The following is a 108614-nucleotide window of genomic DNA, read 5'->3' as shown; positions in this document are numbered from 1 at the left end:
GTGGCCGCGCCAGGCTTTCCTCAAGCGCTCCGGTACCGCGACCATCAGCATCGGCCCGGCCTTCGACGCCAGCGGCATGAGCGATGCGGAGGTCAACCAGCGGGTCGAGGACTGGATCGAAGCCGAGATGCGCCGCCTCTCGCCGCACCGTTACCCGGATGCCGGCAAAGCCGACTGAGACGCCCCGGCGCATCGTCGTCGCCGGCCAGACGCTCGAATACACGCTGCGCCGCAGCAGCCGACGCAGCATCGGCCTGAGCATCGACCAGCGCGGCCTGCGCGTCGGCGCCCCGCAAGGCGCTGCACTGCGTGACATCGAGGCGCTGATCCGCCAGCACGGCGACTGGGTTCTCGACAAGCTCGCCGCCTGGCGCGAGCGCCCGGCGGCAAGCCGCTTCGCCGTCGTCGACGGTGCCGTGCTCGACCTCCTGGGCGGCCCGATCCGCCTGCACATCGCGCCGGCAAAACGCGCCGGCGCCGCTTTTACCGCCGACGAAATCCGCCTCGCCGTGCCGGACAGCGCCGACCCCGCCCGGGTGCTCGAAGCGGCGCTGCGCGAAAAAGCCCGGGCGCTGTTTGGCGAACGCCTAGCCCATTTCGCGCCCTTTCTCGGCGTCGCCGCGCCGCCGCTACGCCTGTCGTCGGCACGCACGCGCTGGGGCAGCTGCAGCGCGCGCGGCAACATCGCACTCAACTGGCGGCTGCTCCTGATGCCGCCGGCCATCGTCGATTACGTCGTCTGCCACGAACTGGCGCACCTGAAGGAAATGAACCACAGCCCGCGTTTCTGGTCTGTCGTCGAACGCCTCTGCCCGGACTGGCGAGCGCGGCGCCTCGAACTGCGCCACCTCGGCCGTCAACTGCCGCAATTCTGAAAGGAAACCCCATGCGCATCCTGCACACCATGCTCCGCGTCGGCGATCTCGACCGCTCGATCGCCTTCTACACCGAAATCCTCGGCATGCAACTGCTGCGCCGCAACGACTACCCGGAAGGCCGCTTCACGCTGGCCTTCGTCGGCTACGGCAGCGAGGACAGCGAAGCCGTGCTCGAACTGACGCACAACTGGGACACCGCCAGCTACGAGCTGGGCAACGCCTACGGCCACATCGCGCTCGCCGTGCCCGACGCGGCTGCCGCCTGCGCCGCGATCAAGGCGCGCAGCGGCAAGGTGGTGCGCGAAGCCGGGCCGATGAAGCACGGCAGCACGATCATCGCCTTCGTCGAGGACCCTGATGGTTACAAGGTCGAATTGATCCAGCGCCAGTAAAGCTTCAACCGGCCAGCGCCTCGCGCACCGCGCGCTCGAAACTGGCGACGACGTCCGGCCAACCGCGCGGCAGCATCGCCGAACGCGCCCGCTCGCCCATCCGGCGCAGCCGTTCGCCATCTTCCAGCGCCCACAGCGCCGCCTCGACAAAGGCCTTCTCGTCGCCCGGCGCGACAACCCGGCCGTTGTCGCCATCGACCACCAGCTCGGCCGCCGCCGCGCTGCGGTAGGCAACCACCGGCACGCCGCTGGCCATCGCCTCCGCCACCACGTTGCCGTAGGTCTCACTGAGACTGGGAAAGAGGAAGAGGTCGGCGCTCGCGAAATGCGCCGCCAGGTCCTCGCCGGTGCGCATGCCGGCGAAGTACTGATCCGGGTGATCTTGCTCCAGCTTGCGCGCCGACGGCCCGTCGCCGACCCACACCAGGCGCGCCGCCGGATGCCAGACCTGAAGCGCGGCAAAGCATTTCTCGACCAGCGCCAGATTCTTCTCCGGGGCCAGCCGGCCAACGTAGAGGCAGACCGGCCCCGCGCCGTCCGCCCCCCAGCGCGTGCGCAGTTCGTTGCTGCGCCGGGCGGGGTCGAAGAGCACGGTATCGACGCCGCGACCGACGACGCGCACGCCGGGCACCCCCTCGCCAGCCAGTTCGGCGGCGAGCGCCGCGGTCGGCACCAGCGTCGCCCGCGTCCGCCGGTGCAGCATGCGCAGATAGGCCGCCACCGCCGGGCGCAGCCAGCCGATGCCGTAATGCACGCTGTAGCGGTCGAAATTGGTATGGAAGCCGGAAGTCACCGGGATCCCCAGGCGGCGCGCGGCGGCCACCGCCGACCAGCCGAGCGGCCCCTCGGTGACCACGTGCACCAGGTCCGGCCGCCGTTGCCGCCAGCGCCGGCGCAGGGCGCCACCGGCTGGCAGGCCGAACTGCAGGCCGGGATAACCGGGCAGCGCGACACCGGCGAACGGCACATCGTGCTCGCCCCCGGCATCCGCCGCGCCCTGGCGCGGCCGCAGCACCTCGACCCGATGGCCGCGCTGACGCATGCCATCGACCAGGCGGCCGACGGTCATCGCCACGCCGTTGACTTCCGGCGGATAGGTTTCGGTGACGAAGGCGATATCCAGTTTCATAGCTTCTCCAGCAGGACGCCAGTCCAGACCACGATGACCTGGCACAGCGAGACGAACACGGCGGCGCTGCCGATATCCTTGGCGCGCTTGGCCAGCCGGTGGTTCTCCAGGCCGACGCGGTCGACCACCGCCTCGATCGCCGAATTGAGCAATTCGACGACCAGCACCAGCAGCAGGCTGGCGATCAGCAACGCGGTGGCCAGCCAGCCGACCGGCAGCCACAGCGCCAGCGGTATCAGTAGCAGGGCCAGCCAGGTTTCCTGGCGGAAGGCGTCTTCGCACAGGTAGGCGGCGCGCAGGCCGTCGAGCGAATAACGGAAGGCATTCCAGACCCGGCGCAAGCCGGTCTTGCCCTTGAACGGCGATTCGTTGGCGGGGTCGAGTCCGAGTTCCTCGGGCAGTGGTCGTCGCATCGCAAGTTCCCTGAAATGCGACCAAGGTAATCGGCCCGCGCTAAGCTTTCATGACAGCCGCCGGTCATCAGGAAATTGGGCGATACTGGCACACCCCGCCGCCCTCCCGAGAGCCCCGACCATGCACACCCGCTACCTCGACGACCTCTGTGTCGGCCAGACCTTCAACACCGCTGGCGTGACGCTGAGCGAAGGCGAAATCATCGGCTTCGCCCTGCAGTACGATCCGCAGCCTTTCCATCTCGACGCCGTCGAAGCCGCCAGATCGCCCTACGGCGGGCTGATCGCCAGCGGCTTCCAGACGCTGGCCCTGTGTTTCCGCCTGTTCGTGCAAAGCGGCATCTTCCAGTCATCGAGCCTGGGTTCGCCGGGCATCGACGAACTGCGCTGGCTGGCGCCGGTGCGCCCCGGCGATACGCTGCGCACCGAAGTCGAGGTGCTCGAACTGCGGCCATCGAACTCCAAGCCGGACCGCGGCATCGCCCGGCTGAAATTTCAGGCCAGGAACCAGCATGGCGACGCGGTGATTGCCTTCGTCGTCAACCTGCTGCTCAGGCGCCGGGCCTGACGCGCCGATCACACAGCCGCAACCTGCCTGTAATAAGCGGGTTATGACCTTCGTGCTACAACCTGCGGTGATCCCAACCTCATGGAAAGCATCATGGTCTTCTTCGAACTGTTCGCGCACAACCCCACCATCCTCCGCATCCCCGCCGGTCAGACGCTGTTCCGCGAAGGCGACGCGGATGGCGGACTGATGTATGTCCTGAGCGCCGGCAATGCCGATATCGTCATCGGCAACCGGGTCGTCGAACACCTGCAGCATGGCGGCATCGTCGGCGAACTGGGCCTGGTCTCGCCGGGGCCGCGCTCGGCAACGGTGCTGGCAACCAGCGATTGCGAGTTCGTCGCCATCGACGAGGCGCGTTTCCAGTTCCTGATCCAGAACACGCCCTTCTTCGCGATGCAGGTGATGCGGGTGATGGCCGAACGCCTGCGGGCAACCGACCGGCTGATGCCGGTGGTCGAGGAAGTCTGAGTTTTCAGGTTTCCGCCGTCAGCGCCACCGCTTGCGGTTGGCGCGCCGCGACGAGCTGCCGGTAGAGTCCGGCCAGGCGGCCGGCCAGCGCGCTGTCCGACCAGGCCTCGGCGGCGCGCCTGGCGTCCTGGCCGAGATAATCCCAGGCGTCGCGATTGGCCAGGACGTGGCCGAGCACTTCACCGAAGGCTTGAGGATCGTCGGGCGGCGTGAAGCAGCCGGCAGTGTTTTCCAGGATATCGGCGGTACCCATCGCCGACAGCGCGATCACCGGCAGGCCGGCGGCCATCGCTTCGAGCAGGACCAGGCCCTGGGTTTCGGTGCGCGAAGCAAAGACGAAGGCGTCGGCGGCGGCGTAGCAGTTGGGCAGATCCTGGCTACGGTCCAGGTAACCGATGAAACGGACCGCCCCGGCAAGGCCGAGTGCAGCGACGCGGGCGCGCAGTTCGCCCATCGCCGGCCCCTCGCCGGCGACCACCAGGAGGATCTCCGGGCAACGGCGTTGCGCCTCGCGCAGCGCGTGGAAGAGGAATTCGATGTTCTTCTCGTGGGCGACGCGGCCGACGAACAGCGCCACCGGCCGCTGCGCCGCGATGCCGTGGGCGGCGCGGAAAGCGGCGCCGTCGCCGCCGGTGAATTGCGCCAGCGGGATGCCGGTCGGCAGCACGTGCGTGGGCACCGTCACGCGATAATCGGCAAGCCGCTGGCGCATCGCCGTCGATGGCACGACGACGGCGTCGAGCGCATTGCACTGGCGCCGCGAAAAACCCCGTGCCGCAGCGCGCAGCCAGCCGCCCGGCAGCCAGGGGGCGTAATGCTCAAGGTATTCCTCGAACAGCGTGTGATAGGTGCTGACCACCGGCAGAGCGCGACGACGCGCCGCCCGCAGGCCGGCGTAGTGGGCGACGAAAGGTGTCTGGACATGGATCAGGTCGCAGTCGGCGGCGGCGTCGAACACCGCGCGGTGCATCGCCTGCCAGCCGGCCAGGCGGTCTTCCGGATCGCCCACCACCGGCCGTCCGGCGACCCGGACGATGCCCGGTTCGTCGCTTTCGTCGGCGTAGCGCGGCACGACCAGGCGGACATCGACGCCATGCGCGGCGAGCCCGCGACGGAAGGTTTCGATCGACGTGGACACCCCGTTGATGCGGGGAAAATAGACATCAGACACCATCAGGACACGCATTTCAGGCCTCCGCCGTTTCGCTCGCCGGCTGTTCGAGCGGTGCCGCCAGTTGCCGCGGCGCTTGCGGCGACGCGGTCCAGGTGACGAGTTCCAGGCGACCGTCGAGATGTTCGACGATGGCGGTGCAGGAATCGACCCAGTCGCCGCAGTTGATGTAGTCGAGACCGTCGATCTGGCGTATCGTCGCCCAGTGGATGTGGCCGCAGATGACGCCATCCAGCCCCCGCTCGCGGGCGTGATGGACGGCCGAGGTCTCGAAATCGAAGATGAAGTTGAGCGCCGTCTTGACCCGCCGCTTGGCGTAGCCGGCGAGCGACCAGTAACCGGCCAGGCCGAGCTTGCGACGGACCCAGGACAGCCAGTGGTTGAGGCTGACCAACAGGTCGTAGGCCTTGTCGCCGAGTACCGCGACCCAGCGGTGGTGGCGCGTCACCTGATCGAACTGGTCGCCGTGGATGAGCAGATAGCGCTTGCCGCTCGCCGTTTCGTGCTCCATCTCGTCGGCCACTTCGATGTCGCCGAAGACGATGCCGCAGTATTCGCGCAGCACTTCGTCGTGGTTGCCGGGAATGAACACCACGCGGTCGCCGGAACGCGCCCGGCGCAGCAGCTTCTGGACCACGGTGTTCTGCGCCCGGGTCCAGCAGATGCTGCGGCTCATGGCCCAGAAATCGACGATGTCGCCGATCAGGAAGGTATTGTCGGCCGGGTATTCGCGCAGGAAATCGAGGAGGCGGTCCGCCTGGCACGCCCGGGTGCCGAGGTGGATGTCCGATAGAAACAGGCTTCTGACTTTTGGCATGGGGGCATCATCGCCGCCCTCCGTGAAGCGCCTGTGACCGCCGCGTGACAGCCTGATGACAAGGCGCCGGTCACCGTGCTGCAACAATGTTGGCTTAGGCTGCCGCGGTTTTTTCCCGAAAGCCCGGCCATGAAGATATCGCACCGCCTCGTCCTGCTCCTCGCGTTCACCATGAGCGCGCTGCTCGCCCTCGGCCTCGTCGCGCTGACCCAGTTCCAGCGCAACAACACGATGATCCGCGAGCTGACCGAGGGCGCCATCCCCGGCTTTCTCGCGTCAATCGAACTGGGCGCCGAGCTGAAGGGCCTGCAGATCGTCGCCATCAATCTGGCCCACGCCAGCGAGCGCAACGTCGCCGGGCAGTTGCAGGAGCAGTTGAACGCCGGCAAGACGCAACTGGGCGACGCCCTCGCCGCCCAGCGCGGGCTCGCCGAGGGCGACGCGCAGCGTGGCCTGCTCGACCAGGCAGAAGAGAGCCTGAAGAACTATTACGCCGCCATCGACGATGTCGCCCGCTTCAGCCTGGCCGGCCAACCCCTGCTCGCCGAAGCGACGCTGTCCGGCAACGCGGCGCCCTACCTGGCCGAACTGGAAGGCGTCCTGGAGACCCTGCGCGTCGAGAAGCGGCGGGCCAAGGACGAGAGCGTCGCCCGCCTCGAAAACGGCCTGCAGGAAACGCTGCTCCAGCTCGGCGCCGCCTTCGCCGCCATCCTGGCGGTCCTGGCCGGGCTCGGCCTCGCCCTCTACCGGCGCATTGCCCGGCCGCTCCGCGAGATGGAGCGGACCATGCAGACGATCGCCGACAGCCTCGATTTCACGCACCGCGTGCCGGTCATCAACGACGACGAGATCGGCCGTTCGATCCAGGCCTTCAACCGCCTGCTCGACACCCTGCAGCAGAGTCTCGGCGAGATGGCCGAGGTGATCCGCCAGAACGGCGTCGCGGCAGCCGACATGCAACGTTCGGCGACGACGCTGGCCGAACTCGCGGCCAACAGCAACGGCTCGTCGCGCGAGATCCAGGAAGCGATCCAGCAGGTGCAGGCGCAGATCGACCGCATCCACGCCGATACCGGTCATGCCGGCGAACTGACCGCGCATTCCGGCAAGCAGGCGGAGGACAACGGGGCAACCATCCGCCAGACGGTCGAGCGCATCCACGACCTCGCCGGCAACGTCGAAACCGCCGCCGCCCGCGTCTATGCGCTGGCTGCGGCAGGCCAGAACATTTCCGGCCTGGTCCGCGAAATCCGCGAGATCGCCGACCAGACCAACCTGCTGGCGCTCAACGCGGCAATCGAGGCGGCGCGCGCCGGCGAATCCGGGCGCGGTTTCGCGGTGGTCGCCGACGAGGTGCGCAAGCTGGCCGAACGGGTCAGCGCCGCCACCCTGTCGATCGCCGGCCAGGTCGAGGAGATCGCCGTCACCTCGCGCCAGTCGACCGGGCTGATGCAGCAGGTGGTGGAAGACATCAAGCTCAACATCGACCTCGCCAGCACCGCCGGCAACGCGATGGGCGACATCGAGCGCTCGGCGCGGGAAGTGATCGAGACCGTCGGCAAGATCGCCGAGCAGGTCGGCGTCGGCCATGCGTCGAGCCGGCAGATCGTCCGCCAGGTGGACGCCATCGAGCAACTGATGAGCCACGCCAACGTCACCGCCGGCCACACGCGCAGCTTCGCCGACGGCGTGCGCCAGCTCTCCGAACACATGGCGAGCATCGTCAGCCGCTTCCGCATCGAGGCACAGCGCGTCTGAGCCGACGCTTGCAATTCCGTCGGCCGCCGCCTACATTCGCCCGGTTTCCACTACCGCCCGCGAGTTCACCATGCAGATCGGCACCCCGCTTTCCCCTTCCGCCACCCGCGTCATGCTGCTCGGCGCCGGCGAACTCGGCAAGGAAGTCGTCATCGCGCTGCAGCGCCTGGGCGTCGAGGTGATCGCCGTCGACCGCTACGCGAACGCCCCCGGCCAGCAGGTCGCCCACCGCGCCCACGTCATCGCGATGACCGACGGCGCCGCGCTGCGCCGCCTGGTCGAGCTGGAAAAGCCGCAACTGATCGTCCCCGAAATCGAGGCCATCGCCACCGACACCCTGGTCGAACTGGAAGCCGAAGGCCTGGCCGAAGTCATCCCGACCGCCCGCGCCGCCCGCCTGACCATGAACCGCGAAGGCATCCGCCGTCTGGCCGCCGAGGAACTGGGGCTACCCACCTCGCCCTACCGCTTCGCCGACTCGCTCGCCGAGCTGCAGGCGGCGATCGACGGCGGCATCGGCTACCCGTGCATCGTCAAGCCGGTGATGTCGTCGTCGGGCAAAGGCCAGTCGCTGCTGCGCGGCCCGGACGACGTGCAGAAGGCCTGGGACTACGCGGCGAGCGGCGGCCGGGTCAACCAGGGGCGGGTGATCGTCGAGGGCTTCATCGATTTCGATTACGAGATCACGCTGCTCACGGTGCGCGCCCGCGACGCCAGCGGCGAAGTGGTCACCCACTTCTGCGAGCCGATCGGCCACATCCAGGTCTCCGGCGACTACGTCGAATCCTGGCAGCCGCAAGTCATGAGCCCGGCGGCGCTGGCCCGCGCCCAGGAAATCGCCGGCGCGGTGACCGGCAACCTCGGCGGTCGCGGCCTGTTCGGCGTCGAACTCTTCGTCAAGGGCGACATGGTCTGGTTCTCGGAAGTCAGCCCGCGGCCGCACGACACCGGGCTGGTGACGCTGTGTTCGCAGCGTTTCTCGGAGTTCGAACTGCACGCCCGCGCCATCCTCGGCCTGCCGGTCGACACCGCGCTGCGCGAGCCGGGCGCCTCGGCGGTGATCTACGGCGGCATGGAAGAACAGGGCATCGCCTTCGCCGGCGTTGCCGAAGCGCTCGCCGTGCCGCGCAGCGACCTGCGCCTGTTCGGCAAACCGGAAGCCTTCAGCAAACGACGCATGGGCGTCGCCGTCGCCAACGGCGCCGACACCGACGAAGCGCGCAGCCGCGCCAAACTGGCGGCGAGCCGGGTACGACCGGTCAAGGCCTGATCAGACGCCGCTCACCCGGCTGGGCGGAAACTTGGCGGCGAAACGGCTGCCCTCGCCCGGCTTGCTGGTCACTTCCAGCGTTGCCTGGTGGCGGCTCAGCGAGTGCTTGACGATCGCCAGGCCGAGGCCGGTGCCGCCGGCATCGCGCGAGCGGCCGCGGTCGACGCGGTAGAAGCGTTCGGTCAGCCGCGGGATGTGCTTGGCGTCGATGCCGATGCCGGTATCCTGGACGGCAAATTCGGCGCCTGCGGGCGATACCTTCCAGCTCAGCGTGATCGTCCCGCCGTTCGGCGTGTAGCGCACGGCGTTGGCGACCAGGTTGGCGAAGGCGCTGATCAGTTCCGATTCGGCGCCGAGCAGGTCGCCCTGGCCCTCGGTTTCGAGATGGATGGTGTGGCGGCCGGCGGACAACGCCTCGGCGTCGCGATGAAGCTTGTCGACCAGGGTCGCCATGTCGACCACTTCGTCCTGCGGCGGCGGCGCCGACTCGATCGACGACAGCGTCAGCAGGTCCTGGACGATCGACAGCATGCGCGTCGATTGCTGCCCCATCAGTTGCAGGTAGTGCTTGCGCGATTCGGCGTCGACGTCGATTTCCTGCAGGGTCTCGACAAAACCGGAGAGCACGGTGAGCGGCGTGCGCAACTCGTGCGAGACGTTGGCGACGAAGTCGCGGCGCATGCTGTCGAGGCGGTCGGTCTGCGTGATGTCCTTGACCTGCAGCAGCCAGCAATCCTCGGCGTAGAGGATCAGGTAGAGCGAGAGCACGCGTTCGAAGTAGCGGTCGAGACGCAGGGTCAGGGGACGCGAGAAATCGGCCTCGGCGAGGTAGGCGACGAACTCCGGCTGGCGCAGGATGTTGGCGATCGAGGCGCCGCGGTCGCGCGCCGAATCGAGACCGAGCTGGCGCTCGGCGGTCTTGTTGCAGAACTGGATGTAGAAGTTGCCGTCGAGCAGCACGATGCCGTCGTTCATCGCATGGACGGCGGCGATCAGGCGGGCGATGTCGCGCTCGCGCAGTTCGATCTTCTCGAGCAGCTCCTTCTCGTGGCGGTAGAGGCGGCGGAAGATCCGGTCCCAGTCGCCGTCGCCTTCCAGGCTGGCGTCGAGGACCGGTTTGCGGGTCCACCGTTCGAGGCGCGAAAAATTGCGGTAGTGCATCGCCAGGTGCAGGCTGAGGCCGGCATAGAACAGCACCCAGCCCATCCAGGCCTCGACGAAGTAACCGAGCGGAAAGGCCACCGCCGCCGTCAGTACGCCATAGAACAAGGCCCGCTGCACGCCGCTCAGGCTCCCCGGAACCGGTAGCCGGTACCGCGCACCGTCTCCACCCGTTCATGATGACCACTCGGCTCAAGCGCGGCGCGCAGGCGGCGGATGTGCACATCGACCGTGCGTTCTTCGATGAAGACGTGGTCGCCCCAGACTTCGTCAAGCAGTTGGGCGCGGGTGTACACGCGCTCGGCGTGGGTCATGAAGAAGAACAGCAAGCGGAACTCGGTAGGACCGAGATCGACCGACTGGCCGGCGGCGACCACCCGGTGCGTCGCCGGATTGATCTGCAGGCTGCCAACCTCGACCGCTTCACCCGCCAGATGCGGGGCACGGCGGCGCAGCACGGCGCGCACCCGAGCCACCAGTTCCTTGGGCGAGAAGGGTTTGGTCACGTAATCGTCGGCGCCGGCGTCGAGACCCTGCACCTTGTCTTCCTCATGGACGCGGGCGGTCAGCATGATGATCGGAATCTCGCGCGTCCGCTCGTCGGCGCGCAGCTTCCTGGCCAGCGCGACGCCGGACTGGCCGGGCAGCATCCAGTCGAGGACGATCAGATCGGGCAGCGCGGCGCGAATCGCCGAATCGGCTTCTTCGGCGCTGCCGGCGCGGACGACGAGAAAGCCCGCGTGTTTGAGGTTGATGACAACCAGTTCCTGGATGGCCGGTTCGTCTTCGACGACCAGTATCGTCGGTGTCACTTGATCGCCTCCTTGTCGTGACGGATGTCGCGGCCTTCAACCACGTAGATCACCTGTTCGCAAATGTTCTTGGCATGATCGCCGATACGCTCGATGGCCCGCGAGATGGCCATGATTTCGAGCGAAGTCGTAATGGTACGCGGGTCTTCCATCATATGCGTGATCAACTGACGGATGATCGACTTGAATTCGAGATCGACGTCCTGGTCGGCGCGGATCACCTCGATTGCCTGGGCGGCGTCCTGGCGGGCGAAGGCGTCGAGCGAGCGACGCACCAGCGCCAGCACCGCTTCGGCAAGGTGGCGGATGCCGATGCCGTATTGCGTCGGCTGATGGCCGGCTTCGTAGATGCGGCGGACGCTCTTGGCGATCTTCTTGGCTTCGTCGCCGGTCCGTTCGAGGTCGGTGACGATCTTGCTGATGCCGAGCACCAGACGCAGGTCGGACGCCGCCGGCTGGCGCTGGGCGATGATGTGGGCGCAATCCTCGTCGATCGAGCGCTCGAGCTGGTTGATCCGGCGGTCGGTCTCGACGATGGTCTTGACGCTCGCCACCTCGCCGCTGGAATAGGCTTCGATCGCCGCCGAAATCTGCGTTTCGACAACGCCGCCCATCTGCAGCACGTGGGTGCGCAGACGCGCCAGATCCTCGTCGAACTGGCTGGATACATGCAGGGTTTCGTTCATTTCTGGTCTCCGATCAGCCCATGCGGCCGGTGATGTAGTCTTCAGTGCGCTTGTCCTGCGGCTTGATGAACAGCTCGTCGGTCTTGCCGAATTCGACCAGCTCGCCCAGGTACATGTAGGCGGTGTAGTCAGACACCCGCGCCGCCTGCTGCATGTTGTGGGTGACGATGGCGATGGTGAACTCGCGCTTCAGTTCGTGAATCAGTTCCTCGATGCGCATCGTCGAGATCGGGTCGAGCGCCGAGGTCGGTTCGTCGAGCAGCAGCACCTGCGGCTTGACGGCGACGCCGCGGGCGATGCACAAGCGTTGCTGCTGGCCGCCGGAAAGACCGGTGCCAGGCTTGTTCAGCTTGTCCTTGACCTCGTTCCACAGCGCCGCCTTGGTCAGCGCCCATTCGATCCGGTCGTCCATCTCGTTGCGCGTCAGCTTCTCGTGCATGCGCACGCCGAAGGCGATGTTCTCGTAGATCGACATCGGGAACGGCGTCGGCTTCTGGAAGACCATGCCGACCTTGGCGCGCAGTTCGATGGTATCTACCCCCTTTTCCAGGATGTTCTTGCCGGCGACGATCAGTTCGCCATCGGCGTGCTGCCCCGGGTAAAGGTCGTACATGCGGTTGATCGTGCGCAGCAGCGTGGACTTGCCGCAGCCCGAGGGGCCGATGAAAGCGGTGACCTTGCCCTTGTAGATCTCGAGGTTGATGTTCTTGAGGGCGATGGCCTTGCCATAGTAAAAGTTGAGATTGCGGATGCTGATCTCGGAGGTCAGTTTCTGAACGACGGGTTCGACGGGCATCATGATGGATTCCATAAGAGTTGATCTGCGTCTCAGTGGTTGGCCGATTGCTGGCGGAAGACGACGCGCGCCAGGATGTTGAGGAAGAGCACGCCCATCGTGATGATGAAGACGCCGGCCCAGGCGAGTTCCTGCCAGTCGGCGAAGGGGCTCATCGCGAACTTGAAGATGGTGACCGGCAGGTTGGCCATCGGCTCGGACAGGTCGGCGCTCCAGAACTGGTTGGACAGGGCGGTGAACAACAGCGGGGCGGTTTCGCCGGAGATGCGCGCCAGCGCCAGCAGGATGCCGGTGATGACACCAGTCTTGGCCGAGCGCAGGGTGACCATCAGGATCACCTTCCACTTCGGCGCGCCAAGCGCGAAGGCGGCTTCGCGCAGGGCGTTCGGCACCAGGATCAGCATGTCCTCGGTGGTGCGGACGACGACCGGAATCACCAGCAGGGCCAGGGCCAGCGCGCCGGACATGCCGGAGAACTTGCCGACCTGGGCGACGTAGATCGCATAGATGAAGAGGCCGATGACGATCGACGGCGCCGACAGCAGGATGTCGTTGACGAAGCGCGTCACCTGGCCGAGCACCGTGCGCCGACCGTACTCGGCGAGGTAGATGCCGGCGAGGATGGCGACCGGCGTGGCGATCAGCATCGCCAGGCCGACCATCACCAGGCTGCCGAAGATCGCGTTGCGCAGGCCGCCGGCGTTGCCCGGTGCCGGCGTGTCGAGCGTCAGCAGATCGAGCGACAGGGCGCCGATGCCCTGTTCAAAGACCATCCAGAGGATCCAGATCAGCCAGAACAGGCCGAAGGCCATGGCCGCCAGCGACAGGCCGAGGGCGATGACGTTGGTGGTTTTACGACGGGTTCTCAGGTCCATGACCGATTCCTTAGTGGGCGCCGCCGCCGTTCTGCTTTTCCATCGACAGGAGCAGCAGTTTGGACAGCGAGAGCACGATGAAGGTGATGACGAACAGGATCAGGCCGAGTTCGACCAGCGCCGCCGTATACAGACCGGGCGTCGCCTCGGCGAATTCGTTGGCGAGCGCCGAGGTGATGCTGTTGCCCGGCATGAACAGCGAGAAGCTGCCGAGCAGACTGGCGTTACCGATGACGAAGGTGACCGCCATCGTTTCGCCAAGGGCGCGGCCGAGGCCGAGCATGACGCCACCGATGACGCCGACCCGGGTGTAGGGCAGGACCACCTTGCTCACCGTTTCCCAGGTCGTGCCACCAAGGCCGTAGCAGGATTCCTTGAGCATCGGCGGCACCAGCTCGAAGACGTCGCGCATCACCGAGGCGATGAAGGGAATGATCATGATCGCCAGGATGATGCCGGCGGCGAGGATGCCGATGCCGAGCGACGGCCCGGAGAACAGCGCGCCGATCAGCGGCAGCTTGCCCAGCGTCTGGGCGATGAAGGGTTGCACGTACTGGCCGAAGATCGGCGCGAAAACGAGCAGGCCCCAGATGCCGTACACGATGCTGGGGATGCCGGCGAGCAGTTCGATGGCGATGCCGAGCGGGCGGCGCAGCCAGGTCGGCGCCATTTCGGTGAGGAAGAGGGCGATGCCGAAGCTGATCGGCAGGGCAATGACCAGCGCGATGATCGAGGTGATGATGGTGCCGTAGATCGGCACCAAAGCACCGAAATCGTCGGCCGGCGGATTCCAGGCCGAACTGGTCAGGAAGCTGAAGCCGAATTTCTCGATCGACGGCAGGGCGCTCCAGGTCAGCGAAATCACGATCCCGCCCAATAGGGCCAGGGTGATGAACGCCACCGTGCGCGTCAGGTTGAAGAACAACAGGTCTGCCAGTCGCCCTTTGGCTTGTGTTTCACTCATGACGAATGTCCGTATCGATTAAGGGTCTTGCGGTTTTTCGCGCCCGGCGCGAAAGAAAACGCCTCCAGCCACTAGGACCGGAGGCGTCCGGTTCAACGCTGGCCCCGCTTACTTGACGGCCTTGCCGGAAGCGTCCTTGATGTTGGCCCAGGAAGCGGCAATCTGCTTCACCAGGCTATCCGGCAGCGGCACGTAGTCGAGGTCGGAAGCCAGCTTGGCGCCGTTCTTGTACGACCATTCGAAGAACTTCAGCACTTCAGCGGCCTGCGCCGGCTTGTCCTGAACCTTGTGCATCAGGATGAAGGTGGCGCCGCTGATCGGCCAGGCACCCTTGCCCGATTGGGCGGTCAGGATTTCGCCGAAGGCCGACTTGCTCCAGTCGGCGCCAGCGGCGGCGGCCTTGAAGTTGTCGTCGTCGGGACGGACGAATTCGCCGGCCGGGTTCTTCAGCCAGGTCCAGGCCAGGTGGTTCTGCTTGGCGTAGGCGTATTCAACGTAACCGATCGAGTTCGGGATGCGTTGCAGGAAGGCGGCAACGCCTTCGTTGCCCTTGCCGCCCATGCCGGTCGGCCACTGCACGGCCGTACCTTCGCCGACCTTGCTCTTCCAGTCGCTGCTGGCCTTGGACAGGTAGTTGGTGAAGATGAAGGTGGTGCCCGAACCGTCGGCGCGACGAACGACGGCGATGTCGTCGCCAGGCAGCTTGACGTTCGGGTTCAGTTCGGCGATCGCCTTGTCGTTCCACTTGGTGATCTTGCCGAGGTAGATGTCGGCGACGATTTCGCCGGTCAGGCGGAGGTCGCCGGCCTTGACGCCGACCACGTTGACCACCGGCACGACGCCGCCGATCACGGTCGGGAACTGGACCAGGCCGTCCTTGTCGAGCACTTCCTGCTTGAGCGGCATGTCGGAGGCGCCGAAATCGACGGTCTTGGCGTTGATCTGCTTGATGCCGCCGCCGGAGCCGATCGACTGGTAATTGACCTTGTTGCCGGTCGCCTTCTGGTAGGCATCGGCCCATTTGGCGTAAACCGGGGCCGGGAAGGAAGCGCCGGCACCGGTGATTTCGGCGGCCTGGGCGCCGAAGCCGGCGAGGCCCAGCGACAGGGCGAGCAGGGAAGCGCGGAAGATACGGGATTGCAACATGTCTGGTTCCTTCTGTGGGTGAAATGGACGAACGCAGTCTAGGAAGCTTTTGTTACAGCCGGATGACAAAGACCCTGGCGCAATTTTTTCGTCAAAAAAATGTCACCTCAGCGAAATAAAATTTCGCTTCGCATTTCGATATTATTGGAAATATGGAAATCAAAACCGCCACCGAAAAGCTCGCCGCCCTCGGCAACGAATCCCGGCTCGCCATCTTCCGCCTGCTCGTCGAAGCCGGCCCCGCCGGCCTGAGCGCCGGTGCGCTGGGGCGCACGCTGGACCTGGCGGGGGCCACCGCTTCCTTTCATTTCGCCCACCTGAGCCGGGTCGGCCTCATCGAAAGCCGGCGCGACGGGCGCAGCATCATCTATTCCGCCTGTTACCCGGCAATGGACGAACTGCTCGCCTTCCTCACCCACAACTGCTGCCAGGGCAGCAACTGCCTGCCGCTGACGAGCGCCTGCGACAGCATCGAGAAACGCCGCCCGCCCCCCTTACCCGACGGAGATCCCCAAATGAACGACCGCATCTACAACGTGCTTTTCCTGTGCACCGGCAATTCGGCGCGCAGCATCCTGGCCGAAGCCTTGCTCAACCACCTCGGCGAAGAGCGTTTCCGCGCCTACTCGGCCGGCAGCCGGCCGACCGGCACGGTCAATCCCTACGCCCGCGAACTGCTCGAACGTCAGCATTTGCCGACCGCGCAACTGCGCAGCAAGAGCTGGGACGAATTCGCCAGTGCCGACGCACCTCGCCTCGACTTCATCTTCACTGTCTGCGACAACGCGGCCGGCGAAGTCTGCCCGGTCTGGCCCGGCCAACCGATGACCGCCCACTGGGGTGTCGAGGACCCGGCCGCCGTCGGCGGCGATGACGAAGCACGGCGCGAAGCGGTCATGAAGGCGAGCATCCAGTTGAAACGACGCATCGAACTATTCCTTGCCCTGCCGATCGACAAGCTCGACGCGATGGCGCTGCAGGACAAGCTCGACGGTATCGGCCGCGAAAAGAGCTGAGGAACGACGGATGAAAACCGTTCTCGTGTTATGCACCGGCAACTCCGCCCGCTCCATCCTCGGCGAGGCCTTGTTCAACCACCTTGGCGGCGGTCGCATCCGCGCCTTTTCGGCCGGCAGCCAGCCGACCGGCACGGTCAATCCGGTCGCGCTCGAAACCCTGGCAAGCCATGGCGTGCCGCTGCCCGAAGCGCGCAGCAAATCGTGGGATGAATTCGCCGCCCCCGGCGCGCCGGCCATCGACTACATTTTCACCGTCTGCGCCTCGGCGGCCGGCGAAACCTGCCCGATCTGGCCCGGCCATCCGACCACCGCCCACTGGGGCATCGCCGACCCGGCCCACGTCGAACCGCTGGCGGCCCGCCAGGCTGCCTTCGAGCGCGCTTACCAAGTGCTGCGCCAGCGCGTCGAGGCTTTCCTGCAACTGCCGCTGGAAACCATGAGCGCCGCCGAAATCAAGATGGCGGCACAGCGGATTCACCAGGAGTGCGAACAATGAGCGCGCAATGCGGCGTTGCCGCGAAACAGGCGGCCGGTGCCCCGATGGGCTTTTTCGAGCGTTGGCTCAGTCTCTGGGTGGTGCTCTGCATCGTCGCCGGCGTCCTGCTCGGTCAGTGGTTCCCGGGTGCCTTCCAGGCCCTGGGCGGAATGGAAGTCGCCCAGGTCAACCTGCCGGTCGGCTTGCTGATCTGGGTGATGATCGTACCGATGCTGATGAAGATCGATTTCGCGACGATCCATGAAGTAAAGGACCAGAAGGCCGGCATCGGCATCACGTTGTTCGTCAACTGGGCGATCAAGCCGTTCACGATGGCGGCGCTCGGCTGGCTGTTCATCCGTTACGTCTTTGCCCCTTACCTGCCGGCTGAACAACTTGACAGCTACATCGCCGGCCTGATCCTGCTCGGCGCGGCGCCGTGCACGGCGATGGTCTTCGTGTGGAGCAACCTGTGCCGGGGCAACGCCAACTTCACGATCTCGCAGGTGGCACTGAATGATCTGGTGATGGTCTTCGCGTTTGCCCCCATCGTCGCGCTGCTCCTTGGCGTCTCCGCCATCCCGGTACCGTGGGACACGCTGCTGCTGTCGGTGGTGATGTACATCGTCATTCCGCTGGCCATCGCCCAGGGGCTGCGCAAGCATTTCCTGCGCGGCGGCGAAGCGGCCTTCAAGCGGGCCATCGAACGGATCGGCCCGTTCACCATCGTGGCGCTGCTGGCAACGCTGGTTCTGCTCTTCGCTTTCCAGGGCGAGGCCATCGTCCGCCAGCCGCTGATCATCGCCATGCTGGCCGTGCCGATCCTGCTCCAGGGCTTGTTGATCGCTGCCATCGGCTACTGGCTCTGCCACAAGTTTCGCGTCCAGCACGACGTTGCCGGTCCGGCGACGATGATCGGCGCCTCGAACTTCTTCGAACTGGCGGTCGCCGTCGCCATCGTGCTCTACGGTTTCGATTCGGGCGCCGCGCTGGCCACCGTAGTTGGCGTGCTGATCGAGGTACCGGTGATGCTATGGCTGGTGAAGATGGTCAACTCGACCAAGACCTGGTACGAAAAATCCCTTTGAAACGAGGAGAAGAAGATGCAGAAACTTGAAGTTTACGATCCCGCCATGTGCTGTTCGACCGGCGTCTGCGGCGTCGATGTCGATCCCGTGCTGGTCCAGTTCGCCGCCGACCTCGCCTGGGTCGGCGAGCAAGGCGTTGCCGTCCTGCGCTACAACCTCGGCCAGGAGCCGCAGGCCTTCGCTGCCAATCCGGCGGTGGTCAAGGAAATGGAAGCCGGCATCGACCGCCTGCCGATCGTCGCCATCGACGGCAAGATCGTCAGCAGCGGCCTTTATCCGACGCGCGCCCAACTGGCGCAGAAACTCGGCCTGACCCTGGGCAGCAGCGAAGAGGCGCCGAAAAAGTCCTGCTGTTCGCCGAAATCCGGCTGCTGCTGAGGAAAACCCATGCTCGATCTCGACCAGGCGCCACGCTACCTCTTCTTCACCGGCAAGGGCGGCGTCGGCAAGACCTCGCTCTCCTGCGCCAGCGGCCTGGCCCTGGCCGAAACCGGCAAACGCGTGCTGATCGTCAGCACCGACCCCGCCTCCAACCTCGATGAAGTCCTGGAAACGCCACTCGCCGGCACGCCGACGCCGGTACGCGGCGTGCCTGGCCTGAGCGCCCTCAACATCGACCCGGAAGCGGCGGCGGCCGCCTACCGCGAGCGGATGGTCGCGCCCTACCGCGGCATCCTGCCGGCGGCGGCGATCCAGAGCATGGAAGAACAATTCTCCGGCGCCTGCACGGTCGAGATTGCCGCTTTCGACGAGTTCGCCAAACTGCTCGGCGAGCCGGCGTCGACCGCCGACTTCGACCACGTCATCTTCGATACGGCGCCGACCGGTCACACACTGCGCCTGCTGACGCTGCCTTCGGCCTGGAGTGGTTACATCGACAGCAGCCACGGCGGCGCCTCCTGTCTCGGGCCGCTGGCCGGCCTGGAGAAACAGAAAGCGCTCTATGCGGCCACCGTCGAGCGGCTGTCCGATCCGGCACGGACGCGTGTCGTCCTGGTCGCCCGGGCCGACGCCGCCGCCCTGCGCGAAGCCGAACGGACGCGCCACGAACTGGCCGAACTGGGCGTTGCCAACCTGCAACTGGCGATCAACGGCCTGTTTTATGCCGCCGGCAACGACCCCGTCGCCCTCGCCATGGAACAGCGCAGCAGCGCAGCGCTGCTCGCCATGCCAGGCGGCCTGGGTGCCCTGCCCCGGCGGGTCGTCCCTTTCCTGCCGCGCGGCACGGTCGGCCTGGCCGCCCTGCGCGCCATCGTCGCCCCCGCCCCGGCCGCCGCGCCCGAGGTAGCGCCGGCCACGAGCACGAAGCTGCCGGGCGGTCTCGCTGCCTTGATCGACGAACTGGCCAGCGCCGGACGCGGTGTCGTGATGACGATGGGCAAGGGCGGCGTCGGCAAGACGACGGTCGCTGCCGCCGTTGCCGTGGCGCTGGCCCGCCGCGGCCACCGGGTGCATCTGACCACCACCGACCCGGCGGCGCACGTCGCGGCGGCGGTCGATGGTGAAATTGCCGGCCTCTCGCTCAGCCGCATCGACCCGACCGCCGAAGTCGCGGCCTACACCGAAGAGGTGCTGAGCAAGGCGCGCGGCGCGCTCGACGACAGTGCGCTGGCGCTGCTGGAAGAGGATTTGCGCTCGCCCTGCACCGAGGAGATCGCCGTCTTCCGCGCCTTTGCCCGTGAGGTCGATCGCGGCAACGACGGTTTCGTCGTCCTCGATACCGCGCCGACCGGCCACACCATCCTGCTGCTCGACGCCGCCGAGGCCTACCACCGCGAGGTGCTGCGCACGCGCGGCGAAATGCCGGCCGCCGTGACCCAACTGCTGCCGCGCCTGCGCGACCCGGCCTTCACCCACGTGCTGATCGTCACCCTGCCGGAAGCGACGCCGGTACACGAAGCCGAGCGCCTGCAAGGCGACCTCGCCCGGGCCGGCATCCAGCCCTGGGCCTGGGTCATCGAGCAGAGCCTGCTGGCCAGTGGCAGCCGCGACCCGCTGCTCGCCCTGCGCGGCGCTTACGAAATCCCTTACATCCGGCGCGTCGCCGACAGCCTGTCGCCGCGTTGCGCGCTGATTCCCTGGCTGGCCGAAGCCCCGGTCGGCAGCGCCGGCCTGCGCCAGTTGGATGTCTGACGACCGCCCCTGCCTGACCCGCGCCTGGCGCGAGACGCGCGGCGAGCTGCACGGCTGGCTGCGCCACCGGCTCGACGGCGACACCGAGGCCGACGATCTGCTGCAGGAAGTCTTCCTGCGCGCGCTGCGTCAGGGCGACGCCTTCTGCTCCCTCGACAACCCGCGCGCCTGGCTCTTCCAGGTCGCCCGCAACGCGCTGACCGACCGCCTGCGCGCCCGGCGGCCGCTTGGCGAACTGGGCGACGACCTGGCCGCCGCCGAAAGCGAGACGCCGGCACCGGTCGATCTGCTCAGCCAGTGCCTGCCGCGCGCCCTCGGCGAGCTGGCCGCGGCCGACCGACTGGCGATCGAGTTGTGCGACATCGGCGGCCTGCCGCAGCAGGCGCTGGCCGAGCGGCTCGGTATTTCACTCTCCGGCGCCAAGTCGCGCCTGCAACGGGCGCGCCAGCGGCTGCGTGCCCGACTGGTCGAGGGCTGCCAGGTCTGTTTCGACGAGGACGGCCAGGTCGCCGGCTTCGTCCCGCGGCCACCGCTTGAATAAAACCAGCCGAAGCTGCGTCTTTTTTCCGGGATAACCGTCTACACGGTTGACCACGCCGTTCCGGAAAACATCATGACCCTCCTGCGACAACCTTCCACCACCGCCGGCTGGCTGAGCCTGATCGCCGTCGGCAGCGCCCTCTGGCTGGCGCTCTACCAGAACCTGAGCCCATTGGCCGAAAGCCTGATCGGCGGCTTCGGCCTCGACCGCAGGACGCCTTTCGGCGAGGCGCTGCATTTCTTCTTCTACGACACGCCCAAGGTGCTCCTGCTGCTCACCGGCATCGTCTTCCTGATGGGCGTGGTACAGACCTTCTTCGCGCCGGAACGCACGCGCGCCCTGCTTTCCGGCCGCCGCCAGGGGGTCGGCAACATGCTCGCGGCCCTGCTCGGCATTGTCACTCCCTTCTGTTCCTGCTCGGCGGTGCCGCTGTTCATCGGTTTCCTGTCAGCCGGCGTGCCGCTCGGCGTGACCTTTTCCTTCCTGATCTCGGCGCCGATGGTCAATGAAGTGGCGCTGGCGCTGCTCTTCGGCCTCTTTGGCTGGCAGGTCGCGGCGCTCTACCTGGGACTCGGCCTGCTGGTCGCCATCGTCGCCGGGCTGGTCATCGGCCACCTGAAGATGGAACGCCACCTGGAAGACTGGGTGCAGCAGATCCAGCGCGGCGAAGCCACCTGGAACGACGACGGGTCGAACGGCTGGCCGGCGCGCTTTGCCGCCGGCCGGCGCCATGTGCGCGAGATCGTCGCCAAGGTCTGGCCCTACATCCTCGCCGGCATTGCGCTCGGCGCAGGCATCCACGGCTACGTGCCGGAAGATTTCATGGCTTCGTTCATGGGCAAGGATGCCTGGTGGGCGGTGCCGGCCGCCGTCGTGCTCGGCGTGCCGATGTATACCAACGCCGCCGGCATCATCCCGATCGTCGAGGCACTGATCGGCAAGGGCGCCGCGCTCGGCACCGTGCTCGCCTTCATGATGAGCGTCATCGCACTCTCGGCGCCGGAGATGATCATCCTGCGCAAGGCGCTCAAACCCACCCTCATCGCCACCTTCGCTGGCGTCGTCGCCACCGGCATCCTGCTCGTCGGCTACGTGTTCAACCTCGTCCTCTAGGGAGAAAAAGCATGAAAGACATCAAGGTGCTCGGCACCGGCTGCGCCAACTGCCGCAACACGGTCAAACTGATCGAGGAAGTCGCCGCCGAAAAAGGCGTCGCCATTACCCTGAGCAAGGTCGAAGATTTGCCGGAGATCATGAAATACGGGGTGATGTCGACACCGGGAGTGGTCGTCGATGGCAAGGTGGTACACGCTGGCGGCATCCCGGATCGGGCCAAGATCAGTAGCTGGTTGTAAACGAATAAAACCCCAACGGAGGAGGAAGAGACAATGAAGAAGATATTGCTGGCGCTGACTGGCGCCTTGATGCTGTTCGCCCAGACGCTTCGTGCCGAGGCCGTATTCACGGTCGACGCCCTGGGCAACGGCGTTTTCGCGTTGATCGGCCAGACCGGCGGCCGCCTGTACGAAAACCACGGCCTGAACGCCAATTACGGCGTGATCGACACAGCGGCGGGGACGATCCTGATCGATGCCGGGGCCTCGGCCGTCGCCGCCAGGGTCCTTGAAATGGAGGCCAGAAAACTGACCGGCAAGCCGGTCAAATGGGTGATCAATACCGGTGCCCAGGACCATCGCTGGCTGGGTAACGCTTACTTCGCCGCCCAGGGCGCACAGATCATCGCCTTGCAACGCACGGCGACGACGCAAACCCGTCTCGGCAAGGGACAGATCGAAGCGCTGGGCCGCGACCTGAAGGAACAGATGGAGGGCACCGCCCCCGCGCCCGCCGCCCAGCCGCTGGCCGGCGATACCCAGACCTTGACGCTGGGCGGCCGGACGCTGGAGCTGCGTTACTTCGGCCATGCCCACTTTGCCGGCGATGCCGTGGTCTGGCTGCCGCAGGAGAAGATCCTGTTCTCCGGCGATCACATCTACGTCGACCGCCTGCTCGGCATCCTGCCTGAAAGCAACGCCGAAACCTGGCTCAAGGCTTTCAGACAAGCCATTGCCCTGCAACCGCAACGCATCGTTCCCGGTCACGGCCGGGTCTGCGACGTGGCGCAGGCGCAACGCGAAACCGGCGACTACCTGGCTTTCCTGGTCGACGGTGGCCGGAAGCTGGCCGAGGAAATGGCCGGCGTCGACGCTGCCGTCGCCGCGCTGCAGGATGCCCCGGCCTTCGCCGGCCTGAAGAACTTCGCCGATCTGCACCGGGGCAACGTCAATCGCGCCTACCTGCGCTTCGAGGCCGGCCAGTAAGCAGGCCGGCCAGCCCCGGAGTTCACTTCTTCGCCGGCCGCCCGGTCTTGATCCGCTCGATGCGCCCCATCACCGCCTGCAGTTCGGCGTCGTTGAGGGCAGCCAGAACGGCGATGCCGGCGCGCAGCAGTTCGCTCTTCTTGGCTTCGCTGCCCAAGCTTGCCATCCGCTTCTTGAGTACGGCGATCTGCGCGTATTCGGTTTCCGGCATCGCGTAGCTGTCGCGTACCAGCCGCGGCTTCTTCAGCTTGGCCGGCTTTTCGACTTTCTCGACCTTTTCCGCCTTGGTCTTGGCGGTGGCCTTGGCCGGCTTTGCCGCCTTCGGGGCCTGAGGCGGGTCGTAGCTGATGGCTTCGGCCTTTTCCAGCGCTTCGGCAAGCGCCTGCTGGTGTTTGGCGACGGTCTGTTCGACCGACGGTGTCTTGCGCGGCGCACGGGCCCTGGCCGGTGCCTTGGCCGGTGCCGACGCGGGTGCTGCGGCGGTGCCTACGGCTTCGGCAGGCTGGACGACGGGGGACGGGGAAGGATTTTCTTTGGTAGTCACTGCGGGTTCTCCCTAAAAACGGTATATCCAGTTTAGAGGATTTCAAACTGTCACGTGGTTAAACTTTTTTGACAGTAGAATCGCGGCAAACCATCCCAGGAGCCCCCCCATGACCCAGGACGAACTCAAGCAGGCGGTCGCCCAGGCCGCTGCCGATCATGTTGCGGAAAGCACGCCGGTCGGCGCCATCATCGGCGTTGGCACCGGCTCGACGGCCAATTTCTTCATCGATGCGCTGGCTGCGCTGAAGGACCGCATCGGCGGTGCCGTCGCCAGTTCCGAGGCAACCCGCCAGCGCCTTGCCGGCCACGGCATCCCGGTGCTCGACCTCAACGAGGTCAGCCGGATTCCCGTCTATGTCGACGGCGCCGACGAAATCGACGATGGCCTCAACATGATCAAGGGCGGCGGCGGCGCACTCACCCGCGAAAAGATCGTTGCCGCCGTCGCCGACTGCTTCGTCTGCATCGCCGACGCCTCGAAGCTGGTCGACACGCTGGGCAAATTCCCGCTGCCGGTGGAAGTCATCCCGATGGCCCGCGCCCATGTCATCCGCGAACTCGAGAAACTCGGCGGCCTGCCGCAACTGCGCGAGGGCTTCGTCACCGACAACGGCAACCAGATCGTCGACGTCCGCGGCCTCCTGATCCACGATCCGAAAGGCCTGGAAGCGAAGATCAACCAGATTGTCGGCGTCGTCACCAACGGCCTGTTCGCGATGCGCCCGGCCGATCTGCTGCTGCTCGGCACCAGCGAGGGCGTGCGCCGCATCGGCTGAGTCATCGGCCTGTCACATCGGGGCGCCAGACTGCCGGCATTCGACAGCCGGGAGCGCCCCATGTTCTTGTCCGCCCAGGAAATCGCCGCCAGCCGCGAGCAGGCGCTCGGCAACCTGCTTGCCCTCTCCTCGCACTACCTGGCCACCAGCCAGCGCGCCTGCCAGATCGCCACCGGCGCCGGCCGGGAGGGCATCGAACACGCCAGCCGCCGCTGGAGTCAGCTCGCCCACGGCCAGCTCGACGCGCTGATCCAGTTCCCCGCCACGCTCTGGCTCGACGCCCTGCCGCGCGTCGGCGAACTGCTCGACCAGTCGCTGCAACTTCTCGGCGAGGCCCACAAGGCCTGGCTGCAAGGTAGCGAGGCGCAGGTCCGCATCGTCGACGGCATCGTCTTCGCCTACCTGCGGCGCGCCGGCCGCAGCAGCCCATGGGAAACCGTGATCGTCCTCGACGCGCTGCGCAACACGCTGAACGGGGCGGAGCAGACCCTGCACGAAATCAATGCGGCGGCCATCGAGCAGGTGGACCGGGTTGGCGAGGAAATGCAGCAGGTCGTCACCCCGAGCGCCAACCGCCGCGTACGCGCCAGGAACAAGCCGGAAGCTTGATGCAGCGAGCTGCCGACGACGCGCGCCCTTAACGCTTGAGCAGGCGGTCTTCGGCCGCCGCCACGGCGCCTGGCGTACCGAGCACGACGACGACGTCGCCTTCGTCGAGCCGGGTCTCCGGCGCCGGTTCGAGAGCGCGGATACCGCGCCGACGGATAGCGCTGACCTCGCAGCCGAGCAGTTCCAGGCCGAGTTCGCCGAGCGTCTGACCGATCGCCGCGGCGCCAGGCGTCAACCAGATCGAATGCAGACGCGACTGGCTGTTGTCGTCATCGTCCCGATCGGTGAAGCCCCGATAGAAGCCGCGCAGCAGCCGATAGCGCTGGCCACGCACCTGGCGGATGCGCTTCAATACGCGGTTGATCGGCACGCCGACCAGGACCAGCGCGTGCGAAGCAAGCATCAGGCTGGCCTCCAGCGTTTCCGGGACGACTTCGGCGGCGCCGGCGCTGGCCAGCCGGTTCATGTCCTTCTCGTCGGCGGTACGGACCACGACCGGCAGGTCGGGGCGCATTTCCTGGACGTGATGCAGGACCTTTTCGGCCAGCTGGGTGTCGCTCATCGTCACGATGACGACGCTGGCGCGCATCAGGCCGGCCGCCATCAACGCCTCCTTGCGCCCGGCATCGCCGAAGACGACGCTTTCGCCGCCGCCCGCCGCCTCGCGCACGCGGTCCGGATCGAGGTCGAGGGCGATGCTCTGTATCCCTTCCTGGGCCAGGAAGCGCGCCAGGTACTGGCCGTTGCGCCCGAAGCCGCAGAGGATCGCGTGCTTCTCCGAGGTCATCGACTGGGCGGCAATCTGCGTCACCTGCATCGAGCGCAGCAACCATTCGCTGGCGACGAAGCGCATCACCAAACGCTCGCTGTACTGGACGATGAAGGGGGCGATCAGCATCGACAGCACCAGCGCGGTCAGCACCACCTGCTCGATCCCCTTGGGCAGGTGGGTGATGACGCCGAGCAGCACGAAGCCGAATTCGCCGCCGGCGCACAGCCACAATCCCGAGCGGATGGCGTTGCCGGAGGAGGCGCCGAGCTTCCACGACAGGAGGCCGACGATCAGCGCCTTGATCACCAGCAGCAGGACCAGCACCAGCATCACCTGCCACCACAGGCCGACCAGGATATGGAGGTCGAGCTTGACGCCGATGGTGACGAAGAAAAGCCCCATCAGCACGTCGCGGAAGGGTTTGATGTCCTCTTCCACCTGCATGCGGAACTCGGTTTCGGCGATCAGCATGCCGGCGACGAAGGCGCCCAGCGCCAGCGACAGGCCGGCGTGCTCGGTGATCGTCGCCAGGCCGAGGGTGATGAGCAGCACGTTGAGGACGAACACCTCGGCCGACTTGGCGCGGGCGACGAAATGGAACCACTTGCGCATCAGCTTCTGGCCGAACACCAGGATCAGCGCCAGCACCGCCGCCGCCTTGAGCATTGCGACGCCCATCAGCATCGCCAGTTTTTCCGGCGATTCGGTCAGCGACGGCAGCAGGACCAGCAGCGGCACCACGGCCAGGTCCTGGAACAACAGCACGCCGACGATCTGCCGGCCATGCACGGAATCGAGCTGCATGCGTTCGGCCAGCAGTTTGCTCAGCACCGCCGTGGACGACATGGCGAACACCGCGCCCAGCGCGATCCCCAGTTGCCAGCCGATGCCCAGCGCCATCACCAGCAGCAGCACGACCAGCATGGTCAACAGCACCTGCAGCAAGCCCAGCCCGAAGACGATGCGTTTCATCGCGTAAAGCTTCGGCAGGGAGAATTCGAGGCCGATTGAGAACATCAGGAAGACGACGCCGAATTCGGCGATGTATTCGGCGCGATGGATGTCCGACATCAGGTTGAACGCGTGCGGCCCGATCATGCTGCCGACCGCCAGGTAGCCAAGCACCGGCGGCAAGTTGAAACGACGGAAGATAACCACGGCGAGAACCGAGGCTCCGAGCAGCAGCAGGACGAGGGAAAGGGCGCTCAAATCGGGCTTGATGAAGTCAGGTATACTCCGGCCATCATAACCGCAGCCCGCCCATGAACCCAAATCCGTCGCCCGCCTGTTTTTCGCCGGAACGCGCCCTGCTGCTGGGCCGGCAGACGCTCGCCATCGAGGCGGCGGCAGTCGCGGCGCTGCAGGCGCGGATCGACGACAGCTTCGCCGCCGCCGTCCGCCTCATCCTCGACAGCTGCGGCCGGCTGATCGTCAGCGGCATGGGCAAGTCCGGCCACATCGCGCGCAAGATCGCCGCCACCATGGCCAGCACCGGCACCCCGGCCTACTTCGTTCATCCGGCCGAGGCCAGTCACGGCGACCTCGGCATGATCACCCGCCACGACATCCTGCTGGCGCTGTCCAACTCCGGCGAATCGGAAGAGTTGCTGCGCATTCTGCCAGCCCTCAAGCGGCAGGGCGCGCGGGTCGTCGCGATGACCGGCAACCCGACCTCGACGCTGGCCCGCGAAGCCGACGTCCACCTCGACGCCGGGGTCGCCCAGGAAGCCTGCCCACTCAACCTGGCGCCAACCGCCTCGACCACCGCCGCGCTGGCCCTCGGCGACGCACTGGCGGTCGCCCTGCTCGACGCCCGCGGCTTCGGCCCGGAGGATTTCGCCCGCTCGCACCCCGGCGGATCGCTCGGCCGCCGCCTGCTGACCCACGTCCGCGACGTCATGCGCCAGCGCGACCGAGTGCCGGCGGTAGCGCCGACAACGCCGATCAGCGAGGCCATCGTCGCCATGTCCCACGGCGGCCTCGGTCTGGTTGCCGTGGTCGATGACACCGACCGGCCGGTCGGCATCTTCACCGACGGCGACCTGCGGCGCGCCTTCGAGAAACGCATCGACCTCCAGGACGCCAGCATCGTCGCCGCGATGACTGCCACCCCGCGCACCATCGGCGCCGATCGCCTGGCCGTCGAAGCCGTCGAAATGATGGAGCGCCTGCGCATCAATGCCCTGCTCGTCTGCGACGAGGACGGCAAGCTGCAGGGCGCGCTCAACATGCACGACCTGTTCACCGCCAAGGTCATCTGATGAGCGCCATCACACTCCTGCCATGAAGAACTGGTCCGGCCAACTCTTCCCGATCACCCTGCTGGCGCTGCTGGCGGGGCTCAGTTTCTGGCTGCAGGCGATCCTCACCACCGACGAAGTGCGTCCGGGAAAGCGCCTGGCGACCCATGAAGCCGATGCCATCGTCGAAAATTTCGAAGTCCGCCGCCTCGACGAGCAAGGCAAACTGCAATACCGGCTGAGCGCTCCACAACTGCGTCACTTCCCCGAGGATGACAGCTCACTGATCACTTCGCCGCGTCTGCTCGCCTATCGCGACGACGCGCCCCCGCTCATCCTGACTGCCGGCCAAGCGAAGGTCACGGCTCGCGGCGAAACGATCACCCTCGACGACAGCGTGGAAATCACCCGCGCCGCCACCGAAAAACGCCCTGAACTCAATGCCCGGACCTCGACGCTGACCGTCGAGCCGGAAACCGGCAAAGCCCATACCGACCAGGCCATGACCATTACCCTGGGCGCCTCCGAAATCAGTGGCGTCGGCGCCCGCATCGACAACAAGGCCTCGACCTTCGAACTGCGCTCGCAGGTTCGCGGTCGCTACCTTTCCGCCAGAGCCAAGCCATGATCCTTCGCCCCGCCCTGCTCGCCGCCATCATTCTTGGCTGCCCCCCCGCCTTCGCCGAAAAGGCCGACCGCGACAAGCCGATGCTGCTCGAAGCCAACCGCATCTCGATCGACGACGCCAAGAAGCAGCAGATCCTCGAAGGCGATGTCGTCATCAGCAAGGGCACGCTGATGATCAAGGCGGCACGCATCATCGTCAGCGAGGACCGCTATGGCTTCCAGAAGGGCATCGCTTTCGCCCCGCCGGGCGGCAAGGCGAGCTTCCGCCAGAAACGCGACGGGCGCGAAGATTACGTCGAAGGCGAAGCCGAGCGCATCGAATACGACAGCAACAGCGAGATCGCCGAACTTTTCCACCGCGCCCACATCCGCGCCGGCGAGGACGAGGTCCGCGGCGACTACATCTGGTACGACGCGGTCAGCGAGAAGTTCCTCGCCAGCGCTGGCGAGGCGAGCGACCCGAAGGGCGCCACACCGCGCGTGCGGGCGGTGATCCAGCCGCGCAGCAAGGGCAGCGAACCGAGCCGTCCGAGTACCCGTGGCGACAATCTGCAACTGCGCAGCGCCGGCGACATCGACCCGAAAGACCCTCGATAAAATACCATTAGCATCAATCACATGGCTGATTCGAAAGGATTTATCCTGTTTGTGCAGTGCACAAAATAGTTGTTGACAAGTCAACACGCTCGTCTATAATCAAAGACATGGTGCGGTGCAGCAACGCAAAGCGAAACGGCACTGCCAAGGCCACCCCTGTTCTGCCAGACTTTTCTTTCCGGAGACCCCCATGTTCAAGACGCCCGAGCAATTCGCCGCTGCCAACAAAGCCACCGTCGATTCCCTGCTGTCCCTCGCCAACACCGCGCTCGCCTCCGCCGAACGCATCGCCGCCCTGAACCTGAACACCGCCCGCTCGCTGATGGAAGATTCCGTCTCCGGCGCGAAGGCGCTGATGGGCGCCAAGGACGTCCAGGAAGCCCTGTCGATCCAGGCCTCGCTGGCCCAGCCGAACGTCGAGAAGGCCGTTGCCTACTCGCGCAGCGTCTATGAAATCTCGGCCCAGACCCAGGAAGAACTGTCGAAGATGGTCGAAGCCCAGTTCTCCGACTTCCAGAAGACCGTCTCCGGTCTGCTCGATCAAGCCGCCAAGTCCGCCCCGGCCGGCTCCGACGTTGCCGTCGCTGCCGTCAAGAGCGCCATCGCCGCCGCCAACTCGGCTTTCGACAACATGAACAAGGCCGCCAAGCAGGTTGCCGAGATTGCCGAAGCCAACGTTGCCGCCGCCACCAACGCCACGGTCAAGGCGGTCAGCGCCACCGCCGCCCCCAAGAAGAAGTAAGTTGTTGCATCCAGGCCTCTGCCTCCGGGCGGAGGCTTTGTTTCATCCCAACCACCTATAAAACGCACGCTGGAGATAACGATGAGCAACCCGAACCTTGAGCAACTGACCGCAGCACAGAAAGCCAACGCCGAAGTGATGACCGCCCTCATGCGCACCGCCTTCAACGGCCTCGAGCGCCTGACCGCGCTGAACATGGCGGCGACCCGCGAGTTCTTCAACACGACGGTTGCCAGCACCCAGCAACTGCTCGCCGCCAAGGACGCCAACGCCGTCGCCAAGCTGGGCAGCGAACTGACCCAGCCGAGCACCGAGAAGCTGATGGACTATTCCCGCAGCCTCTATGACCTGGTCACCGAAATGCAGAAGGAAGTCACCTCGGTGATGGAAGCGCAGTACAGCAACTTCCAGCAGACCGCTGCCAGCGCGGTGGAAAAGGCCAAGACGGCGACGCCGGTCGGCGGCGACGTGTTCGCGGCGACCATGCAGACCATGCTCGACGCCTCGACCAAGGCCTTCGGCCAGATGAACTCGATGGCCAAGCAGCTGTCCGACATCGCCGAAGCCAACATGCAGGCCGCCACCAAGGCAGCAGCGCCGGCCAAGACCAGCGCCACCGCCGCCGCCCGCAAGAGCGCCACCAAATAAAACAGGCGCCACCCAACCCCAACCCCGAAAACCCGCGCCAGTCGCGGGTTTTTTATTGCCTGGAAATCAGTCCTGGCGGATGTCCTGCCAGTCGGCGGTGGTAATCGCGGCAAGCTCTGCCGGCGTCAGCGGAAACACCGAATACGGCGTGCCGCCGGCTGCCCAGACGCGCGTAAAGCGCAGCAGGTCGCGATCGAGCAACAGGCGCAGTGGTTGCGCGTGACCGAGCGGAGCGACGCCGCCGATGGCGTAGCCGGTTGCCGCACGGACGAAATCGGCATCGGCGCGGCCGAGCTTCTCGCCAACCAGCGCCGCCACCTTGCGCTCGCAGACGCGGTTGTCGCCGCTGGCGACGACCAGCACCGCCTGCCCGCTTTCCTTGCCGCGAAAGACGATGGACTTGGCGATCTCGGCCACCGAACAGCCGATCGCCGCCGCCGCTTCGGCGCTGGTCCGGGTCGGCTGCTCGAATTCGACGACACTGCCGACCAGCCCGGCGGCGACGAGCAATTGCTGGGTGCGCTGGGCGGTGGGATGTTCAGCCGGCTTCATGCGTCCTCCCGCCAGCGCCAGGTGATGCCGCGCTTTTCGATCTCGATGCGGATTTCCTCCATCGCCCGCTCGACCAGCGCCGGCGCGCCTTCGACGCCCAGCTCCAGGTGCCGGCGCTCCTGGCCGACCAGCGAGGGCAGCGAGAACAGGCGCAGGCTCGGGTAGGCGGCGACGATGCGCTCCATCAGGTCGAGCAGCGCGCTCTCGTAGGCGTTCGGCCCGGTCAGCAGGAAGGCTTTCTCGACCTTGTCGCCGACCGCCCTGAATTGGTCCCGGTAGAAGCTGTCGAGCGCCCACTCGATCATCGGATGCGCCATCTGCGGGAAGCCGGGCACGAAATAGTGCTCGTTGGCCATGAAACCCGGGATGCGGTTGAACGGGTTGGGCACGATGCGCACGCCGCGCGGGAAGGTGACCAGCAGCTTGCGCTGCTCGGTGATTTCCTCGTTGGCGAAGCGTACCTTCAGCTCCTCGAAACCTTCCGGGTGCAGTTCAAGATCGACGCCGAGCGCCGCCGCCACCGCCTGCCGGGTGTGGTCGTCGGGCGTGTTGCCGATACCACCGCAGGAAAAGACGACGTCACCGGCAGCCATCGTGCGCTTGAAGGTGTCGGTCAGGCGCTGCCGGTCGTCGCCCAGATATTCGACCCAGGACAGTTGCAGGCCGCGCGCGCCGAGCAGCTCGGCGATCTTCGCGAAGTGCTTGTCCTGGCGTTTGCCGGACAGGATTTCGTCGCCGATGATGACGGCGCCGAAGGTTCGACTCATGCTTGTTCTCCCTGAATGCTGACGATGGCGCCACCGCGCGAGCGGCGCAGGGCTTCCAGCCCGTAATGAACGAATGATAGCGCAGCCAGCGCCGGCACCAGGAGGCCGAGCACCGGCACGTGGGCGAGCACCGCCATGAGCAGGCCGAGCAGGAACAGCGGCAGCTTGTGCTGCGCCCGCAGGCTGGCCCATTCGGCGTCGCTCGCGTGCAGCGACAGCGCGTCGTAGGCGAAGGTGCGCCGGTTGAGCCAGGCCATCAGCAGCAACGGAACGAGCAGTGAGAAGCCGGGAATCAGCCACAGCGGGATGGTCACCAGCCAGGCGACGACGAAGATCAGCGCCGCCCCCAGGCTGTTGACCGTGGCGGCGACGAAGCTGTCGCGCCCCATCGCGGCCAGGTCGCGGTACTCGGTTTCCGACAGATGCTTGAGCAACAGCGGCATGATGACGATCGCCGCGAGCAGCGAGGCACACAGGTAGGCGACGGCAAAGATCGCCAGCCAGCCGCCCAGCCAGGCCAGGAAGGTGGCCAGCCAGACCAGCCCCCAGGCGGCGAGCCAGGTCATCGGCGGCAGTACGAGCAGTTGCTCGGCCAGCCAGCCCAGCCCCCACAGCGCCAGCGCCACCGAGAGCAGCATGGCGGCCAATGCCGGCAACAACAGGTACAACCAGACCCGACCGGCACGCAGGTCGGCCAACGAGCGGCCCAAGGCCAGAACCACGAGTTCCATCACGGCACCTTCCGGAAAGCGAACGCAGGCGTCATTTTAAAGTTTTTGCCGCCCTCGCCGTAGAACTGCCATTGCCTCTGTTTTCCCGTCCCGATGAACCTGCCGTCCTTGTCCGCCAGCCAAACGATCGCCTTGTCTTCGACCAGGACCCGCGATGTCTGGGCAGAACGCCAGGAAGAGCGATGGCAGAACATGCAGGAAGGCCTGCGCCGCCTGCGCGCCATGCCCAGCCCAAAGGACACCGCGAAGGCGCACGCCGCATCCCGGGTCGAGCAATTGAAGGAGAGAATCAAGCAGTTGCGGGCGATGTTGATCGGCCTGCCACCGGAACAGGCCAAGGCCATTCTTCGCCAGATTTCGACGATCGCCAAGGAACTTGCCGGCATGGCCAAGGTGGCGGGCGGCGACAGCGGCGGCGCTGCTGCCGGGACGACTGGCGCCGCCATCGCCAGTTCGCCTCCCTCGTCCGAATCGGCGACGGTCGAAGAAAGCCCGGAGCGTGCGCCGGCTGCCTCGGCGGCAAGCGAGCCGGCGGCGAATGATGCCGGCGACGACAAGTCCTTGCGCGACAAACTGGAGGAAGTGGCCAAGCAGTTGAAGGCACTGCTCGAACAGGCCAAGGCCCGGATGCGCAAGGCCCACCAGCGGGAAGATGACGAGTTCAGAGCGGCGGAAAATGCGCTGCACCAGGTCGATGCCGCGCTCAGAGGCGGCGGCGACCTCTATGGCGGACTCGGTGCCGCCGCCGGGATGGCGCCGACGCTGACGCTGAGCAGCATCGCCGGCAGCATCAGCGTCATGGCCTGACTCAGCGAGCCATCCCTTCCCATTGCTTCTGCAGCCGCTTGACCGAGACCGGCACCGGCGTGCGCAGTTCCTGCGCGTACAGCCCGACGCGCAGTTCTTCAAGCAGCCAGCGGAATTGCTCGATTTGCGGGTCGACCGTACCCATCTTCGCCAGCTGGATCGCGCGGCGCTCGTAGTTGGTCCATAGCGGCGCGTACTCGGCCATCAATTGCGCGTCGCGGGCGGGGTTGGCCTTGAGCTTGTCGAGCCGCACGCCGACCGCCTTCAGGTAGCGCGGGTAGTGCTGCAGACGCTCGAAGGGCGTGTCGACGACGAAGTTCTTGCCGATCAGCCGCTTCAACTGCGCCTCGATGTCGGCGACGGCCGCCGCGTGCGCCTTGAACGCCGGCAATTTCTTGACCGCCGCCTGCCATTCGCTGAGCACGGTGCCGACCAGGCGGCAGACTTCCTGCATGATCAGCCCGAGCCGCGCCTTGGCCTCGGCACAACGTGCCTTGAAGGCGTCCGGTGTGGTCGGCAGCGGTTCGGTCAGGCAGGCACGCTCGAAGGTCAGTTCGACGAGCTGCCGCTTCAGGTCGTCGCTGCTGCCCAGCGCCATGAACTGCATCGCCATCTGGGTCAGGCCGGGGACGTTCTTGTCGAAGTACTTCACCTGCTCCCTGAACTGCAGCATGAACAGGCGCGACAGGCCCTTGCGGTGCGCGTCGGCAGCTTCCTCGGCGGAGTCGAAAACCTTCAGGCTGACTGTCTCGCCGTCGTCGATCAGCGCCGGATAGCCGATCACGGTTTGTTTCCCGACCGGCACTTCCATCAGTTCCGGCAGTTCGCCGAAGGTCCAGTCGGTCAGTTGGGTGTATTCGGAAGGCGTTTCGTGCAGGTCGGCGAATTCCTCCTTGGCTTCCCTGCCCCATTCGCCGCGCAGCGCGACCAGGCTGCGGTTCATGTCGAGTTGCCGGCCGTGCTCGTCAATCAGCTTGTAGTTCATCGAGAAGTGCGGCGGCAGCGCGTCGGGGCGGAAGGCGTCGGGCGTCACCGCCCAGCCGCGCGCGTTCAGCCCGCGCGCTTCGAGGATGAATTCGATCAGCGGATTGATGATGCCCTGGTTGAGCTTGCGGTCGTTGCCTTCGACAGCGGCGAGGAACTCCTCGACGAATTCCGGCACCGGCACCAGCTTGGCGCGGATTTTCTGCGGCAGCGTCTTGATCAACTGCACCAGTTTTTCCTTGATCAAGCCCGGCACCAGCCATTCCATGCGCGCCGCCGGAATCTGGTTCAACTGCGCCAATGGCAGCGTCAGCGTCACGCCGTCCCTCGGCGAGCCCGGCTCGAAGTGATAAGTGAGCGCATACTCCACACCACCGGCCTTGAGCCTGTGCGGGAAGGCCTCGGTGGTGACGCCGGCCGCCGAGTGGCGCATCAGGTCGTCCTTGGCCAGGAACAGCAGCTTCGGGTTGTCCTGCTCGGCGCTCTTGCGCCAGTGGTCGAAGGTGGCGCCGTTGTGGATGTCTTCCGGAATCAGGTGGTCGTAGAAGGCGAAGATCAGTTCGTCATCGACCAGCACGTCCTGGCGGCGCTGCTTGTGCTCGATCTTCTCGATCTCGCGGATCTGCTTCTGGTTGTGCTGGAAGAAGGGCCAGCGCTTGGCAAACGACTCCTCGATCTCCTCGGCAACCAGCCCCTGACGGATGAAGATCTCGCGCGCCTCGGCCGGCGCCAGCGGGCCGTAATGGATGCGTCGCTTGGGGTTGATGACGATTCCGTAGAGCGTCGTGCGTTCCCAGCCGGCAACCTGCATCGCCTTCTTTTCCCAGTGCGGATCGAAGTACTGGCGCTTGATCAGGTGAGCGCCCACTTTCTCGATCCAGGAGTCCTCGATGCGCGCCACGCAACGCCCGAACAGGCGCGTCGTCTCGGTGATCTCGGCCGCCATGATCCACTTGCCGGCCTTCTTCTGCAGCGGCGACGACGGGTGAATCAGGAAGCGGATGCCGCGCGCGCCGAGGTAGTAACCGGACTCGTCCGACTTGCAGCCGATATTGCCCAACAGGCCGGAAAGCAGCGCCATGTGGATGGCGTCGTAGGTGCCGGGAATCTCGTTTTCCTTCCAGCCGAGTTCAGTCACCATCGCGTGCAACTGGCCGTGCACCTCGCGCCATTCGCGCAGGCGCAGGTAGGAGAGGAAATGCGCGTGGCAGGTATCGACCAGCGACTTGTTCGATTTCTTGTGCTCGACGGCGTTCTGGAACCACTGCCAGAGTTTGACCCAACTCAGGAATTCCGACTTCTCGTCGGCAAACAGCTTGTGCTTCTCATCCGCCGCCTGCTGCCGCTCCTGCGGCCGTTCGCGCGGATCCTGCGTGGACAGCCCGGCGGCGATGACCAGCACTTCCTTCAGGCAGCCGAGGTCACGCGCGGCGACCAGCATGCGACCGATGCGCGGATCGAGCGGCAGTTTCGCCAGCGCCTCGCCGACCTTGGTCAGGCGGTTGTCGTCGTCAAGCGCGCCGAGTTCCTGCAACAGCGCATAGCCGTCGCTGATCGCCTTGGCCGGCGGCGGCTCGATGAAGGGGAAGCTCTCGACGTCGGTCAGGCGCAGCGACTTCATGCGCAGGATGACGCCGGCCAACGAGGAACGCAGGATTTCCGGATCGGTGAACGGCGGCCGGGCGTTGAAATCGGCCTCGTCGTAGAGGCGGATGCACACACCCGCCGCCACCCGGCCGCAGCGGCCGGCGCGCTGCCGCGCCGCCGCCTGCGAAATCTTCTCGACCTGCAACTGCTCGACCTTGTTGCGGTACGAGTAGCGCTTGACCCGCGCCAGCCCGGTGTCGATGACGTAGCGGATGCCCGGCACGGTGAGCGAGGTTTCGGCGACGTTGGTGGCCAGCACGATGCGCCGCTGGCCGCCCGAGGGCTTGAAGATGCGGTCCTGCTCGCCGGCCGAAAGGCGCGAGAACAGCGGCAGGATTTCCGGCGCATGCGCGCTGCTCAGGCCGGGTCTAGCCAAGGCATGCTTGCGCAGTGCCTCCGCCGCCTCGCGGATTTCGCGCTCGCCGGGCAGAAAGACGAGGATGTCGCCGGAACCCAGCCGGGCCAGTTCGTCGGCGGCATCGACGATGGCGTCGTAGAGGTCGCGCTCGTCGTCCTTCTTGTCGATGTCCTCGACCGGACGATGGCGCACTTCGACCGGGTACAGGCGGCCGGACACCTCGATCACCGGCGCCCCGTTGAAATGCTGCGAGAAGCGCTCGGCGTCGATGGTCGCCGAGGTAATGATCACCTTGAGATCAGGCCGGCGCGGCAGCAACTGCTTCAGGTAGCCGAGCAGGAAATCGATGTTCAGGCTGCGCTCGTGCGCCTCGTCGATGATGATCGCCTCGTAGGCGTTCAGGTAAGGATCACTTTGCGACTCGGCGAGCAGGATGCCGTCGGTCATCAGCTTGACCCAGCTCTCCGGCGTCGACTTGTCGTGGAAGCGGATTTTCACGCCGACGCCGGCGCCGACCTGCGTCTTCAGTTCCTGCGCCAACCGCGTCGCCACCGACCGCGCGGCCAGCCGGCGCGGCTGCGTGTGGCCGATCAGGCCACGGGCACCGATGCCGAGGTCGAGACAGATCTTCGGCAACTGCGTCGTCTTGCCTGAACCGGTCTCGCCGCAGACGATGACCACTTGGTGCCTGGCGATCAGTTCGGCGATTTCGTCGCGCCGCTCGTTGACCGGCAGGTCGGGCTGGAATTCCGGTTGCGGCAGCTTGCCGCGCCGTTCGCCAACGGCGGCCTGTGACGTGGCGAGCAACTTCTCCAGATCAGCCTGCAGTTTTTGCCGCTTGTCGCCAGTCGACCGTGGCAGTTCGCGCTGCAGCGCGCGCAGGCGACGGGCATCGGCAGTCAGGGTGGACAGGGAAACGTCGTCGCGCGACGCGGGCTTGCGGAAGTTGGCAGACATGGGGGCGAATTATATTCGCCCGACGAGGCGGACAGACTGGCGCAATCCCACTCCTCCGCCGGAAAGATGGTCAGCTAAGCAAGATCACGTATCGACAGGTCCGCCAGGAAGGCATACCCTGAGCATCAGAAAATCCAAAGCTGAAAAAATCAGCAAACGCTTGGAGGCAAAAATCGTGAATCTATTCAGTTTCGCCAGCATGAAGGGGCGTCTGACCCTGTCCGTCCTGGTCGCCCTGCTTGGCCTGATCCTGCTCGGCACCTTCCAGATTCTGCACCTGCGCGCACAACTGCTCGAGGACCGCAAGGCGACGCTGAACGCCGCCATCCACATCGCCACGAGCACGATCAAGGCTTTTCAGGAACAGGAAGCGAAAGGCGAACTCAGCCGCGAGCAGGCGCAGAAGCACGCGACCGACGCGCTGCGCGGCATGCGCTACCTCGGACCGGAGTACTTTTACGTTTACGACAGCAAGGGCATGAACGTCATGCATCCGGTCCGTCCGGAATACGTCGGCAAGAGTCACTGGGACCGCCAGGACAAGCAAGGCAACTACACTGTCCGCGATCTGGTCAAGACCGCGCTCGACAAGACCGGCTTCACCGAAACGCAAACCGCCAAGCCGGGCAGCGAGGTCTTGGTGCCCAAGCTGCAGCGCGTCGAGCACTTCGCGCCGTGGGACTGGGTGGTCGGCACCGGGCTCTACATCGACGACCTTGACGCACTGTTCTACCGGCAACTGCGCAACGTCGGCATGGTCATCGCACTGATCCTCGTGCTCGTCGGTGGCATCACCTGGTGGGTGGCGCGCTCGCTGCTCGCCCAGATCGGCGGCGAACCGGCGCTGGCAGTGGCGACGATGAGCCAGGTCGCAGCCGGCGACCTGACAGTCTCGATCAAGAACGCGCGGCCAGGTAGTTTGCTCGGCGAACTCAATCTGCTGGTCGAATCCCTGCGCCGGATGATGGCAAACATTTCGCAAAACGCCGCTCAGGTGGCGAACGCGGCCCAGGAAATCTCCGACACCTCGGCCCGCGTTGCCGTCGCTGCCTCGGCCCAGACCGACGCAACGCAGACGATGGCGGCGGCGATGGAAGAATTGACCGTCTCGATCACCCACGTTTCCAGCAATGCCGGCGAAACCGAGGAACATGCCAGCAGCGCCGCCGAACTCGCCGTCCAGGGCGAACGCAGCGTCGAAACCGTCGCCGCCAATATCGCGACCATGGCCGGAACCGTCGGCGAAGCCGCCGAGAAGGTGCGCACGCTGTCGGCCAACGCCCAGGAAGTCGCGCGCATCGCTTCGGTGATCAAGGACATCGCCGGCCAGACCAACCTGCTCGCGCTCAACGCCGCGATCGAGGCTGCCCGCGCCGGCGAACAGGGGCGCGGCTTCGCGGTCGTCGCCGACGAAGTGCGCGTCCTCGCCGAACGCACCGAGAAGGCAACGCTCGAAATCTCCGGTGTCGTCGAGCGGATTCAGGGCGAAACGCTCAACGCCGCCCGGGTCATGGACGCCGCCCTGCCGGAAGCGGAGCAGGCACGCGCGACCGCCAGCGACACGACAGAACTGCTGCACCGCATCGCCGAAGGCTCACGGGCGGCCCAGAGCCTGGTTCGCGATGTCGCCGCATCGACCCGCGAGCAAAGCGAGGCGAGCACCTCGCTGGCCCAGCAGGTCGAACGCATCGCCAATCAGGTCGAAGATACCGGCACGAGCATGCGCACCACGGCCCAGGCTGCCCAGTCGTTGCTCGACACCGCGCGCAACCTGAGCGCCGAGACGGCTAGGTTCCGGGTCTGACGGACAGCCGCCGGCGTTACTCGCCCGTTATAATCCGCGGACTCGAATCCGCGGATTATCGTCATGGCCATCATCCGATGCAACAAATGCGCACTGCTCGCCGAGCATCCTGACGAAGTTGTCGGCAAGAACGTCGCCTGCCCGAAATGCGGTGCGCCAACACCGGTCTATCCGACACTTTTCTTCATCGAAAAACTGCTCGACAAGTACTTTGCCGCACAGCGAGAAGTGATCCGCCTGACCCCGAGCACCGCCACGACACCACCGCTCCCCGCGCCGGCCAGCGAGATCGCCGGTATCGACCTCGCCAATACCGACTTCCTGGCCAGCGAGTTGCAGCACGGTCCGATCTACGACTGGTTCCGCAAGAAACAGATCAAGGTCCAGGCCAACACGCGCGGCGTCGACACCAGTGGCTTCTTCGACGAAGTGGCCGAAGCCATCGGCGCCAACCTGCCGGTACTCAAGGAAGTGCTGGAGCGCATCCGCTGGTCGCAGCAGAAGGAGCACGCCAGCGCGACGATCAACCTGGACAGGAAGTCGCCGGAAGAGGCCAAAGCCATCTCCACCTTCTGCCAGCAGCTCTACGATTTCTCCTTCGTCGCCAAGTGCTTCCACAACAAGCCGGAAAACAACGTCCGGCTGATCCTGCAGACGGCACCGACCATCCGCAATTTCTTCAACGGCGAGTGGCTGGAATGGCATGCGCTGATGAGCTGCCTGCGCTACGCCAAGGAGCGCCAACGCCGCTTTTCCTGCACGCGCGGCCTCGAACTGACGCTGAGCAACGGCGACCCGTACGAAATTGATGTTTTCATGCTGATCGACGGTGACACGCCAATCTGCATCGAATGCAAGAGCGGCGAATTCCGCCAGAACATCGACCGCTACCTGGCGCTGAAAAAACGTCTGGGCCTGGCGGGAAAACAGTTCGTAATGTGCATCGCCGGACTCAGCGACGAAAACGCCAAAGCCTTCTCGGCCATGTACGACCTGAGTTTCGTCAACGAACGGGGAGTCGCCGGACATCTGAGCCGCCTTTTCTGAGCGGGAGACTCCGGAAAAAAATGCGCCGCCCAGCGGGCGGCGTCGGCAGCAGGCATCCCGGACCGGCCGGGGCCATGGCACAGGCAGCAAGAATCTGCCTTCGCGGGTGAGCTTGTTTTTGTTGCCGGCAATTATCGGCTTGCGATGTTTCATTTTCGTTGCCGGGAGTCTTCTGGCCAACAACCGGTCTACACCGGCACAGCCCTTGCTCCCCTACAACGAAAACCAGGAAAGACCGCTCGCCGTGTCGGATAGCCCACAAAACCCACTGCGCCTTTACCACGCTCGCACCAAGCACGCTTTCGATGCCTACGCCGAAGGCCCCGGTCAGCTCGACTGGGATGCCCAGCCGGCACCGTTCCGCCATTACCCGGGGGCGCCGGTGCTCGAACTGCCGCTGGCCGCCGATCGTTTCGAACGCGCTTACGGCCGACTCGCCGAACAGCCTCCAGCCCCGGTGCCGCCCGCGCTGGAAAGTCTCGGTGCGCTGTTCGAACTGTCGTTCGCCATCTCGGCCTGGAAAAGCTGGGGGCCGAACCGCTGGGCGCTGCGCTGCAACCCGTCGTCCGGCAACCTTCATCCGGTCGAGGCCTGGGCGCTGTGCGGCGGCCTGCCCGGCGTGCCGGACGGCCTGCACCACTACGATCCCGAGCGGCACGCACTGGAACATCGCGTCCTCGTCCCGCCCGGCGACGCCACGCCCTGGCTGGCGATCGCGCTGTCTTCGGTGATGTGGCGCGAAGCCTGGAAGTACGGCGAGCGCGCCTTCCGCTATTGCCAGCTCGACGTCGGCCACGCCCTCGGCGCCCTCGCCTACGCTGCCGAGTTGCTCGGCTGGCGGCTGCGCCCGCTCGCCATCGGCGGCGACGAACTCGGCGGTCTGCTCGGGCTCGACCGCGAAACCGATTTCCCGGCCGGCCGCTACGCCTACACCGAGCGCGAGGAAGCCGAAATACTGCTCGTCGTCGACGCTCCCGGCCTCGCCGCGCCACCACCCAGCGCCAGCCTGCGTGCGCACCACGACGGCGCCGGCTGGCTCGGCCGGCCGAGCCGGATCGACCCGGCGCCCGGCTACCGCTGGCCGCTGGTCGACCAAGCGGCGGTGGCCAGCCGCACCCCGGAGAGCATCCCGGTTTCAGCGCCGCCGGGAAAACTCGACGAGTTTCCGCCGCTGCCGCCACACCCAACCACCGCCGGCGCCGCGCAACTGATCCGCCAGCGGCGCAGCGGCCAGCGTTTCGACCCACGCCAGACGCTGCCACGCGCCGCCTTCCTGCGCCTGCTCGACGCCACGCTGCCGCGCCCGCGCGCCCCGTTCATCGGGCAGACGGCGCCGGCACAAGTCCATCTGCTGCTCTTCGTGCTACGCGTCGACGGCCTCGACAGCGGCCTCTACCTGCTGCCGCGCGGCGGCGCCGGCGACCAACTGGCGGCGACGCTGGCCGCCCGTTTCCCGGACGCGACCCCGGTCGACGACTGCCCGCCGCACCTCGGCCTGCGCCGCCTGACCCGGGCCAGCCTGCCGGAACTGCAGCGCCTGGCGCGCGCCCTCAACTGCCACCAGGACATCGCCGCGACCAGCGCCTTCTCGCTCGGCATGCTCGCCGATTTCACCACCGCCGACGGCGCCGGCTACCGCGAACTGCTGCGCGAGGCCGGGCGCGTCGGCCAGGCGCTCTACCTCGAAGCCGAGGCCGCCGGCGTGCGCGGCACCGGCATCGGCTGCTTCTTCGACGATCCGGTACACGAGGTCGCCGGACTAGGCGGCGAACGCTGGCAGAGCGTCTATCACTTCACCGTCGGCACGCCGGTGATCGACGAGCGCATCGAAAGCTCGCCGCCCTACCCGCAACGACAACAGGAAGAATCATGAGCCCAAGCCTCGCCCAATTCCTCGACCACCATGGTTTTCCCCGCGACCGCTTATCGGCGCCGCAGGCCGACGGCCGCTTCACGCCGCTGATGCGCGCCTGCAAGGAAGGCCGCCTCGACATCGTCGACGAACTGCTGACGCACGGCGTCGACCTCGCGGTCAGCAACATCGATGGCTGCAACGCGCTCTGGCTCGCCTGCTACAACGGCAATCCGGGACTACTCCAGCGGCTGATCGACGCCGGCATCGAGATCGACCGCCAGAACGGCAACGGCGCCACCTGCCTGATGTATGCGTCCTCGAACGGCAAGGCCGATCTGGTCAAGTTGCTGCTGACCAACGGCGCCGACCCGGCGCTGCGCAACTTGGACGATTTCAGCGCGCTCGACCTGGCATCGACGATCGACTGCCTGCGGCTGCTGAAGCAGGCCGCCTGATCAGCCCCAGATCCGCGTCGCGCCGACGCTGAGCAGGCCGAGCCAGGTCGCCGTCAACGAGCCGGTGAGGTGGATCGCGGCGAGCCCGATGGCGAGCGCCGGCTGACCGGCGAGCAGACGCTCGACGACTTCGGCGGAAAAGGTCGAGAAGGTGGTCAAGCCACCGAGGAAGCCGGTGATCGCGAACAGCTTGAGCGCCAGCGGCAAGCCGGAGTTGAGATGAAAGACGCCAACGGCAACGCCGATCAGGTAGCCACCGATCAGGTTCGCGGCGAGCGTGCCCACGGGCAGCGCGACGAACAGCGGGTTGAGCGCCAGGCCGAGCAACCAGCGCGACCAGGCACCGAAAGCGGCACCCAGTCCAACGGCAGCGAATCCGATTGCGTTCATACCCCCTCCTTTTGCCCGATTCTACCGCGAGTCATCCGGCATGCCGCAACGGAAGTCCGCAACAAAACCGCCGCCCCAATGTCACAATAGCGCCTTTCGAACGGGGAGCGCCGACAAAAGCTAGAAGCGGCGCCAGCAGCATGGCCCAGGAAGGGCACGGGAGAACGCATGGAATTTCAGGACTTTGCCGACATCGAGAAGGCAACCAAGCGCGGCCGCCGGGAGTTCAGCCGGCTCGGCATGGGCTTGCTGTTCGTCGTCTGCATCATGATCTATACCGCGCTCGGCATCGGCATCACCGGCCCCCAGGGCATCATGCTGGTGGTTGCCTCGATGATCGGCGGTTACATGGCGATGAACATCGGCGCCAACGACGTCGCCAACAACGTCGGACCGGCAGTCGGCTCGCACGCCATCACCATGACCGGCGCCATCGTCATCGCCGCCATCTTCGAGATGGCCGGCGCCCTGATCGCTGGCGGCGATGTGGTGGCGACGATCCGTGGCGGCATCATCAAGCCGGACGCCATCCTCGACAGCAACCGCTTCATCTGGCTGATGACGGCCTCGTTGCTCGCCGGCGCCTTGTGGCTGAACTTCGCCACCGCCATCGGCGCCCCGGTATCGACCACCCATTCCATCGTCGGTGCCGTCCTCGGCGCGGGCATTGCCGCCGGCGGCATGAATGCCGCCAACTGGGGAACGATGAGCAGCATCGCCGCCAGCTGGGTAATCTCGCCGGTGCTCGGCGGCATCGTCGCCGCCGCCTTCCTGTTCTGGATCAAGCGGGCGATCACCTACCAGTCCGACATGGTCGCCGCCGCCCAGCGCACGGTGCCCATCCTGATCGGCCTGATGGCTTTCTCCTTTTCGACCTACCTGATCCTCAAGGGGCTCAACAAGATCTGGAAAGTCGATTTCCTGACCGCCGGCACCATCGGCGCCGCCATCGGCGTCCTCACCTGGTGGCTGATGACCGGCTCGCTGCGCCGCCGCGCCGGCCGGATGGACAATACCAAGGCCAGCATCAACGCACTGTTCACCGTGCCGCTGATCTGTGCCGCCGCGCTGCTCAGCTTTGCCCACGGCGCCAACGACGTCGCCAACGCCATCGGCCCGCTGGCCGCCATCGCCGACACCGTGATCCACGGCAAGCTGTCGGCCAAGGCCGGCATCCCGCTCTGGGTCATGCTGGTCGGCGCCATCGGCATCTCGCTCGGCCTGACGCTGTACGGTCCGAAACTGATCCGCACCGTCGGCAGCGAAATCACCGAACTCGACCAGATGCGCGCCTTCTGCATCGCCATGTCGGCGGCGGTCACCGTCATCGTCGCCTCGCAACTCGGGCTGCCGGTCAGTTCGACGCACATCGCGCTGGGCGGCGTTTTCGGTGTCGGTTTCCTGCGCGAATTCCTGAAGACCAATTACTCGCAGATGCTCGATGAAATCAAGGAGCACCACCTCGGCGAGGACAAGGAGGTGGTCGAAGCCTACCTCAACCGCTTCACCAAGGCTGGCGTCAAGGAAAAGCGGGAGATGCTCGACCAGTTGAAAGCGCGTACCGCCCAGGCCGATCTGTCGAAGTACGAGCGCAAGCAGATGCGCCGCGTCTACCGTCATGAACTGGTCAAGCGCTCGGCGGTGTTCAAGATCGCCGCCGCCTGGATCGTCACCGTGCCCGCCTCGGCACTGATGGCGGCGATGATCTATTACATGATCTTCGGCATCGTCCATGCCTGACCGGTCGGCGGGAAATCTCGCGCCGGCTTGATCCAACGCAACCCGCCTCCAGCCCGGGTGCTAAAATGGCGTTTTGTCACAAAAGTTAAACAAAACCGTCATGTTCGGCGCCTTGATGCCCAAAGAGGGTAAATATTTCGACCACTTCAACGCTCACGGCGCACTTGTCGCCCAGGGCGGCAGCACGCTCCGCCAATTGATCGACGTCCTGTCCAATGGTGCCGAGGAAGGCAAGGCGCAGGCCCTTGCCGACGAGATCGACCGCCTGGAAAGCGCCGCCGACAAGATCACCCACGAGGTCCTGGCGCAATTGCACAGCGCCTTCATCACGCCGTTCGACCGCGACGAGATCCACGAACTGATCAACGGCATGGACAACATCCTCGACATGACGCAGGACGTTGCCGAAGCGATGGCGCTCTACGACATCCACCGCATTCCGGCCGAAGCCCGCGCCATGGCCGAGATCACCGAGCGTAGCTGCCAGAAGGTCACCGAACTGGTGAAGCTGTTGCGCAACATGGACAACGGCCCGAGCATCCTCAAGCTCTGCCATGAAATCGACGCATACGAATCCGAAGTCGACCGCATGCTGCGCGTCTCGATGTCGCGCATCTTCCGCGAGGAGCCGGATGTCCGCGAAGTGATCAAGCTCAAGGAAATCTACCAGTTGCTGGAATCGGTGACCGACCGCTGCAAGGATGTCGCCGGCACGGTCGAAGCCATCGTCCTCGAAAACTCCTGAGTCCGGGCATGGAAGCCATCCATATGAGCCTCGGGGTGGTCGTCACCCTGGTGGTGGTGGCCTTACTGTTCGATTTCATGAACGGCTTTCATGACGCCGCCAACTCGATCGCCACCATCGTCTCGACGCGCGTCCTGAAGCCGCATCACGCGGTGATCTGGGCCGCCTCGTTCAACTTCCTGGCCTACTTCCTGTTCCACCTGAAAGTCGCCGCGACCATCGGCAAGGGCACCATCGACCCGAGCATCGTCGACCACTACGTGATCTTCGGTGCGCTGGTCGGCGCCATCGCCTGGAACATCATCACCTGGTACTACGGCATTCCCTCGTCGTCGTCGCACGCGCTGGTCGGCGGCCTGGTCGGCGCCGCCGTCGCCAAGGCCGGTTTCGGCAGCCTGATCGCGTCCGGCGTGCTCAAGATCATCGCCTTCATCTTCGTCGCCCCGCTGCTCGGTTTCCTCATCGGCGGCCTGCTGATGGTCGGCGTCTCGTGGCTCTGCCGCAACATGGCGCCACGCAAGGTGGACAAGCACTTCCGCCGCTTCCAGCTACTCTCCGCCGCGGCCTACAGCCTTGGCCACGGCGGCAACGACGCGCAGAAGACGGTCGGCATCATCTGGTTGATCCTGATCGCCGCCGGCATGTCGACCACGGAATCGGAAATCCCCGGTTGGGTCGTTTTCGCCTGCTACACGGCGATGGGCCTGGGCACCATGTTCGGCGGCTGGCGCATCGTCAAGACCATGGGCAACCGCATCACCAAGCTCAATCAGGCACGCGGCTTCTGCGCCAACAGTGGCGGCGCCGTCACCCTGTTCCTGGCCTCCGCCTTCGGCATCCCGGTGTCGACCACGCACACCATCACCGGCGCCATCGCCGGCGTCGGCACGACGCGCGGCACCCGCCACGTGCGCTGGGGCGTCGCCGGCGGCATCGTCTGGGCGTGGATCCTGACCATCCCGTGCAGCGCGCTGATGGCTGCCATGGCCTGGTACGTCGGCCGCCTGATCCTCTGATCGGCACCAACGCACGAACGGGCCGGCCAAGCGCCGGCCCGTTTCGTTTTCCGGCAGCGCGGCGCTGTTAGAATGTCGCTTTACCGAATCGCCCACGCCGGCCACCCATGTCCTCCGAAAACAAGACTCCCGCTCCCGCCACCAATTTCATCAAGAACATCGTCGAGGCCGACCTCGCCGCCGGCAAACACGCCCAGCGCCGCTGGGCCGGCCAGCCCGGCCTCGCCGCCGAGCACGCGGCGGCGCCGCTCGATGCGGCGAAGATCCGCACCCGCTTCCCGCCCGAGCCGAACGGCTACCTGCACTTCGGCCACGCCAAGTCGATCCTGCTCAACTTCGGCCTCGCCCAGGAATTTGGCGGCCGCTGCCACCTGCGCTTCGACGACACCAACCCGGAAAAGGAAGAGCAGGAATACGTCGACTCCATCGTCGACGCCGTCAAATGGCTGGGCTGCAGTTGGGCCGACGAGCGCGAGAACAACCTCTACTACGCGTCGAACTACTTCGACTGGATGGTCCAGTTCGCCGAATACCTGATCTCCGCCGGCCACGCCTACGTCGATAGCCAGAGCGCCGAGGAAATGCGCGCCAACCGCGGCACCCTGACCGAAGCCGGCAAGCCCTCGCCCTTCCGCACGCGCAGCGTCGCCGAGAACATGGACCTGTTCAAGCGCATGCAGGCCGGCGAATTCGCCGACGGCCAGCACGTGTTGCGCGCCAAGATCGACATGGCCTCGCCCAACATCAACCTGCGCGACCCGGCGATCTACCGCATCCGCCACGCCACCCACCACAACACCGGCGACAAGTGGTGCATCTACCCGATGTACACCTTCGCCCACCCGATCGAGGACGCGCTGGAGTGCATCACCCACTCCATCTGCACGCTCGAATTCGAGGACCAGCGCCCGTTCTACGACTGGCTGCTCGAACGCCTCGCCGAAGGCGGCCTGCTGCAGCGCCCGCTGCCGCAACAGATCGAATTCTCGCGCCTCAACCTGACCTACATCGTCCTTTCCAAGCGCAAGCTGATCCAGCTGGTCGACGAGAAGCACGTCAGCGGCTGGGACGACCCGCGCCTGCCGACCCTGGTCGGCGCCCGCCGCCGCGGCTACTCGCCGGAAGGCTTCAAGCTGTTCATGGAACGGGTCGGCGTCACCAAGAACGACTCGCTGATCGACTACGTCCTGTTCGAGGACGCCCAGCGCGAGGTGATGAACGAATCCGACCAGCGCCGCGTCGCCGTCCTCGACCCCTTGAAGCTGATCATCGACAACTATCCCGAAGGCCAGTTCGAGGACTGCGCGGTCACCAACCACCCGCTGCATCCTGAATTGGGTACCCGCGTCATGCCCTTCGGCCGCGAGCTGTGGATCGAAGCCGAAGACTTCCAGGAAGTCCCGGAAAAGGGCTTCCGCCGCCTCTTCCCCGGCAACAAGGCGCGCCTCAAATACGGCTACATCGTCGAATGCACCGGCTGCGACAAGGATGAAAACGGCCAGGTCACCGCCGTCCATTGCACCTACCTGCCCGACACCAGGTCCGGCACGCCGGGCGCCGACAGCGTCAAGGTCAAGGGCAACCTGCACTGGGTTTCCGCCGCCCACGCCTGCCCGACCGAAATCCGCCTCTACGACCGCCTGTTCCGCGTCCCCGCCCCCGGCGCCCGGCGCGAAGGCGACGCCCCCGAGCTCGAACGCGACTTCCTCGACGACCTCAACCCGGACTCGGTGCGGGTCATCACCGCCATGCTCGAACCCTCGCTCAAGGACGCCCAGCCCGAACAGCGCTTCCAGTTCGAACGCCACGGCTACTTCGTCGCCGACCGCGTCGACTCGAAACCCGGCGCCCCGGTCTTCAACCGCGCCGTGACGCTCAAGGATTCGTGGGGCAAGGGGCACTGAGATGGCCGGCAGCTGGGGTTGCCCGCACGAAGTCAATGACCGCTGCACGAAGATCAACAATCTGCCGTGTAACCCGGGCATGAAGGGCTGCGAGCTGGCCGGCCGCTACCGCTTCGTCGACGAGAGCAAGAACGAGCGCTACTGGGAAAAGAAGGCGCGCGAGCAGGCGGCCGCCGCCAAACCGCCCTCTCATCACGACTGATGCCGCTCGACGTCGCCCGCCTCGGCCAGGTGTTCACGCCTTCCAGGGTGGTGGATTTCATGCTCGACCTGTGTTCCAACACGGGCAGCGTGCTTGAGCCATCGGCCGGCGACGGTGCTTTCTTCAACGAGCTGCGCCGGCGCGGCCGCGATGTCACCGGCGTCGAACTCGACCCCGGGGTTGCCCCGGCCGGCGCCCGCGTCATGGATTTCTTCGACCTGCCGGAGAGCGAACGTTTCGCCACCATCGTCGGCAATCCGCCCTATGTGCGCTATCAAGACATCGCCGCACCGACCCGCAAGAAACTGAAATCGCCCCTGTTCGACAAGCGCAGCAACCTGTTCCTGTTCTTCATCGAGAAATGCATCCGCCACCTCGAACCGGGCGGTGAGCTGGTCTTCATCGTGCCGCGCGAGTTCATCAAGCTGACCTCGGCCAGGAAGCTCAACGCCTGGCTGTTCGGCCAGGGCTGCATCACGCATTTCTTCGAGACCGGCGACGTCCGCGTCTTCGCCGGCGCCAACCCCAACTGCTGCATCTTCCGTTTCGAGAAGGGGCGTTTCGACCGCCGCATGGCCGACGGCCGCGTCTTCACTGAAGTCGATGGGCAGCTGATGTTCCTGCGCGACGATCACGGCGTGCGCCTTTCCGACCTGTTCGACGTTCGCGTCGGCGGCGTTTCCGGCGCCGACCCGGTGTTCCGCCACGCCGAGGGCAACCTCGATTTCGTCTGCTCGAAGACCGCCGACACCGGCGAGACACGGCGCATGATCTACGGCATCGAACACCCCGCCCTGCTGCCGCACAAGCAACGCCTGCTCGCCCGCCGCGTACGCAAGTTCGACGAGAGCAACTGGTGGCACTGGGGCCGCCATTTCCCGATCAACGACGACCCGCGCATCTACGTCAATGGCCGCACGCGCAAGAGCGAGCCTTTCTTCCTGCACGACTGCCCGAACTTCGACGGTTCGGTGCTGGCGCTGTTCCCGAAGAACCGGCGGATGCGTCGGCGCGACCTGATCGAATGCACGATGATGCTCAACCACGAAGTCGACTGGCAGCAACTCGGCTTCGTCTGCGACGGCCGTTTTCTGTTCACCCAGCGCAGCCTGCAGACCTGCCTGCTGCCCGCCAAGTTTTCCCGTTATCTGCCGAAGGAAGAAACATGACCTTTACCCAGCAACTCGCCGCCGCCTGGCAGCAGAACGACTCGCTGCTCTGCGTCGGACTCGACCCCGATCCGGCCAAGTTCCCGGCCCACCTGAAGGGGCGCGATGACGCCATCTTCGAGTTCTGCAAAAGCATCGTCGACGCCACCGCCGACCTCGTCTGTTCGTTCAAGCCGCAGATCGCCTACTTCGCGGCGCGCCGCGCCGAGGACCAGCTGGAAGCGCTGATCGCCCACATCCACGAGCAACACCCCGGCGTGCCGGTGATCCTCGACGCCAAGCGCGGCGACATCGGCTCGACCGCCGAACAGTACGCCGTCGAAGCCTTCGCGCGCTTCCAGGCCGATGCCGTCACGGTCAATCCCTACATGGGCCGCGATTCGGTCGAGCCCTACCTGGCCTTCCCGGACAAGGGCGTGATCCTGCTCTGTCGCACCTCCAACCCGGGCGGCTCGGACCTGCAGTTCCTGGAAACCAACGGCGAAAAGCTGTACGAGCACGTCGCCCGCCTGGCCGCCGAAAAGTGGAACAGCACCGGCCAGATCGGGCTCGTCGTCGGCGCCACCTTCCCGGCCGAGATCGCCCGCGTGCGCCAGATCGTCGGCGAGATGCCGCTGCTGGTGCCGGGCATCGGCGCCCAGGGCGGCGACGTCGAGGCCACCGTCAAGGCTGGCCGTACCGCTGCCGGCAGCGGCTTGATGATCAATTCCTCGCGTGCCATCCTCTACGCCGGCCAGGGCGAGGACTACGCCGAAGCCGCCCGCCGGGCGGCGCTCGCCACCCGCGCCGAGATCAACCAGTACCGCTGAGGAGACGCCAGATGCGCATGGACGACTACCGGGAAAGCGACAACGTCGAGGACCGCCGCGGCGGCGGTGGCGGCCTGTCTTTCGGCGGCGGCCGGCTCGGCCTGGGCAGCATCGCCATCGCGCTGGTCGCCAGCTACTTTCTCGGCGTCAATCCGCTGACCGTGCTCAACCTGCTCTCCGGCGGCGGCATGCCGGTCGTCCAGCAGCAGGCGCCGGCGCAGCGCCCGCCGGCCAACGACGAGACGGCGGTATTCGTCTCGAAGGTGCTGGCGTCGACCGAGGACACCTGGAACGCAGCCTTCCGCGAGATGGGCAAGCACTACAAGGAACCGCGCCTGGTGCTGTACACCGGCGTCACACCGACCGCCTGCGGCACCGGCCAGGCGGCGATGGGGCCGTTCTACTGCCCGGGCGACCAGAAGGTATACATCGACCTCGCCTTCTTCCGCGAACTGCGCGAGCGCTTCCACGCCCCCGGCGAATTCGCCCAGGCCTACGTCGTCGCCCACGAAGTCGGCCACCATGTGCAGCACCTGCTGGGCATTTCCGACCAGGTGCATCAGGCGCAGCAGCGGGCGAGCGAAGCGCAGGCCAACGCGCTGTCGGTGCGCCTCGAACTGCAGGCCGACTGCCTGGCCGGCGTCTGGGGCAAGCGCACCGACAGCATGGCCCAGGTGCTCGAACCGGGCGACGTCGAGGCCGCGCTGACCGCCGCCTCGGCGATCGGCGACGACCGCCTGCAGCAGCAGGCGCAGGGCCGCATCGTCCCGGACAGCTTCACGCACGGCAGCTCGGCGCAGCGCATGCGCTGGTTCCAGCGCGGCTTCGACAGCGGCGACTTCAAGCAGTGCAACACCTTCGACAAGAACACGAGGCTCTGAGATGAGCGCCGACGCAAGCCGCAAACCGCCGCGCTGGCGCCGCTGGGCGCTGGAGATCGCCATCTTCGTCGCCGCCTTCCTCGCCTTCCAGGCCTGGCAGTTGCGCGACACGGCGCGCGGACCGGCACCGCAATTCGCCGGCATGCAGACCGACGGCCAGGCCTTCGACCTCGCCGCCTGGCGTGCCGCCCATCCGGGCCAGCCGCTACTGATCTATTTCTGGGCTGAGTGGTGCCCGATCTGCAAGACCACCGCCGGCAGCGTCGACAGCATCGCCGCCGACCATCCGGTGATCACCGTCGCCACGCAAAGCGGGGATGGCGCGGCGGTTGCCCGCTTGATGGCGGAAAAGGGCTACCGCTTCCCGACCCTGGCCGATGCCGACGGCCGCATCATGCAAGCCTACCGCCTGCCCGGCACGCCGGGCTTCGTCGTGCTGGCGCCGGACGGCAGCATCCGCTTCGTCTCGGTCGGTTACAGCAGCGAGCTCGGCCTGCGCCTGCGCCTGTGGTGGGCCGGCCTCGGCGCCACCACCTGAACCCTACATGCCGAGGTAGGCGGCGCGCACCTGTTCGTTGGCGATCAGCGCCTGGCCGGTGTCGGTCAGCGTCACGGCGCCGGTTTCCAGCACGTAGCCACGGTCGGCGATGGCCAGCGCGGCGAAGGCGTTCTGCTCGACCAACAGGATGGTCATGCCCTGCGCCTTCAGCGACTTGACGACGTTGAAAACTTCCTCGACCAGCAGGGGCGCCAGACCCATCGACGGTTCGTCGAGCAGCAGCATCTTCGGCCGCCCCATCAGCGCGCGGCCGATCGCCAGCATCTGCTGCTGACCGCCGGACAGCGTGCCGGCCGGCAGGTGGCGCTTTTCCTTGAGGATGGGGAACATCGCGAAGACCTTGTCGAGGTCACCCTCGACCTGCGCCTTCGGCTGCGTGAAGGCGCCCAGGCGCAGATTGTCCTCGATCGACAGCGGGCCGAACACCTGCCGCCCTTCCGGGCTCTGGCAGATGCCGCGGCGCACGCGCTGGTCGGCGCGCGAGTTGGTGATGTCGTCGCCGTTGAAGAAGACGCGTCCGGCGCTGATCGGCTGGACGCCCGACAGGGCGCGCAGGAAGGTGGTCTTGCCGGCGCCGTTGGCGCCGACCAGGGCGACCAGTTCGCCTTCGCGCACTTCGAGGTCGATCCCCTTGAGCGCCTTGATCCGCCCGTAGCAGCTTTCCAGGCCGCTGACGCGCAGCATGATGTCGCCGGCCACGGCATGCGCCGCCGGCTCCAGGTCGCCGCCGCTGTGCGCGCCGAGGCCAACCGATTCCGGCGCCAGGCTGGCGATGCGGTGGAAGAGCTGGCGATACTCGACGCGCGCCTGTTCGCCGAACACCGGATCGGCGTTGTCGAGGAAGGCGCGGTCGATGCCCCCCCAGTCCTCGGGCAGGAGCACTTCGCGGGCGAGCGGCATGGCGTCCTTTTCCTCGGTCCGGATGTGCGACTTCAGGCTCTCGGCGAAGATGCGCAAGTTGCCGGCGAATTCGCCCGGCGCGCTGGCCGGTGCCGCCAGCTGGCGGCGCAGCGAACGGAGGATTTCCGGCCCGTTGCGGTGTTCGATCTGCAGGCGATCGAGCACCGCCGCCGCTTCCGGGCTGCGCTGGCGCAGCGCCGGGAACAGGTATTCGTCCTCCTTGGCGTGGTGGCAGGCGTCCATGAAGTGTTCGATGTAGTCGAACACCGAGTGGAAGAAGGCCGGATCGACCGGCTCGCCGGCTTCCATCTCGCCAGCGACGAGGTCGAGGGTGACGGCGATGCGCCACAGGTCCTGGTGTTCTTCGGTGATGATGCGCAATGCTTCCATGGCGTTTCCCTCAGGCATGCGTGCCGAGATAGGCGGCGATCACGTCCGGGTTGGCGCGCACTTCGGCGCCGCTGCCTTCGGCCAGTTTCTTGCCGTAGTCGAGGACGAGGATGCGATCGGACAGGTTCATGACCATCTTCATGTCGTGTTCGACGAGGACGACGGTGACGCCGGAATCGGCGATCTTGCGCACCAGCGCGTCGACCTCGATGGTCTCCTTGGGATTGAGGCCGGCGGCCGGCTCGTCGAGGAAGATCAGGCGCGGCTTCATGGCCAGCGCGCGGGCGATCTCCAGGCGCTTGAGGGCGCCGTAGGACATCGCGTCGGCGCGCGCCGCGACGTACTGGCCGAGGCCGACGAAGTCCATCAGCTGCGCCGCCTCGGCGCGCAGTTCGCGGTCGCGTCGGCGCAGCGAGGGCAGGCGCAGGGCCGCCTTGAACGGGTTGCGATCGAGGCGCAGATGGGCGCCGACCATGACGTTCTCGATGGCGCTCATGTTCATGCAGATCTGCAGGTTCTGGAAGGTGCGGGCGACGCCGCGCCGCGCCAGTTCGCTCGGCGCGCGGCCGTGGATGGCCTCGCCGTCGAGACGGATTTCCCCGCTGGTCGGCTTGTACACGCCGGTGATCAGGTTGAACAGCGTCGTCTTGCCGGCGCCGTTGGGGCCGATTACCGAGTAGACGATGCCGGCGTCGATGTCGAAGCTGACGTTCTGCACCGCCTTGACGCCGCCGAAATGGATCGACAGGTTGCGCACTTGCAGCAGGCTCATCTCATTCCCCCTTGCCGAAGCGCGCCGCCAGCGTCGGCACCAGACCGCGCGGCAGGAAGATCATGCACAGCATCAGGATGGCGCCGAAGGCCACCGTCTCCCAGCCCTCGAAGGTGGCCAGCGCCTGCGGCAACGCGGTGAGCAGGACGGCGCCGACGACCGAGCCGTAGACCGAGGCCATGCCGCCGATGACGACCATGGTCACCAGTTCGATCGAGTGGAAGAAATCGGCGTAGGCCGGGCTGATGAAACCGATGTAATGCGCCGAGATGCTGCCCATCACGCTGGCCGAGAAGGCCGACATGACGAAGATCGCCCCCTTGTAGCGGGCGACGTCGACGCCGACCACCTGCGACGCCACCTCGGAGCCGTGCAGCGCGCGCAGGGCGCGGCCGAAGGGCGAATCGATCAGGTTGAGCGAGGCCCAGACGGTGACCAGCAGCAGCGCGGCGACCACCCAATACCACTGGCGGTCGTTGCTGATCTCGATGCCGAACAGCGCCATCGCCGGCACCGCCATGCCGTCCGGGCCGCCGGTCCATTGCGCCTCATTGCGCAGCGCGATGTTGATGATGATGCCCAGCCCGAGCGTCGCCATCGCCAGGTAATGCCCCTTCAGCTTGAAGATCGGCCGCGCCACCAGCGCCGCCAGCAGCGCCGAGGCGACGGCGCCGGTGAGCAGGGCGAGCAGCGGATGCCAGCCGAAATGGGTCGGCAACACCGCCGAGGCGTAGGCGCCGATGCCGAGAAATCCGGCGTGGCCGAGGCTGATCTGGCCGGCAAAGCCGATCAGCAGGTTGAGACCGATGACGATGATGGCGTTGATCGCCATCCGTACCGCGAGGTCGAGGTAGAAGCTGTTGGGCAGCACGAAGGGCAGCACGGCGAGAACGACGGCGAGCAGCCCGAGGCCGAGAAATGGGGTCTTTTTCATGCTTACACCCGGTCGGTCGATTTGCCGCCGAACAGGCCGCGCGGCATGAAGAACAGGATGAGCAGGATGAGGACGAAGGGAATCGCGTCCTTGTACGCCGACGAAATGTAGCCGGCGCCCATCGCCTCCAGAATGCCGACCAGCAGGCCGCCGACCACCGCGCCCAGGCCGTTGCCCAGCCCGCCGACGACGGCGGCGACGAAGCCCTTGAGGCCGAGCATGATGCCGACGTCGTAGGAAGTCAGGGTGATCGGCGTGATCAGGATGCCACCGAGCGCGCCGAGCGCCGCCGACATGGCGAAGCTGAGGAAGAGCACCCAGCTCGTGTTGATGCCGACCAGTTCGGCCGCCGTCCGGTTGAACGAGGTGGCAAGCATCGCCTTGCCCTGCAGCGTACGGTTGAAGAAGTACCAGAGGCCGGCCACCACCAGCGCGGTGATGCCGAGCACCCAGAGGCTCTGCGGCAGCAGCGTGGCGCCGAGAATCTCGATCGGCGCGTCGCCGGAGAACGCGGGCAGGCTGAAGGTATTCTTGCCCAGCCAGACCTGGACGATGCCGCGAATGACCAGCGAGGCGCCGATGGTGATGATGATCAGCGTCACCGTCTCGGCGCCCTTGACCGGCTCGATGGCCAGCTTCTCGACCAGGACGCCGACCACCGCCGGCACCAGGACGGCGAGCAGCAGCACGACCGGCAGCGGCAGCCCCATCTGCGCGAAGAAGACGGCGAGCATGCCGCCGAGCATGATGAACTCGCCTTGCGCGAAGTTGATGACGTTGCTGGCGTTGTAGATCAGCGTGAAGCCGAGGGCGGCCAGCGCGTAGGTGGCGCCGACGGTAACCCCGGAAAACAGGAATTGCAGGAACTGGGCGAGCATCAGCATCCCCCTGCCCGCAGGCCGGTCATTTTCATTGTTCTCTCCTCCAATAGCCCCACATTGTCTAGGGCGAAGACCCAAGTTGGCAACCGGAACGGCGGCGTTTTGCATGGCCCGGCGGGCAAGCCCCGTCGCCTCGGGCGGACGGCGGAAAGCCGGGTCCGGCGCCGTCGTCCGCAAGGGCAACGGCACGATTGCCAGCGCGCGCTGTTACCACATCGGCACGCATGCATTAATCTACGACACCGCTTCCGCCGTCCCGCCGCCGGCAGCAACCCAATAGAACCGAGTGCTGCGCCAGTCCCCACGTGGGCTGCGCTTGCTGCACTACTTGAGGAGAACCGAATGAACTTCCAGACCATTGCCTTTTCCGTCAGCGACGGCATCGCCCGCCTGACCCTGAACCGCCCCGACAAGCTGAACAGCTTCACCGGCGAAATGCACGCCGAACTGCGCGTCGCGCTCGATCACGTTCAGGCCGACCACAGCATCCGCGTGCTCGTCCTCAGCGGTGCCGGCCGGGCTTTCTGCGCCGGCCAGGACCTGGCCGACCCCGACATGCAGGCAATCAACGGCCAACTGCCGGACATCGGCAACGTCGTCGAGAAGAACTACAAGCCGCTGGTGCTGCGTCTGGAGAACCTGCGCGTGCCGACCCTGGCCGCGGTCAACGGCATCGCTGCCGGCGCCGGCGCCTCGCTCGCGCTGGCCTGCGACCTGGTTGTCGCCACGCAGTCGGCCTCCTTCCTGCAGGCTTTCTCGAAGATCGGCCTGATCCCCGATACCGGCGGCACCTGGTTCCTGCCGCAACGCGTCGGCATGGCCCGCGCCATGGGGCTTGCCCTGCTCGCCGACAAGCTGCCCGCAGCCAAGGCCGCCGACTGGGGGCTGATCTGGGAATGCGTTGCCGATGACGCCTTCGTTGCCCGCATCGACGCGCTCGCCGCCCAGCTTGCCGGCATGCCGACCAAGGCGCTGGTGCGTACCCGCCAGGCAATGCACGCTGCCCCCGGCCATACGCTGGAACAGCAGCTTTCCTATGAAGGCGGCTTCATGCGCGAACTCGGCTGGAGCCCCGACTACGCTGAAGGCGTTGCCGCTTTCATGGAAAAGCGCGCACCGAAGTTCAGCGGAAACTGAACATGGCGACGCTTCCCCGGACGACGCTCTGCACCGGGGGCTGGACGCCCATCCAGCAAGCCATTTTTACCGGAAAGCCCCGCCATGACCGAACCCCAACTTGACGCAAATGAAGCGCAAGCCCTCGCCGAAGCCACCGCCGCCGCCATGTACGCCCGCGATGCCGCAGCCCAAGCGCTCGCCATCCGCATCGTGCGCATCCAGCCGGGCGCCGCGCTACTCACGATGACGGTCCGTCCCGACATGGTGAACGGCCACCACATCTGCCATGGCGGGATGATCTTCGCACTCGCCGACACGGCTTTCGCCTACGCCTGCAACAGCCACAACCGGAATACCGTCGCCGCAGCCTGTCATATCGATTTCCTTGCCCCCGCCCGCCAGGGCGAAACGCTCGAAGCGGAGGCCATCGAGCGTTCGGCAGCCGGACGCACCGGCGTTTACGACATCACCGTGCGGAACGCCGCCGGCACCACCATCGCCCTCTTCCGGGGCAAGAGCTACCGCATCGCCGGCGAGGTCATCGGCGGACTGCAACAGTCCGACCGGATCTGACCCCAGCCAGGCAGGAAGATCGTCATGACCGGCGCAATGACGACCGGCCATCCGTTCGGCATGAGCGAGACTTCCCCGATGCCGACGGCCACTGACGCGTCAAAAATGACGCAACAAACGCAGTGCCCTGTGTACCATGTGCGTCGGCGTCTGACAGGACATCGCAATGATGCGGCGAACATGTCAAAACCCGCTGTACACGACAACAATCATCTCAAGGAGGAGACCCACCCATGAAGACCAGCCTGAAACGAATCGTTGCCGGAGCCGCCCTGGCTTGTGGCGCCCTCGCGGCTGTTGCCGCCGAGCCGATCAAGATCGGCTCCGTACTCTCGGTCACCGGCCCCGCCGCCTTTCTCGGCGACCCGGAACTGAAGACGCTGCAACTCTACGTCGCCGAGATCAACAAGAAGGGTGGCGTCCTCGGCCGCCCGCTCGAACTGGTGCATTACGACGACGGCAGCGATGCCGGCAAGGCCAACGGCTTCACCAAGCGGTTGATCACCGATGACCAGGTCGACATCCTGGTTGGCGGCACGACCACCGGTTCGACCATGTCGGCCGCCCCGCTGGTCGACAAGGCCGGCATTCCCTTCGTCTCGCTGGCTGGCGCCGTGGTCATCATCGAGCCGGTCAAGAAGTTCGTCTTCAAGACGCCGCACACCGACCGCATGGCGGCCGAAAAAGTCTTCGCCGACATGAAGAAGCGCGGCCTCAGCAAGGTTGCCCTGCTCTCCGAAACCTCCGGCTTTGGCGCCTCCGGCAAGAAGGAAACCGAAGCGGTGGCCGGCAAGTACGGCATCACGCTGGTCGCCAACGAAACCTACGGGCCGAAGGATACCGACATGAGCCCGCAACTGACCAAGATCAAGAACACGGCCGGCGTCCAGGCGGTCTTCGTGTTCGGCCTCGGGCAGGGCCCGGCGATCGTCACCAAGAACTACAAGCAACTCGGCATTGCCCTGCCGCTCTACCAGTCGCACGGTGTCGCCTCCGACGAATTCCTGAAGCTGGCCGGCCCGGCCGCCGAAGGCGTCCGTCTGCCGTCGCCGGCCCAGCTGATCCCGGAAAAGCTGCCCGCCAACGACGCCCAGAAGCCGGTCGTCACCGCCTACGCCAACGCCTACAAGGCGGCCTACAAGACCGACGTATCGACCTTCGGCGGCTACGCCTACGACGGCCTGATGCTGGCGGTCGACGCGATCAAGCGCGCCGGCAGCACCGACAAGGCCAAAGTGCGCGACGCGCTCGAAGCGACCAAGGGCTTCGTCGGCACCAGCGGCACCTTCAACATGTCGGCGACCGACCACATGGGGCTCGACCTCTCCGCCTTCCGCATACTGGAAGTGAAGAACGGCGACTGGACTCTGGTTCAGTAAGGCATTCCTCACCCACTGCTTGTTGACTGCACTTCAGGCCGCCCGGAACCGGGCGGCCTTTTCTTTTGCCGATTCTTTGATCTGCCCCCAGGAGCTCGGCGACATCCAGGGCAAGGTGGGTCAGATCCGTGGCACGCCAGGGTCGGGGCGACGAAGGGTTTTCCGCCCCCGGGGCAAAGAAACACCCAGGGTCATGCCACCGTTCAGGCGCCATCGGGAGGCGCTCCGACGGCCAACGTCAGGCGAGCGGATCGTCCTGGCTGAAGCGGCGGGCCAGCGTGCCGTCCTCGACTGGCACGCTGCCGTCGGCAACGCACAGCATGGCATCGAGGTGGCGCGACGAGGCGGCTTCCAGCCGCTTGTAGATTTCCTTGCACAGCAGGCGCGCCTGCTGCCCCGGCCACTGCGCAGGCAGCAGCACTTCCGGCAATTCCGGGTCGCGCAGCAGCATGCGCCGGTAATCGTGGATCAACAGCAGACGGAGCAGGAAGGCGTCCTGATCGGCCAGATCGAGCGAGGCATCGCGCTGCAGTTCATCGAGCACCGGCTGGTAACGATCGACGAAATGGCCGTAAGCCCCGGACAAGGCGTCGAGATTCCAGGCCCGGGCGACCAGGTCGGCGTCGCTGGCCGACGCCGCCGAACGGGCATCGGCAGCGAACAGCGGCAGCAGCGCGCCGAGCGCGTCGGCCAGACCTTCGGCGAGCAGCGCGTCGAGCACGGTCGACAATTCCGCCCCGGGGTGCACGAAACATTCGCCGCCGAGCACGCCGAAGCCCTGCCAGAGCAGCGCGTTGCGCACCTGCTCGCGCTCCTTCGGCGCCAGCTCGCCGACCACCAGGATCAGCCGCCAGCGGCGGTCCCAGAGCGGCGCCCGCGATGCGTAGATGTGGCGGGCGGCTTCCGCGAAACGCCGACGGCCGGCCGCGGTCAAGGCATAATCGGCACGCCGGCCGAGGGGTTCGGTGCGCAGCCACTCTTCCTTGACCAAGCGAAAAACCGAAGTGCGGATCAGGCGCTCGTTGAGGTCGAGCGGTTCGAGCAGACGAATCAGGCTGCCCAGCCAGATCTTGCCGCCGCGCGGCAGCACGGCGTCACCGAAGGCGGTGATGATCAGCGAACCGGCCTGAACGCGACGTTTTTGCCGGAAATCGGCCAACCTTTGTTGTATTGCATTGCCCACAGAATCATAATCCTGTCAAAGCAGCGGCAAAAAAAGCCGGAACTGGATTGGGAATTGCCCATCTTATCCGATCCATGCCCATCATTCCAAATGACTTTTTGGAAACCCTGGCAATAGATCAGCCGCCACAACCAAAAACCAGAACAGAGACGTGACACAAATTTCATTCATCAAAAAATTAATCTGTATTGCTTTTACCCTCAGCAGCCCGCTCGCGCCGGCAGCACTACCGGAACAACACCCGGTTCCCGGCGGCATCGCCGTCATCGACCTCGGCGACAGCGAACAGCCGGCGCCGCGCGCCTTCCTGGGCAAACAACGGCTGGCGGTGGTCGCCGAGGGTGGGCGCTGGCACGTGCTGGTCGGCATTCCGCTCGACACGCCGCCGGGAACGCAGGCGATCCGCGTCGAAACCGGGAGCGGCGCGGCACAGCGGGAATTCACCGTCGTCCCCTGGACTTACGGCGAGCAGCGGCTACGCCTGCGTAACCGGCGCCAGGTCGAACCGACGCCTGAGGATCTGCGTCGCATCGAACGCGAACAGGCTCACACGGCGGCAATCAAGGCGACTTTCAGCACCACCGCGCCGGACAGCGACTTCGCCCGGCCGAGCCAGGGCCGCCTGTCGTCGCGCTTCGGCCTGCGCCGCTTCTTCAACGGCCAAGAGCGCCTGCCGCACAGCGGCCTCGATTTCGCCGCCCCCGCCGGCAGCCCGGTGCTGGCGCCAGCGGCAGGCAGCGTGGTGGACAGCGGCAATTATTTCTTCAACGGCAACACCATCTTCCTCGACCACGGCCAGGGGCTGATCAGCGCTTACATGCACCTGTCGCGCATCGACGTCGTGGTCGGCCAGCGCGTCGAGCGTGGCCAGCGGCTGGGCGCGGTTGGCGCCAGCGGCCGCGCCACCGGACCGCACCTGCACTGGACGGTAATCCTCAACGCGACGCCGGTCGACCCGCTGCTCTTTCTCGAACGCCGCTGAGCCGGCGTATCACATGCCGAGCGAGCGCAGCAGATCGTCGTGCTCGCTGCTCCCCGTCGCGGCTTCCGGCGCCACGGCCGAGGCGGCGCCGGCTTCGGCGATCAGGGCATCCGGATCGGGAATTTCCTGGGCATCGAACTCGTTGATCTGGATGAACTCGGTGTGGTCGATCGCCAGTTCGAGGTAGAAGATGTTGTTGCGCGCGGTGTAGAAAGTGACGCGGCGCGCTTCCGGACGGTCGAGATTGGTATCGACGCTGAGGATCACCTGCTTGTTGAGGACCAGCATCTTCGGCTGGTTCTGGGTGATGTGGGTCTGCAGTTCGCGACCGATCTTGCCGGTGAAATTGCCGACGATCTGGTTCATCAGCTCGCCCATCACGTTGCTCACCTCGTCCGCGGTATGCGAGGTGGCCAGGTCGTCACGCGTCATTCCCATGCTGAGCAGGTAGCCCTCATAAATCTCCATCGCTGCCGCGGCCGAGAAATTGAGCACGACCAGCCCGGTAAAGCCGCCGTCGAACAGCACGAAACAGCCGATATCGGGTTTCAGGCAGGTCTTGGTGATGCGCTGGACCATGCCGGAATAGCGCACCTGGCTGCAGGTAGCGACGTTGAGCACGTCGGCCACCGAATTGCACAGACTGCGCAGGATGTCTTCGGTGCCGAAGACGACAGGCGAGATTTTTACGTTCATGATCGGGCAAGGCTGTGGAATGAAGCGTCGACTATAGCGCAGCGCCGCCCGGGCCGGGCTTGCGCGGCTTTCGCGGGACGGCGCATGATCCGCCCATGCGCCACATCGTCATCGAACTGCACACCGACGCCCCGGCCAAGCCGGCGGCGGGCGAACCGTGCACCGGCTGCGGCGTCTGCTGCGCGCTCGAGACCTGCCCGCTCGGCCGCCTGCGCTTCCTGCAGCGACGCGGCCCCTGCCCGGCGCTGCGCTGGTCGGCGGACGAGATGCGCTACCACTGCGGCCTGCTACGGACGCCGGCCGAGCATTTCCCCGCCCTTCCCACCGCCCTGGTGCCGTTCGCCGCCCGCCTCGCCGCCCGCTGGATTTCAGCCGGCAGCGGCTGCGACTGCGACGCCGACGTTCAGCCCTGAGCGACAGCCGCGGTGAGCGCGATCTCGACCCGGTATTCCGGCTTGGCCAGTCGCGCCTGCACGCAGGCCCGTGTCGGCGCGCAGCCTGCCGGCAGCCAGGCGTCCCAGACCGCGTTGACCGCGTCGTAATCGGCCATGTCGGCGAGGTAGAGGGTGGCCATCAACAGGTGGCGGCGATCGCTGCCGGCCTGCGCCAGCAGGCGGTCGACGCCGGCCAGCATGGAAGCGGCCTGGCCGGCGGCGTCGAGCGTGGTGTCGGCGGCGATTTCGACCAGATAGACGGTGCCGGCATGGACGACGCTGTCGGAATAACGCTGGCAGGTGCCGTGGCGCTGAATGAGAGTAGTGGACAAAGCGATCCCCAAAAGCAGGAAGCCCACGCGCGACTGGCATGGGCTTCGGTTTACAGCAACCCCGGCACGGCGGCTGGGGCAATCGGCGTTACGCCGAATCTGGAGTACTACACGGCAATCTCAAGAAAAACTTCCTGTGACAACGTCCATAGAATCTCCTGCAACGCAGCTTCGACTGCCACTGCATGCCCGGCTTGCTGCACACCTGACACGAGCCCAGATTACCACTTCGGCGGAAAAAACCAAGTAGTTATTTTCGCTGCGCGATCGGTCATAATCATGCGATTCGCTGCCGCCCGACCGGGACATGGACAACCTGATCAAGGATACCGCCACGCTGGAACTGTTCTGCTGGCTCGACCCCGGGGCCGAGCTGCCGGGTTGGGACAGCCTGCGCGGCAGCCCCTTCGGCGCCACCCTCTCGGCGCCCGAAGGCGGTGCGCCAAGCGCGGGCGACCAGTTGCTGTCGGTGCAGAACTACTTCGCCGAGTACCACCTGGAGTATTTCCGCCAGCGCCGCTACAGCCATTTCCCGAGCCGCCTGCACGCGCTGCTGCAGTTCGCCACGCGCACCGACGCGATGACCTACCGCTTCAAGCACCCCGACCGCGTCTTCGGCAAGAACCTGTCGTGTTCGCAGACCAAGGGCGCCTATATCTGCTCCTTCCACGATGCGAGCTGGCTCGATTACCTGCGCCTGCCACACAGCCTGTCGCTCGCTGCGCTCGACGAAGTCGCCGACCACTACTGGTCGGGACGTACCGTCGAGGAAATCGGCCTCACCTTCATGGACGAGCCCTGGCAGGAACCTCCGGTGATCGAGGCGCTGTTCCAGGGGGCGCTGGAACCGGTGTGGGGCCACGCACAATCGGGCTGGCTGCCCGGCTTCAGGTAGTCAGCGGCAGCGCGACGCTGACCCGCAGGCCGGGTTTGCCGTCGCCACGCGCCAGGAGTTCGAGCGTACCGCCGTGCAAATCGACGATACGGCGGACGATGGCCAGGCCGAGACCGGTTCCCGGCTTGCCGGCACGCGCCGCGTCGGCGCGCACAAAAGGCTGCAGCAGGCGCTCTACATCCTGCGGCGGGATACCGGGTCCGTCATCGCAGACCTCGATCCGGCACCAGCCGCCATCGACACGGGTAACCAGTGCAACCTCGCCGCCACCGTACTTGCGCGCGTTGTCGAGCAGGTTGAACAGTAGTCGGCGGATCGCCTTTTCGCGCACCGGCAGACTGACCGCCGCCCCCAGTTGCAGATGCGGCGCCACACCGTCGGCGCTGAAAGCCGCCGCCACCGCGCCGACCAGGGGATCGACTGGCTGAAGAGTCGCCACTTCGTCGTCGCCGATGCGGGCGAAGGCGAGGAACTGGTCGAGCAGACCGTCGATCTCTTCGATCTGCCGCCCCATCTGCGCGAACAGTGCCGGCTCCAGCCTGGCCTCCGAAATGTCCAGCGCCAGGCGCAGCTTGGTCAGTGGCGTGCGCAGGTCGTGCGAGACACCGGCCAGCATCACCGCGCGCTCGCGGTCGAGGGCGGCGAGATCGTCGGCGAGCTGGTTGAAGCTGGCGGCGACGGTGGCGATTTCCTGCGGCCCGTCGTCGGCCAGGCGCGGCGGTCGCTCGCCCTTGCCCATGACCTGCGCCGCCTCGACCAGGCGGGCGAGCGGCCGGTTGATGCGGCGCGAGATGCCGACCGCGCCGAAAATTGCCAGCAGCGTCGCCGCCGCCGACAGGCCGAGGAACAACCAGGGCGCCACCGGCAGCAACTGGCCGCCGCGCAGGGTTACCCAGTAGGGATCGTCGCCGATCAGGATGCCGACCCAGATGCTGCGGTCGCTCGCCTGCCAACGGACGATCTGCGCCCGCTCGCCGAGCGCGACGCGCAGGCGGCGCAGGAAGCCGCGCACGGCGACCGAGTCCGGCTCATCGAAACCGGCGAATTCAGTGCGGTCGAGCGGCAACGCTGCGGCCGGCAGAACGCGGAATTCGTCGCCGACGTTCATCGCCGCCAGGAAAGCCTGGCGCGGCCCGTCTTCCAGTCGCGCCGCCGCCTGCTGTATCGCCTGCACCTGTTGCGCGGCCAGCCCGGCAAGGCGGACGGCGCGCGGTTGCTGCACGGCGAAAACGAAAACCAGCGCGCTGATCAGTTGCCCGAGCAGGATCAGGGCGACCAGCAGCAGCAGGTTCTGGCGGAACAGCGAGCGCGGCAGCCAGCGCATCTCAGTCCTCTGCCCCGGGATCGGCGACGAAGACGTAGCCGACGCCCCACACCGTGCGGATATGGCGCGGCTGTGCCGGATCGTCCTCGATTGCCTTGCGCAGGCGCATCACCTGGACGTCGATGCTGCGGTCGAGCGCGACATGGTCGCGGCCATGCGCCAGTTCGAGCAGGCGTTCGCGCCCCAGCGGACGTCCGGCGTTGGCAACCAGGGCGCGGAGCAAGGCGAACTCGGTGCTGCCCAGGGGCACCGGCTGACCGTCGCGCAGCAGGCTGCGCGTTGCCGCGTTCAGTTCGCAGCGGCCGAAGCGCAGCACTTCGTCGGCCGGGCGCGCGGTGCCGCCCAGCGTCATGCGCTGGCGGCGCAGCAGGGCCTGGATGCGGGCGAGCAGTTCGCGCGCGGTGAACGGCTTGGCGAGATAGTCGTCGGCGCCCATTTCAAGGCCGATGATGCGGTCCACCGGGTCGCCTTTCGCGGTCAGCATGATGATCGGAATCGTCTCGCCAGCCGCGCGCAGGCGCCGGCAGATGCTGAGCCCGTCCTCGCCGGGCAGCATCAGGTCGAGGATGAGGAGGTCGAAACGTTCGCGCGTCAGCAGGCGGTCGAGCTGCGCCGGTTCGCCGATGGCGCGCACGCGCAGCCCCTGCTCGCCGAGATAGCGCTGCAGCAGGGCGCGCAACTCGGCTTCGTCGTCGAGGATGAGGAGCGAAATGTTTTCCGGGGCGGCTGACATGGCGGCATTGTCGCAGCCCGCTGCCGCGCCGTCAGCCCGCTCCCCCGGCAATCGATGTCAAACCATGTCAACGGGCGGCGACCGACACGAACTGTGACAAAGGCGCCCGTCGTCGACATCGACGGCAAACAACTGCTGCCCAGAATGACAGCCATGCCGCAAGACTGCGGCCCCATCAGCCAAGGAGATCATCATGCACCATGCTTCCCGCCCCCTGTTCGCCCTCGCCTGCACCACCGGCGCCCTGCTGGCCGCACTCGCCGCAACCCCTGCCGAAGCCGGCGGCCGCCTCGCCGTCCGTGGCCATGACGGCGCCGCCGTCGGTGCCGTTCGCCATGGCCCGAACGGCGGCGGCTTCGCCCGCGGTCGCGCCATCGCTGGCGACGGCCAGGGCAATGGCCGCCTGGTCAGCGGCGGCGCCTTCCGCGGCCCGAACGGCGGCAGCGGCGCCCGCGCCGGCGAAACGACACGCGCCGCCGACGGCAGCCTGACCCATCGCAGCGGCTTCCAGGCGAGCAATGCCAACGGCAGTGTCAGCAGCCAGGGCAGCGCGACGCGCAGCGCCGACGGCGAGATCACCCAGTCGCGGACGACGACGGCTACCGGCACCGCCGGCAATACCTACAACGGCAGTACCAGCTACAGCAAGGAAACCGGCGTCGTCCACAGCGGCAGTTGCACCGACGCTGCCGGCGCCGCCATTCCCTGCCGCTGAGGAGAAGGCCATGAAATCCGGAATCGCTGCCACCCTGCTGCTCGCCCTGCTCGCCGCACCCGTCCTGGCGCAAGTCAACGACGGCAAGCGCGAACAGTTCCGCGAACGGGCCGGCGCCAAGCTCGCCGAACGTTTCCGGCAGGCCGATGCCAACGGCGACGGCCGCCTGACGCGCGACGAAGCGAAAGGCAAGATGCCCCGCGTATACGAGAACTTCGCCCGCATCGACAGCAGCGGCAAGGGCTACGTCAGCGAGGACGAACTGCGCCGCTTCGCCGCCGAACAGCTTGCCGAACGACGGGGAGCTGCGGGTTCCTGAATTCCACCCGGGCCTTGCCTTGATCTTGGGGCGGGTTCACGGGACCATCACACACTGAATCCGCCACCGATCGGCCTGCCATGCGTCGTCTCGTCATCGCTCTTGTCGTCATAATCCTGCTCGGCGCCGCCCTCTTCGCCCTCACCCGTCCGCAGCCGCTCGCCGTCGTCGTCCATGAGGTCGGCCGCGGCAAGGTCGAGGCGACGCTCGCCAACACCCGCGCCGGCACGGTCGAGGCCTGCCAGCGCACCAAGCTGTCGACGATCATGGGCGGCCGCATCGAGTACCTCGGGGTCAAGGAAGGCGACCGGGTCGAGAAGGGCCAGTTGCTGATGAAGCTGTGGAACGACGACCAGCAGGCGCAGGCGAATCTGGCGCAGACGCAGATCGCGCTCGCCGCGCGGCGCAGCGACGAGGCCTGCATCGCCGCCGCCAACGCCGAGAGCGAAGCGAAGCGCCAGGCCGACCTGCGCGCCCGCGGCTTCGTCTCGCCGAGCAAGGAAGAGGCCGCCCGCACCGAGGCGGCGGTGCGCCGCGCCGCCTGCAACACCAGCAAGGCCGACGTCGCCCAGGCCGAAGCGAAACTCAAGGCGACGCGCGTCGAGCAGGGCCGCGTTTCGCTCTACGCCCCCTTCGCCGGCACCGTCGCCAAGATCGTCGGCGAACTGGGCGAATATTCGACGCCGTCGCCGCCGGGCGTGCCGACGCCACCGGCAATCGACCTGATCGACGATTCCTGCCTCTACGTCAAGGCACCGATGGACGAGGTCGACGCGCCGAAGATCGCCGCCGGCCAGCCGGTGCGCATCACCCTCGACGCGCTGCCCGGGCAGTCGCTGCCGGGCAAGGTGCGGCGCGTCGCACCTTACGTCTCGGCGGTCGAGAAGCAGGCGCGCACGGTCGACATCGAGGTCGATTTCGAAAAACCGGAACAGGCAGCCAAGTTGCTGGTCGGCTACAGCGCCGACGTCGAGATCATCCTCGCTGGCCGCGACAAGGTGCTGCGCATCCCGACCGCCGCGCTGCAGGAGGGCGGCCAGGTGCTGGTGCTGAAGGACGGCACACTCGAAGCGCGGCCGGTGAAGACCGGCCTGTCGAACTGGGAATACGCCGAGGTGCTCGACGGCCTGCAGGAAGGCGAACAAATCGTCACCTCGCTCGAGCGGGCCGGCGTCAAGGCCGGGGTCAAGGCGGTCGCCGACAGCGCGGCGAAATAGATGGCGCTGATCGAACTCGCCGGCATCGAGCGCCGCTTCCAGCTCGGCGACACCACGGTCAAGGCGCTGGCCGGCATCGACCTGACGATAGACGCCGGCGAGTACGTCGCCGTGATGGGCCCGTCCGGCTCCGGCAAATCGACGCTGCTCAACCTACTCGGCCTGCTCGACCGCCCCGACATCGGCCACTACCGGCTGGAAGGCCGCGACGTGACGACATTGAGCGCCGACGAGCAGGCGAAGGTGAGGAGCGCGCGCATCGGTTTCGTCTTCCAGAGCTTTCACCTGGTGCCGCGGCTGACCGCCGCCGAGAACATCGCGCTGCCAATGACACTGGCCGGCATCGCCCCGGCCGACCGGGCGCGGCGGGTGACGGCGGCGCTCAAGGATTTTGGCCTCGACCACCGTGCCGACCACAAGCCGGACCAGCTCTCCGGCGGCCAGCGCCAGCGCGTCGCCATCGCCCGGGCGACGATCATGCAGCCGCCACTGATCCTCGCCGACGAGCCGACCGGCAACCTCGACCGCCATACCGGCGAAGACGTCGTCAACTTGCTCGAAGCGCTCAACGCGCGCGGCGTCACCCTGATCGTCGTCACCCACGACCCCGGCATGGGCGAGCGCGCCCGCCGCCGGCTGGTGATGGAAGACGGCCGCCTGCAATCGGACAGCGCCGGTGCGCCCGGCTGACATCCTGCGCTTCGCGCGCGACGCGGCCGCCGGCTACCCGCTGCGCACGACGCTGTCGGTGCTGGCCATGGCCATCGGCGTCGCCGCCGTCGTGCTCCTCACCGCGCTCGGCGACGGCGCGCGGCGCTACGTGGTCGGCCAGTTCTCGTCGCTCGGCACCAACCTGGTCATCGTCCTGCCCGGCCGTACCGGCACCGGCGGCTTCAACCCGGCCACCGCGATCACCAGCACGCCGCGCGACCTGACCATCGCCGACGCCCAGGCGCTGCTGCGCGCGCCGGCCGTCCGCCGGGTCGGCCCGCTCGCCGTCGGCACCTCGGAAATCAGCGCCGGCGGGCGCCTGCGCGAAGTGATGGTGGCCGGCGCCAACCGAGATTTCTTCGCCATCCGCAATTTCGAACTGGCTCAGGGCGAGGCGCTGCCCGACGACGACTGGCAGCGCGCCGCGCCGGTGGTGGTGATCGGCGCCAAGGTGCAGGAAGAACTGTTCGGCCGCGAGCCGGCGCTCGGCCGCCTGGTCCGCGTCGGCGACCGCCGGCTGCGCGTGATCGGTATCCTGCGCCCGACCGGCCAGGGACTGGGCATGAACACCGACGAACTGGTCATTGTGCCGGTCGCCCTGGCCCAGGCGATGTTCAACTCGAACACGCTGTTCCGCATCCTGGTCGAGGCGCGCAGCCGCGAGGCAATTCCCGCCGCCAGCACGCAGGTTCTGGAACTCCTCAAACAGCGCCATCGCGGCGAGGAGGACGTCACCGTGATCACCCAGGACGCCGTGCTCGCCACCTTCGACAAGCTGCTCGGCGCGCTGACTCTGGCGGTCGCCGGGATCGCCGCGATCAGCCTGGCGGTGGCCGGCATCCTGGTGATGAACGTGATGCTCGTCGCCGTCACCCAGCGCACCGGCGAAATCGGCCTGTTGAAGGCGCTCGGCGCACCGGCGCGCACCATCCGCCTGGCCTTCCTGACCGAAGCGGCGATGCTGTCGGCGAGCGGCGCCCTGGTCGGCTACGGCCTCGGCGAGGCCGGCGCCTTCGCACTGCGCCAGCTGTTCCCGGTGTTCCCGGCCTACCCGCCGGACTGGGCGGTGATCGCCGGCCTGCTCACCGCGCTGTCCACCGGCCTGCTCTTCGGTTTCCTGCCGGCTCGCCGCGCTGCCCGGCTCGACCCGGTGCAGGCGCTGATGAAGCACTGACATGCGGCTTTCCGACGCCATCTCGCTGGCCAGCCGCGCCGTCACCGCGCAGCGCCTGCGCAGCTTCCTGACCCTGCTCGGCATCGCCGTCGGCATCGCCTCGGTGATCCTCCTCACCTCGATCGGCGAAGGCATCCACCGCTACGTTCTCGGCGAATTCACCCAGTTCGGCACCAACGTGATCACCGTCGCCCCGGGCAAGACGAAGACCGGCGGCGCGCCGTCCGGCCTGCCGTCGAGCGCCCGACCGCTGTCGCTGGACGACGCCAAGTCGCTCGAACGCCTGCCGCAGGTCGTCGCCGTCACCCCCAACGTGCGTGGCAACGCCGAGGTCGAGGGCAACGGGCGCACCCGGCGGACGTTGATCTACGGCGTCAATGCCGATTCGCGCATCGTCTTCCGGTCGACCATGCGCAGCGGCCAGTTCCTGCCCGACGAGGACCCGGCCAACGCGCGCGCCTTCGTCGTCCTCGGCAGCAAGCTGAAGGAGGAACTGTTCGGCGCCGACAATCCGCTCGGCCAGCGCCTGCGCATTGGCGGCCTGCATTTCCGGGTGGTCGGCGTGATGGCGCCGAAGGGGCAGTTCCTCGGCATCGACCTCGACGACACCGCTTTCATTCCGGCCGGCCGCGCCCAGGAGCTGTTCAACCGCGAAGGCTGCGACGAGATCAACCTGGCTGCCGCCGAGGGCGTGCCGGCGGCGCTGGTCGCCGAACGCATCCGCCGCCAGTTGATCGAGCGTCACGGCCGCGAGGACTTCACCATCGTCACCCAGGAGGAAATGCTGAAGACGCTGTCCAGCATCCTCGACGTGCTGACGCTGGCGGTCGGCGCGCTCGGCGGCATTTCGCTGCTCGTCGGCGGCGTCGGCATCGTCACCATCATGACCATCGCGGTCAGCGAACGGACCTCGGAAATCGGCCTGCTGGTCGCCCTCGGCGCCTCGCGGCGGACCATTCTCGGCCTTTTCCTCGGCGAGGCGGTGGCACTCTCGGCGCTCGGCGGCGCGCTCGGTCTGGCGCTCGGTTTCGGACTCGCCCAGGCAATCCATTTCGCGGTGCCGGCGCTGCCGGTGCATACGCCACTCAGCTTCGTCCTGCTCGCCGAAGGCATCGCCATCGCCATCGGGCTGCTGGCCGGCGTTCTGCCGGCACGCAATGCGGCGCGCCTCGATCCGGTTGCAGCATTACGGACAGAATGACGTGCTAGAGTGCTGCTTCCCAACCCAATAACAACCTGACAGGAGCCCAGCAATGTCGTATCACATCGACCAACTCGAACCCGGCATGTCCGCCAGCACCTCAAAGACCGTGACCGAAGCCGACATCATCCTCTTCGCCGGCATCTCGACCGACGTCAACCCGGCCCACCTCGACGAGGAATACGCCAAGGGCACGATGTTCGGCGGCCGTATCGCGCACGGCATGCTGTCGGCCGGCTTCATTTCGGCGGTGCTCGCCAACAAGTTGCCCGGACCGGGCACCATCTACCTGTCGCAGACGCTGAAGTTCAAGGCACCGGTGCGCCCGGGCGACACCGTCACGGCGACGGTGACGGTCAAGGAAGTCAATACCGCGAAGAACCGCGTCACGCTCGACACCGTGTGCACGGTCGCCGGCAAGACGGTGATCGAAGGCGAATGCATGATGATGCCGCCGGTTCGCGCCGCCGCTCCGACCGGTACGGCCTGAGACCCTTACACCAATGAAAAACGCCGGCGGGGCGACCCGGCCGGCGTTTTTTTATGGGCGTTGCGTCACGGCAGCGTCAGAATGCCTCGTCGTCGCGCAGGAAGCGCCACTGCCCCATGGGCAGATCGCCCAGGCGGATGCGACCGATGCGCACGCGCTTGAGGCCGATCACTGTCAGCCCGACCTGCTCGCACATGCGACGGATCTGCCGCTTCTTGCCTTCCTTGAGGATGAAGTGCAGCTGGTCCTCGTTCAGTTGCTTGACCCAGGCCGGCTTCAAAGGCTTGCCGTCGAGTTCCAGACCGTGCCGGAGCAGGTCGAGGCCGCCCTTGATCATCTGCCCGGAAACACGCACCAGGTATTCCTTTTCCGCTTCGCTGTCTTCGCCGATCAGGCGTTTGGCGACGCGACCGTCGCTGGTCAGCACCAGGAGACCGGTCGAATCGATGTCGAGGCGGCCGGCCGGCGCCAGGCCGCGCAGCATCCACGGTTTGAATTCGGGCCCGCCCGACTGCGGCAACTGGTTTTCCGCGGTAATCAGGGTCACCGCCGGAATGCAGCCCGGTTCCGGCTGCCCGGAAACGTAGCCGACCGGCTTGTGCAGCAGGATCGTCACCGCCTTGGCCTGATCCTTCTTGGCTTCTGTCGATATTTCGATGCGCGCGTCGGGGTCGATCCGCGAACCCAGTTCGCTGACCTGCACGCCATCGACAAAAACCCAGCCGCGCTCGATCCAGAGGTCGGCTTCGCGCCGCGAGCAAAGGCCGCGCTCGGACATCACCTTGGACAGGCGGACGCCGCTCGGCGCCTCAGCACTGGCGACGACCGCTGGCGGCGGGCTGGCGGGCCGCTCGGCACCCTCTGGCCGCGGCGGACGCGCACCGGCGTTGCCGCGCGGCGCCTCGCTGGCTGGCTTGCGGGCCCAGGGATTTTCCCCGGTCGGGCGACGATCCCGGTTCTGCCCGTCCCTGCCTTGCCCGAATTTTTCCTGACGCCCGCCATCCGGCCGACGCTTCTCCTGCCACTCCCCGCCCGGGCGTTCCTGGCGCGGCTTGGCGGCGGTCGGACGCCCACCTTCCGGACGCGCGCCTTCGCGTTGCCGCGGCGGCGCAGCCGGGGTCTCACGCGGCTTGCGAGCCAGGGCACCGCCGCGCACCGGGCGCTTGCGGCCGGTGGTTTCGCTGCCTGGCTTCTTGAGCACACCGAGCGTCCCCGTCGGCGGCGTTGGCGCTACGTCATCCCGCGCCTCGACCGGCGCCGCGGGTTTTGCCGGGGCACTTGCCGCCACCGGCGTCTCCGGCGTCTCCGGCGCGGCGGCCGGCTGCGGTTTGACTGGCTTAGGCGTCTCTATCGGCGCAACTGCGGCGGACGGCTTGCGGTCGACCGCATCGTCTGCCGGCTTGCGCCATTTGGCCCAGGGATCGTCCGGCTGGGTCATTGCAGATCGAGGAGCTCGACCTCGAAGACCAACGTGGCGTTCGGCGGGATGACGCCGCCAGCGCCACGGGCGCCGTAACCGAGGTGCGCCGGAATGGTCAGCTTGCGTGTGCCGCCGATCTTCATGCCCTGGACGCCTTCGTCCCAGCCCTTGATAACATGGCCCTGGCCGAGCGGAAACTGGAAGGGATCGTTGCGATCCTTGCTCGAATCGAACTTGCTGCCGTCGGTCAGCCAGCCCGTGTAATGCACGGTGACGAAAGCGCCGGCGGCGGCGACGGCGCCGCTGCCTTCGACGGTGTCTTCGTAGATCAGGCCGGAGGCCGTGGTGATTTCAGCCATGAGATGCTCCTTTGCGAAAGCGCGAAATTCTAGCACAAGCCATTGATAGCCTTTGACTTTCATGAACTTCTGCGTATAATGCGCGGTTCTTCGTAGCACCCTTAGTTCATTCCCGGAGTCCAACCATGTATGCGGTCATAAAAACCGGCGGCAAGCAGTATCGCGTTTCCGCTGGCCAAAAACTCAAAGTAGAACAGATACCGGCAGACGTTGGCGCAGAAATCACCCTCGATCAGGTCCTCATGGTAGGCGAAGGCGAGTCGGTGAAGGTCGGCGCCCCGCTCGTTGCTGGCGCCTCCGTCAAGTGCACCGTGGTTTCCCACGGCCGCCACGACAAGGTCAAGATCTTCAAGATGCGCCGTCGCAAGCACTACCAGAAGCGCCAGGGCCATCGTCAGAACTACACCGAACTGCGCATCGACACGATCGCTGCCTGAGTTCAGAGAAGGAGCTAGCAAATGGCACACAAAAAAGCAGGCGGCAGTTCGCGTAACGGCCGCGACTCACAGGCACAACGACTCGGCGTCAAGCGCTACGGCGGTCAATTCGTTCTCGCCGGCAACATCATCGTTCGCCAGCGCGGCACCGAATTCCACGCCGGTGAAAACGTCGGCATGGGCAAGGACCACACCCTGTTCGCGCTCAAGGATGGCACCATCCAGTTCGCCATCAAGGGCGAAAAGAAGCGCCGCACGGTCACCATCGTTCCGGCTGCCGAATAAACTTCGGTCCAGCGGAATCGCAAAGCCCTGTCCGCCGGATGGGGCTTTTTAGTTTCAGGAGGCGGAAAACATGAAATTCATTGACGAAGCAAAGATCTACGTCAAAGCCGGCGACGGCGGCAACGGCATCGCCACTTTCCGCCGCGAGAAATACATCCCGATGGGCGGCCCCAACGGTGGCGACGGCGGCCGTGGCGGCAGCGTTTACGTGATCGCTGACCGCAACATCAACACCTTGGTCGATTACCGCTACACCCGCAAATTCCTCGGCCAGCGCGGCGAGAACGGCGGCAGCGCGGATTGCTACGGCAAGGGCGGCGACGACATCGTGCTGCGCATGCCGGTCGGCACCGTGATCTCGGACCTGAACACCGGCGAAGTGCTGGCCGACCTCGACGTGCACGACAAGAAGGTCCTGCTCGCCAAGGGCGGCAAGGGCGGCCTCGGCAACACGCACTTCAAGTCATCGACCAACCGCGCGCCGCGCCAATGCACCAAGGGCGAGCCGGGCGAGGAATTCGAGGTCAGCCTCGAACTGCGCGTGCTCGCCGACGTCGGCCTGCTCGGCCTGCCCAACGCCGGCAAGAGCACGCTGATCCGCGCCGTCTCGTCGGCCCGGCCGAAGGTCGCCGACTACCCGTTCACCACGCTGCATCCCAACCTCGGCGTGGTCCGTGTCGGCGCCGAGAAGAGTTTCGTCATGGCCGACGTGCCCGGACTGATCGAAGGCGCCGCCGACGGCGCCGGCCTCGGCATCCGCTTCCTCAAGCACCTGCAGCGCACACGTATCCTGCTGCACCTGGTCGACATCGCACCGATTGATCCGGAGGCCGACCCGGTGCGCGACGCCAAGGCGATCGTCGGCGAACTGGTCAAGCACGACCCGGCGCTTGCCGACAAGCCGCGCTGGCTGGTCCTCAACAAGCTCGACCTGATCCCCGAGGAAGAGCGCGAAAAGGCGGTCAAGGATTTCCTCAAGGCCTACAAGAAGGCGACCAAGTACGACGGCCCGGTGTTCCCGATCACCGCCATCACCGGCGACGGCACCAAGCCGCTGATCTACGCGATCCAGGAAGCCCTCGAACAGATGGCCCGGCCGGAAATCGCCGACGACGACGAAGACACGCCCGCCGAGGAACAATGAGCCGCAGCCGCCTCGCTTCCGCCAAACGCCTGGTCGTCAAGGTCGGCTCGGCGCTCGTCACCAGCAACGGCAACGGCCTCGACCTCGCCGCCATCGACAGCTGGGCGCGGCAGATCGCCGCCCTGCGCGAACAGGGACGCGAGGTCATCCTCGTTTCCTCCGGCGCCGTCGCCTGCGGCGTCCAGCGCCTGGGCTGGGGCCGCCGGCCGAAGACCGTGCATGAAAAGCAGGCCGCCGCCGCCGTCGGCCAGGCCGGCCTGGTCGAAGTCTACGAAGCCGCGTTCAGCAAGTACGGGCTGCACACCGCGCAAATCCTGCTCACCCACGACGACCTCGCCGACCGCAAACGCTACTTGAACGCCCGCACCACGCTGCATACCCTGCTTGGCCTCGGCGTGATCCCGATCATCAACGAGAACGACACGGTGATCACCGACGAAATCAAGTTCGGCGACAACGACACGCTGGGCGCGCTGGTCGCCAACCTGCTTGAAGCCGACACCCTGATCATCCTCACCGATCAGCAGGGCCTGTACACCGCCGACCCGCGCAAGGACCCGGCGGCAACGCTGATCGACCAGGCCAGCGCCGGCGACCCGACACTGGAAGCGATGGCCGGCGGCGCCGGTAGCCGCGTCGGCACCGGCGGCATGATCACCAAGGTCATCGCCGCCAAACGCGCCGCCCGCAGCGGCGCCGACACGGTGATCGCCAGCGGCCACGAGACCGATCCGATCCTGCGCCTGGCTGCCGGCGAAGCGCTCGGCACCCTGCTCGTTGCCGAAACACCACCGCTGGCCGCGCGCAAGCAATGGCTGGCCGACCACCTGCAACTGGCTGGCCGCCTCATGCTCGACGACGGCGCAGTCAAGGCGCTCAAATCAGGAAAGAGTCTGCTGCCGGTCGGCGTCGTCGCCGTCGACGGCGAATTCGAACGCGGCGCCGCCGTCGCCTGCATCGCCCCGGACGGCCACGAAGTCGCCCGCGGCCTGGCCAACTACGGCAGCGGTGAAGCCCGCCTGATCGCCCGCAAGGCAACCGCCGACATCGAAGCCATTCTTGGCTACCTTGAAGAGCCGGAAATGATCCACCGCGACAACCTGATTGTCAGCGGCTAAGCCACGCCAACTGCACCGCACACCCAACCGACTGCCAGCAATACCCGACTTGCGCTTCCGAAACGCCGGCGGGCCATCACAGACCCCGCAGCATCGTTATCGCCCTGGATGACGCGACGACCAGGCTCGTCGCCGATAAAAACCCAAGCCCAGGTTCAAATAAACGCTACCTCTTCCTATCCGCGTTGGCGAGAAAATCGCCGTCAATCCGAAAAGCGAAGAGCAAAAACAGAAACGGCCACTCCGAGGAGTGGCCGTTTTCGTTACAAGAACTAAACCAGTTGAACTGGATTAGAACTGGTGACGGATGCCCAGGTTCAGGCCAGAGGTGTAGTCGTCGGCACCACCGCCGATGGCAGCGCCACCCTTGACGGAGAAGCTGCCTTCAGCCTCGGTGTTGGTGCTGATCTTGGAGTACACAGCGTACAGGTTGGTGCGCTTCGACAGGCTGTGGGTGTAACCGAGAGCCCACTTGGAAGCCTTGGCACCATCGGCTGCGGCAAAGTCGCTGTCGATCTTGTTACGCGAGTAGGAAACCAGAACGTTGCCAGCAGCGCCGACCGGAACGGTGGCGCCGACCATCCACTGCTTGGCCTTGGAGTTGTCACCACCAGGGGCGCCCAAAAGAACAACGCCGACATTGTCGTTCTTGATTTGACCGTAGACGCCGGCGAGCTTGACGACGCCGAAGTCGTAGCTGGCGCCCAGATCCCAGACGCGATCCTTGTAACCGGCAGCATCAATCTTGACCTGGTGGTAGTTCAAACCAACGAACAGCGGGCCATTCGAGTAGTTCGGGTTGATCGCCCAAATCTTGGCGTCAGCGCTCTTGGCACCCTTCGCGGTGTTGTCTTCGTCACCCAGACCGTCAGCGGTATAGCCAGCGATCACGTTGAAGCCGCTGAAGTTCGGAGAAACGTAAGCAACCAGGTTGTTCAGGCGGATCGTGGTCGGAACAGCAGCAGCACCCATGCCGTAAACGCCACGGCCGTAGGTCACGTCACCGGTGGTACCGGCGCCGAACGGATCAAGCTTGGAAACCAGGCCGTATTGCGGGGTGTATTGACGACCAGCGGCAACGGTACCGTAGCTGTTGGACAGGGCCAGGAAGGACTGGCGAGCCGGGCCGGTCAGGCCAGCACCGGTATCAACACCGATGCCGTATTCCAGAACGAAGGAAGCCTTCAGGCCGTTGCCCAGATCTTCCGTACCACGGAAGCCGATGCGCGAACCGGATTGCAGGCCGCTGTCCAGAGCATTGCGGCTCTTCAGGGCGCTCGTATCGGAACTGGAGTAGCGGGTGTAGCCGACGTCGACAACACCGTAGATTTGAACGTTCGACTGCGCGAAAGCAGCGGTAGAAGCCAGGCCGGCGACGGCCAGAGCGATAATCTTCTTTTGCATCAGAAAATCTCCTTAGTGGTTAGTTTTTGGCCGCCCCCTTGCGGAACCGGCCAAGCTTTACCTCTCGGATCGAGAAGTTGAAGGGCATTGTGCAAGGGCGGGTTGCGAGCGGCAAGGCTTAATCCGGACAGTTCCTACACATTGTGAAACTCTGTTGCATCGATGCAACAGGGGTCAGGCAAAAAGCCGGGCCAGTTCTTCGCCCGGCTCGTCGGCACGCATGAAAGCCTCGCCGACAAGGAAAGCGTGAACTGCGTTTTCGCGCATCAGACGGACGTCTTCGGGCTTCAGGATGCCGCTCTCGGTAACCACGATGCGTTCCTGCGAGATGCGTCCAAGCAGGCCGAGCGTGGTGTCGAGGCTGACGTCGAAAGTGCGCAGGTTGCGGTTGTTGATGCCGAGCAAGGGTGTCTGCAACTGCAGCGCGGCGTCGAGTTCCTCGCCGTTGTGCACTTCGACCAGCACGGCCATGCCGTAGTCCATGGCCTGGCGCTCCAGTGCCTGCATTTCCGGCAGGCTCAGCGCGGCGGCGATGAGCAGGATGGCGTCGGCGCCCATGGCGCGGGCTTCGGCGACCTGGTAGGCGTCGACGATGAAGTCCTTGCGCAGCACCGGCAGGCTGCAGGCGGCGCGGGCGGCCTGCAGGTATTCGGGCGCCCCTTGGAAATACTGGCGGTCGGTCAGTACCGACAGGCAGGCGGCGCCGTGTTCGGCGTAGCTGCGGGCGATATCGGCCGGCCGGAAATCAGCGCGGATGACGCCCTTCGACGGGCTGGCCTTCTTGATTTCGGCAATCACGGCAGCTTGGCCGCACGCGAGCTTGGCGCGGATGGCGCCGACGAAATCGCGCGGCGCGGCCTGCTGCGCGGCTTCGGCCTCAAGCGCAGCAAGCGGCTTGAGCGCCAGACCGGCGGCGATTTCCTCGCGCTTGGTGGCGATGATCTTGTTCAGGATGTCGCTCATGCCACCCCCAGGGCTTTCGTGCATTCGACGAACTGCGCCAGCTTGGCCCGCGCCGCGCCGCTGGCTATGGCTTCACGTGCCTTGGCGATGCCATCGCCGATACTGTCGGCGGCATTGGCGACGTAGAGCGCCGCACCTGCGTTCAGGCAAACGATCTCGCGGGCGGCGCCCGGCTGGTTGTCGAGCGCGGCGAGCATCATCGCCTTCGACTCGTCGGCGCTACCGACGCGCAGGTTCCTGAGTGACAGCATCTGCAGGCCGAAATCTTCCGGATGCACCTCGTATTCGCGGACTTCGCCGTCCTTCAGCTCGCCGATCAAGGTCGCGGCGCCAAGCGAAATTTCGTCGAGACCGTCCTTGCCGTGCACTACCAGCACCCGTTCGGCGCCGAGGCGCTGCATTACGCGCACCTGGATGCCGACCAGATCCGGGTGGAAGACGCCCATCAGGGTGTTCGGCGCGGCCGCCGGGTTGGTCAGCGGGCCAAGGATGTTGAAGATGGTGCGCACGCCCATCTCGCGGCGTACCGGCGCGACGTGCTTCATCGCGCTGTGGTGGTTGGGCGCGAACATGAAGCCGATGCCGCACTGCTCGATGCAGGCGGCGACCTTTTCTGGCGACAGATTGATGTTGGCACCGAGCGCTTCGAGCACGTCGGCGCTGCCCGAGCTCGACGACACGCTGCGCCCGCCGTGCTTGGCCACCTTGGCGCCGGCCGCGGCGGCGACGAAGATCGAGGTGGTGGAAATATTGAAGCTGTGGGCGGCGTCGCCGCCGGTGCCGACGATATCGACGAAGTGCTTGTCGTAGGGCACCTTGACCGGCGTCGCCAGCTCGCGCATGACGCTGGCGGCGGCGGCGATCTCGCCGATGGTTTCCTTCTTGACGCGCAGTCCGGTGACGATGGCGGCGATCATCACCGGCGAGACTTCGCCGCTCATGATCTGGCGCATCAGCGAGACCATTTCGTCGTGGAAGATTTCGCGATGCTCGATGACGCGCTGGAGGGCGGCTTGCGGGGTCATTGCTTGTGCTCCTCGAGGAAGTTGTTGAGCAGGTCGTGACCGCGCTCGGTCAGGATCGATTCCGGGTGGAACTGGACGCCTTCGACGGCCAGCGTCTTGTGGCGCACGCCCATGATCTCGCCGTCCTCGGTCCACGCCGTGATGTCGAGACAATCGGGCAGGCTGGCGCGCTCGATGGCCAGCGAGTGGTAGCGGGTGCAGGTCAACGGATTGGGCAGGTTGCGGAAGACGCCCTCGTTCTTGTGGTGCACCGGCGAGACCTTGCCGTGCATCAACGTTTTGGCATGCACGATGCGCCCGCCGAAGGCTTCGCCAATCGACTGGTGGCCGAGGCAGACGCCGAGCAGCGGAATCTTGCCGGCGAATTCCTTGATTGCCGCCAGCGACACACCGGCCTGCGCCGGCGCGCAGGGACCGGGCGAAATGACCAGGTAGTCGGGCTTGAGGCGGGCGATCTCGGCCAGCGTGATGGCGTCGTTGCGGAAGACTTTCACCTCCTGGCCAAGTTCGCCGAAATACTGGACCAGGTTGTAGGTGAAGCTGTCGTAGTTGTCGATCATCAGGAGTCTCATGATTCTAAGTCCTTGATTTCATTAATGTTTTCCATTACACACAACCTCCATTACCCACTTTATTACACACATCGACAGTTGATTGCGATGGACGAAGCGCGAGCATGTGCTGGCTCAAGGTAGCAAGGGCTCCTGAGAGATGTCTTGGCGTGCGCCAGTGCGGTGTACTGACGCAGCGACGGCGCCCGCATGCCAGGGCCAAGTGCTGAGACTGGGCGGACAGACCTACCCCTCGCGGCGACACAGCGCGCGGGGCATCAGTTCTACGACGGGGCTGGGGTGCCAAGGGCATCGGGCAATCTCCTCAAATCTTGGAGCCGCCGTGCCGGGGAGCCTTCTTGAAACCTTGCCTGCCGGTACGGCGGCAAGGTGCGGTCAAGACCGCAACGACATGCCGCTTCCTATTGGAAGCGCCACCACAGAGCGATGTTGGTCGAAGCGGTACGGGTCATGGACAGACCAAAGTGTTGAATTTAAAAGCCAGAACTCGGCCCGAGTACACCCGAACGGAATTCCAAAGTAAGCCTGGGGAATTTTACCATGAGCATGTTAGGCAAAGCCACTTCCTGGAATGCCAGGGCATTCATCACCCCGCCCATCTACCTCGGACCGGACGACAACACTTCCAGTCTCGAAACCAGAGAGCAAGTAGACCAACTGCTACGGACTTGTGAGCATCGAATCTCAGGTTGGCAGTCATCTGGACCTGCGCGGGTGATGCTATATCGCTATATCAGCATCCGGGGCAGATATGACACCGCCGGATTTTCTCTGCCGACCCTAGGTCCCGGAGAACAGAAGCCGTTGATCGCAGCTTCTGAAACCATCGCCGTATCAGACCATACCAAATCGGTTTTGCGGGGAACAGCGCAGCGCATGACGCTGGTACCGTGAGCGCCAATATCGAGCTTTCGTCCTCATCGCTCGATGGGCCGGCAACCGATCGATTCTTGCACAACGAGCAAGACGAGGCCACCTACAGCGGACGCCAAACCAATCACCTCGCCCGTCTACGTTCAGGGCATCTTCCCAGGCACCCGCGGAAGGTCATAACGACACAGCAGCCCTTGGCAGGGCAAGAAAGGAGCCGGTGATGTAGCGCTTCCGAAAGGAGACGAAGACATGCACAAGGACATTCCAACATCGAAGGTGTTCTATCGTCCCATCGAGGCTGCCATACGGTGGGCCGGGTTGCTGCGGTACCTGCCGATGATCCTGGCTGCGATCGCGTCACCGCGCTTCCTGCCTCCATCGTTGAATTGCCCGCGATGGAATGAGTGCCGGCTGTACTCGGAGCGTATCTATGACGGCATCCTCAACGGGGAGCTGCCCTACGGCCAGAACGGCATCACGCTCAATGATCCGAAGCTGCTGCAGTCGCCGGATCTGACCGTTCGCCATGTCGATCTGAAGCGCTGGATGCGCAACCACTATCCCGAGCACCGGCCAGGATTCCTGTTCAGCCGTGGCGAACGCATGGCGCATCCTTTTATCACCTTGGAAACAGGACAGGCGATCCTGATCGAGCGACTGGCCCTTCAGGCGGCCCTGGAGCATGCGCGTCGCCAGATGCAGGAATTGCAGGAGCAGCGCGACACCTTGCTCAAGCAGTCCACCGCGCTGCTGGCTTCCAAGCAATGCGAGATCAGCGAGCGAGCGGAGACGACGTATCTCAACATCATCGGCGGGATGCTGACGCTGATGCTGGGCCAGTCCCCTTCGGGTGTGCCCTATTCCAGCTTCAAAACACAGGAGGCACTCGTCTCGGCATTGGTCGCCCACTTCGGCGGCACCATGGGCATCACGGAGCGAACCTTGAACGGCAAGTTCGCCAACGCCAGGAAGTACGTCCGTAGCGCAAGCGCATGAGGTTTTTCCAGCTTGTATGTGCAACCGCGGAGATTGCATTTGCAATGTCTTTCCGCAGCCAGGTCTATTGAATAAAGGTCACGCCAACAAACGCCACCGAGCGTTCAGGAGTGACCGCCATGTCGCAGCCCCCTGTACTCCCGCCGAACGAGCGCCGCATCCTGCGGCTCGATGAAGTCGAAGCCAAGTCCGGCTTCAAACGCGCCCACATTTACAACCTGATGAAGAAGCGCCAGTTTCCCCAGGCGCTGCGCCTGGGCGTGCGCGCCGTCGGCTGGGATTCGATCGAAATCGACCAGTGGATCGCCGAGCGCCTCAACCACCGGACCTGACCCGTTCTCCCGCGGACTTCCCATTCCCAGCCGGAGAGCGCCATGCAGGTCGTATCCATCATTTCAACGAAGGGCGGCGTCGGCAAGACCACGACGGCCGCCAACCTGGGCGGGCTCGCCGCGGACGCGGGCCTGCGCGTGCTGCTGCTCGATCTCGACGTGCAGCCCACCTTGTCCTCCTACTACGAACTGACCCAGCGCGCGCCGGGCGGCATCTATGAGCTGTTGGCCTTCAACGAGCGCGACCTTGGCCAGCTCGTGTCCCGCACGATCATCGCGGGCCTGGACCTGGTGCTGTCCAACGACCACCGGGGCGAGCTGAACACCTTATTGCTGCATGCGCCGGATGGCCGCCTGCGGCTGCGGCATCTGCTGCCAGCACTTGCTCCCCTCTACGACCTGGTGCTGATCGACACCCAGGGCGCGCGTTCCGTGCTGCTGGAGATGGCGGTGCTCGCCTCCGACCTTGCGCTGTCGCCCGTCACGCCGGAAATCCTCGCGGCCCGGGAGCTTCGACGCGGCACCATGCAGTTGCTCGAAGACATCGCGCCGTACCGGCACCTGGGCATCGAACCGCCGCCGCTGCACCTGCTCATCAACCGCGTCCACCCGGTGTCGGCGAACGCCCGACTGATCCAGCAGGCCCTGCGCGACCTGTTCCAAGACCATGCCGGCATCCGCGTGCTCGCCACCGACGTGCCAGCCATCGAAGCCTATCCGCGCGCCGCGACGCGCGGCCTGCCGGTGCATCGGGTCGAGCACCGCCAGCCGCCCGGCAGGGTCGCGCCGGCCTCGCTCGACACGATGCGCGCGCTCGCAAGCGAGCTGTTCCCGCAATGGCAGGACAGATTTGCCGCAATGTCCGGTCGCCCGCCACGTCCTCTTGATGCCGGGAGGTCCCATGGCGAACGCACATGAACTGGCCCGCGGCCACAAGCGGCTGCGCGCGCTGATCGAGTTCGCGGTCGGTGAAGGCTGGCACGTCAAGCGCACGCCGGGCGGGCACCTCAAGTTCACCAAGGCCGGCTGCGCGGCGATCTACACCAGTTCGACCGCGAGCGACCACCGGGCCGAATTGAACGCCCGTGCGCAGATCCGCCGCGCCGAGCGAGAGGCCCGCATGGCGCCGGCCGGCGGTCGTGGGGACTGCGAGGGGTGCGGCCATGGCTGACATGACCTCGCAGGACATGGCCGGCAAGCTGCTCGCGGCCGGCTTCGAGCGCAGCGGCCCAGCGGCTACGGCCTTGAGCGACCCGATCGCGGACACGCCCATGGTCGTGACGCTGGACCAGCTGCGGCCCTACGACCATGACCCGCGCATGAAGCGCAACCCCGCCTACGAGGAAATCAAGGCGTCCATCCGCGAGCGCGGCCTGGACGCGGCGCCAGCCATCACCCGCCGGCCCGGCGAGGACCACTACATCATCCGCAACGGCGGCAACACGCGGCTGGCGATCCTGCGCGAACTCTGGTCGGAGACCAAGGACGAACGCTTCTTCCGCATATCGTGCCTGTTTCGGCCATGGCCGGAGCGCGGTGAAATCGTCGCGCTGACCGGGCATCTTGCCGAGAACGAACTGCGCGGTGGCCTCACGTTCATCGAGCGCGCGCTCGGCGTCGAGAAAGCACGCGAGTTCTACGAGCAGGAGAGTAGCGCCGCCCTGAGCCAGTCGGAACTGGCCCGCCGCCTGGCGGCCGATGGGTTCCCCGTCCAGCGGTCGCACATCACCCGCATGGCCGACGCGGTGCGCTACCTGCTGCCCGCCATTCCCACTGTGCTCTATGGCGGCCTGGGGCGCCACCAGGTCGAGCGGCTGTCGGTCATGCGGACGGCCTGCAAGCGCACCTGGGAGCACTATGCCAAGGACCGCACGCTGCCGCTGGACTTCGACAGCTTCTTTCAGGAGGTGCTGGCGCAGTTCGACACGCAGGGCGACGAGTTCGCGCCGCAGCGCGTGCAGGACGAGCTGATCGGCCAGATGTCCGAGCTGCTGGGCATCGGCTACGACGTGTTGGCGCTGGACCTGACCGAATCGGAAAGCCGCCACCGGGCGCTGGTCAGTGACCCGACGCCACCTGCGGCGCCGCCGGCGTTGCCTTCGCCCACCGCCGGCACGCCGCCTCCCCCGGGCGTAGCATCGTCCATCGCCAAGCCTGCAGCGGCGGCCAGTCCTCCACCCGCCAGCCCTCCGGCGTCCGAGCCCACCTTGCGCGAGGATACGGCCCGAGAGACGACAACGGAAAGCCCCACGGCCGCACCAGGCGATCTGCTTCTCGAGCACATCGTCTCGCCGGCACCGACGACCGAACGGCTGCAGTCGATCCAGCGCATGGTTGCCGACCAGTTGGGCGATGCGCTGCCGCCCGACTTCTCGGCGAGCGTGCTGCAGTCCATCCCGGTGCAAGCCGGCGGGCTCTATCCGATCTCCGACGTCTGGTACATCGACGCCGGCCTGGACACGCCCGATCGGCTGCGCATCCACATCGCGCAGTTCGCGCGCGAGATCGCCGGGGAGGCAGCCCTGGACGAGTGCATCGAGGATCGCTCCGATGGCATCGGCTTCGTTTGCTGCGCGCCCGCCCATGCACCATCGCCGCTCGGCCGGGCGGTGCTGGCGCTGCTCATCACTCTGACGGGTCAGCCCACTGCTGAAGCGGGCGTGGATGGCGCGCAGCTCGCCGCCGACTTGCCAGCACTGCTGCACGGCCAGGGTCAACACCACGGCGACTGCACAAGGCGCTTGAGCGACACGGCGTTGGTCAAGCTATTTCGGCTGCTCCGCCTGGCCCGGCGTCTGCTGGACCTGGAAGCCGGCACCACGGCGCCCGGGACGTGAGCGAGGGAGGCCGCATGTCCACATCGCATCCGCTCAACCAGGCCGTGATTGCCCAGGCGCTGTATGACCTTCGCAACGGCCAACTGCGCCGCTGCAAGGCCATGGGCTTCGGCGAGGCCGAGCTGGATGCGCTCAAGCACCCCGCGCTGATCAGCGTGCTGGCCAACGCCAGCGTCTCGTGGTGCTCGGTCACGGTCAACCGCGAAGTGCTGCAGCGCCTGCTCAACCAGGCACAGGACGTGGAGAAGGAAATCGCCACGGTCGATCGCATGCTGCGGCTGGGGGCCAGCACGGAGATGGTCAGCCGCTTCTATGGCCTGACCCATCAGGAAGTCGCCCTGCGGCGGGAGATCCTCGGCCTGCCCAAGCGCAAGGGGCGCCACCCCGTCCTGGACGAGACCCAGGACACCGAACTTTGGCGGCAATGGAAAGCCGTGACCAGCAGCAGGAACGTCGATCTGGAGGATGAGACCTCGATTCTCGATGCGGCCATGGACCTGGCCGAGGGCATGTCACTGCCGCTCTCGGTGGTCTGGGCCGCGATCAGGAACTGGGTCGATCAGGGATTGGACTAGGCCATGGCCGTGGACGACACCGCCCCACGAGCCCCGCGTCAAGGCCCCATCGCACTCGCCGACCTGTTCGACGCTGCGCTGAAGGACCTCACGCCCAATCCAAATCCCCGCGCGCCAGCGCCCATGGCAGTGCCCACGCCTGCGGCGTCCGGCGACGCCTTCCTATTCAGTGGCAATCGGCACGAGAGCGTGCCGCGGCGGCTGTTCGTCGACCGCCGCCTGACACCGCTGGAGCGCAACGCCTGGCAGGTGTTCCGGCTGATGCTCAACGACGACGGCGTCACGACGTTCCCGACCTATGAGCAGTTGCGCCCATGGCTGGCGTCCATGCCCTGCGCGGGACAAGCCTCCCACGAGACCGTCGCGCGGGCGCTGACGCTGCTGCGCCTGACGCGCTGGCTGAGCCTCGTGCGACGACGGCGCGACCCCAAGACCGGCCGCATCCTCGGAAACCTCTACGTCCTGCACGACGAACCCCTGACACTGTTCGAGGCCATGCAGCTCGACGCCGACTACCTGGCCCTGGTCAGCCAGTCGCTGGGGCATTCCGCCAAGGCCGTCCAGGTGGTGGGACTCAACACCCTCCAGGAGATCGCGGACGACCCGATGTTGTCCGGACGCACCTTGCCGTCGCGGCTGCAAGTGCTCGCCGAGCGCCTGGCCGACCAGGGCATCACCGCCACCGCAAGTTATCCACAGGAGGATGCGATCCACGATTCCGAAGAAGGGCCCGCCAGCCTTCTTCGGAATGGCGAACGCCCTTCTTCGGAATCCGAAGCAGGGCCGAAACCCGCGCCAGACGGCGCTCTTCGGAATCCGAAGCAGGACCGTACAGTACGTAGTAGTCGTATTGATGAAGTACGTACTACCGCGCAGGCGCGCGCGCTGGGCGACCTGCAATGGCCCAAGCGTTTCGCGGAACTGAAGGCGGAACAGCAAGCCGGCGCCAGGATGGCGTTGCAGCAAGTGGACGCTGCCCTGCGGCAGGCTGTGCTGGACGAGTGGGCCGCACGGTGCGGCAAGCATGGCATCCGCAACCCCGCCGGGTACCTGTTCGGCATCATCCAGCGCGCCATGCGCGGCGAGTTCAATGCGTGGGCCAAGCAGACCAGCCCGGCAGCGCCAACACCATCGGCGGCGCGAGCGCCACCGCCCGAGCCGCCGCGCAACGTCGTGCCGCCCGCGGTGGCCCGGCAGCACATCGAGCGCCTGCGCGATCTGCTGCGCAAATCCTGAGCGCAGGGCCTGGCAAGGCCATGAAGCAGACCTCCTTGGCGGTCGGCAGAAACGGTCCCCAGGGGACGGCTGTGTGGTGAAACGCCGGACGACGGCGCGACATGCTGCGCAAAACCTGAGTAGAGCGCCTGCAAGACCATGAAGCAGACCTCCATGGCGCTCAACGGAACGGTCCACTGGGGACGGCTGCGCGGCGAAGGATCGTGTCGAACGGCAGCGCGACGTGCGGTGCAGTACGCATACCGTCAACGACCGAGGCACGGAGCGCCAACGTGAATGCTCCGGCCTCCAAGGGACCGTTGCGCGCTGCGCCGCCAGCGCGCATAGAACCGGGGGCCGGCTCATTTCGGTTTGTTGACTGACTGCCTTCCGCTGCATGCGGATGCTGGCGGCTCCCTGTCCAACTGCGAGCGCTCACCATGGCAACCAGCAACGAACCATTGCAACTCAACCTCGGCTCCCTGCGCAGCGCGATGTCGCTGACGCTGCACACGCATCACGCTTCCCGCATCTGGCACGGCCGCGCCGCCGCCGAAGGGCGACCCGGCATCGTCGGCCTGAACGGCTACATCGCGGTGATGAATAAGATGAAGCGCGGCTCGGAGCAGGACGACCCCTACAGCGACTGGTGGATGCTGCGCATCGAGGACAAGCTCGACCAGACCAGGACCACGCTGCAGACCTTGCGCAAACAAGTGGACCAGGCACTGGCGGGCGTGCCTGCGGCATTGAGCCTGGGCGAGAACCTCAACGTGCAGCCCGTCAAGCTGCCGCTGTTCGTCAATGCGCAGTTGGGCTTTGCCGCCGTCTATCTCCTGGCCGACTACGACGACATCGCGCGCAAGCTGATCCTCGCCCACCACACCGCGCTGATCGACCGCAGCACTTTGGAGCGCTGGCTCAACGAGGGCGCGCACGCGCTGCGCAGCCTGTTCTCGCTGGCCCAGCAGTACCGCTACTCGGGCTGCACCCGCGACGATTTCGCGGCGAAGAATGCCGCAGCGCGGGTCGCGCTGGAGAAGTTCGGCGAGTTGCCGCAGGACGTCCTCGAAGGCACGCGCCGCTCGACGTTTGCGCCACCCATGGTGCGCCGTGGTCTGCAACAGCGCGGTGAGAATCCTGCCGCAGCCGCTACCAGCGTCGATGGTGATGCGGCCGCTGCTGCCGACCCGTCCGAAGGCGCAGCCACTGCCGGCGAGGACGAATCCGCATGAGCGATCTGAACCAGCCGACCCGCTACTTCCGGGGCCTGCAACAGGGAGCCTTCATGCGCCTGGAACACGCGGCCTCTCTAAAAGGCCTTTTAAAGCCTTTTAAAGGTAAAGGGGACTTGGAGGCCTGGGCCAGCCAGTGCTTCGCCATGCGCGACGAGTTGATCGGCCTGGCGCAGCGACAAGTGCTGCAACAGGCCGGTGGGCATCCCTTCCATCTGCTGCCCGTGGAACTGGCCCAGCAGACCACTGGCGCGGGAACGACGTTCCTGCGCTGGCGCAGGAACGACCGCTCGGCCATGGGCGTGGCCCTGTGGCAGGAGCTGATGGCGAGCACCAGCACGCCGGTCAACCTGCTGGCCGACCTGCACGCGATCGAGCTGCAGCGCATCACGCTGAACATGCAGATCAGCCTGTTGCACACCCTGGGTAGGCAGGCCCAGGAGTGCGCCAGCAAGGCCGCCGAGGCGGAAGACGCCTACCTGCGCCGGCTCGCGTCCATACCCCCCGGAGTGCGCGATCGGTGATCGCGTCGGGCACCCCAGCACGCGCCCGACGCCGACATGGCACGGGTATTTCAACCACCAAGGAGATTGCACCATGAGCACGCATTTTTCGGGCGAAGGCAACATCGGCTCGCCCCCCGAGTACCGGGAGTTCCCCAACGGCAACGACGAACCGCGGCGCTTGTTGCGGCTGAACGTGTATTTCGACAACCCCGTTCCCACCAAGGGCGGTGACTTCGAGGACCGCGGCGGCTTCTGGGCGCCGGTGGAAATCTGGCACCGCGACGCCGCACACTGGAAGGACCTTTACCAGAAGGGCATGCGCGTGCTGGTCGTCGGCCGCATGGAGCGCGAACCCTGGACCGACAACGAGGATCAGCCGCGCGAGACCTGGCAGATCAACGCGCGCAGCGTCGGCATCCTGCCGTTCCGCATCGAGTCCGTCGTTCTGAGCCCCAAATCGCAGGAGACCGCACAGGACGCGCAGCCCAAGCCCCAGGCCGCCCAGGAACCGGCAGCGTCGAAGGAGCCCAAGCGCAGGAAGTGATCCGGCGTGGGGGCGGCCGCAGTACGTTGCCGCCCCCCATGTCCTCGCGAGCTATCCCCAGGGGATAGCTCCATCAGCGTCCACCGGCTTCCGCGCGCTCCCGAACATCGCGGCTCCCGGCTCGCACACCGCCGGCCGCACGCCATCCCGCCCAAGCCGTTCCATCGGCGTGAAAGCGGTCGCTGCCGCATGCAGCTTGTTTGCTGCTGCCCCAACAGGCGCTCGGCATCCTCGATCCCAGCAACTCCATGAACAACGGGAAGCGGATGGACGGACATGCGGCTGTTTCTGTGCGAGAAGCCCTCCCAGGGCAAAGACATCGGCCGGATTCTCGGCGCCACGCAGCGCGGTGAAGGCTGCCTCAACGCCTCCGGTGTCACGGTCACCTGGTGCATCGGCCATCTCGTCGAAGCGGCAGCACCCGAGGTCTATGACGCGGCGCTCAAGCGCTGGTCGCTGGAACAGCTGCCCATCATTCCCCAGCAGTGGCGGGTCGAGGTCAAGCCGAAGACCGCCACGCAATTCAAGGTCGTCAAAGCGCTTCTGGCGAAGGCGACCCAGCTTGTCATCGCCACTGACGCCGACCGCGAAGGCGAACTGATCGCACGCGAGATCATCGACCTGTGCGGCTACCGCGGTCCCATCGAACGCCTGTGGCTGTCGGCGCTCAACGATGCGTCCATCCGCACCGCGCTCGCCAAGCTGCGGCCCTCGGCCGAGACGCTGCCGATGTATTACTCGGCGCTGGCGCGCTCGCGCGCCGACTGGCTCGTGGGCATGAACCTCAGCCGGCTGTTCACCGTGCTCGGGCGGCAGGCCGGCTACGATGGCGTGCTGTCGGTCGGGCGTGTACAGACCCCGACGCTCAAACTCGTGGTGGACCGCGACCGAGAGATCGCGGCCTTCGTGTCCGTGCCGTACTGGGCCATCGACGTGTCGCTGTCCGCAGGCGGTCAGACGTTCACCGCGCAGTGGGTGGCACCCGATGCCAGCACCGACGACGCCGGCCGCTGCCTGCGGCAGCCCGTCGCACAGCAGGCCGCGCAGCAGATCCGCGCCGCGGGCAGTGCCCAGGTGGTGTCGGTCGAGACCGAGCGCGTGCGCGAAGGCCCGCCGCTGCTGTTCGACCTGGGCACCTTGCAGGAAGTCTGTTCCAAGCAGCTTGGGCTGGACGTGCAGGAAACCTTGGAGATCGCCCAGGCCCTGTACGAGACGCACAAGGCCACGACGTACCCGCGCTCGGATTCGGGCTACCTGCCCGAAAGCATGTTCGCCGAAGTGCCCACGGTCCTGGACAGCCTGCTCAAGACCGATCCCACGCTGGCCCAGATCATGGGCCAGCTCGACCGCACCCAGCGCTCGCGCGCCTGGAACGACGGCAAGGTGACGGCGCACCACGGCATCATCCCGACGCTCGAACCCGCGAATCTCTCCGCCATGAGCGAGAAGGAACGGGCGTTGTACCGGCTGATCCGGGCACATTACCTGGCCCAGTTCCTCCCGCACCACGAGTTCGACCGCACCGTGGCGGATCTCTCCTGCGGCCAGCAGAAGCTGGTGGCTACGGGCAAGCAGGTCGTCGCCCGCGGCTGGCGCCTGGTGCTGGCCGAGTCCGAACGTGAAGGCAGCGCCGATGAGGATGGCGACGCCCCCGTGCGCACCCAGGTGCTGCCTGCGCTGCGTGACGGGATGGCATGCCAGGTCGCCGGGGCCGACATCAAGGCCCTCAAGACGATGCCGCCCAAGCCCTATACCCAGGGCGAACTGGTCAAGGCGATGAAGGGCGTTGCGCGTTTCGTGACCGACCCGCGCCTGAAGCAGAAGCTCAAGGACACGACGGGCATCGGCACCGAGGCGACGCGGGCCAACATCATCAGCGGGCTGATCGCCCGCGGCTATATCGTGAAGAAGGGGCGCTCCATCCGCGCATCGGATGCGGCGTTCACGCTGATCGACGCCGTGCCCGCGGCGATTGCCGACCCCGGCACCACCGCCGTCTGGGAACAGGCGCTGGACATGATCGAGGGCGGACAACTCACCCTGGATGTGTTCATCGGCAAGCAGGCCGCCTGGATTTCGCAGTTGATCGCGCAATACGGCAGCACGTCCCTGTCCATCAAGGTTCCCCAAGGACCGGCTTGTCCGCAGTGCGGCGCACCCACGCGCCAGCGAACCGGCAAGAGCGGCCCGTTCTGGTCGTGCAGTCGCTACCCCGACTGCAAAGGCACGCTGCCGGTGGCAACCGGCACGTCCAGGCGTGGTGCCTCGCGTCCACGCCGTACCAGTGGCGGTGGCCGCAAAGGCGCCTGACCGCCCCCGTTCCCCGTGAGCCATGCCCGCCATCGGCGGCGTGGCCCGTGTCCCGCATGCCCTGCGGGACGCCCCAGCGCGCAACGCCTTCTTGCTCCGTGTGCGCGTCCCGTCCGGCCGGCCCCGGCCGCGGGACCTGAAGGTGGCTTCTCCGCGAACCGCACCCCGCGCGTTCTCCTCGTCTGCATTCCTTCCGCCGCTGCGAAGGGTCCCCCGATGGCTTGCCTGTGCGAGCCATCCGGAGACCCTTCGCGGTCAGCGGTATTCGGTGCCGGTGCCCGCCGGCGCAAAAACGGGCTCCCTTTGTGCGCGGATGTGCGCCAGACGATGCCGGCCCCAGCCACGACATGGGCCGGGTGTGATTGCTGGATGAGCAGACGGTTCTAGCGACGACCGGGCCTGCCAATCAGCCCACGGGTGGTTCTTCTTTCCTCCCGAGCCGAAGGCCCCTGGGGCCTTCGGCGCCTTTCTCCTGCCTTTCAACGCCCCGGCCAGGGCGATGGCCCTGCGCCACACGAACGGGAGACCCACATGACCGCCAACATTGCAATCCGCCTCACTACGCACCGCCGATGCACCGAACTGCAAGGCGATCGGCAATTCCATGGCCGTGCTGTGCGTCGCGTGGCTGGGGACGCCGGCTGGTGCAGTACCTGCACAAGACGGGATCGATCGCTTCGGATTGATGCAAGACGCGGCCGGCGGGTCGCGCGATCCTCCCTCCTGCATTGCCGACGCATCGGCAACAGCCAGCAGCCAGGGTGTCCAGACTGCCGTGGGTTCCGCCCACGCCACCCGCCAGTTCGCCCCGGCATCTCTCCGGCGAACGCTGCCCACCGGGCATCGATGCCACCTTCCTCCAACCCACGGGATGTATGCCGCGTCCCGTCAGGGGCGTGTCGTCAACCCGGTCGATATCAGGACTTCCCATGGACACCATCACCCGACAAGACCGCATCACCCTCAAGAACCTCAAGGTCGCGGATTTCGCGAGCGAGGAAACGCTGTGCTTCACCGCCACCGTCATGTTCGACGGCAGGCCCATCGCCGAAGCCCGCAACGACGGACACGGCGGCTCGACGTTCGTGCGCGCGTTGCAAGGCCAGGCCGCGCTGCTGGCCCAGGCCGAGGAATTCGCCAAGAGCCTGCCGCCGGCATCGCTCGACGTCGAACGCGAAGACGACGAGCCGCTTCTCATCGACATGACGCTCGACTTCCTAGTGGACCAATTGGCCGATGCCATGCACGCGGAGCGCAAGCTGCGCACCGCGTTCAACCGCGACATCGGCAACAAGGTGCTGTTCATCAAGGACGGCAGGCTGCTGTTCCTCAAGGGCATCAAGCTCAAGGCCATTGCCGACCGCGCAGCGTATTTCGCAAAGCTGCGCAGCCGACAGGACCAGCCCATCGTCATCCTGGCCGAGCTGCCAGCGGACGAGGCATTCGCCATCTGGAAGCAGCATGTCCTGGGCGACAAGCCCCGCTGATCCAGCCTCACCGCACCGTCATGACCGCCCCGCACTTGCTGCGGGGCTTTTCTTTGTCTCTGCGTACATCAATCGGGGCTGGACCAGATGCCGATTTCCAACTGACGTGGCGCGCCCCCCCCACGAAGCTGCCCGCATGCTCGCTGATTCGTCAGCACATGCCAGCAGCCAGGGTTTCAGGCTGCCGCGGGGTTCTCCCCGCGCAACCCACCAGTCCGCATCGCATCCATTGCGCGGACGCGCGTCGCCAAGACGCTGATGCTTTTTTTCAACCGCGTGCGGGAGCTGCCATCCCGTGAGGGACAGGGCCCCGCTTTTCCAAGGAGCCCATCCATGTCCCAGCAAGCCTCTTTCGGCCGATTCGGTCAATTGGCCTTGACCTACTGCGGCAAGTTCCTGCCGCTCGAAGTCCTGCACAGCGCCGCCGGCCACTACATCGGCACGCGCGATACCGAAGGTCCCGTTTCGCGGGAATCTCGTGAGTACTTCCGCAGCCATGCCGCGGCTCAACGTGCCCTCGAAAGAGGCGGCTGGTCCCAGCTCGCCGTTCCCTGATCCAACTGGAGGAATCACGTCATGAACCAGCTACTGCCGCAGGAAGTCGTCGATCAGATCGTTCGGGAAGAACGGCATTTCAGCGCCGCGCCCCAAGCCTTTTTCGAGGCATGGAAGCGTGGTGTCGAGATCGCCGGCCCGCAATGGTTTGGCGATGGCACCCGTGAAGGTCTGAACCAGGCCAAGAGCAAGTGGGATCTGCGCCCCGACATGCTGCGCCTCAACGACGCCCTCGGCGTCCTGAGCAGCGGGGAACGCATGTTCCTGTCCGCGATGGTCAGCTTCTACAACGCGCGCGAGGGCGGTGCCATGCTCAAGCGCTGCCACTTCAACGGGTTGTCGGACTTCGACGGCCTCGATCTGCCTCGTCGCCAGGTGATCGCCGACCTCCTGCTGAACTACAGCGGTTGGTGAGCCGGTCCCCGGCACACCTTCATCACTGCGTTCACGCGACCCCATGAGGGACATGCGCCTCGCCCGAGGCCATGTCCCTCGCGTTTCTCCCCGCCCAGTGCCATCCGGCATCAGGCGGTTCCCCTGCGGATGCCATCGTCCGCAAGGGCTGGCTCCGTTCATTCATCGAAAGGAGCCTTCATGGCCAACAATTACTACGAAGCCACCGGCGTTCTCGTGCTCGACCGTGTGACGCCCGTCATCCAGGCGCTGTTCGGCGCCTTCGCGCTGGACGAGAGCCATCCCGGCAACGGGCAGGCCTACATCGCCCAGATCGCCGAGACCACCAATCCGCAATGGCCGGACGTGCTCGATGGCCTGGAAGACCTGGCCACGCAACTCGGCATTCCGATGCCGGACGACGAAGGGCTTTCGATCCCGCCGCTGCTCGAACTGCTCGCCGTGCACTTCGGTGCCGATGAGGACGAAGAGCTGGGGAACTTGATCGAGCGTCATTCGTTCGAGGACACCGCCGATCTCGACGCATTGTTTCTGATCGCCACCCGATTCGATGACGGCCACCACCTGACCGCCATCCAGTTCGAGGGATGCTGGTATTGCAGCAAGCCGCGGCTGTTCGAGTTCGGCGGCAACGGCTGCTACCTGAGCCGCGAGGTCCGCGTCATCAGTTCCTCCTCGCAGGCCCTCCAGCTCGGCGACCAACTGCGCAAGGCCATTGTGGCCGCCGACATCGAAGAGGCCTCGGCCCTGATTGCGCTGGAGACCATCAATCTGCTGGCGGGCGTCAGCGACGAGCCATTCCGCATGAATTTGCGCCGACGCGTCGCCGAGCGATTGGCCCAAACGCCAACGATCAGCGTCACCTGACGCTGTTTCCTTTCTTTCCACCCACCGGGGTCAATTCCCGGTGGCGGGGATTGGCTCCATCATTATTCTGTTGGAGAAATCCCATGTCCCAGAATCCCAATCCCTTTCTACGCGGCTACTGGAATCTGAAAATCGTCCGCACGCTGTCCATCAGCCACGAGGACGGAAGCCCGCATGTCTGGCGAAACATCCACCAGAGCCAAGAACACCTCTCCGATGAGGAGCTGGTTTCAGCATCCTGCATCGTCACCAGCGATTTCGCCGTAGTCAGCAATGGCCCAGACTCCGTGAGTGCCGAGGTGCTGGCCGAACGCGATGCCGGTGAAGGCGCCTACGGCGTGGTGGGTGCCGTGGTGTACGCGATCCACGGCGACGACTTCGACGGCCTCCCCGTCCACATTGGCGACACTTATTCGGCCGAGGCCGCACGGGAAGTCGTGCAGCGGTTGAGCTTCGAGACCGGCTACTACAGCCGGTGCTGGGAAATCAGCAGCGCGCACATCAGCCACGAAACCGGCCAGTACCTGGCCAACCTGGCTGACCTCGCGACGCCGGAAGCCTTTTTGTTCATTGCGTTCCGGGTTCCCTACAGCCCGGCGATCGGCGTCAAGCTGATTTCCACGCCCTGGACGGGCCAGCACCTGCAGGACGTCGAGGAGATCTCCGCCGAGCAGCTTCGGCAGGAGCACTGCAGCAAGGGCATGCCGGACGACCTGGCACAGATCCTTGCACTGGCCGGCCAGGCCGATGTGCGCATCCTCATTCTCGATGCCGACGCACCCGTGTTGCCGGGCCTGCCGTTGGCCGGCGAATAACTGCCAGACACATCCCCAGCCTACCTTTTCCTCACCGCATGCCGGCCCGTCTCCCGCCAGGGAGCCGGGCCGGTTCACTTTCATAGGAGCGATCCCATGTTCCCCGATCTCATCTCGCCCGTATCGGACTTCGAGCACCAGCTTGGAGCCTGCTTCAATGCCATGAGCCAGGACGATGCCATCGGCCAGATCCTGGTAGTCGAGCGCATGAGCGGCATGCTGCACATGCGCCATATCGCCAGCGCCGACCTGATGGACACCGACGTGGACGACTACGAAATGGTCATCTTCGACGGTGGCAACACAAGCGGGGACACGTGGAAGCACGTGTTCTTTCCGCGTCAGCGCGAGCACTACTTCGTGTACCAAGCCTGACCCCTCCGGCCCCTTTCGAGGGGCTTTTTCTTGTACGCAGCACAGGAATGCGGGCATGTTGCGGTGCCGTTTCCTGCGGGCAGGCCGACCACCCCGGGGCCATGCTTACCCCATGTCCGTCGGCGCTGCCGACACATGCCCAGGCAGTCGAGACCTTCGAGGCTGCAAGCACGGGAAACCGTGCTGGTCGTTTCTTCCTACGGACCTACCGCGTCCATCCACGCCACCCACAAGGGACCTCTCCCTTGCGGGCGGGGAATCCCTTGTTATTTCTCAAGGAGTTTCCCCATGGACCGTTCCCTCATCAAATCCATGATGCCTTCGCTGGTCGCAGGCCATGTGCCCCGTAACGTGCGATCGTTCAAGTACCGCGTGTTCGATGATCAGCCGCTGTCCTCAACGCTGGGCTTTGCCATCGACCCCCAACCCTTCGACGGCAAGGTGGTCGCTGCGACCGACGATGCCATCGTCGTCAAGCTCAAGCCTTCCGAGTTCGCGGTGCTCGATCCCAGCCTGGTGACCACGGTTCCTGCCGAAGGCGCCAAGGTGCATGTCCAACCCTATGCCCGTCGTCGCTTCGACGGACTGCGCGCGGACACGCCGGAGGTCATCACCGAGAAGACTTCGGACGGCACGCCGTACACCATCACGAGGCACATCCTCGGCTCGGCGCCGGCCAAGCTGCCCATTCCCACGCCGCAGTGCATGGAGTTGGGCCAGCTCATCGAGCAGTTGGAAGAGATGCCGGCCCCCGATCGCTTCCGGCGCATCACCCACATGCTGGTGGATGCCGGTGCCCGCGACTTCACCTGGGTCGATCCCACGCCCTCCAAGATCATCGAGACCCCGCCGGCGATCAGCTTCACGGTCTCGACCGCGAAGTTCGAGGGCCGGGTGACGATCCTCTACGACCGCGGCGGAGACACCTACGTGGTGGAACTGCACCGTCAGAACGGTGAATCGGTCGAACTGGTCGATCGGCACGACGAGGTGTATTTCGACATGCTCGGCGAAGTGCTGGAGCGGCTCATCGACGACGGGCGCTGGCGCCAGATCGACGTGAGCATCCTCGACGCGAAGGCGGCCCGTAAGCGCCAAGCCGTCCCGGCATGACGCCCCTCGGCTGACCCGAGGCACCCGCCACGGCGTTCCAGCCATTCCGGCCGCGTGACCTACAGGCCCTTCATCCCATCGGGTGGAGGGCCTTTCTCTTTTTTTAACACAGGAGATTTCATCCATGTCACTGCGATTCAAAGGCGCCGACCTGCGCCCCGTGCTGACCGAAGCCATCGCCAATCAGTGCCGCATCGTCCTGGTCAAGGACCAGGGCGTGTACTTCCTCGCCGAGCGTGGGGAGCGTCGCCCGGATGGACGCCAGCAACTGCTCGCCTACGCCGTCGGCTGCAACCCGGACACCGACCCGTTCGATGACTGGTGGCACCTCGCCGGCCGCGAGCTGGGTGGCGACGATTTTGCGGAGTATTTCGACCCGAAGGACGGCCTGTTCACGCGCCTCCTGCACTCGGCGGACGATCTCGTGCTGTCCGCCACCGCCACGCACCTGTCCTTGGCCGTGGTGCCTCCCGCCTGAAGCGGCAACCGCCGCGCAGCCCTCGCAGCCCCCGCACCGGGGGCTTTCTTTTGTTCGCACCGCGGCCATCGCCGCGCATGCGCGTTCGTCTCCAGCCGCCAAGGCACGCCCCGCGGGCCACAGCGCCGGCATGCCACCGGAGACGACCGCATGAACACATCATCGACCTCGCCGAGGCTGCATCTGCTGCCGGTGTCGCTGCGCACGGCCAACGTCTTCGTGCTGGCACACCATCACCGTCCGGTCCAGGCTGCGAAGTTCGCCCTGGCCGTCACGCTGGTCGACAGCGACCTGATCCGCGGCGTGGCCATCGTCGGCCGGCCGGTCGCGCGGCACCTGGACGATGGCTGGACGCGGGAAGTCACACGGCTGTGCACCGACAGCACACCCAACGCCTGCAGCAAGCTATACGGCGCGGCCTGGCAGGCGGCAAAGTCGCTGGGCTACATCCGCCTGATCACCTACACCTTACCCGACGAAGGCGGCGCCAGCCCGCGCGCCGCCGGCTGGCGGCTGATTGGCGCGCGCGGCGGCGGCGCCTGGAGCCGTCCCAGCCGCCCCCTCGCCGATACCCCGAGCACCTGCGCCGCCCCAAATGCCTGTGGCAGGCGCCGGGCGGCGCGGACAAAGGGAAGCACCCGGATGCCGATTGATTGCTGCCGCGCGCGCGAGGCCCGGCCATGCTGACCCCATGCCTGCTGACGTTGTCAGCGACATGCCAGGCAACCATCGGTCTTCGAGGTTGCGGCGCAGTTCCCACTGCGTGACCGAGCCAGCTCGCACCGCATCCATCCGCGAGCGGCCACCAGCCTCTGGTGGCGGATGCTTTCGCCTTATCAACCCACCGCGGGGTTACGCACCTTCCCCGCATGCGTGGGCCGGTGTGTCTCCGCTTCATCCCAATGGAGATTCACCATGAACACCACGTCCAACGAGAAATCGTATTTCGACCTCCACACCTCGGGCATCGGCTACGTCCAGCGTGTCCGTGAAGTGCCCGTCCGGGGCGGCCGCCGTGCGCAGCCTTTCCTTGCTTGCACCATCGCCGCGCTGGTCGGCCCCGCCCGGGACCCCAGCTACCGCTACTTCGACGTCAAGGTCTCGGGTGCCGAGGCCAAGAAGCTCGTTCAGCGCTACATCGGCGTTGACGATCCCAAGCAGCGCCCGCTGGTGCGATTTCGCCTCGGTGACCTGTGGGGCGATGCGTACATCCGCGACAAGGGTGAGCAGAAGGGTCAGGCCGCCGCGTCCCTCAAGGCGCGACTGCTCAAGGCCGAACTGATCGACCGGGCCGAACTGGCTTCGATCGAGCAGCACGAGCTGATCACCCGCGGCATCGGCTATCTCAATCGTGTGAAGGACGTCACCCCAAAGGCTGGCGACTCGTTCCTCTCTTGCACCGTCGCAGCACTGGCCGGGCCTGTCGATGAACCGGAGTATCGGTACTTCGACACCATCGTCGCCACCCCGGAAGCCGAGCATCTGGTTCGCCGGTGCGTTCAGGCCATCGAGGGTGACCGCAAGGTGCTGATCGCCTTCCGTCTGAACGACATGAAGATCGATCCGTACATCCGCACCAAGGGCGAGCACGCCGGGGAACCGGCCGCAAGCCTGGAATCGACGCTGGTCCACATCGGTCTGATCAAGATCGACGGCACCCAGGTCTATCCGACGAGCCAGGCGCAACCCGAGGCGCCGCCGGCCGAAGACGCATCCGCGTCCGAAGCCGACGACGCCATCGACACGGCCACCGAGCCCGCCGAGCGCGAGCCCGAGGCGCAAGTCGAGGAGCAGGAGCCGGCATTGGCTGCTTCGTTCTGATACGGCATGGCCCCTCACGGGGCCTTGTCGCTTCTCTTCCCGCATCCGCCGCGTCCCCATGACGCGCGCTTGCGCATTTCATCCCCCGAGTTCCGCGTGGTCTCACCGCCGCGCGGTTACCGCATTTCTCAAAGGAGATCAGCCATGTCTCTGGCATCCCGTTTTGCTCCGCAATCCCCGATCCTGCGCTCCGATCGTCCACTCTCGGACGACCGCATTCGTGCCGTCGTTCCGTCGATCTTCGCCGACGCTCCGCATGGGAGCCGGTCCGATCGGTATGCCTACATACCGACCTCGACCGTGCTGACCAAGCTGCGCCAGGAGGGCTTCGAGCCCTTCATGGTGTGCCAGACACGCGTGCGCAACGAAGACCGGCGCGAGTACACGAAGCACCTCATCCGACTTCGCCATGCGAGCCAGATCAACGGCGACGAGGCGAACGAGATCATCCTGCTCAACAGCCACGACGGCACGAGCAGCTATCAGATGCTCGCCGGCATGTTCCGGTTCGTCTGCCACAACGGCCTGGTTTGCGGTGACACCACCGCCGACATCCGCGTTCCCCACAAGGGCGACGTGGCCAGCCAGGTGATCGAAGGTGCCTACGGAGTCCTCGAAGGCTTCGAGCGCGTGCAGAACGCGCGCGATGCGATGCGCACCATCACCCTCGATGAGGGCGAAGCGGAGGTCTTTGCAAACTCCGCGCTCGCACTCAAGTACGACGATCCAGCCAAGTCCACGCCTGTCACGGAGAGCCAACTGCTGGCACCCCGGCGATGGGACGACCGCAAGAACGACTTGTGGGCCGTCTTCAACCGCGTCCAGGAGAACCTCGTCAAAGGGGGCCTGAACGGACGCACGGCCAACGGCCGCAATCAGCGCACCCGTCCGGTGCAAGGCATCGACCAGAACCTGCGCCTGAACCGGGCGTTGTGGCTGCTGGCCGAAGGCATGCGCCAGCTCAAGGCGTGATGCCACGCGGACCTCGCCCACCTCGGGCGAGGCCATTTCCTCTCATCCACCGGGTGCCGTCGGCGGCCCGTCATTCATCATCAGGAGAACCATCATGGCAACCCCATCGGCTTCCGAGAAATCGGTTGCGCCCATCGTCGTCCCCGGCCAGCTCACGCTGCGTACCATCCGCGGCAAGAACGGCCCGTTCACGGTTGGCCGCCTCGCCACGCACCTCGGTACTTTCGAGGTCAAAGACCCGGAGCTGGAGCAGTACCCCGAAGGCAAGTACGACGGGGAATTCATCATCAGGTACATCTTCCCGAAGTCCTATCCGGTCGGCGGCGGCATGCGGTTCGAGATCCGTGCCAGCCTCGACGGCATGACGCTCAACGGCATCGACAAACTCAGCCGCGACGAAGCCCGCAGCTTCGCCACCCAGGACGTCGATCCGCTCGATGAAGAGCAAGGGGCGCAGCCTGCGACAACGCCGGCCAAGCCGACCAAAGCGTCCAGGCCCGCCAAGCCCGCACCCGTGCAGGCGTCCGCGGACCCGATGGTCGATACCACGCCCTTTGGCGTGGATGCGCCGCCACCTGCTGAGGCTGCTGCCCCCGGCAGCACCCAAGACGGTGACCCCGCGCTCTTCGGCCTGCTGTGGCCGCTGGGCGAGTCCGTGAAACTGGATTCGACCATCGACCGCCGCGCTTTGCGTGCACAGATCGCCCGCCTGGGCGAGCTGGGCTACGCGCTGGACTTCAAGACGCAGGAGTGGAGCCGCCAGGCCGAACTGCAACCTGCGTGATCGTAGACGCCGCATGCGCGGTGTTCTTCATCCACCCGCCGGGGTTCCTTCCCCATGCGGGGGAGGCCCTGGCCATCTTCTGGAGGTCTTCATCATGTCCACCATCGCTTGCGATATCCCCCGCTCCGCGCTGGATGAACCCGCGTGGCGGGCTCTCTGCGAGACGGCAGCCGCACAAGCCACCAAGGGTTGCGGACTGTCTCACGACTACTACGTCGAACGCTTCAGTTCGGCGATCGACGCGCAACTCGGTCGATTGCCGGAAGAACAGCGCGCACAGGCGCTGAAGATCGCACAGGAATGGGACTACGCAACACCGGCCGAACGGCAGGAAACCCAGGACTGGAATGCGGAGCATGGCTATTGCTCGCATGGGATCGAGTTCGGCTGCTGTCCGGCCGGTTGTGATCGCGACGATGACGACTGGGACTAAGGGTAAGGCATAGGTTTTCCTTCGCTGCACCTGCGGCATTCCATCACCCACTGGGGGTTCTTCCCCACGGGGAGGCCTCCAGCTCAACTTTTCGAGGAGGCCTCTCATGGGCTGGTATTTCTCTCCCCAATCGCGGTCTGAACTGATCGCGGAACTGATCGCACCACAGCAGACCGAGCGCGTCAGCGCGAAGGTTATCGCTCACGCATTGCGCGGCAACGTGCTGTGGTCAGTGGTCGAACTGACCGCCAAGGTCGAAGGTGTGCATCGTGATCTCGCGCCGGGCCAGTCCTTGCGCTACATCCGCTGCGATCTGCTGGAACGCAGCGGCAACCAGTGGGGCTACAAGCCGTTGGAAGAGTCCATGCACCCGTACTACTACTCGTGCCCGCTGTCCTATCTGGACCTCGCACCGGAGCAGTCCGCCGACTGGCGTGCAGGCGTTCGCGCCTACCACGCACGGCGGCGCACACCCACGGCTGTCACGGCTCCCGCCGCGACGCTGATGGCCTGAGCCAGGAGGAACCAACATGGACCCGATCCTGGCTGCGCTCTCACCCTCGCTGCTGGCACTCGTTGAAGGAAGTTTGTCCAACGACGAAGTGTCCTCCGACGAGGAGATGCTGGAGTACTTCATCAGCAACGGCCTCACCGAGGAACAGGCACGGCAGGCACTGACCTACCGCGATCAGTACCTCAACAACATCTACCTGGACGGCTTCACGCCGATCACGGCGGTGGACGAGGCGCTTCACTTCAACCCGCACACCCGGCAATTCGAGCCGGACTGAGCGTTTTTCTTCCACCCCCTGGGGCAGTACTTGCCCCAGCGGGCGGTGCTGTTCCCGTTAATCCGAGGACACCACCATGCTCGCAAACACTTCTTCCACCACGCTGTACCGCATCGACGAATGCCCGGACGTGATGGCCGACGCTTGCGTCGGCGATGACCAGGGCAACCTGATCTTCCTGTCCATCTGGGCGCGCGACACCGCCGTCCAGCAGTTCCTGGCTCGCCTGACCCTCGGGCGCGACGAGCAGGGACTGGACCAGTTCCACATCATCACCGACCAGGGCGGCAGCGTCCCGGTGTTCATCGGCAACGTCGATCGCCTGGAAAAGCGCGTCACGCGCGCCTATCGGCGAACGCTGTTCGGTTCGCTGTCCAACGTGTGGCTGTTCGACCGCCGCTGCGTCAAGCCCGACAAGGCCAACGCCAGCGCACTGGCACTGCTGCCGCGCGACAGCGCCCACCGGCTCGACCGCCTGTGGATGCTGGTGCGGGACACCTGCCCATTGCCGCTGCTCGACCACTGGCGCGAGACCGTGCTGGAACTGCTGCAAAGCCGCGAGATGCTGGCCCGCCTTCCGTTCGCCCTCGGGCCGCTGGAAGGCCATCGGCTAGCCATCGACGTGCCGGCGCTGACCTTGGCGCTGGGTTCGCTGATCCGCAGTGATGTGCTCACCGCCTATCCATACCCGGCCAAGATCTGGACGCCGGAAGTGGTAGCGGCCTGACCCACCCACGGAGGCACGCCTTGGCGTGCTTCCGTGTTTCCTCCCCGCCAACCAGGAGACTTCCATGGCCCTCATGTTCCCGCGGCTCGCCCGCAATTTCGCTAAGAACGGTTACTACCCGACTGACGAACCCACGCTCGAAAGAGCCCTCAACGCACTGATGCCCAGCGACGGGCCCATGTGCATCCTCGATCCCTGCGCCGGCGAAGGCGTGGCGATCGCCGAAGCCGCCCATGCCCTCGGGCGCGAGCAGGCCAAGGCGTTCGCGGTCGAGTTCGACGCGGAGCGGGCACGCCATGCCCGCGGCCTGGTCGATCACTGCCTGCACGCGGACCTGATGGACACGATGGTCTCCAAGCAGTCGTTCGGGCTGCTCTGGCTCAACCCGCCGTATGGCGACTTGTCCAAGGACGTCAACGGCAACATCGGCTATCAGGGCCAGGGCCGTGCCCGCCTCGAAAAGCTGTTCTATCAGCGTTCGCTGTCGCTGTTGCAGTACGGCGGCGTGCTGGTCTTCATCGTCCCCGCCTACGTGCTCGATGCGGAGCTGGTCGGCTGGCTGACACGCCACTACACGGACCTGCGCATCTACCGAGCGGTGGAGACGCAGTTCAAGCAGGTGGTGATCTTCGGCCGAAGGGTGCGACAGCGTGAACAGGCTCCCGATGGCGTCAAGGCCGTGCGCAATCTGCTGCTGCAGGTTGGGCTTGGCGAAGTCGAAGCCGAGGAGCTGCCGAGCGATTGGCCGTTCCTGCCGTACATCGTCCCCGCCAGTCCGGCCGAGCCGGAGCATTTCTTCCGCGTGACGATGGAGCCGGAGCAGTTCGCCGATGAAGTCGGCCGGCTGCAAGGCCTCTGGCCGTCGCTGGACACGCACCTGGGGGCCGCGCAGCAGTCGCTGCGTCCGCCGGCGCGTGCCTTGTCCCACTGGCATCTCGCCCTGGCTCTGGCCGCGGGTGCGATCTCGGGGGTTGTGCGCTCCAAGACCGGGCGCGTGCTCGTCGTCAAAGGTGACACCCACAAGGACAAGACGCTCCAGCGGGAATTCACCGAACGCGAAGACGGCTCGATCGCCGAGACCCGCATCCTCACCGACAAGTTTGTTCCCGTCATCCGCGCATGGGACATGACGCCTGGCTCCCCGACACGGGGCGAGGTGCTGACCATCCGCTAATCCCCCGGACGCCTGACGTCCCGCTGCACTTCATCGAAGGAGAAACACCATGTTCCCCAATCCGTTCAAGCGGCCCGCGCCGCACAAGCAACCCTTGTTCGCACCGGCCTCGTTGCAGTTGAGCGAGAAGGTGCATTGGCTGGCCCGCCGAGGTCTCATCGATCCCTTGTCCTATGTGCAGCGCCACGTGCGCGGCGACTGGGGCGAGATCGACGAGGCCACCCGCCAGGCCAACGATGTCGCACTCGATCAGGACAACCTGATGATCTCCCAGTACCGGATCACGCCGGAACTGGTGTTGATCGTGAAGACCAGCGAAGACCACCAGACCACGGTGGTCCAGCTTCCCGAAGAGCGCGACCTGATCTGAAGGCACCGCCTCGTCATCCCATCCACCTGACGGAGCCACTTCACTCCGCCAGGGGTGTCGTGGCTCAATAACCAAGGAGGAGCCCATGGCATCGCATCGCATCGAAACCTACTGCCAGAGGCTGGCGTTCCCCATCGGGGCGCTTATCTTCAGCAGAGCCGTTGACCGCCTGGTCCGCGCGGGTCGCCTCGACCCAATCCCGTACTTCAGGCGCCACACCCGTGGCGACTGGGGAGACGTCAACGTCCAGCAATGGCAGGCCAACAGCACCGCGCTTCAATCAGGTGCTTCGCTGGAGTCGCACTACGTGATCCACCCAGGGCTGGCCATTCGCATCGTTACCGACGCGCAGCGCAGCGCCACCGTCATCGTGTTGCCGTCCGAGGACTGAGCACGGTTCACTCGCAGGCCACCCAGGCCCGCACCTTCAACCTTCGGCCACGCGCCGATTCTCTTCCCACTCCGGGGCATGCCATAGCCCCGTTGGGGGTGGTGCATGCCCCATTTTCTTTGGAGCATCACCATGTCCCTCGATCTCGACACCACTACCGCTGAAGCCACACCCGTGCAGGGCGAACTGCTCGACGCGGAATCCAACCCTCTGACCCTGAGCCTTCAGGATTTCGTTGGCGAGTTCGGCGACGAACTGCTCGACGCCCTCAACAGCGCCAATCCGCCGGTCTATACCGGCCAACCGCAGGCGCACCGGCAACTCATCGTCGCCAGCCTCAAGCGCAAGCTGTTCCCGGCCCAGGCCGAAGTCGTCCACGCTGCTGCCGAGCTGCTGATCGACCGTGGCGAACGCGCCGCGATCGTCAACGGCGAGATGGGTTGCGGGAAGACGACCGTCGGCATCGCCACGGCTGTCGTGCTCAACGCCGAAGGCTACCGCCGCACTCTGGTGCTTTCGCCACCGCACCTGGTTTACAAGTGGCGGCGCGAGATCCAGGAGACGGTAGCGGGCGCCAAAGTGTGGGTGCTCAACGGGCCGGATACGCTCGTCAAGCTCATCAAGCTGCGTGAGCAGTTGGGTGTCCAGCCCACGGGTCAGGAGTTCTTCGTCCTGGGCCGCGTGAGGATGCGGATGGGCTTCCACTGGAAGCCCGTTTTCACCACGCGGCGCACCCGCCACGGCGACGTGGCAGCGTGCCCGGACTGCGGCACGGTCATCACCGACCTCGACGGCGAGCCGGTCAACCCGGTCGCGCTCGAAGCCGAGGAATCCCGCAGGAAGTGCGGCCATTGCGCTGCGCCCCTGTGGACACTGATCCGCCCGCGCAGCCTGTCCGGCAGCGACCAGTCCTCGGCCGTGCTCAAAGCCTTGAAGCGCATCCCGACGATCGGGGAAGTCACCGCGCAGAAGCTGATGCAGAAGTTCGGCGACGGCTTCCTGGCCTCGATGCTCGGCGACAACATTCACGAGTTCATCAACCTCATGGATGGCAACGGCGAGCTGGTGTTTTCCGACCGTCAAGCCACGCGCATGGAACGTGCGATGGCCAACATGGAGTTCGGCTTTGGCGAGGGCGGCTATCAACCGTCCGAGTTCATCAAGCGCTACCTGCCGCAAGGCACGTTCGACCTGCTCATCGCCGACGAGGCCCACGAGTACAAGAACGGCGGCAGCGCCCAGGGCCAGGCCATGGGCGTGCTGGCGGCGAAGGCTCGCAAGACCTTGCTGCTGACCGGCACGTTGATGGGCGGCTACGGCGACGATCTGTTCTACCTGCTGTTCCGAGCCCTTCCCGGGCGGATGATCGAAGACGGCTATCGCCCGACCACGAGCGGCAGCATGACCTCGGCCGCGATGGCGTTCATGCGCGATCACGGTGTCCTGAAGGACATTTATTCCGAGAGCACCGGGACGGCGCACAAGACCGCGAAAGGCACGAAAGTCAGTGTCAGAACGGTCAAGGCCCCGGGCTTCGGCCCGAAGGGTGTGCTGCGCTGCATCCTGCCGTTCACGATCTTCCTCAAGCTCAGAGACATCGGCGGCAATGTCCTGCCGCCGTATGACGAAGAGTTTCGTGAAGTCGCGATGGACACGGCGCAAGCCGCGGCCTACCGCGATCTGGCAGGTCGGCTGACCGCGGAGCTGAAACAGGCTCTGGCGCGACGCGATACTACCTTGCTCGGTGTAGTCCTCAATGTGCTGCTGGCCTGGCCGGATTGCTGCTTCCGGTCGGAGACCGTTGTGCATCCGCGTACGCGCAACACCCTGGCGTTTGTCCCGGCTCAGTTCAACGAGTTCGAGATCAGCCCCAAGGAGCGTGAGCTGATCGACATCTGCAGGGAAGAGAAAGCACAGGGCCGCAAGGTTCTGGCCTACACCGTCTATACCGGCACGCGCGACACGACTAGCCGGTTGAAGGTATTGCTGGAGCAGGAAGGCTTCAAAGTGGCGGTACTGCGCGCAAGCGTGGATGCCAGCCGCCGCGAGGACTGGATCGCCGAGCAGTTGGACCGTGGCATCGACGTGCTCATCACCAATCCGGAGCTTGTCAAGACGGGATTGGACCTGTTGGAGTTTCCGACGATCGTGTTCATGCAGTCGGGCTACAACGTGTATTCGCTCCAGCAGGCGGCACGCCGCTCTTGGCGTATCGGGCAGAAGCTGTCCGTGCGCGTGATGTACCTGGGCTACGCCGGCTCCTCGCAGATGACCTGCCTGGAGCTGATGGCCAAGAAGATCATGGTCTCGCAGTCCACTTCGGGCGATGTACCCGAATCGGGGCTCGATGTCCTGAACCAGGATGGTGATTCCGTGGAGGTCGCATTGGCCCGGCAATTGGTAACTGCGTGATCTGCTGTCTGCCGGCATCCTTTCGGGGGTGCCGGCATTTTTCTAGGAAATTGCTGCTCGGAGGATTCGATCACCGCCCCGCTCCCAGCGCGGGGAAGGCTAAACTGATTAGACAATACCGAGATTCAAGGAGGCACTGTGGCTATGGTGATCGAAGCAGCATATGCAGATGGTACTGGTGCAGCCAACGCACTGCATATGTCTCAGGCGCAGTGGGAAGAGTTGCAACGGGCGTACTGCGTCGGTGATCTGCTGATGCCTTGCTGCAACGCTCCAGCGATTCCCAAGGTTAGTGCTAATGGGTACCCCTTCTTTGCGCATCTAGGAGGTGCGTGCAGTACTTCCGAAGAAAGCCAATGGCACCTGGCGGCCAAGATACTTGTGCGCAGCGTGCTTGAAGATCTTGGATGCCGTGCCTCGGTTGAAATGCCGGGTTCGGGTGATGCAGGTCGCTGGCAGGCTGATGTCTGGGGTGAGCGCAATGGGGTTAGGTTGGCTGTCGAGATCCAAAGATCGTATCAGTCGCTCCGTGACTACCGTAAACGCCAAGAGCGGTACCGCGAGGCGGGCGTCAAGTCTCTTTGGTTGCTGCGGCAGGAGCGATATAGCACACTCACCAAGAGCATGGGAAAGGAGCGTCTGCGCACCGAGTTTGGGGGCAAGTTCCCTTCGGCCGGCCACTTCGGCCCGTGCCTTTCTGACCTGCCGGTCGCGATGCTTGAGCTAGATCCGGCCCCAACGGTCAAGGGTGCCGGATTCTTCAACGCAACCCTTCCAAACATACTTGAAGCAGTGCTTAGTGAGCGCTTTCTTTGCATCAACGGTCTATGGTGTATCGATAACCTAGACTCGATGAATAACGCCGCCAGACTCTCGCGCGAGCGTTTTGCAGCCAATCGCTTGGCTGCAAAGATGTAGCTCGACTGTGGTGTTGCTCGACATGCGCCGACGCAGCACCGACACTCCAGATTCCCTGGTTCACACTCAAATGCCAGCGGCACGCATTCGCGCCTCCAGCTCATCAAGGAATGGCGAGCGCCCAAAGCGCATAGGGCCATAGCGGCCATCAACGAAGCCCGAATACAGCATGTGGACCTCGTCGCGAGCACGTGTGAGTCCCACATAGAAGAGCCGGCGACTTTCGCGCAACTTCTCTGGAGTTTCATTGCGCCACGGCAGATTTCCGAGGTCGAGTCCAACCATGATGACGACGTCGTACTCACAGCCCTTTGCGGAATGCAGTGTCAGCAGATTCAGGTGATCGGGCGAACCGTCCCGACCGCCCAAACTAGTGATGTCTAGCGAAGCCAG

The 108614-nt window shown here is 65.9% G+C and carries 122 protein-coding genes (2 of these 122 only partly in view); 88 read left to right on the top strand and 34 right to left on the bottom strand.

Annotated features, from left to right (window positions below; all coding sequences use genetic code 11):
* The 3 genes in view from ACLIIZ_RS05835 to gloA are tightly spaced (at most 11 nt apart) and all read left to right on the top strand, a layout consistent with a single transcriptional unit that may run on beyond the window.
* On the top strand, positions 1 to 178 hold the end of the coding sequence (locus ACLIIZ_RS05835) for a lysophospholipid acyltransferase family protein (RefSeq protein ID WP_416691181.1). The gene continues 572 nt to the left of window position 1, outside the view; only the last 178 of its 750 coding nucleotides appear in the window; the start codon falls outside the window, past its left edge; the stop codon is at positions 176 to 178.
* A complete protein-coding gene (locus ACLIIZ_RS05830; RefSeq protein WP_416691180.1) occupies positions 159 to 875 on the top strand; it encodes a M48 family metallopeptidase in 717 nt (238 codons plus the stop codon). Before ACLIIZ_RS05835 ends, ACLIIZ_RS05830 begins: the two co-directional genes overlap by 20 nt.
* Positions 876 to 886: 11 nt before the next feature.
* Positions 887 to 1270 (top strand): lactoylglutathione lyase, encoded by a 384-nt coding sequence (gene gloA / locus ACLIIZ_RS05825; protein WP_416691179.1) that lies wholly within the window; start codon positions 887 to 889, stop codon positions 1268 to 1270.
* Between the two features lie 4 nt (positions 1271 to 1274).
* Here the strand turns inward: gloA and ACLIIZ_RS05820 are convergent, their stop codons facing one another.
* Together ACLIIZ_RS05820 and ACLIIZ_RS05815 are read right to left on the bottom strand one after the other, a co-directional pair.
* On the bottom strand, positions 1275 to 2399 hold the full coding sequence (locus ACLIIZ_RS05820) for a glycosyltransferase family 4 protein (RefSeq protein WP_416691178.1): 1125 nt from the start codon (positions 2397 to 2399) through the stop codon (positions 1275 to 1277).
* Positions 2396 to 2812 carry a diacylglycerol kinase gene (locus tag ACLIIZ_RS05815; protein ID WP_416691177.1) on the bottom strand — a complete coding sequence of 139 codons (417 nt, stop codon included), beginning with the start codon at positions 2810 to 2812 and terminating at the stop codon, positions 2396 to 2398. The genes ACLIIZ_RS05820 and ACLIIZ_RS05815 overlap by 4 nt, the downstream gene beginning before the upstream one ends.
* 121 nt (positions 2813 to 2933) lie before the next feature.
* Here ACLIIZ_RS05815 and ACLIIZ_RS05810 point away from each other — a divergent pair, with 121 nt between their 5' ends.
* Together ACLIIZ_RS05810 and ACLIIZ_RS05805 are read left to right on the top strand one after the other, a co-directional pair.
* Positions 2934 to 3380 carry a MaoC family dehydratase gene (locus tag ACLIIZ_RS05810; protein WP_416691176.1) on the top strand — a complete coding sequence of 149 codons (447 nt, stop codon included), beginning with the start codon at positions 2934 to 2936 and terminating at the stop codon, positions 3378 to 3380.
* 81 nt (positions 3381 to 3461) lie between these two features.
* Complete coding sequence (locus ACLIIZ_RS05805) at positions 3462 to 3851, top strand: Crp/Fnr family transcriptional regulator (RefSeq protein WP_416691175.1); 390 nt, start codon at positions 3462 to 3464, stop codon at positions 3849 to 3851.
* Positions 3852 to 3855: 4 nt separating this feature from the next.
* On the opposite strand, the gene ACLIIZ_RS05800 is transcribed toward ACLIIZ_RS05805, so the two are convergent.
* Both ACLIIZ_RS05800 and ACLIIZ_RS05795 read right to left on the bottom strand, forming a co-directional pair.
* Entirely contained in the window at positions 3856 to 5037 is a 1182-nt protein-coding gene (locus ACLIIZ_RS05800) for a glycosyltransferase (RefSeq protein ID WP_416691174.1), read from the bottom strand.
* A gap of 1 nt (position 5038) precedes the next feature.
* Positions 5039 to 5839: a UDP-2,3-diacylglucosamine diphosphatase gene (locus ACLIIZ_RS05795; RefSeq protein WP_416691173.1), complete on the bottom strand. Its 801-nt coding sequence runs from the start codon at positions 5837 to 5839 to the stop codon at positions 5039 to 5041.
* A 129-nt stretch (positions 5840 to 5968) separates the two neighbouring features.
* Between ACLIIZ_RS05795 and ACLIIZ_RS05790 the strand changes: the two genes are divergently transcribed.
* Both ACLIIZ_RS05790 and purT read left to right on the top strand, forming a co-directional pair.
* On the top strand, positions 5969 to 7597 hold the full coding sequence (locus ACLIIZ_RS05790; RefSeq protein ID WP_416691172.1) for a methyl-accepting chemotaxis protein: 1629 nt from the start codon (positions 5969 to 5971) through the stop codon (positions 7595 to 7597).
* Positions 7598 to 7667: 70 nt separating this feature from the next.
* Positions 7668 to 8867, top strand: coding sequence for a formate-dependent phosphoribosylglycinamide formyltransferase (gene purT, locus ACLIIZ_RS05785; protein WP_416691171.1), 1200 nt, complete (start codon positions 7668 to 7670; stop codon positions 8865 to 8867).
* On the opposite strand, the gene phoR is transcribed toward purT, so the two are convergent.
* The 7 genes from phoR to pstS all read right to left on the bottom strand — a co-directional run bounded on the left by phoR (position 8868) and on the right by pstS (position 15307).
* Positions 8868 to 10148 carry a phosphate regulon sensor histidine kinase PhoR gene (phoR, locus tag ACLIIZ_RS05780; protein ID WP_416691170.1) on the bottom strand — a complete coding sequence of 427 codons (1281 nt, stop codon included), beginning with the start codon at positions 10146 to 10148 and terminating at the stop codon, positions 8868 to 8870.
* Positions 10149 to 10153: 5 nt separating this feature from the next.
* Positions 10154 to 10840, bottom strand: a complete 687-nt coding sequence (gene phoB, locus ACLIIZ_RS05775; protein WP_416691169.1) for a phosphate regulon transcriptional regulator PhoB — start codon at positions 10838 to 10840, stop codon at positions 10154 to 10156.
* Positions 10837 to 11526 (bottom strand): phosphate signaling complex protein PhoU, encoded by a 690-nt coding sequence (gene phoU / locus ACLIIZ_RS05770; protein ID WP_416691168.1) that lies wholly within the window; start codon positions 11524 to 11526, stop codon positions 10837 to 10839. The genes phoB and phoU overlap by 4 nt, the downstream gene beginning before the upstream one ends.
* Before the next feature lie 13 nt (positions 11527 to 11539).
* Positions 11540 to 12325, bottom strand: coding sequence for a phosphate ABC transporter ATP-binding protein PstB (pstB, locus tag ACLIIZ_RS05765; RefSeq protein ID WP_416691167.1), 786 nt, complete (start codon positions 12323 to 12325; stop codon positions 11540 to 11542).
* A 29-nt stretch (positions 12326 to 12354) separates the two neighbouring features.
* Positions 12355 to 13197 carry a phosphate ABC transporter permease PstA gene (gene pstA / locus ACLIIZ_RS05760; protein WP_416691166.1) on the bottom strand — a complete coding sequence of 281 codons (843 nt, stop codon included), beginning with the start codon at positions 13195 to 13197 and terminating at the stop codon, positions 12355 to 12357.
* 10 nt (positions 13198 to 13207) lie between these two features.
* On the bottom strand, positions 13208 to 14161 hold the full coding sequence (pstC, locus tag ACLIIZ_RS05755; protein WP_416691165.1) for a phosphate ABC transporter permease PstC: 954 nt from the start codon (positions 14159 to 14161) through the stop codon (positions 13208 to 13210).
* A gap of 108 nt (positions 14162 to 14269) precedes the next feature.
* Positions 14270 to 15307: a phosphate ABC transporter substrate-binding protein PstS gene (gene pstS / locus ACLIIZ_RS05750; protein WP_416691164.1), complete on the bottom strand. Its 1038-nt coding sequence runs from the start codon at positions 15305 to 15307 to the stop codon at positions 14270 to 14272.
* A 152-nt stretch (positions 15308 to 15459) separates the two neighbouring features.
* Here pstS and ACLIIZ_RS21230 point away from each other — a divergent pair, with 152 nt between their 5' ends.
* The 9 genes from ACLIIZ_RS21230 to ACLIIZ_RS05700 all read left to right on the top strand — a co-directional run bounded on the left by ACLIIZ_RS21230 (position 15460) and on the right by ACLIIZ_RS05700 (position 22884).
* Positions 15460 to 16323: an arsenate reductase/protein-tyrosine-phosphatase family protein gene (locus tag ACLIIZ_RS21230; protein ID WP_465221436.1), complete on the top strand. Its 864-nt coding sequence runs from the start codon at positions 15460 to 15462 to the stop codon at positions 16321 to 16323.
* 10 nt (positions 16324 to 16333) lie between these two features.
* Complete coding sequence (locus ACLIIZ_RS05735) at positions 16334 to 16822, top strand: arsenate reductase ArsC (RefSeq protein WP_416691163.1); 489 nt, start codon at positions 16334 to 16336, stop codon at positions 16820 to 16822.
* Positions 16819 to 17889 (top strand): ACR3 family arsenite efflux transporter, encoded by a 1071-nt coding sequence (gene arsB / locus ACLIIZ_RS05730; protein ID WP_416691162.1) that lies wholly within the window; start codon positions 16819 to 16821, stop codon positions 17887 to 17889. Before ACLIIZ_RS05735 ends, arsB begins: the two co-directional genes overlap by 4 nt.
* A 15-nt stretch (positions 17890 to 17904) precedes the next feature.
* Positions 17905 to 18267: an arsenite efflux transporter metallochaperone ArsD gene (gene arsD / locus ACLIIZ_RS05725; RefSeq protein WP_416691161.1), complete on the top strand. Its 363-nt coding sequence runs from the start codon at positions 17905 to 17907 to the stop codon at positions 18265 to 18267.
* A gap of 9 nt (positions 18268 to 18276) precedes the next feature.
* A complete protein-coding gene (arsA, locus tag ACLIIZ_RS05720; protein WP_416691160.1) occupies positions 18277 to 20022 on the top strand; it encodes an arsenical pump-driving ATPase in 1746 nt (581 codons plus the stop codon).
* Positions 20015 to 20563 carry a sigma-70 family RNA polymerase sigma factor gene (locus ACLIIZ_RS05715; protein WP_416691159.1) on the top strand — a complete coding sequence of 183 codons (549 nt, stop codon included), beginning with the start codon at positions 20015 to 20017 and terminating at the stop codon, positions 20561 to 20563. The genes arsA and ACLIIZ_RS05715 overlap by 8 nt, the downstream gene beginning before the upstream one ends.
* Before the next feature lie 72 nt (positions 20564 to 20635).
* Positions 20636 to 21676 carry a permease gene (locus ACLIIZ_RS05710; RefSeq protein ID WP_416691158.1) on the top strand — a complete coding sequence of 347 codons (1041 nt, stop codon included), beginning with the start codon at positions 20636 to 20638 and terminating at the stop codon, positions 21674 to 21676.
* An 11-nt stretch (positions 21677 to 21687) separates the two neighbouring features.
* Positions 21688 to 21918 carry a thioredoxin family protein gene (locus tag ACLIIZ_RS05705; protein WP_416691157.1) on the top strand — a complete coding sequence of 77 codons (231 nt, stop codon included), beginning with the start codon at positions 21688 to 21690 and terminating at the stop codon, positions 21916 to 21918.
* A gap of 33 nt (positions 21919 to 21951) precedes the next feature.
* Positions 21952 to 22884: an MBL fold metallo-hydrolase gene (locus ACLIIZ_RS05700; RefSeq protein ID WP_416691156.1), complete on the top strand. Its 933-nt coding sequence runs from the start codon at positions 21952 to 21954 to the stop codon at positions 22882 to 22884.
* Between the two features lie 22 nt (positions 22885 to 22906).
* Here the strand turns inward: ACLIIZ_RS05700 and ACLIIZ_RS05695 are convergent, their stop codons facing one another.
* Positions 22907 to 23428: a hypothetical protein gene (locus ACLIIZ_RS05695; RefSeq protein WP_416691155.1), complete on the bottom strand. Its 522-nt coding sequence runs from the start codon at positions 23426 to 23428 to the stop codon at positions 22907 to 22909.
* 109 nt (positions 23429 to 23537) lie between these two features.
* On the opposite strand from ACLIIZ_RS05695, the gene rpiA reads away from it, so the two are divergent.
* On the top strand, positions 23538 to 24206 hold the full coding sequence (rpiA, locus tag ACLIIZ_RS05690; protein WP_416691154.1) for a ribose-5-phosphate isomerase RpiA: 669 nt from the start codon (positions 23538 to 23540) through the stop codon (positions 24204 to 24206).
* A 60-nt stretch (positions 24207 to 24266) separates the two neighbouring features.
* A complete protein-coding gene (locus tag ACLIIZ_RS05685; protein WP_416691153.1) occupies positions 24267 to 24815 on the top strand; it encodes a hypothetical protein in 549 nt (182 codons plus the stop codon).
* Between the two features lie 28 nt (positions 24816 to 24843).
* Here the strand turns inward: ACLIIZ_RS05685 and ACLIIZ_RS05680 are convergent, their stop codons facing one another.
* A complete protein-coding gene (locus ACLIIZ_RS05680; RefSeq protein ID WP_416691152.1) occupies positions 24844 to 26796 on the bottom strand; it encodes a monovalent cation:proton antiporter family protein in 1953 nt (650 codons plus the stop codon).
* 53 nt (positions 26797 to 26849) lie between these two features.
* On the opposite strand from ACLIIZ_RS05680, the gene ACLIIZ_RS05675 reads away from it, so the two are divergent.
* The 5 genes from ACLIIZ_RS05675 to ACLIIZ_RS05655 all read left to right on the top strand — a co-directional run bounded on the left by ACLIIZ_RS05675 (position 26850) and on the right by ACLIIZ_RS05655 (position 30441).
* Complete coding sequence (locus tag ACLIIZ_RS05675; protein WP_416691151.1) at positions 26850 to 27848, top strand: KpsF/GutQ family sugar-phosphate isomerase; 999 nt, start codon at positions 26850 to 26852, stop codon at positions 27846 to 27848.
* A gap of 22 nt (positions 27849 to 27870) precedes the next feature.
* Positions 27871 to 28455 (top strand): LPS export ABC transporter periplasmic protein LptC, encoded by a 585-nt coding sequence (gene lptC, locus ACLIIZ_RS05670; RefSeq protein WP_416691150.1) that lies wholly within the window; start codon positions 27871 to 27873, stop codon positions 28453 to 28455.
* Positions 28452 to 29051: a lipopolysaccharide transport periplasmic protein LptA gene (lptA, locus tag ACLIIZ_RS05665; protein ID WP_416691149.1), complete on the top strand. Its 600-nt coding sequence runs from the start codon at positions 28452 to 28454 to the stop codon at positions 29049 to 29051. Before lptC ends, lptA begins: the two co-directional genes overlap by 4 nt.
* A 190-nt stretch (positions 29052 to 29241) precedes the next feature.
* Complete coding sequence (locus tag ACLIIZ_RS05660; RefSeq protein ID WP_416691148.1) at positions 29242 to 29793, top strand: phasin family protein; 552 nt, start codon at positions 29242 to 29244, stop codon at positions 29791 to 29793.
* Between the two features lie 81 nt (positions 29794 to 29874).
* On the top strand, positions 29875 to 30441 hold the full coding sequence (locus ACLIIZ_RS05655) for a phasin family protein (protein WP_416691147.1): 567 nt from the start codon (positions 29875 to 29877) through the stop codon (positions 30439 to 30441).
* 66 nt (positions 30442 to 30507) lie between these two features.
* On the opposite strand, the gene ACLIIZ_RS05650 is transcribed toward ACLIIZ_RS05655, so the two are convergent.
* The 3 genes from ACLIIZ_RS05650 to ACLIIZ_RS05640 are packed head-to-tail and all read right to left on the bottom strand — an operon-like array spanning position 30508 to position 32491.
* Positions 30508 to 30993, bottom strand: coding sequence for a YbaK/EbsC family protein (locus ACLIIZ_RS05650; RefSeq protein ID WP_416691146.1), 486 nt, complete (start codon positions 30991 to 30993; stop codon positions 30508 to 30510).
* Entirely contained in the window at positions 30990 to 31760 is a 771-nt protein-coding gene (locus ACLIIZ_RS05645) for a competence/damage-inducible protein A (RefSeq protein WP_416691145.1), read from the bottom strand. Before ACLIIZ_RS05645 ends, ACLIIZ_RS05650 begins: the two co-directional genes overlap by 4 nt.
* A complete protein-coding gene (locus tag ACLIIZ_RS05640) occupies positions 31757 to 32491 on the bottom strand; it encodes an EI24 domain-containing protein (protein ID WP_416691144.1) in 735 nt (244 codons plus the stop codon). Before ACLIIZ_RS05640 ends, ACLIIZ_RS05645 begins: the two co-directional genes overlap by 4 nt.
* Before the next feature lie 108 nt (positions 32492 to 32599).
* On the opposite strand from ACLIIZ_RS05640, the gene ACLIIZ_RS05635 reads away from it, so the two are divergent.
* Positions 32600 to 33298: a hypothetical protein gene (locus tag ACLIIZ_RS05635; RefSeq protein WP_416691143.1), complete on the top strand. Its 699-nt coding sequence runs from the start codon at positions 32600 to 32602 to the stop codon at positions 33296 to 33298.
* A gap of 1 nt (position 33299) precedes the next feature.
* On the opposite strand, the gene hrpA is transcribed toward ACLIIZ_RS05635, so the two are convergent.
* Positions 33300 to 37244, bottom strand: coding sequence for an ATP-dependent RNA helicase HrpA (gene hrpA / locus ACLIIZ_RS05630; protein WP_416691142.1), 3945 nt, complete (start codon positions 37242 to 37244; stop codon positions 33300 to 33302).
* A gap of 175 nt (positions 37245 to 37419) precedes the next feature.
* On the opposite strand from hrpA, the gene ACLIIZ_RS05625 reads away from it, so the two are divergent.
* From ACLIIZ_RS05625 to ACLIIZ_RS05610, 4 genes are all read left to right on the top strand, one after another.
* Entirely contained in the window at positions 37420 to 39048 is a 1629-nt protein-coding gene (locus ACLIIZ_RS05625; RefSeq protein WP_416691141.1) for a methyl-accepting chemotaxis protein, read from the top strand.
* A 63-nt stretch (positions 39049 to 39111) separates the two neighbouring features.
* Positions 39112 to 40095: a hypothetical protein gene (locus ACLIIZ_RS05620; protein ID WP_416691140.1), complete on the top strand. Its 984-nt coding sequence runs from the start codon at positions 39112 to 39114 to the stop codon at positions 40093 to 40095.
* A 205-nt stretch (positions 40096 to 40300) separates the two neighbouring features.
* Positions 40301 to 41968, top strand: a complete 1668-nt coding sequence (locus ACLIIZ_RS05615; RefSeq protein ID WP_416691139.1) for a SagB/ThcOx family dehydrogenase — start codon at positions 40301 to 40303, stop codon at positions 41966 to 41968.
* Complete coding sequence (locus tag ACLIIZ_RS05610) at positions 41965 to 42405, top strand: ankyrin repeat domain-containing protein (RefSeq protein WP_416691138.1); 441 nt, start codon at positions 41965 to 41967, stop codon at positions 42403 to 42405. The genes ACLIIZ_RS05615 and ACLIIZ_RS05610 overlap by 4 nt, the downstream gene beginning before the upstream one ends.
* Here the strand turns inward: ACLIIZ_RS05610 and crcB are convergent, their stop codons facing one another.
* Positions 42406 to 42795 (bottom strand): fluoride efflux transporter CrcB, encoded by a 390-nt coding sequence (gene crcB / locus ACLIIZ_RS05605; protein ID WP_416691137.1) that lies wholly within the window; start codon positions 42793 to 42795, stop codon positions 42406 to 42408.
* A 168-nt stretch (positions 42796 to 42963) separates the two neighbouring features.
* Between crcB and ACLIIZ_RS05600 the strand changes: the two genes are divergently transcribed.
* From ACLIIZ_RS05600 to ACLIIZ_RS05560, 9 genes are all read left to right on the top strand, one after another.
* Positions 42964 to 44535, top strand: a complete 1572-nt coding sequence (locus ACLIIZ_RS05600) for an inorganic phosphate transporter (RefSeq protein WP_416691136.1) — start codon at positions 42964 to 42966, stop codon at positions 44533 to 44535.
* Between the two features lie 100 nt (positions 44536 to 44635).
* Positions 44636 to 45280 carry a DUF47 domain-containing protein gene (locus ACLIIZ_RS05595; RefSeq protein ID WP_416691135.1) on the top strand — a complete coding sequence of 215 codons (645 nt, stop codon included), beginning with the start codon at positions 44636 to 44638 and terminating at the stop codon, positions 45278 to 45280.
* An 8-nt stretch (positions 45281 to 45288) separates the two neighbouring features.
* On the top strand, positions 45289 to 46296 hold the full coding sequence (locus tag ACLIIZ_RS05590; protein WP_416691134.1) for an inorganic phosphate transporter: 1008 nt from the start codon (positions 45289 to 45291) through the stop codon (positions 46294 to 46296).
* 107 nt (positions 46297 to 46403) lie between these two features.
* Positions 46404 to 48200, top strand: a complete 1797-nt coding sequence (locus ACLIIZ_RS05585; protein ID WP_416691133.1) for a glutamine--tRNA ligase/YqeY domain fusion protein — start codon at positions 46404 to 46406, stop codon at positions 48198 to 48200.
* A 1-nt stretch (position 48201) separates the two neighbouring features.
* Positions 48202 to 48402 carry a hypothetical protein gene (locus ACLIIZ_RS05580; protein WP_416691132.1) on the top strand — a complete coding sequence of 67 codons (201 nt, stop codon included), beginning with the start codon at positions 48202 to 48204 and terminating at the stop codon, positions 48400 to 48402.
* The gene (locus tag ACLIIZ_RS05575; RefSeq protein WP_416691131.1) at positions 48402 to 49571 is read left to right on the top strand and encodes an Eco57I restriction-modification methylase domain-containing protein; all 1170 of its coding nucleotides are present in this window, start codon (positions 48402 to 48404) and stop codon (positions 49569 to 49571) included. The genes ACLIIZ_RS05580 and ACLIIZ_RS05575 overlap by 1 nt, the downstream gene beginning before the upstream one ends.
* Positions 49568 to 50380 carry an orotidine-5'-phosphate decarboxylase gene (pyrF, locus tag ACLIIZ_RS05570; protein WP_416691130.1) on the top strand — a complete coding sequence of 271 codons (813 nt, stop codon included), beginning with the start codon at positions 49568 to 49570 and terminating at the stop codon, positions 50378 to 50380. The genes ACLIIZ_RS05575 and pyrF overlap by 4 nt, the downstream gene beginning before the upstream one ends.
* A gap of 11 nt (positions 50381 to 50391) precedes the next feature.
* Positions 50392 to 51261 carry a KPN_02809 family neutral zinc metallopeptidase gene (gene ypfJ / locus ACLIIZ_RS05565; RefSeq protein ID WP_416691129.1) on the top strand — a complete coding sequence of 290 codons (870 nt, stop codon included), beginning with the start codon at positions 50392 to 50394 and terminating at the stop codon, positions 51259 to 51261.
* A gap of 1 nt (position 51262) precedes the next feature.
* On the top strand, positions 51263 to 51799 hold the full coding sequence (locus ACLIIZ_RS05560; protein ID WP_416691128.1) for a protein disulfide oxidoreductase: 537 nt from the start codon (positions 51263 to 51265) through the stop codon (positions 51797 to 51799).
* Positions 51800 to 51802: 3 nt separating this feature from the next.
* Here ACLIIZ_RS05560 and ACLIIZ_RS05555 read toward each other — a convergent pair whose 3' ends face one another.
* From ACLIIZ_RS05555 to ACLIIZ_RS05540, 4 genes are read right to left on the bottom strand one after another with little or no spacing between them, the layout of a single operon-like run.
* Positions 51803 to 53110, bottom strand: coding sequence for an ATP-binding cassette domain-containing protein (locus tag ACLIIZ_RS05555; RefSeq protein ID WP_416691127.1), 1308 nt, complete (start codon positions 53108 to 53110; stop codon positions 51803 to 51805).
* Positions 53111 to 53120: 10 nt separating this feature from the next.
* Positions 53121 to 53882 carry an ABC transporter ATP-binding protein gene (locus tag ACLIIZ_RS05550; RefSeq protein WP_416691126.1) on the bottom strand — a complete coding sequence of 254 codons (762 nt, stop codon included), beginning with the start codon at positions 53880 to 53882 and terminating at the stop codon, positions 53121 to 53123.
* A gap of 1 nt (position 53883) precedes the next feature.
* On the bottom strand, positions 53884 to 54816 hold the full coding sequence (locus ACLIIZ_RS05545; RefSeq protein ID WP_416691125.1) for a branched-chain amino acid ABC transporter permease: 933 nt from the start codon (positions 54814 to 54816) through the stop codon (positions 53884 to 53886).
* A gap of 2 nt (positions 54817 to 54818) precedes the next feature.
* On the bottom strand, positions 54819 to 55694 hold the full coding sequence (locus tag ACLIIZ_RS05540) for a branched-chain amino acid ABC transporter permease (protein WP_416691124.1): 876 nt from the start codon (positions 55692 to 55694) through the stop codon (positions 54819 to 54821).
* 345 nt (positions 55695 to 56039) lie between these two features.
* On the opposite strand from ACLIIZ_RS05540, the gene paaG reads away from it, so the two are divergent.
* The 4 genes from paaG (at position 56040) to ACLIIZ_RS05520 (ending at position 58768) form a co-directional block, all read left to right on the top strand.
* Positions 56040 to 56834 (top strand): 2-(1,2-epoxy-1,2-dihydrophenyl)acetyl-CoA isomerase PaaG, encoded by a 795-nt coding sequence (gene paaG, locus ACLIIZ_RS05535; RefSeq protein WP_416691123.1) that lies wholly within the window; start codon positions 56040 to 56042, stop codon positions 56832 to 56834.
* A gap of 84 nt (positions 56835 to 56918) precedes the next feature.
* Positions 56919 to 57389 (top strand): hydroxyphenylacetyl-CoA thioesterase PaaI, encoded by a 471-nt coding sequence (paaI, locus tag ACLIIZ_RS05530; RefSeq protein ID WP_416691122.1) that lies wholly within the window; start codon positions 56919 to 56921, stop codon positions 57387 to 57389.
* A gap of 24 nt (positions 57390 to 57413) precedes the next feature.
* On the top strand, positions 57414 to 57626 hold the full coding sequence (locus ACLIIZ_RS05525; protein WP_416691121.1) for a hypothetical protein: 213 nt from the start codon (positions 57414 to 57416) through the stop codon (positions 57624 to 57626).
* A complete protein-coding gene (locus ACLIIZ_RS05520; RefSeq protein ID WP_416691120.1) occupies positions 57623 to 58768 on the top strand; it encodes an ABC transporter substrate-binding protein in 1146 nt (381 codons plus the stop codon). The genes ACLIIZ_RS05525 and ACLIIZ_RS05520 overlap by 4 nt, the downstream gene beginning before the upstream one ends.
* A gap of 238 nt (positions 58769 to 59006) precedes the next feature.
* Here the strand turns inward: ACLIIZ_RS05520 and paaX are convergent, their stop codons facing one another.
* A complete protein-coding gene (gene paaX, locus ACLIIZ_RS05515; RefSeq protein WP_416691119.1) occupies positions 59007 to 59927 on the bottom strand; it encodes a phenylacetic acid degradation operon negative regulatory protein PaaX in 921 nt (306 codons plus the stop codon).
* A gap of 175 nt (positions 59928 to 60102) precedes the next feature.
* Here paaX and ACLIIZ_RS05510 point away from each other — a divergent pair, with 175 nt between their 5' ends.
* Complete coding sequence (locus ACLIIZ_RS05510; RefSeq protein ID WP_416691118.1) at positions 60103 to 60933, top strand: peptidoglycan DD-metalloendopeptidase family protein; 831 nt, start codon at positions 60103 to 60105, stop codon at positions 60931 to 60933.
* A gap of 9 nt (positions 60934 to 60942) precedes the next feature.
* Here ACLIIZ_RS05510 and ACLIIZ_RS05505 read toward each other — a convergent pair whose 3' ends face one another.
* The gene (locus tag ACLIIZ_RS05505) at positions 60943 to 61629 is read right to left on the bottom strand and encodes a DUF3334 family protein (RefSeq protein WP_416691117.1); all 687 of its coding nucleotides are present in this window, start codon (positions 61627 to 61629) and stop codon (positions 60943 to 60945) included.
* 95 nt (positions 61630 to 61724) lie between these two features.
* Here ACLIIZ_RS05505 and ACLIIZ_RS05500 point away from each other — a divergent pair, with 95 nt between their 5' ends.
* On the top strand, positions 61725 to 62042 hold the full coding sequence (locus tag ACLIIZ_RS05500) for a hypothetical protein (protein ID WP_416691116.1): 318 nt from the start codon (positions 61725 to 61727) through the stop codon (positions 62040 to 62042).
* Here ACLIIZ_RS05500 and ACLIIZ_RS05495 read toward each other — a convergent pair.
* Positions 62033 to 62395 carry a RidA family protein gene (locus tag ACLIIZ_RS05495; RefSeq protein WP_416691115.1) on the bottom strand — a complete coding sequence of 121 codons (363 nt, stop codon included), beginning with the start codon at positions 62393 to 62395 and terminating at the stop codon, positions 62033 to 62035. The two genes, ACLIIZ_RS05500 and ACLIIZ_RS05495, sit on opposite strands and share 10 nt — an antisense overlap.
* Positions 62396 to 62702: 307 nt before the next feature.
* Here ACLIIZ_RS05495 and ACLIIZ_RS05490 point away from each other — a divergent pair, with 307 nt between their 5' ends.
* A complete protein-coding gene (locus tag ACLIIZ_RS05490; protein WP_416691114.1) occupies positions 62703 to 63290 on the top strand; it encodes a hypothetical protein in 588 nt (195 codons plus the stop codon).
* Here ACLIIZ_RS05490 and ACLIIZ_RS05485 read toward each other — a convergent pair.
* Positions 63283 to 64614, bottom strand: a complete 1332-nt coding sequence (locus tag ACLIIZ_RS05485; protein WP_416691113.1) for an ATP-binding protein — start codon at positions 64612 to 64614, stop codon at positions 63283 to 63285. The genes ACLIIZ_RS05490 and ACLIIZ_RS05485 overlap by 8 nt on opposite strands.
* A gap of 1 nt (position 64615) precedes the next feature.
* Positions 64616 to 65347 carry an osmolarity response regulator transcription factor OmpR gene (ompR, locus tag ACLIIZ_RS05480; protein ID WP_416691112.1) on the bottom strand — a complete coding sequence of 244 codons (732 nt, stop codon included), beginning with the start codon at positions 65345 to 65347 and terminating at the stop codon, positions 64616 to 64618.
* Positions 65348 to 65540: 193 nt separating this feature from the next.
* On the opposite strand from ompR, the gene ACLIIZ_RS05475 reads away from it, so the two are divergent.
* The 7 genes from ACLIIZ_RS05475 (at position 65541) to ACLIIZ_RS05445 (ending at position 71174) form a co-directional block, all read left to right on the top strand.
* Complete coding sequence (locus ACLIIZ_RS05475; protein ID WP_416691111.1) at positions 65541 to 66062, top strand: hypothetical protein; 522 nt, start codon at positions 65541 to 65543, stop codon at positions 66060 to 66062.
* Between the two features lie 10 nt (positions 66063 to 66072).
* On the top strand, positions 66073 to 66381 hold the full coding sequence (locus tag ACLIIZ_RS05470) for an EF-hand domain-containing protein (protein ID WP_416691110.1): 309 nt from the start codon (positions 66073 to 66075) through the stop codon (positions 66379 to 66381).
* An 80-nt stretch (positions 66382 to 66461) separates the two neighbouring features.
* Positions 66462 to 67598 carry an efflux RND transporter periplasmic adaptor subunit gene (locus ACLIIZ_RS05465; RefSeq protein ID WP_416691109.1) on the top strand — a complete coding sequence of 379 codons (1137 nt, stop codon included), beginning with the start codon at positions 66462 to 66464 and terminating at the stop codon, positions 67596 to 67598.
* Positions 67599 to 68288, top strand: coding sequence for an ABC transporter ATP-binding protein (locus ACLIIZ_RS05460; protein ID WP_416691108.1), 690 nt, complete (start codon positions 67599 to 67601; stop codon positions 68286 to 68288).
* Positions 68275 to 69483: an ABC transporter permease gene (locus tag ACLIIZ_RS05455; protein ID WP_416691107.1), complete on the top strand. Its 1209-nt coding sequence runs from the start codon at positions 68275 to 68277 to the stop codon at positions 69481 to 69483. Before ACLIIZ_RS05460 ends, ACLIIZ_RS05455 begins: the two co-directional genes overlap by 14 nt.
* 1 nt (position 69484) lies before the next feature.
* The gene (locus tag ACLIIZ_RS05450; protein ID WP_416691106.1) at positions 69485 to 70684 is read left to right on the top strand and encodes an ABC transporter permease; all 1200 of its coding nucleotides are present in this window, start codon (positions 69485 to 69487) and stop codon (positions 70682 to 70684) included.
* A gap of 52 nt (positions 70685 to 70736) precedes the next feature.
* Entirely contained in the window at positions 70737 to 71174 is a 438-nt protein-coding gene (locus ACLIIZ_RS05445) for a MaoC family dehydratase (protein ID WP_416691105.1), read from the top strand.
* Between the two features lie 76 nt (positions 71175 to 71250).
* On the opposite strand, the gene ACLIIZ_RS05440 is transcribed toward ACLIIZ_RS05445, so the two are convergent.
* The gene (locus ACLIIZ_RS05440) at positions 71251 to 72612 is read right to left on the bottom strand and encodes a pseudouridine synthase (RefSeq protein ID WP_416691104.1); all 1362 of its coding nucleotides are present in this window, start codon (positions 72610 to 72612) and stop codon (positions 71251 to 71253) included.
* The gene (locus tag ACLIIZ_RS05435) at positions 72609 to 72953 is read right to left on the bottom strand and encodes an FKBP-type peptidyl-prolyl cis-trans isomerase (protein WP_028994363.1); all 345 of its coding nucleotides are present in this window, start codon (positions 72951 to 72953) and stop codon (positions 72609 to 72611) included. Before ACLIIZ_RS05435 ends, ACLIIZ_RS05440 begins: the two co-directional genes overlap by 4 nt.
* Positions 72954 to 73078: 125 nt before the next feature.
* Between ACLIIZ_RS05435 and rplU the strand changes: the two genes are divergently transcribed.
* The 4 genes from rplU to proB all read left to right on the top strand — a co-directional run bounded on the left by rplU (position 73079) and on the right by proB (position 75937).
* Positions 73079 to 73390 (top strand): 50S ribosomal protein L21, encoded by a 312-nt coding sequence (rplU, locus tag ACLIIZ_RS05430; RefSeq protein ID WP_416691103.1) that lies wholly within the window; start codon positions 73079 to 73081, stop codon positions 73388 to 73390.
* A 21-nt stretch (positions 73391 to 73411) separates the two neighbouring features.
* The gene (gene rpmA, locus ACLIIZ_RS05425) at positions 73412 to 73675 is read left to right on the top strand and encodes a 50S ribosomal protein L27 (protein WP_076092045.1); all 264 of its coding nucleotides are present in this window, start codon (positions 73412 to 73414) and stop codon (positions 73673 to 73675) included.
* Between the two features lie 70 nt (positions 73676 to 73745).
* Positions 73746 to 74819, top strand: coding sequence for an Obg family GTPase CgtA (gene cgtA, locus ACLIIZ_RS05420; protein ID WP_416691102.1), 1074 nt, complete (start codon positions 73746 to 73748; stop codon positions 74817 to 74819).
* Entirely contained in the window at positions 74816 to 75937 is a 1122-nt protein-coding gene (gene proB, locus ACLIIZ_RS05415; protein WP_416691101.1) for a glutamate 5-kinase, read from the top strand. Before cgtA ends, proB begins: the two co-directional genes overlap by 4 nt.
* Positions 75938 to 76228: 291 nt before the next feature.
* Here proB and ACLIIZ_RS05410 read toward each other — a convergent pair whose 3' ends face one another.
* The 4 genes from ACLIIZ_RS05410 to ACLIIZ_RS05395 form a co-directional block, all read right to left on the bottom strand.
* A complete protein-coding gene (locus tag ACLIIZ_RS05410; protein ID WP_416691100.1) occupies positions 76229 to 77341 on the bottom strand; it encodes a porin in 1113 nt (370 codons plus the stop codon).
* A gap of 174 nt (positions 77342 to 77515) precedes the next feature.
* Entirely contained in the window at positions 77516 to 78304 is a 789-nt protein-coding gene (gene trpC, locus ACLIIZ_RS05405) for an indole-3-glycerol phosphate synthase TrpC (protein ID WP_416691099.1), read from the bottom strand.
* Positions 78301 to 79329 carry an anthranilate phosphoribosyltransferase gene (gene trpD, locus ACLIIZ_RS05400; protein WP_416691098.1) on the bottom strand — a complete coding sequence of 343 codons (1029 nt, stop codon included), beginning with the start codon at positions 79327 to 79329 and terminating at the stop codon, positions 78301 to 78303. The genes trpC and trpD overlap by 4 nt, the downstream gene beginning before the upstream one ends.
* The gene (locus ACLIIZ_RS05395; protein ID WP_416691097.1) at positions 79326 to 79901 is read right to left on the bottom strand and encodes an aminodeoxychorismate/anthranilate synthase component II; all 576 of its coding nucleotides are present in this window, start codon (positions 79899 to 79901) and stop codon (positions 79326 to 79328) included. The genes trpD and ACLIIZ_RS05395 overlap by 4 nt, the downstream gene beginning before the upstream one ends.
* 540 nt (positions 79902 to 80441) lie before the next feature.
* Here ACLIIZ_RS05395 and ACLIIZ_RS05390 point away from each other — a divergent pair.
* The 33 genes from ACLIIZ_RS05390 to ACLIIZ_RS05230 all read left to right on the top strand — a co-directional run bounded on the left by ACLIIZ_RS05390 (position 80442) and on the right by ACLIIZ_RS05230 (position 108221).
* Positions 80442 to 80795, top strand: a complete 354-nt coding sequence (locus tag ACLIIZ_RS05390) for a hypothetical protein (RefSeq protein ID WP_128457255.1) — start codon at positions 80442 to 80444, stop codon at positions 80793 to 80795.
* A gap of 228 nt (positions 80796 to 81023) precedes the next feature.
* Positions 81024 to 81770: a hypothetical protein gene (locus tag ACLIIZ_RS05385; protein ID WP_003050429.1), complete on the top strand. Its 747-nt coding sequence runs from the start codon at positions 81024 to 81026 to the stop codon at positions 81768 to 81770.
* 119 nt (positions 81771 to 81889) lie between these two features.
* Positions 81890 to 82102 carry an AlpA family transcriptional regulator gene (locus ACLIIZ_RS05380; RefSeq protein WP_003050427.1) on the top strand — a complete coding sequence of 71 codons (213 nt, stop codon included), beginning with the start codon at positions 81890 to 81892 and terminating at the stop codon, positions 82100 to 82102.
* 42 nt (positions 82103 to 82144) lie between these two features.
* Positions 82145 to 83020, top strand: coding sequence for a ParA family protein (locus tag ACLIIZ_RS05375; RefSeq protein ID WP_003050424.1), 876 nt, complete (start codon positions 82145 to 82147; stop codon positions 83018 to 83020).
* Positions 83004 to 83273 carry a hypothetical protein gene (locus ACLIIZ_RS05370; protein WP_003050422.1) on the top strand — a complete coding sequence of 90 codons (270 nt, stop codon included), beginning with the start codon at positions 83004 to 83006 and terminating at the stop codon, positions 83271 to 83273. The genes ACLIIZ_RS05375 and ACLIIZ_RS05370 overlap by 17 nt, the downstream gene beginning before the upstream one ends.
* Positions 83266 to 84939: a ParB family protein gene (locus ACLIIZ_RS05365; RefSeq protein ID WP_003050404.1), complete on the top strand. Its 1674-nt coding sequence runs from the start codon at positions 83266 to 83268 to the stop codon at positions 84937 to 84939. Before ACLIIZ_RS05370 ends, ACLIIZ_RS05365 begins: the two co-directional genes overlap by 8 nt.
* Before the next feature lie 14 nt (positions 84940 to 84953).
* Complete coding sequence (locus ACLIIZ_RS05360) at positions 84954 to 85514, top strand: DUF2857 domain-containing protein (protein ID WP_003050401.1); 561 nt, start codon at positions 84954 to 84956, stop codon at positions 85512 to 85514.
* Between the two features lie 3 nt (positions 85515 to 85517).
* Positions 85518 to 86750: an STY4528 family pathogenicity island replication protein gene (locus tag ACLIIZ_RS05355; RefSeq protein ID WP_003050398.1), complete on the top strand. Its 1233-nt coding sequence runs from the start codon at positions 85518 to 85520 to the stop codon at positions 86748 to 86750.
* Positions 86751 to 87169: 419 nt separating this feature from the next.
* The gene (locus ACLIIZ_RS05350; RefSeq protein ID WP_003050396.1) at positions 87170 to 87964 is read left to right on the top strand and encodes a PFL_4669 family integrating conjugative element protein; all 795 of its coding nucleotides are present in this window, start codon (positions 87170 to 87172) and stop codon (positions 87962 to 87964) included.
* Entirely contained in the window at positions 87961 to 88488 is a 528-nt protein-coding gene (locus ACLIIZ_RS05345; protein ID WP_003050393.1) for a DUF3158 family protein, read from the top strand. The genes ACLIIZ_RS05350 and ACLIIZ_RS05345 overlap by 4 nt, the downstream gene beginning before the upstream one ends.
* A 73-nt stretch (positions 88489 to 88561) precedes the next feature.
* Positions 88562 to 89014 carry a single-stranded DNA-binding protein gene (locus tag ACLIIZ_RS05340; protein WP_003050391.1) on the top strand — a complete coding sequence of 151 codons (453 nt, stop codon included), beginning with the start codon at positions 88562 to 88564 and terminating at the stop codon, positions 89012 to 89014.
* Between the two features lie 276 nt (positions 89015 to 89290).
* On the top strand, positions 89291 to 91324 hold the full coding sequence (locus tag ACLIIZ_RS05335; RefSeq protein ID WP_003050384.1) for a DNA topoisomerase III: 2034 nt from the start codon (positions 89291 to 89293) through the stop codon (positions 91322 to 91324).
* Positions 91325 to 92253: 929 nt separating this feature from the next.
* The gene (locus ACLIIZ_RS05330; RefSeq protein ID WP_003050381.1) at positions 92254 to 92811 is read left to right on the top strand and encodes a hypothetical protein; all 558 of its coding nucleotides are present in this window, start codon (positions 92254 to 92256) and stop codon (positions 92809 to 92811) included.
* Positions 92812 to 93144: 333 nt separating this feature from the next.
* Positions 93145 to 93366: a hypothetical protein gene (locus ACLIIZ_RS05325; RefSeq protein WP_003050378.1), complete on the top strand. Its 222-nt coding sequence runs from the start codon at positions 93145 to 93147 to the stop codon at positions 93364 to 93366.
* 21 nt (positions 93367 to 93387) lie between these two features.
* A complete protein-coding gene (locus tag ACLIIZ_RS05320) occupies positions 93388 to 93780 on the top strand; it encodes a hypothetical protein (protein ID WP_003050375.1) in 393 nt (130 codons plus the stop codon).
* A 180-nt stretch (positions 93781 to 93960) separates the two neighbouring features.
* Entirely contained in the window at positions 93961 to 94647 is a 687-nt protein-coding gene (locus tag ACLIIZ_RS05315; RefSeq protein ID WP_003050366.1) for a hypothetical protein, read from the top strand.
* 83 nt (positions 94648 to 94730) lie between these two features.
* Complete coding sequence (locus ACLIIZ_RS05310; RefSeq protein WP_003050363.1) at positions 94731 to 95462, top strand: DUF5983 family protein; 732 nt, start codon at positions 94731 to 94733, stop codon at positions 95460 to 95462.
* A 96-nt stretch (positions 95463 to 95558) separates the two neighbouring features.
* Entirely contained in the window at positions 95559 to 95837 is a 279-nt protein-coding gene (locus ACLIIZ_RS05305) for a hypothetical protein (protein WP_003050361.1), read from the top strand.
* Between the two features lie 288 nt (positions 95838 to 96125).
* The gene (locus ACLIIZ_RS05300) at positions 96126 to 96950 is read left to right on the top strand and encodes a hypothetical protein (protein ID WP_003050359.1); all 825 of its coding nucleotides are present in this window, start codon (positions 96126 to 96128) and stop codon (positions 96948 to 96950) included.
* A 124-nt stretch (positions 96951 to 97074) separates the two neighbouring features.
* Positions 97075 to 97428 (top strand): DUF3085 domain-containing protein, encoded by a 354-nt coding sequence (locus tag ACLIIZ_RS05295; protein ID WP_003050357.1) that lies wholly within the window; start codon positions 97075 to 97077, stop codon positions 97426 to 97428.
* Between the two features lie 150 nt (positions 97429 to 97578).
* Positions 97579 to 98115 (top strand): XF1762 family protein, encoded by a 537-nt coding sequence (locus tag ACLIIZ_RS05290; RefSeq protein ID WP_003050355.1) that lies wholly within the window; start codon positions 97579 to 97581, stop codon positions 98113 to 98115.
* 228 nt (positions 98116 to 98343) lie between these two features.
* Entirely contained in the window at positions 98344 to 99249 is a 906-nt protein-coding gene (locus ACLIIZ_RS05285) for a DUF3577 domain-containing protein (protein ID WP_003050351.1), read from the top strand.
* 144 nt (positions 99250 to 99393) lie between these two features.
* Entirely contained in the window at positions 99394 to 100221 is an 828-nt protein-coding gene (locus tag ACLIIZ_RS05280) for a DUF932 domain-containing protein (protein WP_003050347.1), read from the top strand.
* A 94-nt stretch (positions 100222 to 100315) separates the two neighbouring features.
* Complete coding sequence (locus ACLIIZ_RS05275) at positions 100316 to 101005, top strand: DUF3275 family protein (RefSeq protein ID WP_003050344.1); 690 nt, start codon at positions 100316 to 100318, stop codon at positions 101003 to 101005.
* Between the two features lie 94 nt (positions 101006 to 101099).
* The gene (locus ACLIIZ_RS05270) at positions 101100 to 101438 is read left to right on the top strand and encodes a hypothetical protein (protein ID WP_003050341.1); all 339 of its coding nucleotides are present in this window, start codon (positions 101100 to 101102) and stop codon (positions 101436 to 101438) included.
* Positions 101439 to 101544: 106 nt separating this feature from the next.
* The gene (locus ACLIIZ_RS05265) at positions 101545 to 101952 is read left to right on the top strand and encodes a hypothetical protein (RefSeq protein ID WP_003050329.1); all 408 of its coding nucleotides are present in this window, start codon (positions 101545 to 101547) and stop codon (positions 101950 to 101952) included.
* A gap of 16 nt (positions 101953 to 101968) precedes the next feature.
* Positions 101969 to 102229, top strand: coding sequence for a hypothetical protein (locus ACLIIZ_RS05260; RefSeq protein ID WP_003050326.1), 261 nt, complete (start codon positions 101969 to 101971; stop codon positions 102227 to 102229).
* Between the two features lie 76 nt (positions 102230 to 102305).
* On the top strand, positions 102306 to 102956 hold the full coding sequence (locus tag ACLIIZ_RS05255) for a hypothetical protein (RefSeq protein ID WP_003050322.1): 651 nt from the start codon (positions 102306 to 102308) through the stop codon (positions 102954 to 102956).
* Positions 102957 to 102981: 25 nt separating this feature from the next.
* Positions 102982 to 104130 (top strand): DUF6094 domain-containing protein, encoded by a 1149-nt coding sequence (locus ACLIIZ_RS05250; RefSeq protein WP_219641870.1) that lies wholly within the window; start codon positions 102982 to 102984, stop codon positions 104128 to 104130.
* Between the two features lie 49 nt (positions 104131 to 104179).
* On the top strand, positions 104180 to 104500 hold the full coding sequence (locus ACLIIZ_RS05245) for a hypothetical protein (RefSeq protein WP_003050315.1): 321 nt from the start codon (positions 104180 to 104182) through the stop codon (positions 104498 to 104500).
* An 85-nt stretch (positions 104501 to 104585) separates the two neighbouring features.
* Positions 104586 to 104891, top strand: coding sequence for a hypothetical protein (locus ACLIIZ_RS05240; protein WP_003050312.1), 306 nt, complete (start codon positions 104586 to 104588; stop codon positions 104889 to 104891).
* A gap of 132 nt (positions 104892 to 105023) precedes the next feature.
* Entirely contained in the window at positions 105024 to 107303 is a 2280-nt protein-coding gene (locus ACLIIZ_RS05235; protein WP_003050309.1) for a helicase-related protein, read from the top strand.
* A 144-nt stretch (positions 107304 to 107447) separates the two neighbouring features.
* Positions 107448 to 108221, top strand: a complete 774-nt coding sequence (locus tag ACLIIZ_RS05230; protein WP_003050307.1) for a competence protein CoiA — start codon at positions 107448 to 107450, stop codon at positions 108219 to 108221.
* Positions 108222 to 108287: 66 nt separating this feature from the next.
* Here ACLIIZ_RS05230 and ACLIIZ_RS05225 read toward each other — a convergent pair whose 3' ends face one another.
* On the bottom strand, positions 108288 to 108614 hold the end of the coding sequence (locus ACLIIZ_RS05225; protein WP_023656982.1) for an ATP-dependent helicase. The gene runs 1491 nt beyond the window's last position; only the last 327 of its 1818 coding nucleotides appear in the window; its start codon lies beyond the right edge, outside the window; the stop codon is at positions 108288 to 108290.

Origin of the sequence: Azonexus caeni, from assembly GCF_048146105.1 — a bacterium.
Lineage (GTDB): Bacteria > Pseudomonadota > Gammaproteobacteria > Burkholderiales > Rhodocyclaceae > Azonexus > Azonexus aromaticus_B.
Note: the sequence above shows the minus strand (reverse complement) of the source record. Positions and strands in the feature narration are given on the sequence as shown.

Coding starts and splice junctions, on each gene's coding strand:
- ACLIIZ_RS05470 (WP_416691110.1), top strand. CDS start 66,073: ATGAAATCCGGAATCGCTGCCACCCTGCTGCTCGCCCTGCTCGCCGCA.
- ACLIIZ_RS05285 (WP_003050351.1), top strand. CDS start 98,344: ATGAACACCACGTCCAACGAGAAATCGTATTTCGACCTCCACACCTCG.
- ACLIIZ_RS05340 (WP_003050391.1), top strand. CDS start 88,562: ATGAGCACGCATTTTTCGGGCGAAGGCAACATCGGCTCGCCCCCCGAG.
- ACLIIZ_RS05325 (WP_003050378.1), top strand. CDS start 93,145: ATGTCCCAGCAAGCCTCTTTCGGCCGATTCGGTCAATTGGCCTTGACC.
- ACLIIZ_RS05610 (WP_416691138.1), top strand. CDS start 41,965: ATGAGCCCAAGCCTCGCCCAATTCCTCGACCACCATGGTTTTCCCCGC.
- ACLIIZ_RS05735 (WP_416691163.1), top strand. CDS start 16,334: ATGAAAACCGTTCTCGTGTTATGCACCGGCAACTCCGCCCGCTCCATC.
- ACLIIZ_RS05390 (WP_128457255.1), top strand. CDS start 80,442: ATGAGCATGTTAGGCAAAGCCACTTCCTGGAATGCCAGGGCATTCATC.
- phoU (WP_416691168.1), bottom strand. CDS start 11,526: ATGAACGAAACCCTGCATGTATCCAGCCAGTTCGACGAGGATCTGGCG.
- ACLIIZ_RS05485 (WP_416691113.1), bottom strand. CDS start 64,614: ATGCGCTGGCTGCCGCGCTCGCTGTTCCGCCAGAACCTGCTGCTGCTG.
- ACLIIZ_RS05440 (WP_416691104.1), bottom strand. CDS start 72,612: ATGACCCAGCCGGACGATCCCTGGGCCAAATGGCGCAAGCCGGCAGAC.
- ACLIIZ_RS05520 (WP_416691120.1), top strand. CDS start 57,623: ATGAAGACCAGCCTGAAACGAATCGTTGCCGGAGCCGCCCTGGCTTGT.
- ACLIIZ_RS05700 (WP_416691156.1), top strand. CDS start 21,952: ATGAAGAAGATATTGCTGGCGCTGACTGGCGCCTTGATGCTGTTCGCC.
- ACLIIZ_RS05640 (WP_416691144.1), bottom strand. CDS start 32,491: ATGGAACTCGTGGTTCTGGCCTTGGGCCGCTCGTTGGCCGACCTGCGT.
- ACLIIZ_RS05395 (WP_416691097.1), bottom strand. CDS start 79,901: ATGAGACTCCTGATGATCGACAACTACGACAGCTTCACCTACAACCTG.
- lptA (WP_416691149.1), top strand. CDS start 28,452: ATGATCCTTCGCCCCGCCCTGCTCGCCGCCATCATTCTTGGCTGCCCC.
- gloA (WP_416691179.1), top strand. CDS start 887: ATGCGCATCCTGCACACCATGCTCCGCGTCGGCGATCTCGACCGCTCG.
- proB (WP_416691101.1), top strand. CDS start 74,816: ATGAGCCGCAGCCGCCTCGCTTCCGCCAAACGCCTGGTCGTCAAGGTC.
- ACLIIZ_RS05715 (WP_416691159.1), top strand. CDS start 20,015: ATGTCTGACGACCGCCCCTGCCTGACCCGCGCCTGGCGCGAGACGCGC.
- ACLIIZ_RS05555 (WP_416691127.1), bottom strand. CDS start 53,110: ATGGAAGCATTGCGCATCATCACCGAAGAACACCAGGACCTGTGGCGC.
- ACLIIZ_RS05275 (WP_003050344.1), top strand. CDS start 100,316: ATGGCAACCCCATCGGCTTCCGAGAAATCGGTTGCGCCCATCGTCGTC.
- crcB (WP_416691137.1), bottom strand. CDS start 42,795: ATGAACGCAATCGGATTCGCTGCCGTTGGACTGGGTGCCGCTTTCGGT.
- ACLIIZ_RS05795 (WP_416691173.1), bottom strand. CDS start 5,839: ATGCCAAAAGTCAGAAGCCTGTTTCTATCGGACATCCACCTCGGCACC.
- ACLIIZ_RS05240 (WP_003050312.1), top strand. CDS start 104,586: ATGGCATCGCATCGCATCGAAACCTACTGCCAGAGGCTGGCGTTCCCC.
- paaG (WP_416691123.1), top strand. CDS start 56,040: ATGAACTTCCAGACCATTGCCTTTTCCGTCAGCGACGGCATCGCCCGC.
- ACLIIZ_RS05315 (WP_003050366.1), top strand. CDS start 93,961: ATGGCCAACAATTACTACGAAGCCACCGGCGTTCTCGTGCTCGACCGT.
- rpmA (WP_076092045.1), top strand. CDS start 73,412: ATGGCACACAAAAAAGCAGGCGGCAGTTCGCGTAACGGCCGCGACTCA.
- ACLIIZ_RS05435 (WP_028994363.1), bottom strand. CDS start 72,953: ATGGCTGAAATCACCACGGCCTCCGGCCTGATCTACGAAGACACCGTC.
- ACLIIZ_RS05490 (WP_416691114.1), top strand. CDS start 62,703: ATGGACAACCTGATCAAGGATACCGCCACGCTGGAACTGTTCTGCTGG.
- ACLIIZ_RS05590 (WP_416691134.1), top strand. CDS start 45,289: ATGGAAGCCATCCATATGAGCCTCGGGGTGGTCGTCACCCTGGTGGTG.
- ompR (WP_416691112.1), bottom strand. CDS start 65,347: ATGTCAGCCGCCCCGGAAAACATTTCGCTCCTCATCCTCGACGACGAA.
- ACLIIZ_RS05280 (WP_003050347.1), top strand. CDS start 99,394: ATGTCTCTGGCATCCCGTTTTGCTCCGCAATCCCCGATCCTGCGCTCC.
- ACLIIZ_RS05580 (WP_416691132.1), top strand. CDS start 48,202: ATGGCCGGCAGCTGGGGTTGCCCGCACGAAGTCAATGACCGCTGCACG.
- ACLIIZ_RS05370 (WP_003050422.1), top strand. CDS start 83,004: ATGGCGAACGCACATGAACTGGCCCGCGGCCACAAGCGGCTGCGCGCG.
- rplU (WP_416691103.1), top strand. CDS start 73,079: ATGTATGCGGTCATAAAAACCGGCGGCAAGCAGTATCGCGTTTCCGCT.
- ACLIIZ_RS05805 (WP_416691175.1), top strand. CDS start 3,462: ATGGAAAGCATCATGGTCTTCTTCGAACTGTTCGCGCACAACCCCACC.
- ACLIIZ_RS05330 (WP_003050381.1), top strand. CDS start 92,254: ATGGACACCATCACCCGACAAGACCGCATCACCCTCAAGAACCTCAAG.
- ACLIIZ_RS05305 (WP_003050361.1), top strand. CDS start 95,559: ATGTTCCCCGATCTCATCTCGCCCGTATCGGACTTCGAGCACCAGCTT.
- ACLIIZ_RS05540 (WP_416691124.1), bottom strand. CDS start 55,694: ATGCTCGCCCAGTTCCTGCAATTCCTGTTTTCCGGGGTTACCGTCGGC.
- ACLIIZ_RS05790 (WP_416691172.1), top strand. CDS start 5,969: ATGAAGATATCGCACCGCCTCGTCCTGCTCCTCGCGTTCACCATGAGC.
- ACLIIZ_RS05355 (WP_003050398.1), top strand. CDS start 85,518: ATGGCCGTGGACGACACCGCCCCACGAGCCCCGCGTCAAGGCCCCATC.
- ACLIIZ_RS05525 (WP_416691121.1), top strand. CDS start 57,414: ATGACCGGCGCAATGACGACCGGCCATCCGTTCGGCATGAGCGAGACT.
- ACLIIZ_RS05800 (WP_416691174.1), bottom strand. CDS start 5,037: ATGCGTGTCCTGATGGTGTCTGATGTCTATTTTCCCCGCATCAACGGG.
- ypfJ (WP_416691129.1), top strand. CDS start 50,392: ATGCGCATGGACGACTACCGGGAAAGCGACAACGTCGAGGACCGCCGC.
- cgtA (WP_416691102.1), top strand. CDS start 73,746: ATGAAATTCATTGACGAAGCAAAGATCTACGTCAAAGCCGGCGACGGC.
- ACLIIZ_RS05620 (WP_416691140.1), top strand. CDS start 39,112: ATGGCCATCATCCGATGCAACAAATGCGCACTGCTCGCCGAGCATCCT.
- ACLIIZ_RS05650 (WP_416691146.1), bottom strand. CDS start 30,993: ATGAAGCCGGCTGAACATCCCACCGCCCAGCGCACCCAGCAATTGCTC.
- ACLIIZ_RS05460 (WP_416691108.1), top strand. CDS start 67,599: ATGGCGCTGATCGAACTCGCCGGCATCGAGCGCCGCTTCCAGCTCGGC.
- ACLIIZ_RS05345 (WP_003050393.1), top strand. CDS start 87,961: ATGAGCGATCTGAACCAGCCGACCCGCTACTTCCGGGGCCTGCAACAG.
- rpiA (WP_416691154.1), top strand. CDS start 23,538: ATGACCCAGGACGAACTCAAGCAGGCGGTCGCCCAGGCCGCTGCCGAT.
- ACLIIZ_RS05360 (WP_003050401.1), top strand. CDS start 84,954: ATGTCCACATCGCATCCGCTCAACCAGGCCGTGATTGCCCAGGCGCTG.
- ACLIIZ_RS05560 (WP_416691128.1), top strand. CDS start 51,263: ATGAGCGCCGACGCAAGCCGCAAACCGCCGCGCTGGCGCCGCTGGGCG.
- ACLIIZ_RS05655 (WP_416691147.1), top strand. CDS start 29,875: ATGAGCAACCCGAACCTTGAGCAACTGACCGCAGCACAGAAAGCCAAC.
- ACLIIZ_RS05815 (WP_416691177.1), bottom strand. CDS start 2,812: ATGCGACGACCACTGCCCGAGGAACTCGGACTCGACCCCGCCAACGAA.
- ACLIIZ_RS05365 (WP_003050404.1), top strand. CDS start 83,266: ATGGCTGACATGACCTCGCAGGACATGGCCGGCAAGCTGCTCGCGGCC.
- ACLIIZ_RS05410 (WP_416691100.1), bottom strand. CDS start 77,341: ATGCAAAAGAAGATTATCGCTCTGGCCGTCGCCGGCCTGGCTTCTACC.
- ACLIIZ_RS05295 (WP_003050357.1), top strand. CDS start 97,075: ATGTCACTGCGATTCAAAGGCGCCGACCTGCGCCCCGTGCTGACCGAA.
- ACLIIZ_RS05450 (WP_416691106.1), top strand. CDS start 69,485: ATGCGGCTTTCCGACGCCATCTCGCTGGCCAGCCGCGCCGTCACCGCG.
- ACLIIZ_RS05300 (WP_003050359.1), top strand. CDS start 96,126: ATGGACCGTTCCCTCATCAAATCCATGATGCCTTCGCTGGTCGCAGGC.
- arsD (WP_416691161.1), top strand. CDS start 17,905: ATGCAGAAACTTGAAGTTTACGATCCCGCCATGTGCTGTTCGACCGGC.
- ACLIIZ_RS05600 (WP_416691136.1), top strand. CDS start 42,964: ATGGAATTTCAGGACTTTGCCGACATCGAGAAGGCAACCAAGCGCGGC.
- ACLIIZ_RS05660 (WP_416691148.1), top strand. CDS start 29,242: ATGTTCAAGACGCCCGAGCAATTCGCCGCTGCCAACAAAGCCACCGTC.
- pyrF (WP_416691130.1), top strand. CDS start 49,568: ATGACCTTTACCCAGCAACTCGCCGCCGCCTGGCAGCAGAACGACTCG.
- paaI (WP_416691122.1), top strand. CDS start 56,919: ATGACCGAACCCCAACTTGACGCAAATGAAGCGCAAGCCCTCGCCGAA.
- pstA (WP_416691166.1), bottom strand. CDS start 13,197: ATGGACCTGAGAACCCGTCGTAAAACCACCAACGTCATCGCCCTCGGC.
- ACLIIZ_RS05595 (WP_416691135.1), top strand. CDS start 44,636: ATGTTCGGCGCCTTGATGCCCAAAGAGGGTAAATATTTCGACCACTTC.
- ACLIIZ_RS05810 (WP_416691176.1), top strand. CDS start 2,934: ATGCACACCCGCTACCTCGACGACCTCTGTGTCGGCCAGACCTTCAAC.
- ACLIIZ_RS05475 (WP_416691111.1), top strand. CDS start 65,541: ATGCACCATGCTTCCCGCCCCCTGTTCGCCCTCGCCTGCACCACCGGC.
- pstB (WP_416691167.1), bottom strand. CDS start 12,325: ATGATGCCCGTCGAACCCGTCGTTCAGAAACTGACCTCCGAGATCAGC.
- ACLIIZ_RS05380 (WP_003050427.1), top strand. CDS start 81,890: ATGTCGCAGCCCCCTGTACTCCCGCCGAACGAGCGCCGCATCCTGCGG.
- ACLIIZ_RS05465 (WP_416691109.1), top strand. CDS start 66,462: ATGCGTCGTCTCGTCATCGCTCTTGTCGTCATAATCCTGCTCGGCGCC.
- ACLIIZ_RS05585 (WP_416691133.1), top strand. CDS start 46,404: ATGTCCTCCGAAAACAAGACTCCCGCTCCCGCCACCAATTTCATCAAG.
- ACLIIZ_RS05500 (WP_416691116.1), top strand. CDS start 61,725: ATGCGCCACATCGTCATCGAACTGCACACCGACGCCCCGGCCAAGCCG.
- ACLIIZ_RS05445 (WP_416691105.1), top strand. CDS start 70,737: ATGTCGTATCACATCGACCAACTCGAACCCGGCATGTCCGCCAGCACC.
- ACLIIZ_RS05385 (WP_003050429.1), top strand. CDS start 81,024: ATGCACAAGGACATTCCAACATCGAAGGTGTTCTATCGTCCCATCGAG.
- ACLIIZ_RS05505 (WP_416691117.1), bottom strand. CDS start 61,629: ATGAACGTAAAAATCTCGCCTGTCGTCTTCGGCACCGAAGACATCCTG.
- ACLIIZ_RS05255 (WP_003050322.1), top strand. CDS start 102,306: ATGCTCGCAAACACTTCTTCCACCACGCTGTACCGCATCGACGAATGC.
- ACLIIZ_RS05290 (WP_003050355.1), top strand. CDS start 97,579: ATGAACACATCATCGACCTCGCCGAGGCTGCATCTGCTGCCGGTGTCG.
- ACLIIZ_RS05265 (WP_003050329.1), top strand. CDS start 101,545: ATGGGCTGGTATTTCTCTCCCCAATCGCGGTCTGAACTGATCGCGGAA.
- pstS (WP_416691164.1), bottom strand. CDS start 15,307: ATGTTGCAATCCCGTATCTTCCGCGCTTCCCTGCTCGCCCTGTCGCTG.
- ACLIIZ_RS05575 (WP_416691131.1), top strand. CDS start 48,402: ATGCCGCTCGACGTCGCCCGCCTCGGCCAGGTGTTCACGCCTTCCAGG.
- ACLIIZ_RS05375 (WP_003050424.1), top strand. CDS start 82,145: ATGCAGGTCGTATCCATCATTTCAACGAAGGGCGGCGTCGGCAAGACC.
- ACLIIZ_RS05710 (WP_416691158.1), top strand. CDS start 20,636: ATGACCCTCCTGCGACAACCTTCCACCACCGCCGGCTGGCTGAGCCTG.
- ACLIIZ_RS05820 (WP_416691178.1), bottom strand. CDS start 2,399: ATGAAACTGGATATCGCCTTCGTCACCGAAACCTATCCGCCGGAAGTC.
- hrpA (WP_416691142.1), bottom strand. CDS start 37,244: ATGTCTGCCAACTTCCGCAAGCCCGCGTCGCGCGACGACGTTTCCCTG.
- ACLIIZ_RS05320 (WP_003050375.1), top strand. CDS start 93,388: ATGAACCAGCTACTGCCGCAGGAAGTCGTCGATCAGATCGTTCGGGAA.
- ACLIIZ_RS05685 (WP_416691153.1), top strand. CDS start 24,267: ATGTTCTTGTCCGCCCAGGAAATCGCCGCCAGCCGCGAGCAGGCGCTC.
- trpD (WP_416691098.1), bottom strand. CDS start 79,329: ATGACCCCGCAAGCCGCCCTCCAGCGCGTCATCGAGCATCGCGAAATC.
- ACLIIZ_RS05310 (WP_003050363.1), top strand. CDS start 94,731: ATGTCCCAGAATCCCAATCCCTTTCTACGCGGCTACTGGAATCTGAAA.
- trpC (WP_416691099.1), bottom strand. CDS start 78,304: ATGAGCGACATCCTGAACAAGATCATCGCCACCAAGCGCGAGGAAATC.
- ACLIIZ_RS05705 (WP_416691157.1), top strand. CDS start 21,688: ATGAAAGACATCAAGGTGCTCGGCACCGGCTGCGCCAACTGCCGCAAC.
- ACLIIZ_RS05245 (WP_003050315.1), top strand. CDS start 104,180: ATGTTCCCCAATCCGTTCAAGCGGCCCGCGCCGCACAAGCAACCCTTG.
- arsA (WP_416691160.1), top strand. CDS start 18,277: ATGCTCGATCTCGACCAGGCGCCACGCTACCTCTTCTTCACCGGCAAG.
- ACLIIZ_RS05235 (WP_003050309.1), top strand. CDS start 105,024: ATGTCCCTCGATCTCGACACCACTACCGCTGAAGCCACACCCGTGCAG.
- ACLIIZ_RS05230 (WP_003050307.1), top strand. CDS start 107,448: ATGGTGATCGAAGCAGCATATGCAGATGGTACTGGTGCAGCCAACGCA.
- ACLIIZ_RS21230 (WP_465221436.1), top strand. CDS start 15,460: ATGGAAATCAAAACCGCCACCGAAAAGCTCGCCGCCCTCGGCAACGAA.
- ACLIIZ_RS05675 (WP_416691151.1), top strand. CDS start 26,850: ATGAACCCAAATCCGTCGCCCGCCTGTTTTTCGCCGGAACGCGCCCTG.
- ACLIIZ_RS05270 (WP_003050341.1), top strand. CDS start 101,100: ATGTCCACCATCGCTTGCGATATCCCCCGCTCCGCGCTGGATGAACCC.
- purT (WP_416691171.1), top strand. CDS start 7,668: ATGCAGATCGGCACCCCGCTTTCCCCTTCCGCCACCCGCGTCATGCTG.
- pstC (WP_416691165.1), bottom strand. CDS start 14,161: ATGAGTGAAACACAAGCCAAAGGGCGACTGGCAGACCTGTTGTTCTTC.
- ACLIIZ_RS05645 (WP_416691145.1), bottom strand. CDS start 31,760: ATGAGTCGAACCTTCGGCGCCGTCATCATCGGCGACGAAATCCTGTCC.
- lptC (WP_416691150.1), top strand. CDS start 27,871: ATGAAGAACTGGTCCGGCCAACTCTTCCCGATCACCCTGCTGGCGCTG.
- arsB (WP_416691162.1), top strand. CDS start 16,819: ATGAGCGCGCAATGCGGCGTTGCCGCGAAACAGGCGGCCGGTGCCCCG.
- ACLIIZ_RS05335 (WP_003050384.1), top strand. CDS start 89,291: ATGCGGCTGTTTCTGTGCGAGAAGCCCTCCCAGGGCAAAGACATCGGC.
- ACLIIZ_RS05550 (WP_416691126.1), bottom strand. CDS start 53,882: ATGAGCCTGCTGCAAGTGCGCAACCTGTCGATCCATTTCGGCGGCGTC.
- ACLIIZ_RS05830 (WP_416691180.1), top strand. CDS start 159: ATGCCGGCAAAGCCGACTGAGACGCCCCGGCGCATCGTCGTCGCCGGC.
- ACLIIZ_RS05545 (WP_416691125.1), bottom strand. CDS start 54,816: ATGAAAAAGACCCCATTTCTCGGCCTCGGGCTGCTCGCCGTCGTTCTC.
- ACLIIZ_RS05260 (WP_003050326.1), top strand. CDS start 101,969: ATGGACCCGATCCTGGCTGCGCTCTCACCCTCGCTGCTGGCACTCGTT.
- ACLIIZ_RS05350 (WP_003050396.1), top strand. CDS start 87,170: ATGGCAACCAGCAACGAACCATTGCAACTCAACCTCGGCTCCCTGCGC.